Below are 113,458 nucleotides of genomic sequence, written 5' to 3'. Positions count from 1 at the left end.
GGTCGGCACCCGGGCCGGCTGGAGCGCCGCCACGACCGCCGCCACCGCGCTCTACCTGGGCACGGAGCTCGTTGTTCTCTTCGATCAGACGAGCGAGTTCGCGCTCAACCTCGTCAAGGAAGGCGTCGACCTCCTCCTCGTCGTACCCCCGCTTGCCGATCGGAGGCTTCTTGAAGGCGACGTTGTGAACGTCGGCCGGGGTGAGCGGCATCGAAACTCCTCGGGTCAGTTGAGGCCGCGTAGCGGCTGGTCACCAGCTGTTCAGCTAGTGATCAACCGCCCTACCACGTACATCAGCACGAACAGAATAACCAGCAACACAAGGGAGGCTAGGTCGAAGCTGACAGTACCAATTCGCAGTGGTGGGATCACACGCCTCAACGCCCGCAAGGGGGGATCGGTGACGGTCCACACGGACTCCAGTGCCGCCGAGGCCCCCCGGCTGGGCTGCCAGCGGCGGCCGTACTGGAGCACCGCCCCTAGGACAAACCGGGCAAGAAGGGTCAAGAAAAAGCCGTAAAGCACCAGGTAGACGACTTGTAGGGTGATCGACAGCACGGCAGGCAAGGTCCCTCGGTCGGGTTATCAGCTCAGGGTGAAGAACCCGCCCTCGGCGATCTTGGCCTTGTCCTCCGCGGTGACCTGGACGTTGGCCGGAGAGAGCAGGAACACCCGGTTGGTCACGCGCTCGATCGTACCGCGCAGTCCGAACGCCAAACCGGCGGCGAAATCGACCAGTCGGCGGGCGTCCGCCTCGTCCATCTCGGTGAGATTAATGATCACAGGTACGCCGTCGCGGAAGTGCTCGCCGATGGTCCGCGCCTCCCGGTAGGTGGTCGGGTGGAGCGTGGTGATCTGGTAGCGCTGGTCTTCGTCGGCCACCACGGCCCGCTCGCGGAGCTGCACCTGGGGCGCGAGCGCCAGGTTTTCCCGAGTCGGATACGCGACCGGCTCCGGCGCGCTCGGCCGGGTGATCGAGCGGACACTCGCCCGCTCGCCGTCCAGCCGCTCGAGGTCCCCCCGGGACTCGCGCTCGCTCCGCGACGGTGACCGCTCGACCGGCACCCGCTCACCCAACCGTGACCGCGTACGCGGCGGCGGCTGCTCGTCGATCTCCTCGTCCTCGTCGGCGAACTCCTCCGCGTACCGGCTCGTGCGGCTCTCCCAGCCGTCCCGCGGTTCGCGATCACGGTAGCCGCCGCTTTCGCGGTAGCGGCTCTTGCTCTCGTAGCCGTCGTCGTATGAACGGTCGTCGTCCTCTTCCTCGACGAGACCGAGCCAAACCCCCGCCTTGCGCAGAGCGCTCATGCGCTCACCTCCCTCCGCCGGGCGGCACGCGCCCCCTGGCGTGCCACGTCGCGTATCCCGCACACCGGCCTGAGGCCCCTCTGAGGAACCACGAATAACAATGGTGTAGTTCGGTGCCCGGCCGCCAGGCTACCGCAGCTTGGGACGGGTTCCGAGCACCGCGCTGCCGATCCTTACGTGTGTCGCGCCGTGCGCGATCGCCGGCTCGAGATCGGCGCTCATGCCGGCCGAGACGGCGGTGGCCTCCGGGTGGGCCGCCCGCAGCCGCGCGGACACCTCGCCCAGCCGCTCGAACGCCGCCTCGGCCGCCCAGTGCAGGGGCGCGACCGCCATGACGCCGGCCAGCCGCAGCCGCGAAGCCTCGGCGATGGTCACCGCCACCCGGTCGAAGTCGCGATCCGGGTCCACAGTGGAACCGACCACCGCGCCACCCCGGGCAGGGTCGCCGTCGATGCTCACCTGCACCAGCACGTCGAGCGGACGCTCGCGGTGGCGCTCGGCCGCCCCGCCGAGCGCGCGGGCCAGCCGCACGCCGTCGACCGAGTGCACCACGTCGGCGTACTCCACGACCGAGCGGCACTTGTTGCGCTGGAGCTGGCCGACGAAGTGCCACCGCACCTGGGCACCCAGGGCCTGCGCGGCGGCCGCCTTGGGCGCAGCCTCCTGGTCGCGGTTTTCCCCCACGTCGGTGACGCCCAGATGGGCGAGCACCTGGACGTCGCTGGCCGGGTAGGTCTTGGTGACCACCACCAGCGTCACCTCGGCGGGGTCACGACGGGCGGCCGCGCAGGCGGCGGCGATGCGTTCACGTACGGCCGAGAGCCCGGCCGCGATCTCCTCTTCGCGCACCGTGCCTCCTGGTTCGCTCGCTCGTGCGGCGCCGAAGGCGACGTCTTCCTCCGCCACCCCGAAACCCCGACTCCGTCGGCGGTCGCCTGCGGCTTGGGGAGGTGGGCGGGTCCGTCCAGATCCCCCGCCGCGCCAACTCACTCGCTCACGCTCACAGAGTGGATCAGGAACCGTTCTTGAGGAAGTCGGGCACGTCGACGTCGTCGAAGAGCACGCGGCGGGCGGGCGGCGGCGGGGCCGGCGAGACCGGCGGAGCGCTGGTGGGCAGCGGGGTCTCCACCCGGGGCACGACCTTGCGCGGCGCCTCGGCCGGCTTGTACGCCGGTGTGCCACCGTCGAAGCCGGCCGCGATCACGGTCACCCGCACCTCGTCGCCGAGCGCGTCGTCGATGACCGCGCCGAAGATGATGTTGGCGTCGGGGTGGGCCGCGTCGGTCACCAGCTGGGCCGCGTCGTTGATCTCGAACAGACCGAGGTCGGAGCCACCCGCGATGGAGAGCAGCACGCCGCGCGCGCCGTCCATGCTCTGCTCCAGCAGCGGGCTGGAGATCGCCTTCTCGGCCGCCTCCACCGCGCGGCTGTCGCCGCGGGCGCTGCCGATGCCCATCAGCGCGCTGCCCGCGCCGCTCATCACGCTCTTGACGTCGGCGAAGTCGAGGTTGATCAGGCCGGGCGTGGTGATCAGGTCGGTGATGCCCTGTACACCGGAGAGCAGCACCTGGTCGGCCTGCCGGAACGCGTCCATCATGGAGATCCCGCGGTCGCCGAGCGCCAGCAGCCGGTCGTTGGGGATCACGATGAGGGTGTCGCACTGGTTGCGCAGCTCGTCGATGCCGGACTCGGCCTGCACCTGGCGCCGCTTGCCCTCGAACGAGAACGGCCGGGTCACCACGCCGATGGTCAGCGCGCCCAGCTTGCGGGCGATCTGCGCCACGACCGGCGCGCCGCCGGTGCCGGTGCCACCGCCCTCGCCGCAGGTCACGAACACCATGTCGGCGCCCTTGAGTACCTCTTCGATCTCGTCGCGGTGGTCTTCGGCGGCGTTCTTGCCGACATCGGGGTTGGCGCCCGCGCCGAGACCCCGGGTCAGCTCGCGGCCGACGTCGAGCTTGACGTCGGCGTCGCTCATCAACAGCGCCTGTGCGTCGGTGTTGATCGCGATGAACTCGACGCCCTTCAGGCCCACCTCGATCATGCGGTTGACCGCGTTGACGCCGCCACCGCCGATGCCGACGACCTTGATGACCGCTAGATAGTTGTGCGGTGGTGTCATCAGGTGGCCTTCCCTCCCAGGTTTGGTGCCAGGGTCCGATGAGCGAAGGCGTAACCCTCACCCTCTACTAGAGGCTTAGAGTTATGTCAACTACTGATCCTCTCCGGCAACGTATGCGGAGCTAGGGCGCGATCCAAGGACCGACACGCCGGGCGATCTATCGGATCGTGACTACTTCCGGCGCGCTCACGTCGATCCGGTCGCCTTTGCGCTTCAACAGCGCGGTCGCCACCTCGGACTTCGCGTCGCTCTGGCTGGCGTCGCCCCACACGATCAGCCGGCCGCCGCGCAGCTCCAGCTCGATCTCGGCCGGGCCCTTCACGACCACGGCGGACAGCTGCTTGGCCAGCTGCGGGCTGAGCGCCGCCAGCACCTCCAGCGCCGATCGGGTGGCGGCGTCGTCCGGACCAGGACTGGGTACCCGGGCCAGCGGCAGCCCGCCGGGCCGCGCGGAGACGGTGTGGAACGCGACGCCGTGCTTGTCGACCAGCACGAACTTCTTGCCCTGCGGCACCACCGCCACGGGCGTGCGCTCGACGACGTCGATCGCGATCGTGCCGGGCCAGTCGCGGGAGGCGATCACCCGGTCGACGGGCGCGAGCCCGGCCAGCCGCTCCTCGATGGCGCCGAGGTCGACGCGGGCCAGCGGGACGCCGTCTCGCACGTCGGCGATCTGCCGCACCTCCTCGGCGGAGAGGATCGCGGTGCCGGACACCCGCACGTCGCGGACGCCGAAGACGCCCGTGCCGTACACGATCCAGGTGACCAGCCCGGCGAGGGCCAGCACCGCCCCGATCGTGGCCCACGGCATCGCGGCCCGCAGCCGCCGCTGGCGGGCCCGGGCCATGAAGCGCCGGGCCGAGGCCGGCACGGCGTCGGAACGTGCCCTGACAAGCCGCCACCGCCGCGCCCTGGTCGGCCCGCCGCCACGACTCCCCGGTGCGGTCACGCCGCGCTCCGCGTGGAGTGATCAAAGCTCCTCTCAAGCAGCTCCAACTGCTTGAGAGGAGCTTTGATCACGGGGCTCACGCCTGCGGCTCCAGGGCGGCGAGCAGCTCGTCGCCCATCAGGGAGATGGGCGGGGCGCCCATCGTGACGACCACGTCTCCCGGCTTGGCGCGCCGCACCACTTCGGCGGGCACGTCCTCCCAGGACGGCACGAAGACCTTGGCGCCGGCGGGCAGGTCGACGGCGGCGGTCAGCGCGACGCCGCCCTCGCCGGGCTGGCGCACCTCCCCCGGACCGAAGACCTCCAGGATGACCACCTCGTCGGCGATGCCCAGCGCGGTGGCGAGCTCGGCCTGGAGGTCGCGGGTGCGGTAGACCCGGTAGGGCTGGAAGACCACGATCAGCCGCCCGCCCGCGGCCACCTCGCGCAGTGTGTGCAGCGCGGCGGTCATCGACGTCGGGTGGTACGCGTACTCGTCGTACACCGCCACGCCGGCCGCGACGCCCTTGCGCTCGAAGCGCCGCCGCACGCCCGGAAACGCCGCGAGCGCGCGCACCGCGGCCTCCAGCGGCAGGTCGAGCCGGATCGCGGTGAGCACCGCGGCGGCGCTGTTGAGACCGAGGTGGCGACCGGGCACCGGCAGCGTGACCGTGCCGAGCGGCTTACCGTCCAATGTGGCCTGGTAGCGCACACCGTCTACCGAGGACACGACGTCGGTCAGGCGCAGGTCGGCGTCTTCCGCCTCGCCGTACGTGTACACCGTGCGCCCCTCGCCGCGCAGCAGGTCGGCCAGCGCGCGGGTGCCCGGGTTGTCGGCGCAGGTGACCACGAACCCGCCCGGCCGCACCAGCCGCGCGAACTCCGCGAACGCGGCGGAGAGCCCGGCCAGGTCGCCGTACGTGTTGAGGTGGTCGGCGTCGATGTTGGTGATGATGGCGACGTACGGCCGGTAGAGCAGGAACGAGCGGTCGCTCTCGTCGGCCTCGACCACGAAGTACGCGCCGGTGCCGTGGTGCCCGTTGGAGCCGGCCTCGGAGATCTCGCCGCCGATGACGAACGACGGGTCCTCACCGGCCTGCTGGAGGATCAGCGTGGCCATCGAGGTGGTGGTGGTCTTGCCGTGCGTGCCGGCCACCGCGATCGCCCGCCGCCCGGTCATCGTCGCGGCGAGCGCCTCGGCCCGGTGCAGCACGCGCAGCCCGCGCCGGCGCGCCTCGACCAGCTCGATGTGGTCCTGCGGGATCGCGGTGGAGTAGACGACCGTGTCCACACCGTCCAGATTGGACGCTTCGTGTGTCATGTGTACGGTGCCGCCGAGCGCGCGCAGCCCGGCCAGCGACGGCCACTCACGCAGCTCGCTGCCGGAGACCGGGATGCCGCGGGTGAGCAGGAGCCGGGCCAGCCCGCTCATCCCGACGCCACCCACGCCGATGAGATGGACCGAGCCCAGATCCTCGGCCGTCAAGTCGGTCACTGGCTGGCCACCGCCTCGTACACGAAGTCGAGCAGCGCCTCGTCGCCGTCGCGCCGGCCGTACGCGGCCGCGGCGGCACCCATCGCCGCCAGCCGCTGCGGGTCGCGTGCCAGCGGGACCACCGTCCTTTCGATCCAGTCCGGGCTCATCTCGCCGTCGTCGACGAGCAGCCCGCCGCCGGCCTCCACGACCGGCAACGCGTTGCGCTTCTGCTCCTGGTTGCTGTGCGGGTACGGCACGTACACCGCGGGCAGCCCGAGCGCGGCCACCTCGGCGCACGTCATCGCGCCGCCGCGGCACAGCATCATGTCGGCCGCCGCGTAGCCAAGCTCCATTTCGGACAGGTACGGCAGCGTCACGTACGGGACGGGCAGGTCGCTCGGCGGCGACACCGCCTCGTTGCGGGCGCCGATCACGTGCAGCACCTGGATGCCGGCGCGGGCCAGCTCCTTGGCGGCGCCGACGACCGCGAGGTTGATCGAGCGGGCGCCCTGCGAGCCACCGGAAACGAAGAGCACCGGCAGGTCGGGGCGGAGCCCGAAGTGCGCCCGCGCCGCGTCGCGCGCCGCAGTGCGGTCGAGCGAGGTGATCGAGCGGCGCAGCGGCACGCCCACCACCTTCGCCTTGCGCAACGCCTCGGACTGCACCGGCTGGTGCGGGAAGCCCACCGCGACGTGCTTGGTGAACTTCATGCCCATCCTGTTGGCCACGCCGGGCGGCACGTTGACCTCGTGGATCACGATCGGCATCTCGCGGCGCCAGGCGGCGAGGTAGGCCGGCACCGACACGTACCCGCCGAAACCGACGACCGCGTCGGCCTTGACTTCGTCGATCACCTTGCCCGCCGCGCGGGCCGACCGCCACATCCGGTCGGGCGTGCGCAGCAGGTTCATGTTGACCGAGCGCGGGAGCTGGTAGGCCGGGATCTGCCGCAGGTCGTAGCCGTGCGGCGGGATCAGCTCGTTTTCCAGGCCCTTCGGCGTGCCCACACAGGTGATCCGCACGTGCGGGTCGTGCCGGCGCAGGCAATCCGCGAAGGCGAGCAGTGGGTAGATGTGGCCCCCGGTCCCCCCTCCAGCCAGGACGACCGACCGCAGCACACCCATCACCGTCTCCTCTCGCTCTCCGCACCGGCCCGTGCCGCCGCCGTGGCGGCCTTGGCGGCCGGCTTGGCGGCCGCGGGCTTCGCCGCCGGCGGCAGCGGTGGCAACGGGGCCCAGAGTAGCCGCACCCATTTCGCGGGCGGACGGGCGTGCAGGGCTCGGGCCGCGTCGGGCTCGGCGCGGGCGAAGGAGGCGAGCATGCCTACCGCGGCGAGGGTGACCACGAGGGCACTCCCGCCGTCGGAGATGAACGGGAGCGGCAGGCCGGTGATGGGCAGCAGCCCTACCACCCCGCCGATGTTGATGATGGCCTGGCTGGTCAGCCAGGTGGTCACGGCCGCCGCGGCGAGCCGGCGGAACGGGTCGTCGACCCGGCGGGCGATGCGCAGGCCGGTGTACGCCAACACGGCGAACAGCGCCAGCACCACCACACACCCGACGACGCCCAGCTCCTCGGCGACGACGGCGAAGATGAAGTCGTTGTGCTCGGCCGGCAGCCAGCCCCACTTGAAGCTGCTCTTGCCCAGCCCGACGCCGAACCAGCCGCCGTGGTCGATCGCCCGCCGCGCCTGGAGCGCCTGGTAGCAAATGGACTGGTCGCAGTTTTCCGGCGGGTTGAAGAACGACGTGAGCCGCTCGAACCGGTAGTTTCGCTGTCCCTCCTCACCCGAGCCGCCGCCGACCGAGGCGGCCGCGATGAGCAGGCCGATGCCGGCGAGGCCGAGCGCGGAGAGGGTGCCGAAGACCCGCAGCCGCACGCCGACCGCCCACAGCAGGCCGACCACGACCGCGAGGAGGCAGAGCATCGTGCCGAGGTCGTTGTAGCCGACGAGCACGAACAGCAGCGCGACGACCGGGAAGAGCGGGGTGGCCAGCTCACGCCACCAGCCGAGCGACTCGCCCTTGCGGACCAGCAGGTCGGCGCCCCACATGACCAGGCCGAACTTGGCCAGCTCGGACGGCTGCACCTGGATCGGGCCGAGCCACAGCCACAGCAGGTCGGCCTGGATCGGCCCGAGCGAGACGGTGCCTTCGATCCGGGCCATCCGCCCGTACACGACGAGCAGGTCGAGCACGATCAGCAGCACGAACGCCGTGCCGAGGACCGGCTTGCCGAGCGCCCGGAAGGTACGCGCCGGCAGCCGCTGGCAGGCCCAGAACGCGACGAGCCCGATAGCGGCGAACACCGCCTGCTTCGTGATCATCGTGAACGCGTTGCCGTTGGTCGCGTACGCCTTCACGCTGGTCGCCGAGAACACCATCGTGAGGCCGATGATCAGCAGCAGGGCCGCGCTGGAGATCAGGAGGTAGTAGGACGCGAGGGGTCGCTGGAGCAGCCCGCGCAGCACCGCGAGCGGGCCGGCCTCGGCCTTGTCGTCCTCCCCCACGCCCTTATCATCGGCGCTCCAACACGCACAGCCCGGCTTCTGCTCGGGCGTGTCGCGTGCCGCGTTTCTTCCTGCCCACGCCCGCGTCTGGTCGCCCGTCGTCGCCCCAGGGCTCTAGAGAGCTTTCGAGTCGGGGGTGGCTTCGACCCCCCTTTTGGATTTGAGCTACCGCGATGTCCGTCGTGGTCCCGACCACTGCTCCCGCGGCCTCACCCGTCCGCCGCTGGTCACGCCCACCCGCCCCGGCCCGCCCCGGCCCGCGCATACGGTCCGCCGCTGACGCGGACATGGGCGAAATATGCCTCGAAGAAACGCCACGACGGGTAGCGAATCGAGTGGATCGTAGCTAGCTGACGCCGGTGAGGAAGTCCGAGTAGAACAGGCCGAGGCCGATCGCGACGCCGATGCCGGCGATGATCCAGAAGCGGACCACGATGTTGACCTCGCTCCAGCCGGCGAGCTCGAAATGGTGTTGCAGCGGCGACATGCGGAAGACGCGGCGGCCGGTCGTGCGGAACGAGATCACCTGGATCACGACCGACATCGTGATGATGACGAACAGGCCGCCGATGATGAGCAGCAGCAGCATCGTGCGGCTCGCCATCGCCAAGCCGCCGATCAGGCCGCCGAGGCCCAGCGCGCCGGTGTCGCCCATGAAGATACGGGCGGGCGACGTGTTCCACCACAGGAAGCCGACACAGGCGCCGGCCGCGGCGCCGGCGATCAGCGCTATCTCCAGCGGATCTCGCACGGCGTAGCAGTAGTCGGCCGTGTAGCTCGGGTCGGCGCACCAGTGGCGGTACTGCCAGAAGGCGATCAGCCCGTAGGCGGCGAGCACCATCACCGACGCGCCGGTGGCGAGGCCGTCGAGGCCGTCGGTGAGGTTGACGCCGTTGCTGGCGGCCATCACCACGAAGATGAAGATGATGACCGAGCCGACCTTCGTGACGTCGAACCACTCGATGTCACGGATGAACGAGATCTCGGTGCTGCCGACGGTCTCCGTGTTGGTGCTCGGGAAGTAGAGCGCGACCACGCCGAAGACGCCGCCGACGATCGCCTGCCCGACCAGTTTGTACCGGCCGCTGAGGCCACCGCTGTTGCGGCGCCGCACCTTCAGGTAGTCGTCGATGAAGCCGACCGCGCCGCAGAAGACGAAGAGCCCGAGCAGCACCAGCGCGGTGATGGTCGGGCCGACCTGGGCGATCTGCGCCTCGGGCAGGGTGGTGAGCGCGGCGTGACCGGCTACGTACGCCAGGCACGTGGCGATGATGAACGCCACGCCGCCCATCGTCGGTGTGCCCTTCTTGCCCTGGTGGGTCGCCGGGCCGATGGAGCGGATGGGCTGTCCCGCCTTCAGCGCGGTGAAGACCCGGATGGCGATGGGGGTGCCGAAGAGCGACACGAGGAACGCGACCGCGGCCGCGACGATGACCGCCCTCACGAATCGGCCCCTGGGCGCAGCGAGTCGACCACGTCCCACGTGCGATACCGCGAGCCCTTCACCAGCACGACGTCGCCGGAGCGCAGCTCGCGCCGCAGCGCCGCGACGGCCGCGCTCTGATCGGTAACCAGCACCGACTCTCCTCCCCACGTCGCCACCGCCACCGCGCCCTCGTGGATCGGCGCGGCGGTATCGCCCACCACGAGCAGCCGGTCGACGCCGAGCTCCGCGGCGAGCCGTCCGACCTCCTCGTGGCCTTCCCGTTCGTGCTCGCCCAGCTCGGCCATGTAGCCCAGCACCGCCACCGTGCGGCGACCCGCGCCGATGCCGACCAGCGCGTGCAGCGCGGCCGCCATCGAGGAGGGGTTGGCGTTGTACGAGTCGTCGATGACCGTGACACCGTCGGCACGGTCGAAGACGTCCATCCGGCGGTCGGAAACCACCCGCAGCTCGGAGAGGGCGGCGCCCAGCTCGGCCGCCGGAAAGCCGAGCGCGTGCGCGACCGCCGCGGCGAGCAGCGTGTTGCCCACCTGGTGGCGGCCCGCGATGCCGAGCCGCACGGGCGCCTCCCCGTCGGGGGTGACCAGCGTGTAGGCCGCCCGACCGGCGTCCACGACGACGTCCGCCGCGCGCACCGACGCGTCCGGCGCCTCTCCGGCCAGCACGACGCGGGCCGCGGTGCGGTCGGCCATCGCGCGTACCCGGGGGTCGTCCGCGTTGAGCACCGCGACACCACCCGCCGGCAGCGCCTCGACAAGCTCGCCCTTCGCCGCGGCGATCGCGTCGACCGAGCCGAACTCGCCGATGTGCGCCACCCCCACGTTGATCACCACGCCGATCTTCGGCGGGGCGACCTGGCAGAGGTGGGTGATGTGGCCGACGCCGCGGGCACCCATCTCCAGCACCAGGAAGCGGGTCTTCTCGTCGGCGTGCAGCACCGTGTACGGGTGGCCGAGCTCGTTGTTGAACGAGCCGGCCGTCGCCACGGTCGGGCCGAGCCGGGTGAGCAGCTGGGCGACGAGGTCCTTGGTCGTGGTCTTGCCGGACGAGCCGGTCAGCCCGACGATCGTCAGGTCCGGCAGGCGGTCGACCACGTACCGGGCCAGCGCGGCCATGGCGGCGCGCTGGTCGTCGACCAGCACCGCGGGCACGGGCACCGGATGTGACGCGAGCACCGCGACCGCGCCGGCCGCGACCGCACCCGCCGCGTAGTCGTGACCGTCCACCTTCTCGCCCGGGAACGCCACGAACAGCCCGCCCGGCGTCACCTTGCGGGAGTCGAACTCCACCGTGCCGGTGACCCGGGCCTCGGGGTCGGCGCCCTCCAGGCGGCCACCGACCGCGGCCGCCACCTCCGCGAGCGTCAACGTGATCACGCCATCACCTCCGCGAGCGCCGCGGCGAGCTCCACCCGGTCGTCGAAGGGCAGCACCTCGCCGCCGACCTCCTGCCCGCGTTCGTGTCCCTTGCCCAGCACCGCGACGATGTCGCCCGGCGCCGCCTTGCCGACCGCGAAGTCGATCGCCGCCCGCCGCCCCGCGACCTCGAAGACCTCGGCGCCGGAGGCGCCCGTCGCGCCGTCCAGCACGCCCCGCCGGATCGCCGCCGGGTCCTCGGTACGCGGGTTGTCGTCGGTGACCACCACGACGTCCGCGCCCTCGGCGGCGGCCCGGCCCATCAGCGGGCGCTTCGCCTTGTCGCGGTCGCCGCCGGCACCGATCACGCAGAACACCCGGCCGGTGGCGAGCTCGCGCAGCGCGGCGAGCGCGGCGACGATCGCGTCCGGCTTGTGCGCGTAGTCGACGACGCCGAGCACCGGCCCGGGCGCCTCGACCCGCTCCAGCCGCCCCGGAACGCCGGGGCAGGCGGCCACACCGCGGGCGGCGGTAGCCGGATCGACGCCGGTGGCGGCGAGCGCGGCGATGGCCAGCAGCGCGTTGGCGACGTTGTGCCGCCCGGGCAGGGAGACGCCGGCTTCGACGGGCCCGTCCGGGCCGATCGCCGTGAACCGCTGGGCGTACGCTATGCCCGAAATGTCGGCAGCCCGCCAGGTGGCGTCCGGCGAACCCGCCGCCGAGTACGTCACCGTCGCCGGCTTCATCAACGGCGTCAGTGCCCGGTCGTCGAGGTTGAGGATCTCCACCCGGCAGCGGCCGTCGAAGAGCTTCGCCTTGGCCGCGAAGTAGTCGTCCGCGTCCGCGTGGAAGTCGAGGTGGTCGAGGCCGAAGTTGGTATACCCGCCGACGTCGAAGCGCACCCCGCTGACCCGGCCCATCGCGAGGGCGTGGCTGGACACCTCCATCACCACGGCGGTCACACCCCGCTCGCGGGCGGTCGCGAGCAGCGCGTGCAGGTCGGTCGCCTCGGGCGTGGTGCGGACGCTGTCGACCACCAGGTCGCCCAGGCGCGTCTCCACGGTGCCGATCAGCCCGGTCACGTGGCCGGCGGCGCGCAGCCCGCTCTCCACCAGGTACGCGGTCGAGGTCTTGCCGGCCGTGCCGGTGACGCCGATGACCGTGAGGTGCGCGGTCGGGTCGCCGTAGACGGCCGAGGCGATCGGGCCGAGCGCCTCCCGGGGCTGGTCCACCACGATCGCCGGCAGCCCCGCCTCGGCCGCGGCGGGGGCGCCGGCCGGGTCGGTGAGCACCGCCACCGCACCGGCGCGGGCCGCGTCCGCCACGAACTCGCTCCCGTGGCGCCGGGCGCCGGGCAGCGCCGCGTAGAGGTCGCCCGCCCGTACGTCGCCGCTCGCGTGCGTCACCCCGCCGATCAGTAGGTCAGCCGCCGTGGTGGCGCCAACCAGCGCCGCGAGGCCGGCCAGGGGGCGCGGTGTCACCGTACGCGGACGGAGATTGCCAGGCACGGCGTCAGACCCTACCGGTTGGTGGCACGCCGGCCGTACAGCACGTCCGGCGGTTCAGGGGTAGACGACAAAGTTCGGCGGCTTCCCGCTGCTCACCGGTACCCCGAAGTGGGTGAGCGCGTACCCCATCATGTCGTGGAACGCCGGCGCGGTGACCTCGCCGCCCCCGCCGGCCGGCACGTGCGCGAAGACCGCGATGACGTAGCGCGGGTTGTCCGCCGGCGCCATGCCGACGAACGACGCGACGCTGCCGGGCACGTACTTGCCGTTGACCACGCGCGAGCCGGTGCCGGTCTTGCCCGCCACCCGGTAGCCGTCGACCGCCGCGTGGACGCCCGTGGCGCCCTTGACGGTGGTCACCGCCTCCAGCATCGTGCGCACCTCGCGGGCGGTCTCCGGCGTGATCACCTGGCGCCTGGTGGGCGGCGCGGCCGGCGTGCGCTTGCCGTCCGGGCCGATCGTCTCCTTCACCAGGTGCGGCTGCACCCACGTGCCGTCGTTGGCGATCGCCGCGTACGCCGCGGCCATCTGGAGCGGAGTCACCGCCACGCTGTGGCCGATCGGCACCGAGCCGTACGCCGAGCCGCTCCAGTCCTCCGGTGGCAGCAGCGCGCCGGACGCCTCGCCGGGCACGCCGACGCCGGTCGCCGTGCCGAGCCCGAACTTCTTCTGGTACTCGTACAGCTTCTCCTTGCCCAGCTTGTCGGCGATCGCGATGGTGCCGACGTTGGAGGAGTACGCGAGGATGCCCGGGATGCTCATCCGCCGGGGCGTCCAGTTGGTGTGCGAGTCCTTGAAGCGCTGGTCGCCCTTGATCACGTTCGGCCCCACCATGAACGTGTCGGTCGGCTTGACCGCGCCCTCTTGCAGCGCGGCGCTGATGGTGATCGCCTTGTGCACCGAGCCGGGGTCGACCACGAAGCTCGTCGCGGTGTCCTCGCGGTCCTCGGGCTTGCTCTTCAGCGGCTGGGCGGCGTCGTACGTCGGGTAGCTGGCCTGCGCCAGCACCTCGCCGCTGCGCACGTCGAGCACGACCGCCGCGCCGACGTACGCCTTCGCCTCCTGCATCCGGGCGAAAAGCGTCCGCTGCACCATGTACTGGAGGTCGCGGTCGATGGTCAGCTGGAGCGAGCTGCCCGGCTGGGCCTTGGTCTCCTGGTTGTAGCCGCCCGGGATCTCCGCGTCGAGCGCGCCCTGTCCCACCTCGAAGACCCGCTTGCCGTCGACACCGCGCAGCAGCTCGTCGTAGCGTGCCTCCAGCCCTTCCAGGCCGTTGAGGTCCTGGCTGGTGAAGCCGATGATGCTGGCCGCGAGGTCCTGGCCGGGCACCTGGCGCTGCTCGTCGCGGTCGACGATGATCCCTGGCAGGTTGAGCGCCTCGACCCGCCGGCCGTCGGCGATGGAGACACCACGCGCCAGGTACTCGAAGCGGGACGGGCCACCGCCGGGCTGCTTGCGCTTGGCCATCTTGGTCATCAACACCGACTTGGGTACGGCGATGAGCGGCTCGAGCGCGGCGGCCGTCTTCGGCAGGTCGGTGGCGAGCTCCGGGTCGACCGCCACATAGCGAGCCTCGACGCTCTGCGCGAGCACGGCACCGCCCCGGTCGTAGATGGCGCCGCGCGGCGCGGGCAGGACGACCCGGTCCAGCCGCGTCTCCAGACCCTTCGCCGCGAAGGCCGGCGACTCGGTGAACTGGAGTGTCACGATCCGGATCCCGATCGTGGCGAAGACCGTGAGCGCCAGCACCGTGCCCAGGCGCAGCCGCCGCCGCTGGTCCATCAGCCGCGGCGGGCGCCGCGGCCGCGCGGGCGCCCTCTTCCGCGGCGCCGCTGCCTTTTTCGCCGCCGCGGACGCCTTCGCCGCCGTCGTGCGCTTTCGAGGTCCGGGTACCGACGAGGGGGCGGCTTTCTTCGTGGCCCTCGGAGGAGTCTGTGGCGCCTCCGCCCGCTTGGGCTCCTCCCCAGGCGCGCGGCGGGCGTTGCGCGGCTTGCCGCCCTCGACCACTTGCAGCGCCGGCCGGAAGGGATCGGCGGTCCGCCCGGTGCGCGGCGTCCGCTCCCGCATCGTGCGGCCGCGCGGCGTGTACGCCCGCGCCTCGGAGATCCCGAAGCCGCGCTCCGCCGGTGCTTCGCCGGTCGACGCTCGCTCCGCTCGCGCGGAGTCGTCGGGCTTTCCACCCCGCCGCGTGGCGTCCGTGCCACGGGCGGAACCGCGCCGGGGCTCGTCGCTGCCCCGGCGCGGCACTGTCTCACCTGGGGTCTGGTCCTCGCGTCGCGTGCCCGCTCCGCGTGGACCAGACCCGGAAGACCCCGAAGGCCGCTGCGGCATCCTGACCTACTCCGTCGGCTGCTGGTTGGTGCCGGTCCCCTGCTGGGTGTTACCCGTGCCGCCCGCCTGGTCGCCGGTGCCCTGCTGGCCGGTGCCCGTGCCACCCGCCTGCTCGCCGGTGCCGGTGCCGGTGCCCTGCTGGCTGGTGATCGACGGCGCCTGCGTGGCGGGCGTCATCATGCCGGTCACCCGGCCGTCGGGCAGCCGGATCTGCACCGGGGTGCCCTGCACGAGACCCAGCCGGAGGGCCTGGGCGGTGAGGTTGCCCGGGTCCTCGGCCCGCGCGATCTCCTGCTTGAGCTGCTGCTCCTGCACGTCGAGCGCGGACTGCTGCTCGCGCAGCTCGCTCAGCCGGAAGGCGTTCTCGTTGATCTTCGTGTTGACCACGAGGATGCCCAGCACGCCGCCGACCACGACGACCAGGATCAGCGCGATGAACGGTGCCCGCGGCACCGCCACCGGCAGCGGCGGCGCGACCCGCAGCCACGGCACGACCTTGCGCTCCCGCGGTGCGCCCCCCGGCGCCGCGGAATCCCGCGCGGTGTCGATCGGCTCGGTCTTCAGCGCGGTGTTGCCGACCGTCCGGTGTTCCCGCTCCGCGGTCCGGCCCCCCGACCGCGGTGCTCCTGTCGTCTTGATCCTGCTGCTCCCGATGGCGTTCATGTCCCCTCCCCCTCTTCGATCCGGGCCGCGGCCCGCAGCCGCACTGATGCGGCGCGCGGGTTTGCCGCGACCTCCTCCTCGCTCGGTGGCTCGGCGCCGCGGCTGAGCAGCCGCAGCGTCGGCCCGGTGCCGGGCAGCTCGACCGGCAGGTCGACCGGCCCGGTGCTCCGTGCCCGCGCGGCGAGCGCCCGCTTGGCGATCCGGTCCTCCAGCGAGTGGTAGGACAGGACCACCGCGCGGCCACCCGGCGCGAGGGCGTCGAGCGCGAACGGCAGCGCCCTTTCCAGCGCGGCCAGCTCGCCGTTTACCTCGATGCGAAGTGCTTGGAACGTTCTCTTGGCGGGGTGCCCCCCGGTGCGCCTCGCCGCCGCGGGTATCGCGTCCCGCACCAGCGCGGCCAGCCGTGCCGACGAGGTGATGGGCGCCTTCGCCCGCTCGCGCACGATCGCCGCGGCGATCCGTGCGGCGAACTTCTCCTCGCCGTACACCCGCAGCACCCTGATCAGCTCGGGCGCCTCGTACTCGTTGACGACCTCCTCGGCCGTCCGGCCGCGGGTCTGGTCCATGCGCATGTCCAGCGGCGCGTCCTGCGCGTAGGCGAACCCGCGGTCGGGCGCGTCGAGCTGGAGGGACGACACCCCGAGGTCGAAGAGCACCCCGTCGACCCGCTCGTAGTCGAGCAGGTCGAGCACCCGCGGCAGCTCGTCGTAGACCGCGTGCACGAGGTGCGCGCGCCCGCGGAACGGCTCCAGCCGGGCCCGCGCGTGCGCGAGCGCCTCGGTGTCCCGGTCGAGTCCGATCAGGACGGTCCGGGGATGCGCCCGGAGCACCGCCTCCGCGTGGCCGCCGAGCCCGAGGGTGGCGTCCACGTGCACGGTCGTACGGTCACCCCGGTCGAGCGCGGGCGCGAGCAGCGCGAGGCACCGCTCCAGCAGCACCGGCACGTGCGTGCCGCGCAGCTCCCCCATCTCGACCCCCAGTGACCCGCCCGTGTGCCCATGCGCCCGGTGCCCGAAGAACCGTGCGCCGTACTGCCAGATCCCCATCCGCTCTTCCGTGAGCCTCCTTCGCGGGGAGGCCGGGACGCGCCTGACATCGGGGAAGAGACGTCAGGTGCAGGAGCGGCTGGAGATCTCGCAGTACGGCGTCTGCCAGCCCTTAGAGTCCTCCGGGCAGCACCCCCTCCTCGATGCCCGCGAAGTCGTCTTCGCTCTCGGAGAGATAGGTGTCCCACGCTTGCTTGTCCCAGATCTCCACCCGGCTGCTCGCACCGATCACGACGAGTTCGCGGCTCAACCCGGCGTACTCCCGCAGGTGGCCCGGGATCGTCACCCGGCCCTGCTTGTCGGGCACCTCGTCGTGGGCGCTCGCGAAGAACACCCGGCTGTAGGCCCGAGCCGCCTTGTGTGTCATCGGCGTCTCGCGTAGCTGGCCCGCGATCCGCTGGAACTCGGGTGCTGGGAAGACGTAGAGGCAGCGCTCCTGCCCTTTTGTGATCACGACACCTCCCGCCAGCTCGTCGCGAAACTTCGCCGGAAGGATCAACCGGCCCTTTTCGTCCAGGCGCGGGGTGTGGGTGCCGAGAAACATCGGCCCACCCCCTCGCCTCTGGCGGCTTTCGCGGAGCCGCTGTCCCCCGGGGCCGGCGGGTCCCTCCGGTGAGTAACCCTGCCACTGCGCCCCACTGTACTCCACTTCCCTCCACTCGCAACCGGAATCGCAGCGTTGCTCGGGTGACCCCCTTGACAAAACCGCACGTCAAATGCGGTGGAGGGCGGTGGAGGGTCCGGATGGCGACAGGCCGGAGGGGGCAACCGACCCCAGAGACGATCCAGGGCAAACCCGGATGGGCTTGCCCTGGATCGTTGGGGGGATGGGGTGATGTATCGGTGCCGGGGAGGGAAGTGGAGCGACTAGGCGAGCCGGCGCACCACGTAGTTGCTCGACCAGATCTTGTGCTTGCCGACCCGCACACCGGCGCGCGGCGAGTCGTACATGTAGCCGCCGCCGGCGTAGATGCCGACGTGGGTGCCGTACGAGCCGGAGCGGATCACGATCAGGTCGCCGGGGAGCGCCTTGTTCTTCGCCACGCCGGTGCCCGAGCGCTGCTGGTCGTTCGCCTTGTGCGGGAGCACCCGCCCGGCGGCCTTCTTGTACACGTACTTGGTGAAGCCCGAGCAGTCGAAAGCCGAGGGTCCTACGGCGCCGAACTTGTACGGCTTGCCGATGTGCTTGCGCGCTTCGGCGAGCACCTTGGCCCGGCTGGCGATCACCGCGACCGAGGTCCGGCCGGTGACCGTCCCCTTGTACGAGCCACGTCCGCTGTAGACGGCCCGGTACATGCGGCTCTCGTACGGCTTGATGGAGAGGATCGACTTGCCGGTGGAGTAGACCGGACGGGTGCCGGTGCTGACCCACTTCCCGCCCTTCCACACCTGGAACTGGACGGTGCCGCCCCAGACCGCCTTGCGGGTGCTCGGGTCGGTGATCGTGGCAGTGAGCACCAGCGTGTTGCCCCACGGCAGGCGGGCGGTGTTCGGCTTGATCGTCACGTGTGGAGTGACCGACGCGGCCGCCTGCGCGGCGGCGACGGTGGTGGTCGACACGGGCGCGGCTTCGGCGAGCGCGGGACCGGCCAGCAGCTGGCCGGCGCACACGCAGAGCCCGACGGCGAGCGCGAGCCGGCCGGCCCGCCTTTTCGCGGGCAGCCTGTGCCGGCCCGAACGGAGTTCGTGCACGGTATGTGTTCCCTCCGGCACGCCTGCGAGGTGAGCTGTCGGGTTCGGGCGGGAAGGATTGCCCGGCCGCCGTGGCGGCTTCACCCCAAGGCCTCAGCCCGGCCGGGTCTCCCCGGCGTGGGTCGGGACCGCAGATCCTGGGTCCCCCGTCCCCGCCCGCTATGCCGTTGTGTGGCTCCAAGGTCCGCACCGGACGAGCGGGCAGGGCTCGGCGTGTCTCGGCGGCGCGGCCGGGTGAACGACCCGGCTCAACGTTTGTAGCGGATGCCGTTCTCCACACGCTGTGACGAGAATCTTACGGAGCGAGTTTGGCACGCAAGAATATGAGCGGTCGTTAAGGCCACTGTCCTAAATGTCGCGACACTCTGTCGAACTCGGACTCACGCTTCGTTGATCGCTCACGGTGAGTATCGCCACACACATCGCGCGCGACGGACGGTTTCCCGACGGTCGAGTGGAGATCCAGACTGCGTTGGTAACCTCGCCTCCGTGACGGACGGCAAGATGCCCCTGCGGGCGAAGGTCGCCAGCTCGGTCTCCCGCACGGCGGCCGCCCTGTCGCGAGCGGCTGGGCGCGGCGACGGTTCGGTGATCGGCGGCTGGATCGGCCTCAAGATCGACCCAGACCTCCTCGCCCACCTCGCCGCGGGGCGCGCGATCGCCCTGATCTCCGGCACCAACGGCAAGACCACCACGACCCGCCTCGCCGCGGCCGCCGTGGGCGTGCTCGGGCCGGTCGCGACAAACGGGTTCGGCGCCAACATGCCGACCGGCCACACCTCCGCGCTCGCCAAGGCCGGCCAGACGCCGTACGCGGTGCTGGAGGTCGACGAGCACTACCTGCCCAGGGTGCTGGTCGCCACCGAGCCGCGCGTGGTGGCACTGCTCAACCTCTCCCGTGACCAGCTCGACCGGGCCAAAGAGGTCGCGATGATGGCCCAGATGTGGCGCACCGCGCTTGCCGAGCACCCCGGCGTGCACGTGGTGGCCAACGCCGACGACCCGATGGTCGTGTGGGCCGCCGCCGGTTCTCCCGCCGTCACGTGGTTTAGCGCCGGCCAGCGGTGGCATGACGACTCATGGGTTTGCCCCGAGTGCGGCTCGCCGATCGAGCGCCAGGCCGACCAGTGGTGGTGCACCGGCTGCTCGCTGCGCCGGCCGGTGCCGCAGTGGGTGGTCGAGGACGAGGGCGTGGTCGACCCGCGCGGCGCCTGGCACAAGATCTCGCTCCAGCTCCCCGGCCGGGTCAACCTCGGCAACGCGGCCACCGCGCTCGCCGTGGCGGCCCAGTTCGGCGTCCGCCCGACCGACGCGGTCTCCCGCCTCTCCACGGTCGCCTCGGTCGCCGGCCGGTACGCCCAGGTGGTCCGCGACGGCCGCAACATCCGGCTGCTGCTCGCCAAAAACCCGGCGAGCTGGCTGGAGGCGTTCGACATGGCCGATAACGCGCCGACACTGCTCTCGATCAACGCGCGCGACCCCGACGGGCTCGACACGTCGTGGCTGTTCGACGTCGACTTCAGCCCGCTGCGCGGCCGCCAGGTGCTCATCACCGGTGACCGTGCGTACGACCTGGCGGTACGCCTCGAGGTGAACGACGTGCGGTTCCAGCACGTACGTACCTTCGGCGAGGCGGTGCGGCTCGTGCCGCCCGGCCGGCTGGAAGTGATCGCCAACTACACCGCGTTCCAAGACATCCGAGCGGAGCTCGACCGTGTCCTCTGACAGCACCATCCGCATCGTCTGGATCTACCCCGACCTGCTGTCCACGTACGGCGACCGGGGCAACCTGCTCATCCTCGCCCGCCGAGCCGCGCTGCGCGGGCTGCCGGTGCAGACGCTGGAGGTGCGCTCCGACCAGCCGCTGCCCACCACCGCCGACATCTACCTGCTCGGCGGCGGCGAAGACGGCCCGCAGGCCCTCGCCGCCCAGCGGCTGATCGGCGACGGCGGCCTGCACCGCGCCGTGGCGCAGGGCTCGGTGGTGTTCGCGGTCTGCGCCGGCTACCAGCTGCTCGGCGGCTCGTTCTTCGCCAAGGGCACCCAGTACCCCGGCCTCAACCTGCTCGACTTCCACTCCGACCGGGGCCCCACCCGCGCGGTCGGCGAGCTCGGCGGCCCGATCGACCCGCGGCTCGGCCTGCCTCCGCTGACCGGCTTCGAAAACCACGGCGGCCGCACCCACCTTGGCGCCGGCGTATCCCCGCTGGCCCGGGTCACCACCGGCATCGGCAACGACGGCGCGACCGAGGGCGCGTGGCGCGGCAAGCTCCTCGGCACGTACTCCCACGGGCCCGCCCTCTCCCGCAACCCGGCCATCGCCGACCTGCTGCTGCGCTGGGCCACCGGCTACGACTCGCTCCCCCCACTCGACGACACGTGGTCAGACCGCCTCCGCGCGGAGCGCATGGCCGCGACGGCGGCCTCGTGATCGCCCGCCTGCGGGCGCTGGCCCCCCGCCTGCGAGCGTCGGCCCCCCGCCTGCGTGCGCTGGCGCCCCGCCTGCGGCAGCGGTCGGTGGCCCGCTTCACGCTGCTGCTCGCGATCCTGGTCCTCTTCGGCCTCACCGTGCTGCTGCTCCCCCAGCCCGACCTGGCCGACGCCCCCCGCCTGGTCGACCGCCTCGGCCCGCTCGCACCACCGGCGGCGGTCGTCGTGGGCGCGCTGATGATGGTGGTACTCGTCCCCCGCACGCTGGTGTCCTTCGCGTGGGGCGCGCTCTTCGGCACGGTCGGCGGCGCCAGCTACGCGCTCGGCGCCGCGCTGCTCGCCGCCCTGCTCGGCTTCACCGTCGGCCGCACGCTTGGCCGAGACTTCGTCGCCGAACGCGTCCGCGGCCGCCTCGCCCGCCTCGACGGCTGGTTCGCCCGGCAGAGCGTGCTCGGCGTGGTGACCGTACGCCTGCTCCCGGTCGGCGGCTTCGGCCTGATCAGCTACGGCTACGGCACGACCGGCGCGCGGCTGCGCCCGTTCCTGGTCGGCAGCGTGCTGGCGTCGATACCGTCCGCCTTCGGCTACGCGGCCATGGGCGCCGCGGTGGCCTCACCCGGCGACATCAACTGGTTCGCCATCGCCCCGGCCGGCCTCGGCCTGGTAGCCACCACGATCATCGTCACGAAGTGGCGCCGCTCCCGCCGCGCCGCCGCGGCAGCAGCCGCCTGATCTCTCTCCCGCGGGCGGCGGACACGCGGTCCCAAACTACGTAAAACGCCCCACACGACCACCTCACCGGGTGGTCGCTCGTTTACTCCTGGGCGGGTCGTATGCCCGCATCGCCGGTGCCCCCTGCGCCGGCCACTACCGCACGACAACGGGAGTGGTACGTGAGTGGGGGCACAAGGGTCCTCTGGGCCATCGTCATCGGGTTCTTCGCGCTGGCCATCACGGCCGCGATCATGCCGCCGTTCGTCGCCTTTCTGGGCGCTGTGGTGGCCGTTGCCGGATTCTGGCACGTGACGGCAAAAAAGCACGACGGACCGGTGCAGTGACCTGACCGGCCGCCGCCCGCGGGCGCCCGGGCCGCCCGCATGGCGGCCGCACGGACCGGCCGCGATGGCTTGACGGGCCGGGGTGTGCCCACCGGGCGGCGGCCCGCCCCGGGCCCGGCGGTCCGGCCGCCCACCCCGGACGGTCCGGCGCATTCGGACCCAATGGCCCCATGGTGTCGGGCGCCCAGCCAGTGACCCGGGCCACGTCCCGGCCCGGGGAATGGATCGGGTTACCGGCCGGTTGACATCCCCGGCACGCCGGAACCCCAACCGAGCGTGCCTTCGCGTTCGCGGCCAGTACGACGAGATGCCGCAAGCGCCGCCCGTGGCCCTCGCCGAAGAGCCCGCCGCGGAGCGACCATCCCCCAGCAAACGAAAGGGTTCCCCTGTGATGAAGCACGTCCTCGATCGGTGGCTGCCGTCCATCGACAGGAACCGGCTCCACCGGCCGGCCATGTTCGCCGCTGGGTTGGCACTCGCCGCCGGCACTGTCGGCGGCCCGGCCGCTATCCAGGCCGCCAACGACCCGGCCAGCGCGGCGCCTCCCGCCGCGACGGCCACCGTGGCCGCCAAGGCCGACGGCAAGCCGGCGAACACCGCCAAGAAGCACACCGCCCCCGCCAAGAAGGCGGTCCCGGCGAAGGCCGCCGCCCAGGTCCGCTTCGGCTACCAGGAGCAGAGCACGTACTACTTCTGCGCCCCGGCGGCGACCCGCATCGCGCTCTCCGCGCGTGGGCCCGCGCCGAGCCAGTACGACCTGGCGAAGAGCCTGGGCACCACCGAGAACGGCACCAACTCGGCGCACGAGACCACGCGCGTGCTCAACAAGGTGAACGGGACCGACTTCTACCGCACGCGGGAGATCCCCGGCCCGTCCGCCAAGCCCGCGGAGATGGACCGCCTCCAGGCGGACGTCATGCGCGCCCTGAGCCACGGCTACCCGGTCGTGGCGAACATCAAGGGCACCGCCACCGACGTCAACGGTAAGGCGCACTCGTACGAGGGTGGGCACTACCTGACCATCGTCGGCTACCGCGACCAGGGCCGCACCGTGCGGATCGCGGACCCGTTCGACACCTCGAACGGTGGCACCTACTGGATGAGCACCATCTCGGCCGCCAACTGGATCGCCGAGCGCGGCTACAGCGCCTGACGATCCACAAGGGACCAGTACGATCGGCCGCGGCCGGCGCGAAGCCGGCCGCGGCCGCATACTCTGGACAGATGGCAGCCGTACCCACCCTCACGGCCGAAGGCGTCGAGCGGGTCGCCCCGCCCGGCGACGCACCGATCGCCGAGGTGGCCGCCGGCATCACCCGCGTGGGCCACGCGCTCGCCGAGCGGGCCACGACCACCAACTGGGTCTGCTCCCCCCTGTCGCTGGCATACGCGTTCGCCATGGCACGTGCCGGCGCGGGCGGCGAGACGGCGGCGGAGATCGACCGCGTGCTCGGCTTTCCGGCGGAGGGCACGCACGCGGCGTTCAACGCGATCTCGCGGCAGGCCGCCACCGACCACGTGCGCGTCGCCAACGGCCTGTTCACCCAGCACGGCCTGCCGGTCGGCGCGGAGTTCCTGGAGACGCTGGCCACGCACTACGGCACCGGCGTGCACCCGGTCGACTTCGCCCGCGACGGCGCCGAGGTCATCAACGCGTGGGTGCACGACACCACCGCCGGCCGCATCCCGCGCCTCTTCGACGCCCTCTCCCCCGCCACCCGCCTGGTGCTCGCCAACGCGATCTACCTCAAGGCCCCGTGGCGGCACCCGTTCGCCGAGGGCGAGACGACCCACGAGCACTTCGCCGCGGCCGGCGGGCCGGTGCGGGTGCCGATGATGCACCTCACCGCCGACCTCGCCTACGCCGCCGGGCCCGACTGGCAGGCCGTCGAGCTCCCCTACAAGGGCGCCGACCTCGCCATGCGGCTCATCGTGCCGGCGGACGACCAGGCGCCGGACGCACTGCTCGCGCCCGACCTGCTCGCCGCCGTGACCCGATCACTCGTCCCGACCTACGTCGGGTTGGCCATGCCGCGGTTCGATTACGGCTCGCACATCGATCTTGTACCACCGCTGAAGTCCCTCGGCCTGCGGACGGTCTTCGCGCCGGAGGCGGACCTGGGCGGCATCCACCCCGGGCTCCGCGTCGACGGCGCCGTGCAGCGGGCGACGATCACAGTGGACGAGTGGGGCACCGAGGCGGCCGCCGCCACGGGGTTGATGATGCTCACCTCGATGCGCCAGCCACCGACCACAGTGGTCAGTGCCGACCTGCCGTTCGCCTTCGCCATCACGCACGTGCCGACCGGGGTGCCGCTCTTCGCCGGCGTCGTCGGCGACCCGAGCGACACTAAGGGCGGACGCCAGCAGCCACCCAGATAGTCACCACCGCGAGCAGCTCGCCCGCGTCGGCCGCGCGGTCGACCGCCGCCCACCACGGGTCCCACAGCTCCTCCGGGATGAACCCGGCCTCGCGCGGGATGCTCCGGTTGAAGAGGGGGATCACCGTGCTGGCGTCGTCCGGGTCGGTAAACCACAGCGGCACCGGCTCGCACACCACGTCGACGAGACCGGCGCGCACCAGGCGCCGGCGGAGCGTGCGCCCCATCGTCGGCTGGTGCTGGCGGGCGACCATCGCGCCCTGCCACATCCGCGACACCAGGTCGTCCGGCAGCCCGTCGCTGGCCAGCGAGAGCCAGTCGGTGTCGACGAGGCACACCCGCCCGCCGGCGCGGGTCACCCGCACCAGCTCGGCGACGCCCGCGTCCGGTTCCCCCATGTGCTGGAGCACCCGCTCGGCCCGTACCCCGTCGAATGTCTGGTCCTCGAAGTCGAGGGAGAGCAGGTCGCCGACGGCGTAGGTCACCCGGGCGTCGCCGGCGCGTCCGGTGGCGACGGCGATGGCCGCGGCGGAGGCGTCCACGCCGACGACCTGACCGCCCGGGGCGACGGCCGCCGCGAGGTCACGCGCCACCTCGCCCACCCCGCACCCGGCGTCGAGCAGGCGCTGCCCGGGCCGCGGGTCGAGCGCCCGCTGAGCGGCGGCCCGCACCCGGCGCATCTGCGGGTCGGCGGCCATCCGTTCGAGCGCATCGAAGATCATCGCCTGCATCGGCGGCGGCATGTCGTCGATCGTCGCGAACGGCGTGCGCTCCGGCACCTCGCGCGTCATCGCTGCGCCGCCCATCCGTAGCCGGTGCGCAGCTCCTGCGCCACCGCCTCGAAGCGCACCCGGTCGAGCACCGCGCCCTCGCGGCGGATGCCGTCTTCGTCGACGGTGAGCACCCGGTCGAGCCGCACCCAGCTGGGGCGGTGCTCGCGATCCCAGGCGCCGGGGCCGAGCGCGTACCAGTGGCGCTGCCCCTCGCGGTCGTTGTTGCTGGAGAGCATCAGGCCCAGCAGCGTGCGCCCGTCGCGTCCCACCACCAGCACCGGGCGGTCCTTGCCCTGCCGCGGGTCGTCCTCGTAGGCCACCCAGGTCCACACGATCTCGCCCGGATCGGCGTCGCCGTCCAGGTTGGGCGCGTACACGAGAGTGCGGCCGCCCAGGGCGGCCGGCTGCGGCCGGGGCCGCTTGCGCAGCCTGGCGGCGACGCTCTTCAGGAGGTTGCTCACGGCGTGCACCATATCCGGAATTCGATCTCGACCGGGTCTGTTGGTTGAGAACATGACTACTTCTACGGCTTCCACCGCGACCCGCGGCCGGGTACGGGTGGAGCAGGGCGCCAAGCGGGTCCGCGTGGTCTTCAACGGCCAGGTGATCGCCGACACGACCAAGCCGGCGTACGTGTGGGAGAGCCCCTACTACCCCACCTACTACCTGCCCCTCGCCGACGTGGCCGCCGGTGTGCTCGAGCCCACCGGTCGCGCCAAGCACTCCCCCAGCCGCGGCGACGGCCAGTTGTACACCGTGCGCGTGGGCGACCGCGAGGCCGTGGACGCCGCCCTCCGCCACGAAGACTCCCCGATCGACGAGCTGCGCGAGCTGGTCCGCTTCGACTGGGACGCGATGGACGAGTGGCTGGAGGAGGACGAGCCGGTCTACGTACACGCCCGCGACCCCTACACGCGCGTGGACATCCTGGCCAGCTCCCGCCACGTACGCGTCGAGGTCGACGGCGTCACGGTCGCCGAGTCGAGCCGTCCGTACGTGCTCTACGAGACGGGGCTGCCGCCCCGCTACTACCTGCCGATGGTCGACGTGCGCCTCGACCTGCTCCAGCCGTCGGCGACCGAGTCGTACTGCCCGTACAAGGGCAAGGCGACGTACTGGTCGGTGCGCGCGGGAGACACGGTCCGCGACGACGTGGTGTGGACCTACCGCACCCCGCTCCCGGAGAGCCAGAAGGTGGCCGGCCTCCTCTCCTTCTGGACCGGCAAGCCCGGCGTCACCGTGTACGTGGACGGCGAGCCGATCAAGTAAGCAGCAGCACGGCTTCGCCTCGCCACCCGGCACCGTCACGGCTGAGCAGGACACCGACCGGCCCTTCCGCCGGCGTGACGGTGGCGGGCGGCGAGCCGGAGCCGAAGACCATCGTCACCTCGGCCCGCCGCCCACCGTGGTCGATCTGAAGGTGGATGTGTGCCGGCGGCGCGTTCGCCTCGGGGTACTGCGCCGGCCGGATCGTCTCCAGCCGGAAGCGTCCACTGTGGTCGGTCTGGCCGCGCGCCTCGTAGAAGCAGCAGTCGTCCCCGCCCTTGGGACCGTACAGCCCGCGCGCGTCGGTGTGCCAGATCCGCAGCGGCGCACCAGGCACCGGCTGGCAGCCCCGGTCGAGCACGACCGCGTCGATGGCGAGCACGTCACCGCCGGCGGTGGCCTGGGGCACCCCTTCGGTCGGCCCCGGCGTGAGGGTGACGTCGGCCCTGCCGAACGCGGGCCGCGCGCATCCCGACGCGCCGCTCGGGCTAGCGCTCGTCACCACCGGCGCCGGATCGCCACCGTCGCACGCGACGACCCCGCCGAGCCCGATCACCGCGACGGCGATGCCATGGATGGAGCGCTCGATCATGTCGCCTACGAGTCACGAGGGCGCCCTTCGGTTCCCGCCCATTCCCGCCGCAACATTCATGCAACCCCATTGGCACGGAATGCCAATTCACGGAAATCCCGGAGTGCCATCGCGCGCTAAGCTATCGTACGTCTGAACGTCGGCTTGTCGATGCTCACCGACAGCAGCAATCCACTCTCCGGATCGCGATCTGCCATGTAGCTAGTTGACACTTCCGTTCCGCCGGTATCAGCGCCATACTGTATGGGCTGGTTCTCCTCGGATCAGCGCTGCTTCCAGGCATCGCCTGCAGCCCAGACGCTTGTCCCTCGGAAGCGCCGCGAAAGCCCTCCGATGCTGCGGAGGGCTTTCGTGTCATTTGGGCGCGGAGCCCCAATGCGCATTTCCTGCGATCCATCCGATTCTTCACGCTCACAGCACGTAATCTCGACGGCAGACCGAGTCACCGTACGGGATTCAGCGGCAGCAAACGCCCCGCATGTGACGCGGCGCGCTCCCCATGGGCTGCAGGCAGAGAGGGTGCCAGAAGATGACGAGACGATTCCCACCAAGACACTACGCGCATTCAATCGCGCTACACCCCCACCGCCGCACGAGACGCCCGGCAAACGTGATCTTGGTCATCGTGATCCTAGTGCAGTCGGTCGCGCTGGCCGCGTTGGGCTGGGACGCCCCAGCCATCGTCTCGATCATCGTGACGACGGCCGCCCTGCTCGGCTCCACCAGGGTGTTCTGCCCACTACACACCTGAAGCCGTAGGCGTAACAACCATCTCGGTCAGGCCGCACGCGCGGCCTGACCGCCAAGGTCACCGATGATGCGGCCGATCACCGCACCAGTCTCCTCGGCCGGCAGAGCAAGGCCCTCCAAATCCCAGAAGCCGGACAAGTAGAGAGCGAGTTCCTCCCCGTCATCGCGATCGAGGATGTAACCCCGTGGATTTTCCACGAATAGAAGCGCCTCGACGTTGGCCTCCCTGAACTCCAGGATCACAAACGGGGATCGCATGTTGCGATGCACCCCGACCTCAAACGGCAGGATCTGGATCGTGATCTGGGGAAGTTCCGCCTGCTCACGGAGGTATGCCAACTGCGCGATCATCGTGTCTCCAGGGCCAACCCGGCGACGCAACGCCGATTCGTCGACGATGAAGAACATTTCAGGCGCCTCGGGCTGGCGGAGGAGTTCCTGCCGGGCCAACCGTGCCTCGATCTGGCGGTCCATGATGCGTCTCGATGTCCCCGGCGGGGCAAGGGTCTCTATAACCGCCTGCGCGTACGCCTCGGTCTGCAAGAGCCCAGGGACGAAGAGCGGCTCCCACTGCCGCACGACCGAAGCGGAGCCCTCGTAGTTGAGGTAGGTCAACATCTCAGAGCTGAGGACGTCGCGGTGACGGGACAGTGGCGACTTACGCGCGATCTGGGCCCATCTCGTCAACTCGCCCACCTGATGAGGATCACGGATCTGGTACATGTCGAGGAGAGCGCGCAGGTCAGTGGTGGAAACTCCGACTGCGCCACCCTCGATCCTCAGCAGCTTTGACACCGACCAATCCTGAGCCTCGGCGACATCCTTCTGGCTGAGCCCTTTCGCGACGCGCGCCTCCCGCAAAGCGCGCCTCAGTCGCAACCGACAGATGGACGGATCGAGTGACTCTGCCATGGCTGGGTTCCCCTCGCAAAAGATCGCACAAACGGCGATCACGGATCGCCGTCACTAGCAGTATGACAACTAGCGATGCGCTAGTCACCATCTGGAAGCGGCGCAATGCCGATCCCACCCCCTACCGACGATCAGGACAGAATGCACTAGGAGAACTGACATTGAGATATATGAATATCAATTTGATCTCAAGATACGGTATTTGTCAGACTTTTCCAACCTACGACCACCTCCACACGCTTGCCGATCCCAGCAAGCAAGACGACACGCCGGGGAAACTTGGCCTCACGCCCATTTTGTGTTAGTTAGTGCCCGGTGATCACCTACCGCGCCGAGGGTGGCGATACGACCCACGACGGGCTCGTCGTCCGATGGGCAAGCTACGCCTGGAAGAAGAGCAGTCGCAGTGCCGCTGGCAACGGCAACTGCGTTGAGATATGCATCTTAGAAGATCGGGTCGGTATCAGGGATTCCAAGGCGGAGCCGGGCGGCTCCGTCTTGACCGTTAGCAAACAGAGCTTTGCGAGCTTTCTCGACGCGACAAAGTGCGGCGTTTTCGACCGTCCGACGTACGGCTCTTAAACAATCCATCTATACGACAAACATCGCAACCACCAAATAGCCCGCCGACTGACCTCGGCGGGCTTCACATTGCCCCCAAACCAACAACCGGAACGCTCGTGGGAAAATGAACCTCGGCTCTTGAGAAGAAGGGGACCACGATGACGTGGCGGGATACCGCGCTGGCGCGGCGGCTCGGTCTGCGGGTGCCGATCATCCAGGCACCCATGGCCGGCGGCATCTCCACGCCCCGCCTGGCCGCCGCCGTCGCCAACGCGGGCGGCCTGGGCTCGATCGCCGGCGCCATGCTCACCCCCGACGCGATCCGCGCCGCGATCGCCGAGTTCCGCGCGGCCAGTGACGGCCCACTCGCGGTCAACCTCTTCGCGCCGCTCCCCCGCCCCACCACCGCACGGGTGGCCGAGTGGTCCGCCCTCACCGGTGTCGCGCCGCCCGAGAGCTTCCCGGCGGCGCCCGACTTCGCCGACCAGCTCGCCGCCGTCGTGGGTGAGCGGGTGCCGGTGTTCAGCTTCACGTTCGGCATCCCGCCGTTGGACGGCGTCGACGCGTTCACGGTCGGCACGGCGACCACCGTCGAGGAGGCCCTCGCGTTGGAGCGGGCCGGTGTGGACGCCGTGGTGGCGCAGGGGTACGAGGCGGGCGGCCACCGCGGCACGTTCCTGGCGCCGGTGGAGCGGTCGCTGGTCGGCACGCTGACCCTGGTGCCGCAGGTGGTCGACGCGGTGTCGGTGCCGGTCATCGCCTCGGGCGGCATCATGGACGGCCGGGGCGTCGCGGCGGCGCTGGCCCTGGGCGCGCAGGCGGTGCAGCTCGGCACGTGCTTCATCCGCTGCCCCGAGTCCGGCGCGAGCGAGGCCCACAAAGGAGCCCTGGCCGGTGCCGAGACCACGGTGACCAAGGTGCTCACCGGGCGGCACGCGCGGGCGGTTCGTACGCCGCTGGTCGACCGCCTCGAGGCCGCGGGCCTCCAGCCGCCGGACTACCCGCTGCCGCGCTACTTGAGTCCGGAGCCGCCGATGTTGGCCGGCCAGGGCGCCACCTGGAGTCGCGCCCTCCCGGCCGCGGAGCTCGTCGCCGCCCTGGAGCGGGAGGCCACTCAGCTGGGCTGACCGCCGAGCAGCTCGGAAAACGGCGTCGGCTCGTCGAACGGGTCCGCCACCACCGGCGGCTCGCGGCGCTCGATCTCGACGGCGAGCTCCGCCGCCGCCCGCTCGATGCGGGCCGCGAGCGGGCCCTGCGCGGTGGCGCCGCCCCAGTCTTCGGGCGCGGCGAACACCGACGTCGGCACCACCACCGCCCGCAGGTGGGCGAAGAGCGGGCGCATCGCGAACTCCAGCGCCAGCGAGTGCCGCGCCGTGCCGCCGGTCGCGCCGATCAGCACGGGCTTGTCGACCAGCGCGCCCTCCGGCAGTACGTCCACAAAGGACTTGAACAGGCCGCTGTACGACGCGTTGAAGATCGGCGTGACCGCGACGAGGCCGTCGGCGCGGGCGACCGCGTCGAGCACCCGTTCCAGCTCGGGCGAGGGAAAGCCGGTCAGCGTGTGGTTGGTCAGGTCGTGCGCGCGGTCGCGCAGCTCGACCGTCTCCGCGTCCGCGTCCAGCCGGCGGCGGGTGGCCGCCGCCAGCTGGTCGGCGAGCAGCCGCGTCGAGGACGGCTGGCTCAGGCCCGCGGAGACCACCACGAGGGAACGCCGGCTCACGCGTCGATCCCAGCAGAAGCAGCGGCGACGGCCGCCGCGGCGGCGCGGAGCGAACCGTGCGTCGGCGCGTCCGGCACGTGCGCGGGGCGGCCCGCGGCCATCTCCCGCCGCAGCACCGGCACGACCTCCTCGCCCAGCATGTCCATCTGCTCCAGCACGGTCTTGAGCGGCAGGCCCGCGTGGTCCATGAGGAACAGCTGCCGCTGGTAGTCGCCGAAGTGCTCGCGGAACGTCAGCGTCCGGTCGATCACCTGCTGCGGGCTGCCCACGGTCAGCGGCGTCTGCTCGGTGAACTCCTCCAGCGACGGCCCGTGCCCGTACACCGGGGCGTTGTCGAAGTAGGGCCGGAACTCGCGGACCGCGTCCTGCGAGTTGCGCCGCATGAAGACCTGGCCGCCGAGGCCGACGATCGCCTGGTCGGCGGAGCCGTGGCCGTAGTGCTCGAAGCGCCGCCGGTACAGCTCGATCATGCGCTTGGTGTGCTCGACCGGCCAGAAGATGTTGTTGTGGAAGAAGCCGTCGCCGTAGTAGGCGGCCTGCTCGGCGATCTGCGGGCTGCGGATCGAGCCGTGCCACACGAACGGGGGCACGCCGTCGAGCGGCCGGGGCGTCGCGGTGAACGACTGGAGCGGCGTGCGGTACTTGCCCTCCCAGTCGACGACGTCTTCGCGCCACAGGCGGTGCAGGAGTGCGTAGTTTTCCACCGCGAGCGCGATGCCGTCACGGATGTCCTTGCCGAACCACGGGTACACCGGGCCGGTGTTGCCGCGGCCCATCATGAGGTCGACGCGGCCGTCGGCGAGGTGCTGGAGGTACGCGTAGTCCTCGGCGATCTTCACCGGGTCGTTCGTGGTGATGAGCGTGGTGGCGGTGGAGAGGATCAGCCGCTCGGTGCGCGCGGCGATGTACCCGAGGAAGGTGGTCGGCGAAGAGGGCACGAAGGGCGGGTTGTGGTGCTCGCCGGTCGCGAAGACGTCCAGGCCCACCTCCTCGGCCTTGAGCGCGATCGTCACCATCGCCTTGATCCGCTCGTGCTCCGTCGGAACGGTGCCGTTTGTCGGGTCGGGCGTGACGTCGCCGACGGAGAAGATCCCGAACTGCATGTCACCCATCCTGCCTCTAGTCCTGCTTTCGTTCAACTTTGAACTAGATGCCGATGACCGCTATTCCCCAGCATTTCCAGCTGCTCCGCCGCACGGCTGCCGGGCACCGCCGTGTACACGAGGAGCTTGTGCGCGTCGCTCTCCGCCACGAAACCCTGGCAGTCGAGCTCGATCACGCCGAGCTCGGGGTGGACGATGCGTTTGGTGTCCATGCGCCGCACCGCCACCTCGTGCCGCTCCCACAGCGCCACGAACTCCGGGCTCGCCGCGGTGAGGCTCGTCACGATCTCCCCCACGAACGGGTCGTGCCCGCGCCGGGCCGTCGCCGCGCGCAGGTTGGCCACCAGCACACGGCTGTGATACCCGTGATCGGCCTCGGGATAGACGAGCCGCGCGGCCGGATCGGCGAACCACCGCCAGACGAAGCTGCGGGCCAGCCCGGTGTACCCGGTCTGGTCACCGAGCAGCGCGACGGCGAGGCTGTTTTGCGCCAGGGTCTCGCCGAGCTCGGTGATCACCACGGCCGGCGTGTCGTGCAGCCGGTCGAGGATGCGCAGCGTGGCGGCGTGCACGGCGGCGGAGGGCGCGTGCCTGGGCGGGACCCGGTGGCCGGCGAGCAGGTACAGGTGGTCACGCTCGTCCGGCCTCAGGCGCAGCGCGCGGGCGATCGCGGCCACCATCTGCTCGGACGGCTGCGAGCCGCGCTGCTGCTCCAGGCGGCTGTAGTAGTCGGTCGACATGCCGGCGAGCAGCGCCACCTCCTCGCGGCGCAGGCCCTGGGTGCGCCGGCGCACACCGGCCGCGAAGCCCACGTCGCGGGGCAGGAGCGCCTCCCGGCGCCGGCGGAGGAAGTCTGCGAGCTGGGCCCGATCCACCCGCCAAGGCTATCCAGGGAGAGCCGCTCCCTGGTAAACCTCGCCCTGCCACACCGCGCCCGGCCGCCACAGGATCGACGGCATGGAGAACCGAAAGCTTGGCACGACCGGCCCCACCGTCTCGGCGCTCGGCCTGGGCGCGATGGGCATGTCCGACTTCTACGGCCCGGCGGACGAGGCCGAGAGCATCGCCACCATCCACGCCGCGCTCGACGCCGGCGTCAACCTGGTCGACACCGGCGACTTCTACGGCTCCGGCCACAACGAGCTGCTGATCGGCCGGGCGCTGCGCGACCGCCGGCGCGAGGACGTGGTGATCAGCGTGAAGTTCGGCGGCATGCGCACCCCGGACGGCGGCTTCCAGCCGGTCGGCGCCGACGTGGGCGCGGCGGCGGTGAAGGACCGGCTGGCGTACACGCTGCGCCGGCTCGGCACCGACTACATCGACGTATACCGGCCCGCGCGCCTCAACACCGGCATCCCGATCGAGGAGACCGTCGGCGCGATCAAGGAGATGATCGACGCGGGGTACGTGCGCCACGTCGGCCTCTCCGAGGTGGGCGCCGAGACGATCCGCCGGGCGGCGGCGGTGCACCCGATCGCCGACCTTCAGATCGAGTACTCCCTGATGTCCCGCGGCGTCGAGGACCGGATCCTGCCGGTCACCCGCGAGCTGGGGATCGCCGTCACCGCGTACGGCGTGCTGTCGCGCGGTCTCCTATCCGGCCACTGGCGGCCGGACCGGGAGCTTGTCGCCGGTGACTTCCGCGGCCACGCCCCGCGCTTCCAGGGCGACAACCTCGACGCCAACCTCCGGCTCGTGGAGGCGCTCCGCGCGGTCGCCGACGAGCTGGGCGGCACGGTGGCGCAGGTGGCGATCGCCTGGGTGCTCAGCCGCGGCGACGACATCGTGCCACTGGTCGGCGCGCGCACCCGCGAGCGGCTGGCCGAGTCGCTCGACGCGCCGGCGCTCAAGCTCGGCCCGGCGGAGCTCGCCCGAATCGAGGCGGCCGTGCCGGCGGCAGCGGTGGCCGGCACCCGCTACGACGAGACGCACATGGCGATCCTCGACAGCGAGACATGATCGGCCAGGGCGCGCATGTGTCGAATAGAATTCGGCCGTGGACGAGGTTGATCGTGCGATCGTCAAGCACCTCCAGCAGGACGCCCGGCAGACCAACCGCGAGCTGGCCAGCAAGCTCGGCATCGCACCGTCCACCTGCCTCGAGCGGGTGCGCGCCCTCCGCGAGCGGGGTGTGATCACCGGCTACCACGCCGAAATCAGCCTGGCCGCGCTCAACCGCCACGTGCAGGCCCTGCTGCACGTACAGATCCGGCCGCTGAGCCGGGCCGTGATCCAGGACTTCAAGGCCTTCGTGGCGGCACAACCCGAGGTGATCTCGGTGTTCGTCGTCTCCGGCGGCGACGACCTGATCGTGCACGTGGCGGTGCCGAGCGTCGACGGCCTGCACGCCTTCCTCATGGACCGCCTCAGCAAGCGCCGCGAGATCGTCGGCTTCCGCAGCTCGGTGATCTTCCAGCACGCCCACAACCAGGTGATCGACCCGCTCTGAGCCACCGCGACCAGGAGTCTGGCGAGTTTCTGGCGACAGATTTGCCCACGCTCGCGTCAGCTGAAGACCGTATGCTCCCGCGGGCACCGCTCCCGGCCGGCGGCTCGCAGACCGAGCCGAACCCCCCGGCCGTCCACTGCCAGGCCCGCGGTGCAAGCCCCCGGGCGAGACCATGATCGGCTTCGCACGGTGGTGGCGACTGTGGGTTTGTCCCCGGCCGCGAACGACGATGACCGGCGGACCGCCGGCCCCGCTTCCCACTGTTTGGGGAGGTAGCTCAGCATGTGGGCGGCGCCATGATCGTTAACCCGAAACCCGCGTGACACGCCGGCACGAACGCGGGTTTCGGGCTAACGATCACCGACGCGCCGTGGACACCGGGTCCGACCAAGCCTTGCTTGGCCGGGCCCCAAGCCAGCCAAATCGCGAAGTCAAGGGTCTGAGTACCACGATCCGGGAGCTGCTACATCTTCGTGGCGTAGTCGGCGCACCACTGGAGGAGGATCTCGCTGCCTTCCTTGGACTGGGCGTGCTCCTCCCGGGTGGTGCAGGTCTGCGAGAAGGTGATGCGGGTGCGGCCGCCCTCGTCGGCCAGGTCCATCGCCATCGGGGAGGGGTGCGGGCCGGCACCGTCCATCGTGGTCACCAGGCGTTTGTTCGGTATCACCTCCACGTACGCGCCGGTCATCGGGGTGCCGCCCGACATCGTGATCTTCCAGGCGCCGCCGGGGCGCACGTCGATCTCGGCCGCGCCGGGCGTGGTCTGGAAGACGCCGGCGTAGTGCTCGGCCTCCGTCCACATGCGCCAGACCTGCTCGACCGGCGCGTCCACCACGCGGGACACCGTGTACTCGTAGCCGCTCATGTCCGTCTCCCTCGCCTCGCATCGCGGTTATTTCCGACGCTGGGTTGGACGGCTCGGGGCGGCCGGACTCATCGGTGGCGGGTCAGCAGGTGCGGTAGACGTAGTCGGCCATGTCTCGGTAGGGCGCGACGTCGGCGATCGTGCGCCGGGTCGTGCTGGCCGTGAAGAGCGGGGTGTCGGTCGAGCCGGTCTCGTTGATGAACGTGACCGAGCCGGTCGACATGCGGTAGTGCACCGAGGCCGTGCGGTTGCGCCACCCCCACGTGCCGAGGTCCTGCGCGCCGCAGTCGCTGAGCTTGCCGCGCGGGTACGTGTAGTTGGTGCCGTCGTAGAAGCAGAACCAGTTCGAGGGGCAGTCCGGCGCGGCGGCGGCGAGGTCGGTCCGGACGACGGTGACGACGAACTTGCCCCCGCTGTACGCGATGTCGGCCGGGCCGATCTGGGTGCCTCCGGGGTGGGCCTTGAGGTAGGCGTCGACGCGGTCCTGTACGTCGGCCGCGCGGGCGGGGGTGGCGGTGGCGGCGAGCGCCACGGCGATGGTGGCTGCGGTCAGCAAGGCCGCTACAGGCCGTGCTCGTGCAAATGCAGAGAGCAACATGTCACCCACGGTAAGCGTCTCATTACCGTCGATGCCAGGCTGTTGTCGCCAAATGGGCAAAGGCACACGCGGCCCGGGTCAGCCGGAACGATGAATTTCCGCGATTGTGGGTCACGGGGAGGCAGTTGGCGACATTAACCAATCGGGTGATCAGCAGCGGGGGGCTTTGACGCAGGCTGCGATCCATCAAGGAGTCCATTGTGGGCACCGAAGGGGTGCGGGACGAAGCATGGCACGACGAGCTCTACCGGCGTTACCGGCAGCGGGTGATGGCGGTGGCGGCGTCGTTGTTGGGATACCAGTACAGGCACGAGGCCGAGGAGGTCGCGCAGGAGACGTTCACGACGGCGTGGGAAAAGCGCCACAGCTTGGGTGACGACCCTTGGCCCTGGCTGTACGTGACCACGCGCAACCACGTCTACAACCGGCAGCGGCTGCACGTGCGGCTGCTGCGGGCGCTGACCAGGCTGGGGGAGCCCGGGCCGCCGCACGACGGTGGCCTGCGCGCCTGGGAGCAGCGGCACGACTTCGCGCCCGCGTGGCGGGCGATCAGCGCCGAAGACCGTGAGTTGCTCCAGCAGCGCTACCTGCACGAGATGAGTGACGACCAGATCGCGGCGGTGCTCGGCATCGCGCCGGCGGCCGCCCGCAAGCGCGTGCAGCGGGCCCGCGGCCGCCTCCGCAAGATCATCGAAGACATGGACAACGATCTTCCAGCGGGCGCAGCCCTGCCGGCGGGTAGGGCCGGGTCTCTGGCGCCCGCCGGCGCCCGGAAGGGGAAGTGATGGGACACATCGAGGAGGAGCACGTCGACGAGGTGGTGCGCCAGGTCGTGCTGGCCGCCAACCCCGTCCGTGATCTCCCGGTGCCGCCGCCCCGGGCCACCTCCGCCGAGCTGCGCGCGCGGGCCGACGCCCGGCACGCCGGCCGCCCGCCCACCAAGCTGCGAATTTGGGCGATGCGGTCCAGCCGGTGGGCGCTGCCCACGGCGGTCGGCACCACCGTGGCGGCGGTCGCCGTGCTGGGCGCCGTCGGTGGCGGCCTGCTGACCTCCGGCGAGGCTGTGGAGGAGGCGCCGCCGATGGTGCCGGCGAGCGCACCGGCCGGCAACCCCGGCACCCCGAGCCCGCTGGCCCTGTCGACGGCGGGGCGGCCGCCCGCGGCGCGCTCCCACCTCGCCGCCCTCGCGAAGGCGGCCGGCCGCGCGCCGGCGACGCCCGCCGTGGGCGCCTACACCTACGTGCACGTGCAGACGTGGACGGCCGGGCGGAGCCGGGGGGCCCGCTCGATCTCCCGTGACGAGCGGCTGTGGTGGGCCGCCGACCGGTCCGGCCGGGCGGAGATCACCGTGCTGCCGCAGCCACCCCCCGTCCCGTTGCCGGCGGCGTCCACTTCGGACACCGCTATCACCACCTACGAGCCAGGGAAGGTGTCCGTCGTGGTTGACGCGCCGTCCGCACAGGCCCCACTTCTCGCGTTCCAGCTCGCCGACCGGCACCCGCTCAAGGAGGGTCCGCGCGGGGTGCTGCGGGCGGTGGCCGATCTCTACCGCTCCCACCACCTCGATCCGGCGCAACGCGCGGCCGCGCTCCAGGTGCTCGCCGACACCGACGGCATCGACTACCGGGGCACCGTCGTCGACCGCAGCGGGCGCAGCGGCGTCGCGGTCAGCGTCGACAGCGACGGCGGCACCACCCGCGACGTGGCCGTCTTCGACCCGGGCGCCGGGCGGCTGCTGAGCTACGAGCGGGTCGCCCTGGTCGGCGCCGCCACCTCACCGTCCCGCTCACCCGCCCTGGTGGCCTACGTGCTCTACCTCAACTCGGGCCGCACCGAAGCGGCCGGCGCCACCCCATAAGCCGAGACATGTCCCGGGTCCGCGTCAGCCACGGACCGCCGCTCCCGCCGGAGACCGCGGCGGCCGGCGGCTCGCGGGGCGAGCCGAGATCCCCGGCCTCCGCTGCCATGTCCGCGGTGCAAGACCCAACCGCGCAACCAACAGCGGACGGGTGAGGCCGCGGGGGTGACTGGTAGCGAAGGGTCAAAATTCCGCCATCGGTCTGCTGCGCCTGGCCGGCTTCACCAACATCGCCGTCGCCTGCCGCCACCACGCCCGCGACAGCAACCGACCACTGAACCTGCTCGGCATCGCTTGACCGACTTGCCGGCACCCTGGGGCTGGTGACGAGTCAGGGCTTGCACGTGACCGTGCCGCCGGGTGCCATCACGCCCGCGCGGATGATCACCCAGCGGCCCTCGCGGTTGGTGGTGCCAGACGGTGCTAGCTGGCCGTCGATGGCGAACACAACCACCGCTCCGTTCGGCAGCTTCGACGGTGTGATCCGGATGGTTCGACCGCCTTCAGCGTCCATGCTGAACCCCTCGCCGCCGTAGCCGGAGCCTGGGGAGGGCCAAGTACAGTCCCCGATCCGCACGATCGCCGGTGCGCGTGCTGCCGTCAGAGCATGTCGCAGTGCCGATGGGTCGACGACGTCGTTGGGGTGGCGAAGCTCCACCGTGATGGTGCCGTGCTTGTCGGTGACGACCGACAAGGCCGCGGCCAGCTGGGATGAGGTGGCCTCGGAGGCCAGCTGGGGTGGGGTGGCTTCGGATGCGGCTGGCGGCGCCGCGCCGCCCAGAACGCCGGCCGCGGCCACTGCGACCAGCCCGGCCGCCACCGCAAGCGTGCCCCCCGCAGCGGCGCGGCGTTGCCGGCGGCGGCTGCGGCCGCGTGCCAAAACCGCCTCCAACGGACGGTTCATCCGCACACCGGCGAAAGAGTCTTTTAAGGCGTCCAGCACCTGGTTGTCAGTCAACGTCCGTCCTCCTGAACATCAACGGTGGCCAGCAGCTCGCGAAGCGAGGCGACAGCACGCGACAGGTGCGCTCTCACAGTGCCCTCCGCAACGTCCAGCACACGCGCGGTCGCCTCGGTGTCCAGGTCAAGGAAAATCCGCAGCACCACCACGTCACGCTGCCGCGCGGGCAACCGGCGCAGCGCGGCGAGGACCTTGGCATCCACGCCGGCGTCCACGTCGACGCCTGCTGCGGCGTCGTGGCCATCCAGCCGTACCTCACGCCGGCGGCGACGCCACCACGACACGTGCGTGTTGTAAGCGGTCCGGACCACCCACGCCTGCGGCGCGGGATGGCGGCTGACCTTGCTCCACGACGCCCACGCCCGCGCGAACGCCTCCGCGACAAGGTCCTCCGCCAGCGCCGCGTCGCCGACCGCCGCCAGCACCGCCCGCACGCACCCGTCCCGGTACGCCGCGTAGAACTCCGCGAAGTCCTCCTGAACCCCTCCCACATCCCACATACGCTTCAGCGTTCCGATCCGCTTACCTCGCCAATCCCACAGTCAGAGTGCCCGCCGATCTGGGCGGCGTTCAAGACGAGCGTGCTCGGGCGACGCGCAAGCATCGGCACCGCCCACCGGGCATGAGCGAGCTTGCCACGCAGCGACACCAGGCCCCCGTGCGTAATAGCACGGAGGTAGCAATGAAGAACCCCGACGTCGGCCCCCCTCGCCCCAGGCGCACCCGCGGCCTCGACGTGTTGCTCGTCGTGCTGGCGTTTGCCCTGCTGGCCCTCGCCATGGCGGTAATCCTGTATCTGACCTCGCAGCCGCCTGCCTACGACTCGAGCCAGGTAGTCAACACGCCCGCGATCCAAGAACATGCCGTTCGACCAGTGACGACTTTGCCGAGTCCCTGACCCGGTGCCCGTCACCAGCTCGAACAAAGCGGCCGGATGCAACACCACCCGCAGCCGCAAGACCCGCTGAACAACGCGCGGCGGGCGACCGACCCGCGCCCGAAGCCTGCGGCCAGTCGACAGCCCTCTCGGGCCGCCACTGCGGCTAATACTCCAACATCACTTGTGTGTTGCGGGGTGAGTCTGCGCTGGTAGTGGGCTCGTCTGGCTCGGGCTTGGACTTTGCGTCGCCATTGGGACCAGGCGATGGCGTGGGCGAAGTCGCGAACGGCACCCAAACCCGCCGGTAACAGGGGCCTAATCCATCCGGTCCTCTTTTAAGCGACAGCTAATGGTGTTCATGTGCGGTAGCCCCATAGGCTCGCTGCGACCACACTCTGGGGGGAGACAAACGTGCGAAAGTCCACAATGGGGCGTGCCCTGGCCTGCGCCGCGCTGCTCGCCGGCGCCCTGATCGCCGGTTCCGGCGCGAGCGCCTCGGCCGTGCCGTCGCTCAAGCCCGCACCACCCGCGCTCGCGCCGCCGGCCGGCAACGTGCTGACCGCCGTCTTCGCCGCCCGCGGCGTGCAGGTCTACCAGTGCACGGCGGGCGCGTGGGCCTTCGTGGAGCCGGCCGCCAGCCTCAACGGGTTCTCCTGGCGTCCCAAGGGCCACCACGACGTGATCCACTTCCGGGGGCCGAGCTGGCAGTCCACGGAGGACGGTTCGCTGGTCGAGGCCCGCGCGGTCGCCAACTCGCCGGTGCCCGGCTCGATCCCCGAGCTGCTGCTCCAGTCGACGCGCAACCGCGGCGACGGCGTCTTCGGCAAGACGTCGTACATCCAGCGGCTGGCCACCCAGGGCGGAGTCGCCCCAGCCGGCGCCTGCGTCGACGGCGCGACGGCGGGCGTGCCCTACCGGGCGGAGTACCGCTTCTACTCGCCCGTTTCGTAACCCCTTACCCGCCCGGGATTCGGGCTACCGCGAAGTCCGTCGTGGTCCGGACCCAATGCCACTCACCCTAAGTTGATCAAAGGGCCGGCCTGGACATTCCGGGGGCGCGGGCGACAGGACCGGCGCGGGTCCACCGCTTCACAGGGTGGGCCGGACTCACCGGCCACCGTCTGTGACGCAGCGTCAGCGGGCTCAGGTAGGAAACTACGAGATCTAGGAGAGTTAAGGCTGATATGGCGCCCTAACTCTCCAAGATCTCGAATTTCAGGCCGCGCGCACGGTGGCGGCGGTTACTCAGCGCGACGAAGCCCTTGTTTCGATCTCCGCCGGCTGTTCGGCAACGGGCATTGTGGACAAACACCGCTACATCCGCCGGGGCAAAGGGGTTACCGCGACAAAACGCGAGGGTGAGCCGCGGGAGCAACGGACCAGACCAGGGTCGACTCACGGTGATTGGCAGTGGATCCGGACCGTTGCTTCGCGGCCTCACCCGTCCGCTGTTGGTCGCGCGGTGTGGTCTTGCGGCGCGGGCATGGCAGCGGAGGTCGGGGGTTTCGGCTCGCCCCGCGAGCCGCCGGCCTCCGCGGTCTCCGGCGGGAGCGGCGGTCCGCGGGTGACGCGGACCCGGGACATGGTTTGGGTTTATGGGGTGGCGCCGCCTGCGTCGGTGCGGCCTGAGTGAGGTAGAGCACGTAGGCCACTCGCGGCCTTTGGACGGGCGACCGTCGCGGGCTTCACCGCCGACCCGCGCCCCGCCCAGCGGCTCGGGCGAGAACGCAAGCCGACGACCGGGCCCTGGTGACCGTTATCACGGCACCGCCCGAACGGCACGACGGGCGGCGACCCCCGGCTTCGAGGGCTTAGTCAAGGCCGCGGGCGGCGACGGCCAGCCAGGTCTGGAAGGGGAAGGTGATGCCGTCGTCGTCGGTGTACGGCGCAAGAGTGCGCTCCAGCTCCGCCGCCATCTCCTCGTGCCGGGCCTCGTCGAGCCCGCTCACCGGCTCGGCCAGCGGTGTGCTCACCACCTCGCGGCGCAGAAACTCGCGCGCCGAGGGAAAGCGCACGTCGACGATGCCGATCCGCACCCGCACCGCGCGAAAGCCCGCCGCGGTCAGGAGCCGGTGCAGGTCGGCGCGGTCCGGGCCGGCGAACGGCTCGCGCAGGATCATGCCCGCGTCGGTGCCGACGTAGCGGTCGAGGACGTCGACCACGGCGACGAACGCCGGGTTGACCTCGATGCCCCGCCACACGGCGACCGCCACGCGGCCTTCCGGCGCGAGCACCCGGCGCATCTCGTGCAGCGCGCCGCGGTGGTCGGTCACGAACTGGAGCCCCTGCTGGCACGTGACGAGGTCGTAGCTGCCGTCCGCGAACGGGAGCTCGACCGCGTCCGCCTGCCGCCACTCGACCTCGCCGGGCCCGGCGGCGGCCGCGGCGGCGAGCATGCCCTCGTTGACGTCGATGCCGGTGACCGCGCCCTCGCCGCCGACCCGCGCGGCGGCCAGCCGGGCGACGATCCCGGTGCCGGTGGCGACGTCGAGCACCCGCTCGCCCGGCTTGACTTCGGCCAGCTCCAACAACTGCTCGGCGCACCCGGTGAAGAACGCGGGTACCAGATACTTCTCGTACGCACTCGCCGGCCCTTCGCCGGCGACCTGCCATCGTGGACCCCCCATGAGCGGCACCCTACCCGGACGAGGTGACCGGTAATCAATGAGCGCCGAGGGGCCCGGTCGGCGCGTTTAAGCTGTGGACCATGACGCAGGACGACTCGCGCGACGACATCCGGCAGGGCGACGAGATCGAGGACGACGGCGTCCTCGACACGTCGGACACGCTCGACGACGACCGCGTGGACGACCCGCTGGACACCGGCATCGCGCCGGCCGACCGCTGGAGTGGTGCCGACCGGTACGGCACGACCGCGGCCGAGGAGCGTGCCGGCGAGTCGCTGGACCAGTACCTTGCGCAGGAGGAGCCGGACGTCGACCCGTACTCCGACGACAGCGACGCCGACGAGGACGAGCTGACCCGCCGCGGCTACGAGCGGGAGGCCCGCGCCGGCCGCCTGGTCGCCGACGACGAGGGCTTCGGCGAGGACGAGGAGCCCGACTCGGTCGGCTGGGACCGGGGCATCGACGGCGGCGGCGCGAGCGCCGAGGAGGCCGCGGTCCACGTGGTCGACGACCCGGACGGGCCCGGCGACGGGCCGCTGCGCTGACCACGGCGTCGCTGCCGCCACGGCCCGGCCCCCGGCCGCGGGTCAGCATCCCGGTACCGCACGTCTCCCAGCCGCTGCAACGCTTCCTCGCCACCGAGGCGGGCGGCGCGATGCTGCTGCTCGTCGCGGCCGTGGCGGCGCTGGTCTGGGCCAACCTGCCCGGCGGCGGCTACGAGTCGTTCTGGCACACCGAGGCGTCGGTGCACGTCGGCGACGCCTCACTGGCGCTCGACCTGCGGCACTGGGTCAACGACGGCGCGATGTCGCTGTTCTTCCTCGCGGTCGGCCTGGAGATCAGCCGCGAGGTCACGGTCGGCGAGCTGCGCAACCCGCGCGCGGTGTTCGTACCCGTGCTGGGCGCGATCGGCGGCATCGCCCTGCCCGCGCTCGTCTTCGTCGCGTTCAACCCGTCCGGGCCGGCCGTGCACGGCTGGGGCATCCCGGTCTCCACCGACACCGCGTTCGTGGTCGGCATCCTGGCCCTCTTCGGCCCGCGCTGCCCCGACCAGCTCCGCCTCTTCCTGCTCACGCTCGCGATCGCGGACGACATCGGCGCGATCACGATCATGGCGGTCTTCTACTCCGAGGGCGTCTCGATGACCGCGCTCGGCCTTTCCGCGCTCTTCGTGGTGCTGCTTGTCGTGCTGCGGTGGGTGGGCGTCTGGCAGCTGCGGCTCTACGTCGTGGCCGGCCTCGGCCTCTGGGCCGCCGTGTACGCCTCGGGCGTGCACCCCACGCTCGCCGGCGTGCTCCTCGGCCTGCTCGTGCCGGCGACGCCGGTAGACCCCCGGCAGCGCGAGTGGCTGCGCTTCTACGGCCGCGCGGTGATCGAGCGCGCCGACGCCGCCCGCGCCCGGCTCGCGGTGCTGGCGACCCGCGCGACCGTGCCGGCCAACGACCGCCTCCAGGACGCGTTGCACCCGATCAGCGCCTACGCGGTGGTGCCGGTCTTCGGGCTGGCCAACGCGGGCGTCCGGCTCGACACGCACACGCTCCGCGAGGCGGCCACCTCACCGGTCACGATCGGCATCGTCGTGGCGCTGCTGGCCGGCAAGACGGTCGGCATCAGCGCCGGCAGCGCGCTCGCGTTGCGCACCCGCCTCGGCGACCTGCCCGGCCGGGTGCGGTACGGCCACCTCATCGGCGGCGGGCTGCTGGCCGGCATCGGCTTCACGATCTCGCTGTTCATCACCGACCTGGCCTTCGAAGACGAGACGCTCCGCGACCAGGCGAAGATCGGCATCCTGGCCGGGTCACTGCTCGCGGCGGCGCTGGGCTCGCTCGCGCTGCGGTACCTGGGCGAGCGGCTCCCGCTGTGCACCGTCGACGAGGACACCGGGCCACCGTCCCTCCCCACCGGCCCCTGGCGAGACCCGACCCTCACCCAACCGTAGGACCCTTTTGCCCCGGTCCGCGTCACCCGCGGGGCCGTCCGCTCCCACGGGCCGCACGCTCCCACGGGCCGCACGCTCCGGCCGGCGGCGAGATCCCCGACCTCCGCTGCCGGCTCCGCGCACCAAGCCCAAACCCCCGGCAGGCGACTCGCGCGCCTCGCCCGTGCCGTCCCGACGGCCATCGACCCACGGGCTGAAGCAGGTCGACGCCGCGGGGCGCCGTCCCAGACGGCCGCGACAATCAGCACCTAACGCTGATGATCGTTCGCCCATTACCCGCACTCTTCCCGGCGTGTCGTGTCGTTTTCGGGCGAACGATCAAGACGCCGCATCGCCAACCGGTGGAAAGGGAGTGGGCCGACGATCACGGCCATGATGGATCTCCTGCCCGCACAGGGTGGGCCGGCCTCGCCGGCCACCGTCTGTGACGCGGCGTCAGCGGGCTCGGGTAAGAAACTTCGAGCCGCGTGCACGGCGGCGGCGGTTACTCACCGCGACGAAGTCCCCGCTTCGATCTTCCGCCGCCTGGTCGGCACCAGGCATAACCCGAGAGTGAGCCGCGGGATCAGCGGACCAGAGGTAGGGCTGGATCACGCGGACGTCGTGGCCACCGCACTAACGGTGGAGGCCGAGCGCGCTGCGCAGGGCGTTGAGCTCCACCCGGCCCTGGTACAGCCGACCGTTGACGAAGAGGGTGGGTGTGCCGCGCACGCCGGCCTCGATGCCGGCGTTGTAGTCGGCCTCCACCGCCTCGCGGTGCGCCTGGGCCGCGTCGCCGGTCACCTCGCCCTCGACGCCGGCCGTCTTCGCGTACACCGCCAGGTCGGCGTCGGTGAGCCGGTCCTGGTGGGCGAAGAGCAGGTCGTGCATCGGCCAGAACTTGTCGCCGGAGGCTTCCGCGGCCAGCGCCGCCGTGAGCGCGAACGGGTGCTTGGTGAACACCGGGAAGTGCCGGTAGACCAGCCGCGCCGCGCCGCCCGAGCCGTCGATCAGCTTGCGGAGGACGGGCTTGGCCGCGCCGCAGTACGGGCACTCGAAGTCGCCGTACTCGATGATTGTCGTGGGCGCTTCGGCCGCGCCGTACACGTGCCGGTCGAGATCGACTGTCACGCCGCCAGCCTAATCTTTTCCGCCTTGAGGAACTGGAGGTTCCGCAAGGGCCGATAGCGTGAGCGTCATGAGCCTTCGCGGATTTGCCACCCTCAACTTCTGGGCCGACGACCTCGCCGCCGCGGCGACCTGGTACACCGAGTTCCTCGGCGTCGCCCCGTACTTCAACCGGCCCGGATATGTCGAGTTCCGGCTCGGCGACCACCAGGCCGAGCTCGGGATCATCGACCGGCGCTACGCCCCGGCCGGAGTCACCGGCGAGCCCGGCGGCGCGATCATGTACTGGCACGTCGACGACCTCGCGGCCACCGTCGAGCGGCTGATCGCGCTCGGCGCGAGGGAGTTCGAGCCGATCACGCCGCGCGGCGACAGCGGCTTCGTCACCGGGTCGGTCGTCGACCCGTTCGGCAACGTGCTCGGCGTCATGTACAACCCCCACTACGTCGACGTGCACGATGCACGAGTTTCCTGACGCCGCCGCCTGGGAGGCGTGGCTCGCCGATCAGCACGCGACGAGCACCGAGGCCTGGCTGCGCATCGGCAAGAAGGGGAAAGGGCTCCCGCTGATCGCCATCGCGGACGCGCTCGACGTCGCCCTCTGCTACGGCTGGATCGACGGGCAGCGCCGCTCGCTCGACGAGGTGTCGTTCCTCCAGCGATACTGCCCGCGCCGCCCGCGCAGCTCCTGGTCCCAGGTAAACGTCGCCAAGGTCGCCGCGCTCACCGCCGCCGGCCGGATGCGCCCACCGGGCATCGCCGAGGTGGAGAAGGCCAAGGCCGACGGGCGGTGGGAGGCGGCGTACGAGTCGCAGCGCACCGCCGAGATCCCGCCCGACCTCGCCGCCGCGCTGGCCGGCGACCCGGTGGCGGCGGCCGCCTTCGCGCGCCTCAGCCGCTCCGACCGGTACTGGATCATCCTTCAGCTCCTCAAGACCCGCACCCCGGAGGGCCGGGCGAAAAACGTGGCCCGGACCGTCGAGCGGCTCAAGGGCTGATGCTGGAAACCTCGGTACGCCTGCTGCGCCTCATGGGACTGCTCCAGTCCCGCCGCGACTGGTCCGGCGCCGACCTCGCGGAGCGGCTCGGCGTCACCACCCGCACCGTCCGCAACGACGTCGAGCGGCTGCGCATCCTCGGATACCGGATCGACTCGAGCACCGGCACGGCCGGCGGTTACCGGCTCGGCGCCGGCCGCGCGCTGCCGCCGCTGGTGCTCGACGACGACGAGGCGGTGGCCGTCGCGGTCGGCCTGCGCGCCGCCGCCGCCGGCTCGGTCACCGGCATCGAGGACACGTCGCTGAGCGCGCTCACCAAGCTGGAGCAGACGCTGCCACCCCGCCTCCGCGGCCGGATCGACGCGTTGCGCGCCGCGACGGTGTCGGCCGCCGGCGGCGGGCCGACCGTCGACGCCGAGGTGCTGACCGCCGTCGCGGGCGCGGTCCGCGACCAGCTGCGGCTCCGCTTCGACTACGCCGACCGAGGGGGTACCGGCTCCGTGCGCGAGGTCGAGCCACACCGCCTCGTCTACACCGGCCGCCGGTGGTACCTGCTGGCCTGGGACCTCGATCGCGACGACTGGCGGACGTTTCGCGCGGACCGCATCCAGCCGCTGCCGCCGGCCGGTCCGCGGTTCGCCCCGCGCGAGCCGCCGGGCGGCGACGCGGCCGCGCACGTGCTGCGCGGCGTGGGCGCGCGGGCGTGGCGGCACCAGGCGCGGATCCGGCTACACGCGCCCCTCGCCACGATGAACGAGCGGATCGAGCCGGGCGGCGGCATGCTCACCCCGGACGGCGACGGCGCCTGCGTGCTGGAGACCGGCACCGACTCGCTGCGCGACCTCGTGATCTACCTGACCAAGCTCGACGTCGGCTTCACCGTGCTCGACCCGCCCGAGCTGCGCGACGTGCTGCGTGACCTGGCTACGCGCTATCTGGCGGCGGCAGATGCTCCTCCGCCCACTCGGCCAGCTGGTGCAGGGCCGGCATGAGCGCCTCGCCGCGCGCGGTGAGCGCGTAGGAGACCGTCACCGGCGGGCCCGGGTCGACCGTGCGCGAGATCAGGCCGCTGTCGGTCAGCTCGGCGAGCCGGTCGGAGAGCACCGAGTCGCTTACCCCGTCGATCGCGCGGGCCAGCTCGCGAAAGCCGGCCGGGCCGGGGCGGAGGCTGCCGAGCACCACGCCGGTCCAGCGCTTGCCGAGCAGCGTGAAGGCGCGGGCCAGCGCCGCGTCGCCGCGCTCGCAGGCGGCGATGTCGACGTGTTGCGCGGATCTCACTGCCACCCGCCCATACTAGCCACTTCGCTGGTGCTAGCTTTTTCGAAGCAGCTATGCCAACCGGTGTAGCACCGAGATGACGAGTGGAGTCCCAATGAGCCCCAGCGTGGTTGTCATCGGCGGCGGGTACGGCGGCTACAAGGTCGCCAAGGCCCTCGACGAGGTCGCTGACGTGACGCTCGTCGACCCGTCCGACGCGTTCCTGCACAACGTCGCGTCCTGGCGCGCGCTGGTCGAGCCGGAGTGGCTGGACCGCATCTTCTTCCCGTACGACCGGCTCCTGCGCCACGGCCGCTTCCTGCGCGACCGGGCCGTCGAGGTCGACGGGCGCCGGGTCACCCTCGCCTCCGGCACCCGACTCGAACCCGACTACCTGGTCCTGGCCACCGGCTCGTACTACCCGTCCCCGGCCAAGTGGGGCGACGCGGACTCGGCCACCGCGCGGGCCGGCATGCGGACGAGCCACGAGGCGCTGCGCGGCGCCGGGCGGGTGCTCGTCGTCGGCGCCGGTCCAGCCGGGCTGGAGCTGGCAGGCGAGATCAAGAGCACGTTCCCGGACAAGCGGGTGACCGTCGCGGACCGCGCGGCGGACGTGCTGCCCGGGCCGTTCGACCAGGAGCTGCGCGAAGAGCTGCGCCGCCAACTCGACAAGCTCGGTGTGGAGCTGGTGCTCGGCAGCCCGCTGCGCGCCCTGCCGCCGGCCGAGCCGGCGACGTCCGCCGCCGTCTCGGTGACGACCGAGGATGGCGAGGAGCTGGCTGCCGACATCTGGTTCCGCTGCTTCGGCGTCGTGCCTGCCACCGGGTACCTGCGCGGCACGCTCGCCGAGGCCCGCGACGAGGCCGGCTACCTGCGGGTCGACGACCAGCTGCGGGTACACGGCCAGGAGCGGGTCTTCGCGGTCGGCGACATCTCCGACGCCGAGCGCAACATGGCGGGCCTGGCCGGCATCCAGGCCGACTTCCTGGCCGCCAACCTCAAGGTGCTGATCACCGGGGACGGCGAGCTGGGCCGTTACCAGGTCAACCCGCCGATGATCGGGGTGCCGCTCGGCCCGGAGGGCGGCGCCGGCCAGCTCCCCGGCGTCGACGGGGTGGCCGGCCCGGAGCTGATCTCCAACATCAAGGGCCGAGCGATGCTGGTCGAGATGCACACGGAAAACTTCGCCGCCTGAACGAGGTGCGGGGGTGCTGCATGCCCACGGCACTCCCGCCCATCCCTTCTCCACCAGCGCCACGGACGCGGTCAGCGTGCCGTCCCGGGCCGGCCTCGACGGTGCGGGTCGCGGTGTTCAGGTGGGCGCCGGCGGCGGGCCGGCCACCGCGGGCGCCGTGGGCGCGGCGGCCACCAGGACGGCCGCCTCTCCGTCGGGCCGCCGCCACGGCCGTCGGGCCGCCGCCACGGCCGTCGGGCCGCCGCCACGGCCGTCGGGCCGCCGCCACGGCCGGTCAGGCCGCCGCCATGGTCGTCAGGCCGGTGTGGAGGCGAGAGTGGCGAGGAGGGGCGCGAGCTGGCCGCGGGCGCGGGCGCTCGCCAGATGGTGGATGTAGTCGCGCGACTCGACGATCTCCCCGTCACGAACGCGCAGGACGAACACGCACGGCACGCCCACCGCCCCCCGATACTCGAACTCGGCCACGATCACCTCCGGGTCGGCCGTCTCGTGGATCGTGATGTTGGCCGGCCGGCGGTCGAACGACACCCCGGAGGAGCCAGCCGCGGCGAAGTGCGCCCGGATCTCCTCGCGGTCACGCAGCGCCGGCGCACCGAGCGGATGGAAGGGATGCGTGACGTGGGTGCGCTCGGCGTAAAGATCGGGCAGCTCCGCCCACCGCCCCTCACACACACCGTGCACGAGCCGGAGGAACACCTCACGCGGACTGAGATCGCTGGTCATGAGAACCTCGCAGGTGGACGCGACAGTTATCCGAAGTCGATACTCCGACTATACGGAGTGCAGACTTCGGTAGTCAACGGAGGCGGGCATTGGACGTTCCGGCACGACGGCGGGCGCCGCGCGCCGACGCCCAGGTCAACCGCACCCGCATCCTCGACGTGGCCGAGGACGTCTTCGGCGCCGGCGGCGAGACCGCCTCGACGGAGGAGGTCGCCCGGCTGGCCGGCGTCGGCATCGCCACCGTCTTCCGCCACTTCCCGACCAAGGCGGCACTGCTCGAGGCGGTGCTCGTGCGCCGGTTCACCCGCCTGCGCCAGCGGGCCGACGCGCTGCTCGACGCCGGCGACCCGGGCCGCGCGTTCTTCGACTTCTTCGGCGACCTGGTGACCGACGCCGCCACGAAGATCGCCATCGGCGACGCCCTACTGGACGCCGCTGGCGACCGTGGGTCGGTGTCCGAAGCCGCACAGGGCCTGCGCCGCGCGGTCGGCGCCCTGCTCGACCGCGCCCAGCGAGCCGGCGCGGTCCGCGACGACGTCGAGCTCCCCGAGGTGTACGCACTGCTGGTCGGCACCTCGCGCGCCGCCGCGCACGCCGCCCTCGACGACGAGGTGCGCGCCCGCGTGCTCGCCATCGTCTACGACGGCCTGGCCCCACTCCCCCGCTGACCCGCGCCGCACGGCGGTCACGCGCCGGCCGAGGATCTTCGACCAGGTCGTCCAGAGACCCTTTCGACGTCGCGGCCGCCGTCCGTCGTGACGTCACTTCGAGGCAGATTTCCCACGTCCGCGTCAGCCGCGGACCGTTTGCTCCCGCGGGCACCGCTCCCGGCCGGCGGCTCGCGGCGCTCGCCGAAACCCCGGCCGTCCACTGCCGACTCCGCGAGACAAGCCCCGCGGCCCCGCTCCGGCGACCAGCTTCGAGATTCAGATTCGGGGTGGCTATGCCCACTGAATCCGTTATTTGGAAAGAGATTTGAGCTACCGCGACGTCCGTCGTGGTCCAGACCGCTGCTCCCGCGGCCTCACCCGTCCGCCGTTGGTCGCGCTCACCCCAGCGCGCAACCGGCCGGCAGGAAAAAGGGTGCGGGTGACGGAGCTCGCGCCAGGCGGTGGTCGACGTTTGTCCACAATGTATGTTCCGGTCGGCGATCCGGGAAAGCAACGGGGGTTGTCGTCGCCGCGGGTAACCGCCACGACGGGTGTGAGCGGCGCGAGATCCGAGATCTAGGAGGCTTAGGGCGCTATTTCAACCCTAAGCCTCCTAGATCTCGAAGTCTCGACCCATGAGCTGGTGACGCTGCGTCAGGATGGCGCAGGTAGGCCCCGCGAAGACCCCGGCGGGGCTTGTCTCGCGGAGCTGGCAGTGGACGGCCGGGGATTTCGGCGAGCGCTGCGAGCCGCCGGCCGGGAGCGGTGCCCGCGGGAGCATACGGTCCGCCACTGACACGGACGCGGGCAAATCTGCCTCGAAGCAACGCACGACGAGCGGCGACCCCGAAAGGTCTCTAGATCTCGAAGCCCCGACCCGGGCTGGTCATGCTGCGTCAAGATAGCGGAGGTAGTGGTCGACGCCTGCCCGCGACTCAGCGCCCAACCCGCCCCGGGCGGAGCTCCAGTAGGGACATGTCGACCACCAGGTCGGCGGCGGAGCGGGAGGCGGCGATGAGCCTGGCGTTGGGGTCGTCCACTATGGAGACCCAGCGGGCGGCCTCCTCGGGCGACTTGCCGAACTCGATGTGCCGGGCGACCAAGCGCGACCGGCGGATCGGCTCGTCCAGCTCGACGTACCACGTCTCGGTCAGCTCCGCGCGCACCGAAGGCCACGGCTCGACGTCGGCGAGCAGGTAGTTGCCCTCGGTCACGACGATCCGCGCCTCCGGGTCGACGCCGATGCTGCCGGCGATCGGCTGCTCCAGGTCGCGGGCGAATCCGGGCGCCCACACCGTGCGCCGGCGGTCGGTGCGCAGGCGGCGGAGCAGCGCCAGGTAGCCGTCGCCGTCGAAGGTGTCGATCGCGCCCTTGCGGCCGCGGCGGCCCAGGCGGTCGAGCGCCACGTCGGCCAGGTGGAAGCCGTCCATCGGGACCAGCGCCGCCGGCACGCCGGCCGCGGTCAGGCCGCCGACCAGGAGCTCGGCGAGGGTGGATTTGCCGGCGGCGGGACAGCCGGCGATCCCCAGGATCACGCGCTCGCCGAGCCGCCCAGGCGGCCGGCCCGCTCCGCGCTCCGCGGATCCGAGCTCCCCGCGTTGCCGGCCCGCCCTGTCCTCCCCGGATCCGAGCTCCCCGGCCCCGGCGTGGGCGGCCTCGGCCAGCGCCACCGCGCGGGCCACCAGGTCGTCGAACACGTGGCTACGTTACGCGGGCACCAGGTCGGCGGGGCGGGACACCGGCGTGGTGGGCTCGGGCCGAGCCGCGCGGGCGGTCCAGCCGGAGACGACGAGTGCCTGGCCGAGCAGGTACGTGGCCATCACCAGCGCGCCGCGGCCGGGCAGGTCGGCGGTCTCGGCGACGCCGACGCCGATCAGCGTGTCGGAGGCGAGCAGCAGGCCGCCGCCGATGCCGGCGCGCCAGCCCCACGACGTGGCCGTCGCGGCCATCAGGGCCATCAGCGCGCCGTAGCCGGCCATCGGCAGGGCCACGCCCCGCTCGCTCAGGCCGGGCCACAGCCAGACCAGCGCGCCCGCGGCCGCGGCGCCGTACCCGGCGAGATGGAGCCACCGGCGACGGCGGCGGAAGGCGCCGGTGCGGATGAACTCGACGGCGTAGATGCCGTACGCCAGCGCGAAGAAGACCATCCCGACCATCAGCGCGACAGTGCCGCCGAACTGGAGGGTGACGTCACCGGCCCAGGCGAGTGCGAGCGACAGCAGCAGCCGGCGGGACACGCGTGCCCCGCGCTCGCGGTGAGCGGCCACCGCGTACAGCGCGAGCACCGGCATCAGCAGGGGCTTGGTGATGTCGCCGACCAGGTCGCCGTGCACCGCCACACCGGCCACGTGGACCGCGCCGAGCACGGCGAAAAGCACCGCCGCCTGCCACGAACGAGACATCACCACACTATGACAGCCGCACGCGCATGATCACGGCGATTCGATCGCACCGTCGGGCCGCCGCACGCGGGTGGCCCAACGCTCGTGCCCGTACCGCTTCGGCGGGTGCTTCGCCGCCTGTTCCTCGTCGATGTCGATCCCCCAGCCCGGCGCGTGCGGCGGCTCGACGTACCCGTCGCGGGCCCGCGGCGTGCCCGGGAAAATCTCGTGCACCACGTCCGGGTACGCGTGGCCCTCCTGGATGCCGAACGCGGACGTGGTCATGTCGAGCGCGAGGTTGGCCGCCTGCCCGATCGGTGACACGTCGGCCGGGCCGTGCCACGCGGTCTGCGTGCCGGTCAGCTCGCACAGCGCGGTCAGCTTGCGGGCCGGGGTCAGCCCGCCGACGGCCGAGACGTGCAGGCGCAGCAGGTCGACCCCGCCGCTCGTGACCAGCCGGGCCGCCTCGGCGACCGAGCCGAGCTGCTCGCCGGCCGCGATCGGCACCGGCGAGGCGGCCCGCACCTCGGGCAGCCGGTCGTAGTGCTCGGGCGCCACCGGATCCTCCACGAAGAACAGGCGGTAGGGCTCCAGAGCGCGGCACAGCGCGATCGCCTGCTTCGGCGTGAGCCGGCTGTGCACGTCGTGCAGCAGCGACACCTCGGCACCCAGCTCCGCGCGGGCGCGGGCGAAGAGCTCGGGCGTGACGGCCAGGTATCGCTGCACGTCCCAGCCGTCCGGGTAGGGCGCGCGTGGGTAGCCGCCGGGTGTGCCGGGTGCGCCGTACGTGCCGAGGCCGGGACCGCCGGTCTGGAGCCGGATGTGGCGGTAGCCCGCGTCGACCAGCGACCGCGCCTGCGCGATGGTCTCGTCGATCGTGGCGCCGGAAGCGTGCGTGTAGAGCGGCACGGCGCCGCGTACCCGGCCGCCGAGCAGCTCGTAGACGGGCACGCCGAGCCGCTTGCCGAGGATGTCCCACAGCGCCATGTCGAGCCCGGAGAGCGCGTTGTTGAGCACCGGACCGTTTCGCCAGTACCCGGACAGGTGCACCATCCGCGTGATGTCTTCGATGTCGCCCGGATGCCGGCCCACGACGAGCGGCGCGAGGTGCTCGACCGCCGCGGCCACCGCCTCGAAGCGCTGGGTGAACGTGGCGCACCCCAGGCCGTACAGGCCGGGCTCGTTGGTCTCGACGCGCACGACGACGAGCGTCACGTCCGGCGCGGTGACGATCGGGCGCACTCCGGTGATCCGCAGGCCGTCGCGCGGTGCCCACGGCGGAAGGTAGTCACTCACGCGGTAGTACCTCCACCGTCGCGCAAAACGCTAAGACCTCGGCAACTTACTACGCCGACTGCCGGCGCACCAGCCGCGCCGGGATGACCACCTCGGTGGACGGACCGGTGACGGTGCCGGAGATCCGCTCCAGCAGCAGCCGCGCGCACGCCCGGCCGATCTCCCGCGCCGGGTTGGCCATCGTGGTGAGCTGCGGCGTGACGAGACTGGCCGCCTCGATGTCGTCGAAGCCCAGCACCGCGAGGTCGTCCGGCACCCGCAGCCCGCGCTCGCGAGCGGCGTCGACCGCGCCGATCGCCATCATGTCGTTGGCGCACATGACCGCGTCCGGCGGCTCGGGCAGCTCCAGCAGCCGCCCCACGCCCTCCGCGCCACCGGCCCGGCTGAACTCGGTGTACGCGACCAGCCGCGGGTCGACCGCCACGCCCGCCTCGGCGAGCGCGGCCCGGTAGCCGGCCACCCGCTCGGCCGCAGGCCCCTCGGCGGCCGGCCCGCAGACGAACGCGATCCGCCGGAACCCACCGCGCAACAGGTAGCGCGCCGCCTCCGCGGCACTGCCCTCGTCGTCGCTGTGCACGAGATCGACGCCGGGCAGCGCCTGGCGCCCGCCGAGCCGCACGACCGGGATGCCCGCGTCGATAACAGGACGGAGGTCGTCCGCATGCGTGTGGAACACCGCGAACGCGATGCCGTCGACCTGCCGCGAAATCATCTTGTCGAGGGCATGGCGCTCGAGGTCGCGCTCGCCGTTGGTGTTGGTCACGATCTCGTCGTATCCGGCCGGCCCGAGCACATCCTGCAACCCGCGGGCGAGCACCGGGTAGAACGGGTTGGTGATGTCCGGTATGACCAGCCCGATGGTCAGGCTCCGCCCGGCACGCAGCCCGCGCGCGACGACGTTGGGCCGGTAACCCAGCTCCTCGATCGCGTCGAGCACCCGCCGCCGGGTCGCCTCGGAGACCGGGCGCCGCCCGTTGAGCGCGTGCGAGACGGTGGTCGCGCTGACCCCGGCCAGCGCCGCGACCTGTCCGATCCGTGGCCGGCCGCCGCGAGACGCCACCTGCGCCCCCTCTCCCGGCGGGTCGTCGCCCAGGTGCCTCACATCCCGGCCGGCCCGCTGTGCGGATGCTACTCCGTCCCTCCACCCCGCGGATCCTCCGCGCCGCGCCTCTTGGCCACCGCGCGCACGCCCGTCACCTCGCCGGCCAAACCCATTTCTCGAAGCCAGATTTGCCCCGGTCCGCGTCACCTGCGGACCGTATGCTCCCGCGGGCCGCCAGGCCCGCGGGACAAGCCCAAACCCGCGCGCCGGCGGCGACCGCGGTCAGGCGCGGTCGGCCAGGGATTTCATGCGGTGGCGACCGACCACGGCGAGCGCGATCACCGTCCCCAGAAACAGGGCCGCGCCGGCCACCCACCAACGCCACGTGCCGCCGCCGTCCGATGTGTCCGAGGCGGGTGCCGGGGGTGGCGCGGTCTGCGCGACCCGCGCCTCGATCGCCGCCTCCGCCTTGCCGGCGTTGGGCTCCGGCGCGACAACCACGACCGTCCACCTGCCGGGCGTCAGCACCGGGCCGCTGGTGTAGAAGCCCTGACCCTCGTTGGCGGGGTTGAGCTGCACCGGGCCGACCTTGCGGCCGCCCTCGCCGGTGGCGTTGAGCACCAGCCGCAGCACCTGGTCCGCCACCGGGTGACCGTCCTTTTTGTACGTCGCGCGGACCGTCACACCGGTCGCGCCGTCGCCGGCGACGTCGAGCACCAGCGGGCCGCCGTGCGCGGCCGCCGGCGCCGCGGGCCACAGGGCGAGCAGGGGCACGACCGCGAGTACGGCCAGGAGCCTGCCCAGAAGCCTTTGGGGCATGTCACTTTCCTTCCGGTGCGCCGTCGGCGGTCAGCGCCCCCTGCCCCGGCGCCGCCGGCAGGAAGACGTGGGCGTGGCCGTTGCCGGAGTCGATGTTGAGCACGTCGAGCTGGGTGGCGGCCGTGGACCAGGTGGCGACCGCGATCTCGCGCTGGCGGCCGGCCAGCTCGAAGAGCGCGGGCGACGGCTGGGCGAGCGCCGCCGCGTACGTGTCGACCGCCGCGTCCAGCGAGCGGACCGCGGCCGCGAGGCCGGAGCGGGCGATGTTGACGCCGGTGCCACCGGACGGCGGGTTGGCGAAGTCTTCCACCGCCTTGCCGGTGACCGCCTGCCAACGCTCCACATCGGACTTCGTCGCCGCCCGCGACGGCGGCAGCGCGGCGCCCATCCCTTCGAGCACCGGCACGAGCGCCTCCCGCACCTCGCGCGCCTTGCCGGTCAGCTCGACGATCTGCGCCGCGTCCCGCTTGGCCTCCTCGGCCTGTAGGGACGCGACCTTGTCGTCCACCGGGGAGGAACCACCGGCCGCGACCGCCCCGATCGGCCCGGCCAGCAGCGCACCGAGGGCGAACGCGATCAGGAGTGGCGCCACGCGCCGCCCCGCCGACGGGCCGGACCGGACGCCCCGTGCCGCCGGGCGGGCTTTGACCTTGTTGCTCATCCGAAGCCTTCCGAAGAGGTGGGGCCGGCCGGTGCGGTGGCCGGCCCCACGCGATCGGTTAGAGCTTGCCGCCCTCGGGCACGCGGGTCGCGTCCCCGTCGAGGCGGCCGGTGCCGGCCAGCGACACGCCGCCGTTGGCCTTCTTGCCGGCCGCCGACGCCTGACCGCCCAAGCGGACGATCATGGCGTTGGCGTCGCGTACCAGCACGCTCCGCACGTCCGGGTCGGTCACCAACGTAGTATCCGACGCCAGCCCGATGAACGCTTGGAGCTGCTGGATCGCCCGCTTGTCGTTGCCGGTGGCCTCGGAGACCCTGGCCGCCTCCAGCTTGTTGGACAGCTGGCGGTGTGCCTTGGTGGAGAGCTGGCCGGTCGACTTGAACCGGTCGATCAGGTTCTGCATGTCCCGGAACGAGGTGGTGACGAAGAACCGCACGTTCGCCGTCGTCTCGTTGCCGGCCTTGTCGGTGGCGGTCACCACCAGCTCGTGGAGGCCGAGCGTCAGGTCGTACATGACCTGGAGCGTGCCGGACTGGAAGGGCTTGCCGTCCAGCTTGCCCACCAGCGACTGCACGCCGGAGGTCGGGTCGACCGCCTGGAACGTGACCCGCACGTCCTGGCTGTCGCCGTAGAGCTGGCCGTCGGCGATACCGGAGACCAGGACCGTCGGCTTGTCGCCGTCGATCCGCAGCACCGCCGACTTGAGCGTCTCGACGTTGCCGGCCTTGTCCGTCGCGCGGTAGAGCAGCTCGTGTTCGCCGTTGCCGGTCACGTCGACCGGCTGCGTGTACGGCGTCCACGGGCCACCGTCGAGCGACCACTCGATCTTCTGGACACCCGAACCGGCGTCGGTCGAGGCGAGTGTCACCGGTATCGCCCCCGCGTGCCACCCGCCGTCGGACGGCGGCGCGAACGTCGCCGTCGTCACCGGCGCGGTCGCGTCGATCTTCACGGGTACCGACTTGGTCGCCTCCACGTTGCCGGCCTCGTCGACCGAGCGGAAGCGCACCTCGTGCGTCCCGTCCCCGGCGACCAGGATCGGCTCGGTGTACGCGGTCCAGGTCGTGGCGCCGTCGAGCTGGTACTCGGTGCGGGCCACCCCGCTGCCGCCCTCGTTGTCCGTCGCGGCCAGCGTGACGGTCGCGGGGCCGGTGTACCAGCCCTCGACCGCCGTGCCGTCCACAGTGGCCACCGTTACCGGCGCGGTCTCATCCTCTTCCTCCTGCTCGGTGCTGAGCCGGAAGTAGTCGAACGAGACCGTCTTGCGAGCGGTCTGCGGCCCGCCGAGCGAGAACACGCCAACCTTGGGTGTGGCGCCAACAGCCGCGTTGGTCAGCGGCTCGAGCGCCGTCCAGGTCTGCCCGTCCGCCGAGTACGACGCGGTGTAGACGTTGCCCACCTTGGCCAGCCGCAGGTACCACACGGCCGACGTCAGGCCGGTGGGGCCGGGCTGCGGGTTCTGGATCACGGCGGCGATCTCACTGCGAAGCTCGATCCGCCGCGACACCGCCGACCCGGGCGAGTTGTCCACGACGAAGTCGAACTTCAGGTAGTTGTCGTCGTCGCCGTACACGATGAGGCCGCCCTGCTGGTACTGCTCGTTCAGCAGGCTGCCGTCCACCTTCGTCTCCATCGTCCAGTCGCCGGACGGCGCCTCCTGGAGGATGAAGTTCGTCGGTGCGGTGTTGGGTGTGGTGTAGATGTCACCATTCGGGACGTCGATGTGCAGCGACCCGCCCTGCACCCGGTACGCGGCCGGGTCCTCGTGGAGGATCGCGTCCCAGCGGCACTTGTCCAGGCTCGTGCCGTTGAACTCGTCGGACGGGGTCACCGGTCCGGCGGGCTCGTCGGGCGAGATCTGGAACCAGTCGAACGTCGCGTCGATCACCGGTGCGGTCCCACCGCCCTGGAGGGCGAAGAGGCCCACCTTCGGGTTGGTGATGCCGGCCAGGTCGGCCGCCCGGCCCACCGGGGTGAAGGTCTGCCCGTCGGCGGACATCGCCGCGGTCAGGTTGGTGCCGTCACTCGTCACCCGCAGGTAGATCGTGTCCGAACCGGCCGGTGCGGCGGCGCTGTCGGCACCCTCGTTGCGCGGCGTGCCGGCCGTCTCCCGGATGAACTCGACCCGGCGGCTGCCGTTGTAGAGCATGTCGACCTTGGCGTAGTTCTGGTCGTCGCCGTACACGAGGAGACCGGCCTGCTGGTAGTTGGCCGCCGCCGCGATCGTCACCTTCGTGGTGGCCTGCCAGGCACCGTTCGGCGCTGGCTGGAGCACGAGGTTGGCCGCGGTGTTGGTCCCGCCGTAGAGGTCACCCACCGAGGTGGGCAGGACCAGCGATCCACCCTGGACGGAGTAGAGCTGGTTCTCCCGGACCACTGTGGACCAACGCGTCTTGTCGAGCGTGGTGCCGAGGAAGTCGTCCGAGCGTGCCCCGAAGCAGGACGTGTTCGGCGCGTTCACCTTCACGGTCGCGGTGGCGTACCCCTTGGCACCCTTGCTGTCGGTCACCGTCAGCGTGGCGGTGAACGTGCCCGGCGCGTTGTAGGTGTGCGTGGCGTTGAGCGTGTTCGCGGTGCCACCGTCACCGAAGTCCCACGCGTACGTCAGCGGCGTGTTTCCATCCGCGTCGGTAGCCGTGCCGGTGAACGCCACCGCGAGCGGCAGCGTGCCCGTCGTCGGTGTCGCGGAGACGCTCACCACCGGCGGCGCGTTGTCGGTGACGCCGCGGCCGAGGAAGTCGACCCAGTTCACGTTGAACAGGCCGCCGCCGCCCGTGTCACCCGGGTTGTTGCGGGCCACGAAGTAGAGCGGTCCGCTGGCGGTCTGCGGCGCGGGCAGGTCCACCGAGACGTCGGTGAACATCTGCCACCCGCCGGTCGCCGGCACGGTGGCGGTGAGCAGCAGCGGGCCGTCGACCGCGCCGGTGCGCACCTGGATCGTGCCGCCGTTGCCACCGGAGGCGACCCGGAAGCGCAGGGTGTCGATGCCGGTGAGGTTGGTGGGCGAGAACGACCACCAGTCGCCGTCCTCGATGAACCCGATGTTCTGGAAGCCACCGGCCGTGTCACTGGTCGTCTCACGGACCACGCCGGGGTCGCCGGTGCCGAGGCCGTCCGGCGCCTTGCCGGTGGCCGCGAAGTACTCGGCCTGCTTGCGCTTCGGCTGGAGCACCTCGACCGAGCGGCCGGTCAGCGGCTTGGATCCGCCGGAGCCGCCGCCGTCGGTGTACGTGGCCTCGAGGATCGTGAACACGTTCGCCTCGGCACCGTGTGAGGCCGCCAGCGCGGTCTGCACGGTGCCCTCGCAGCCGGTGTACGACTGCATCGGGTGGTTGTGCTCGTCGTGACCCAGGTAGACCTGGAGGTTCACCTTCGAGCAGTCGATCGTGCCGTCCTCGGGGTCGGTCACCTTGACCGTGTACTTGATCTGGTCGCCCCAGTCGAAGAACCCACCCTGCGGCGGGAACTCGATGGTCACGGTCGGCGTGGTGTTGCCGACGGTCACCGGCACGTTGGCCACGGCCGTGCGGCCCTTGGGGTTGGTGACGGTCAGCTGGGCGGTGTAGTTGCCGGCCGCCGTGTACTGGTGCGACGGGTTGGCCTGGTCGGAGGTGCCACCGTCGCCGAACGTCCAGGCGTAGGTGAGCGCGCCGCCGTCCGGGTCACGCGAGCCCTCGCTGGAGAACTGCACGGTCAGCGGCGGCTGGCCCGACGTGGGCTCGGCGGAGGCGACCGCGATCGGGGCCCGGTCGGCCGCGATGTAGTCGATCCGGTAGACGCCGGAGTTGTCGTTGTTGCCGCCGAAGCCGGTGCCCCACTCGATCATGTAGAGCGCGCCGTCCGGGCCGAACTCGAAGTCCATCGGCCGCAGGAACGTCATGCCGGTCAGGATCTGGTTGATGTCCACAAGGGACTTGGCGTCGTCGTCGAGCTGGAACGTGTACATCTTGTTCTGGTTCCACTCGCCGAACATCGCCTTGCCGTCGTAGTACGCCGGCCACTTGCGGTCGGAGGTGAGCGCGGCGTCGTACCGGTAGACCGGGCCGCCCATCGGCGCGCCGCCGCCCCCGATCTCCGGGAAGAGCGGGTTGCCGCTGTAGTCGTAGTCGACGGTGGCCGCCTTGGCCGCCGGCAGGTTGGTCAGGCCGGTGTTGTTGGGCGAGTTGTTGACCGGCGCCGCGCAGTCGAACTTCGCGCCGCTCGGGCCGGACGGGAACGTGTAGTCGTTGTACGCGTAGTTCGCGCCGTGGCAGTACGGCCAGCCGTAGTTGCCCGGTGTGACCACGTTCCACTCGACCGTGCCCTCGGGACCGCGGTCGGGGTTGGCCGCGTTGGCGTCCGGGCCGTAGTCCGCCACGTACAGCGTGTCGGTCTGCTTGTCGATGCCGATCCGGAACGGGTTGCGGAAGCCCATCGCGTAGATCTCCGGCCGGGTCTGCGCGGTGCCCTCGGGGAAGAGGTTGCCCGCCGGGATCGTGTACCCGCCGCTTGCCTGCGGCTTGATCCGGATCACCTTGCCGCGCAGGTCGTTGGTGTTGCCGGAGGTGCGCTGGGCGTCGTAGTCCTGCCGGCCCGGCCGCTCGTCGATCGGGGTGAACGAGTTCGACTCGAACGGGTTGGTGTTGTCACCCGTGGCCAGGTAGAGGTTGCCCGCGCCGTCGAACACCATGCTGCCACCCGCGTGGCAGCACGTGTTGCGCTGCGTGGTCACCTCGATGATGGTCACCTGGCTGCTCAGCGCGATCGAGTCGCCCTGCACGGTGAAGCGGGCCACCCGGTTGCGGGCGATGCCGTCGTTGGGCGCGTAGTAGAGGTACACCCAGCCGTTGGTGGCGAAGTTGGGGTCGAGGCGGATGCCGATGAGGCCGTCCTCGTTGCCGGTGAAGACGTCGAGGTCGATCGCGGTGACCGTGGTGCGGGTGTCCGGCTTGACGATCTGGACGCGGCCGTCGCGCTCGATGTAGAAGACCCGGCCGTCCGGCGCGATGTCCAGCTCCATCGGGTTGCTGGTGTTGCTGTCCAGCGTCACCTTCTCGAAGCTGCTGGTCTGCGAGGCCGCGCAGTCGGAGTCGACCGCGCCGGCCGCGGTCTGGATGCCGCCGAGCAGGTGCGCCAGGAAGTTCGGCTCCGAGTACGACTCGATGGTGTGGCCGCTGCCCGTGTACCAGGAACGGCCGCCGTCGAAGTCGTGGCACCACGCGGTCGGGTGGTCGGCGCCCATCGCGCCCGCGCCCGGCGTGTAGCTGCGCTCGTCGAGGCTGGCCAGCACGTGCACGTCGGCCCGCGGGTTGGTCTGGAAGTTGTACCACTCGTCGAAGCGGGACCACTTGGCCGGCAGCGAGGCGGTCGACGGGTGCGCCGGGTCCTCGACCTTGATGGTCGCGGTCTGGTTGGCCGGGTGCGACGCGAAGTACGCGCCGACCAGGTCGCCGTACCAGGCCCACTGGTACTCGGTGTCCGAGGCGGCGTGGATGCCGGCGTAGCCGCCGCCGGCGCGGATGAACCGCTCGAACGCGGCCTGCTGGTCCGCGTTGAGCACGTCGCCGGTGGTCGAGAGCCAGACCACCGCCGCGTACTTGTCGAGGTTGGCGTCGGTGAACGCGCCGGCGTCCTCGGTCGCGTCGACGGTGAAGCCGTTGTCCGCGCCGAGCTGCTGGATCGCCGCGATGCCCGCGGGAATCGAGTCGTGGCGGAAGCCGGCCGTCTTGGAGAAGACGAGGACCGAGAAGGGCTCGGCCGCCGCTGCGGCCTGTTGCGCTATCGGGGCGGCCTGGACCGGTGCCGGTCCGGCCACCAGCGCGGATGCCGCGGCGAGGAGGGCCGTGGCGGCGAGGAGGAGGGGACGTCTGGCACGGTGAGCTCGGCGATTTGCGGGCACGAAGGAACTCCTTCGCTGGATGAGGACAGCGGGATATCTCGCATCGGCTCGCCGAAGACCGATGCGCGTGGGGGGTAAGGCACGGCGCCAGCCCGCCGAGGCCGCCACCGCAATTTGTCATCTGACTAAACGAATTAAGCCAACGGGAACCGTCGATGGCAAGTCACGTTCAGGTAACACAGCCCGGCCGTTCGGACGAATCGCTCGTCGTCACGGCCGGGCTGTCCCCCTATTCGTGATTAGCAAAGAATGTCCGCCACCGCCTGGTCCGCCCGGTGATACACCGCGAGAGCCTCCTCGTCGCCCGCGAACCGGGTGCTGATGGCCAGCACCACCGCGCGGCGGCCGTCGCCGGTCACGCCGTCGACCGTGCTGGTGCCGGGCACGTCGCCGCCGTGGCTCCAGTAGCCGCCGCAGGACGTGGGTATCCACATGACGCCGAGGCCGTACCGGACGCCCGGCCAGACGTCCTCGAACGCCTCGGCCGGCACGGTGCGGTGCATCTCGGCCATCTGGCGCGGCGCCAGCAGGCGTCCGCTCTGGAGAGCCTGCCAGAAGCGCACCAGGTCGCTCGGCGTCGTGACCAGGTCACCGGCGGCCCAGCCCCAGCTCACGTTGAGCAGCGTGGTGTCGAGCAGCGGCCCGCCCGGCTCGAACTGCTGGTAACCCTTGGCGTGCGGCCTGGGCAGGGTGGGCACGTCGCCCGGCGAGTACGTGCGCGACAGCCCGAGCGGCCGCGTGATCCGCTCCCGCACCACCGACGCCCACGCCTTGCCGGTGAGCCGCTCGATGATCATCCCGACGAGGATGTAGTTGGTGTTGGAGTAATCCCAGCTCGTGCCCGGTGCGAAGACCGGCTCGTGCTTCATCGCGATCGCCACGAGCTCCTCCGGGTCGAGGTGCTCGAACCTGTGCTCCAGGTACTCCTCCGCCGAGTTCAGCCCGGCGAGGTCGTTCGTGTAGTTGTAGATGCCGCTGGTGTGCTGGAGCAGCTGGCGCACGGTGACCTGCCGCCCGTCGTTGCCGTTGCCGGAGACCACGCCCGGCAGCCACCGGTCCACACTGTCCTCCAGCGACAGGCGCCGCTCGGCGACAAGCTGGAGGAGAATCACCGCGGCGAACGTCTTGGTGTTGCTCCCCATGCGAAAGTAGCCGTCGTGGGGCACGGGCGCGCCGGTGCGGATGTCGGCCACACCGGAGCGCGCCGTGCTCGTGCGGCGCCCGTCGGCGGCGATGCCCTGCACGCCGGTGACCCCCAGGCCGGTCAGGTCGTCGGCGGCCTGCTCCAGCAACCGCCGGTCGCCACCCGCCGGCGCCACCCCCGCGGCGGCACCGGTGGCCGGCACGACGACCAGGACAGCGGCCAGGGCGACCCCGACCGCCGCCCTGCCCGGATGGATGCGCATAGATCTCCTCCTCCGTTGGGCTCACATGTCCTATGTGCACCCTACGAAGCTGGTCTATGTACGAACATCCGTGTTCGCCCCGACACCACCCCCTACGGGGCGCCCACTACCGGTAGGCCGCCCGAGGTCAGCCGTCGCGGAGAGTGCCGGCCAGGACGCCGCGCAGGAAGAAGCGGCCGAGTAGGAGGTAGATCGCCAGCGTCGGGATGCTGGCCAGCAGCGCGCCGGCCATCGCCTGGCCGAACGGGATCGACTGTCCACCCGCGACGTTGTTGAGGGCGACCGTGATCGGCCACGACTCGCGGGTGGTCATCATCGCGCCGAACATGAAGTCGTTCCAGGACGCGGTGAACTGCCAGATGATGGACACCGCGAACGCCGGGCGCGCCAGGGGCACCGCCACGTCGAGGAAGGTCTGCCAGACGCCGGCGCCGTCCAGGCGGGCCGACTCCATCAGGGAGTCGGGTAGGCCGACGAAGTAGTTGCGGAAGATCAGCGTCGTGATCGGCAGGCCGTAGATGATGTGGATGAGTGTGAGGCCGGCCAGGCCGCCGGTGCGGTCGGCGCCGCCGCGCAGGCCGAGGTCGGTCATGGTCTGGGCGAGCGGGATGACGATCGCCTGGTACGGCACGAAGATACCGAAAAGGATCAGCGGGAAGACAACGTTGGCATAGCGGAAGCGCACCTTGGCGAGCACGAAGCCGTTGGCGCAGCCGAGCAGCGACGAGATCAGGCTGGCCGGGATGGAAAGGCTCAGGCTGTTGCGGAAGCTGGTGGAGAGCTTCGGCCACACGTCGGTGAAGTTGTCCAGCGACAGGCTGCTCGGCAGCGAGAAGATGCCGGTCACCGTGACGTCGGACGGGTCCTTGAAGGCGGTGACCAGCAGCACGTACACCGGCATGAGGAAGAAGCCGACGAGCAGCCACAGCCCCACGTACCGGAGGACGGTGAGCCAGCTGGCGTTGCGCCGCGAGCGAAGAGCCGCGCCGGGCTCGGTGGGGGCGGGCTGGTGCACCGGGCGCGGGATCGAGGTGCGGGCCGGGGCCGGGATGCCGGCGGTGCCACGTACGGTCATCGCCGCTCCGTTCGCAGCCAGTGGCGGATGTAGGGGCCGATGATCAGCACCACGCCGATCAGCAGCACGGTCGCGATGGTGGCGCCCCGGTCGTAGAAGCCGCCGTCGAACGTGGTGAACCACATGTACAGCGATGGGGTGTCGATCTTCAGGTTGCCCTGGTCGAGCGCGTAGAGCAGGTCGAACGTCTTCAGCGAGATGTGGATCAGGATGAGCACCGCGCTGAACGTGACCGGGCGCAGCGCCGGCCGCATCACGTACCAGAGGACCTGCCACTCGCTCGCGCCGTCGATCCGGGCCGACTCGCGGAAGGTGTGGGGTATCGCGCGCATGCCGGCGAGGAAGAGCGCCATCACGTACCCGGAAAGCGCCCAGCCGGCGGGGAGGGCGACCGCCGCGATCGCCCAGGAGGAGTCGGACTTGTGCCAGTCGCTGCGCAGGAAGCCCAGGCCGAGGTCGCTGAAGAGCTTGTTGAGCCCGGCGGTGTCGCCGCCGCTGCCGTTGTCGAGCAGCCACCGCCACACGATCGCGGTGGCGATGAACGAGATCGCCATCGGGAAGAGGAACACGCCCCGGTAGAACGCCTCGCCCCGCGCGCCCTTCTCCAGCAACAGCGCCATGACGAAGCCGAGCGCGAGCGCGCCCACCACGAACACGGTCGTGAAGACGACGATGTTGCGGGCGTCGGTGCGCCAGCGGGCGTCGTTCCACAGTGCTGTGTAGTTGTCGAGCCCGACGAAGTCGTAGACCGGTGTGAGCCCCTGCCAGCTGGTGAACGAGACGCGCACGTTCCAGCCGATGAAGCCGTAGACGAAGATGCCGACGAGGATCAGCGACGGCGCCATGAGGCCGAGCCCGGCGAGCCAGCCCGGCACGCGGCGCATGCGCGAGGGGCGGCTCACCGGCGCCGGCGGCTGGTGCAGCCAGTCGCGCTCCACGCCGGCCTGCGCGTGGCGCGGACGGTGCGCCTGGGCCGTGCCGATCAGCTCGACGCCGTGCGGGCCTTCGGGAGCGCTCATCGGGTCGCCTCGTAGGTGCTGTCCAACGTGGACGCCAGCTTGGGCAGGTCGCCGGTCTGGTTGAAGAGGCCGAGGGCGGAGTCGATCTCGGCGTTGTACGCGTTGTTGGCCACCACGCCGTGGGCGAGCGAGCCGACGATCCGGGTGCGCTTGTCGCGCCACTGCCCCAGCGCCCACCCGAGGTAGCCGGGATAGAGCTTGGCGTCGGCGTCGATCCGCGCGGGGATCGATCCCTTCTTGGGGTTGAAGAGGTTTTGCCCCTCCGTGGAGCCGCACTCGATCAGCCACTTTTCCGCCAGCTCGGGGTTGCGGGCGCCGGTGGGCAGCGTGAACGCGTCGGAGAGGAACGAGTAGACGCCGTCGCTGCCGGGCGAGGCGACCGCCGCGTACCCCTGCTGCCACCGCTGCTTCTTGGGCCCTTCCAGGTAGCCGGAGGCCCAGTCGCCCATGACCGCGTACACCGCGGTGCCCTGCACAACGCGGTCGATCTGCGGCTGCCAGTCACCCGACGCGGAGCGCAGGTCGGAGTAGGAGAGCACCTTCTGGTATGTGGCGAGCGCCGCCCCGACCTCCGGCGTGCTCCAGCGCAGCGAGCCGCCGAACAGCTGCTGGTACCGGTCCGCGCCCAGCTCGCCGAGGAGCACGGTCTCGAAGAGGTGCTTCTGTGTCCACTGTGGGCCGATCGCGAGTGCCGTGAGGCCGGCCTGCTTGATCTTCTCGGCCTGCTCGAGGAACTCGCTCCAGGTCTTCGGCGGCCCGGCCAGCCCCAGCTTGTCGAGCGTCGCCGGCGTGTACCACATCAGGTTGGCGCGGTGGATGTTCACCGGCACCGCGTAGATCCGGCCGTCGATCGTGAGGTTGTCGAGCAGGCCCTTGGGCAGCACGTCGCGCCACCCCTCGCGGTCGTACAGCGCGGTCAGGTCCCGCACCTTGCCGGACCGCACGTCGTCTTCGAGCTCCAGCCCGGCGTGCCGCTGGTACGAGTCCGGCGGGTCGTTGGCGAGCAGGCGGCTGGCCAGGATCGCCTTCGCGTTGGAGCCGGCGCCTCCGGAGACGGCCGCGTTGACGAACGTGACGCCCGCGTTCTTCGCCTCGAACTCCCGCGCCATCGCGTCCAGACCCTCTTCCTCACCGGGCCCGGTCCACCAGGAGTAGACCTCTAGTTGGTTGTCTCCGCCGCCACCACCGGCCGCGCACATCGGGATGCCCGCGAGGAAGGCGACGACGACCAGCGCCAGGACCCCGATCCGTCCTTGCCACATTTTGCTTAAGCCTCCCTTGCGTGCGACATAAGGTACGCCTTGATCACTAAGCGCTATTCGCCCGATCAGTCAGTGTCCGCATCGTCCGTAGAGGCACTGTCACGTTTCGTAATCGACGCAGGACAGGGGGTGTGTTTGGAAGCGCTCCCGTTCTTGAACGCTTCCGTTTTGTGCGGTGTCAACGTTGGCTCAGCTACCGGAAAGGTTACGGAACGTGTCCGCCATCGCCGCTACCCGACTGGCCGCCGCGAACACCGCCTCCGGCCGGTGACGGTCGCCGTCGAGGTGACTGAGCGTCTCGATGCCCATGTAGTACGCGACCGCCGCGGTCGCCAGCTCGCGGAGCGGGAGCAGCGCCGCGATCGGGGTGCCCGCTGCGAACCGGCCGAGCACCGCCGCGGCCAGCTCCTCCCACCGATTCACCTCCACGAGCGTCTGCGCGGCCAGCTTCGGCGAGCCCTTGGCACCGGCGACCATTTCCTGCACAGCCGCGATGTGGCCGGTGTCGGCGTCCTCCGTGTACAGCTCGCGCAACGTCTCGACCAGCTCGGCGAAGCCGCCGACGGCCGCGGTCCGCTCCGTGTACCGGGCGATCCGCTGCTCGCTCGTGTACCGCATGGCCGCGACGAGCAGGTCCTCCAGGTCGTCGAAGTGGTAGTAGATGACGCCCGGCGCGAACCCCCCGGTGGTCGCGATCGCCCGCGCGGTGGTGGCGGCGAAGCCCTGCTCGGCCAGCGTCTTCACGGCGGCGCTGAGCACGCGCTCCCGGGTCTGCGTCTTCGGCGGCATGTCTCCGATCAGATCACCCGGCGCGGCACGACGCCGGAGCGGGTGAGAAACGGGTCGAGCCGCCGCGACAGCCGGGCCAGGTGGTGGCTCGGCACCTGCGGGTAGAGGTGGTGCTCGAGGTGGTAGGTCAACTCCAGGAAGATCGCCGGGATCACCCGCCCGCGCAGCGTGCGCGTCTGGTCGAGCGGGTCGTCGCCGTAGTGGCGATGCGGCAGGTGGACAGTGAGCAGCGGGTAGACCCAGCTGCCCACGATCGCCATCACGGCGTACCCGAGGACGGCCGGCGTGGCGGGTAGGAGCGCGAGGCCGGCGGCGACCGCGACGAACGGCGCCGCGCCCTCCACCGCGAGCCACCCGCGGTCGCCCGGCGAACGCCGCCACGCCCACCACCAGAGACGGGCGAGGAAGACCGGCCCGTAGGCGAGCGCGCCGAGCGCGGTGAGGTTGGCCGGATACCCCTCCGGGTCGTCCTCGTGCGGGAAGAGGCGGTGGTGCTGGAGGTGGGTGACGCGGTAGGCGTGCCCGCTCTCCAGCAGCACCAACCCCAGCGCCAGGAGCGCCCACTCGCTCGCCCGCGGGCCCAGCCCGATCGCGCGGTGCACCACGTCGTGGGTCACCGTCACGACGGCCACGAAGATCCCGAACATCACCACGGGGGTCAGCCACCACCACCCCATCCAGGCCGCGACCCCGAAGACCACCATCCCGATGAACGGGCGGGAGAGCGCGATCCGACGCTGTCTCCCACTGGTCGTCAGAAGATCGGTGCCGAGCTGTGTGAGCGAGGGCTTCATGTCATCTTCTCCGTCACGATCCGGCTCCCGAGTACACATGCGACGGTGCCCAGCCCCGGCCAGGTCGAGTCGCCGACGAGCCAGAAGCCGGGCACCCCGATGTCGTGCGGCACCGCGCGCTGGTTGCTGTTGCGCGTGGTCTGCCGCACGCCGCCCACCGCACCGCCCGGCCGGAAGGCGAAGCGCTCGTAGGCCCGCGGGGTGCCCACCTCGTAGACGACGGGCCGCTCACCCAGCCGCGGGTAGGCCCGCCGCGCCAGATCGACCAGCCGGTCGCCGACCCACTTGGCGCGCGCCGCGTGCTCGGCGTCGTCCAGCCCCTCCCAGGCCGGCAGCGCGGTGTGCGTCGACAGCATCACCGCACGGTGGCCGGCCGGCGCGCTGTCGAGGTCGCCCGGAGCGGAGACCGACACGAACATGTTGTTGCCGTCGCCGAGCGGCTCGTCGTAGCCGGCGAGGATCTGGTGGTGGGTCAGTGCCTGGCCGTCCACTTCGGACTCGGGCACGCCGAGGCACACCATGACCGCCCCGCCGAGCGCTGTGGCGTCGCGCTCCAGGTATGGCGCCAGCCGCCGCCCGACGCTCGGGTCGAGCGCCGCCGTGGTGGCCGCCGGCAGCGCGCTGACCACGTGCCTCGCTCTCACCGTGCCGCGCTGGGTGTGCACGTGGAAGGCCCCGGCGGCGCCGGTCACCCGGGCGACCCGGTGCGCGGTGCGCAGGTGGCCGCCGATGCCACGGTAGTGCGCGACGAGCCGGCGCCAGAAACCGCGCATCCCCCCGTGCGCCCGGGTCAGCCCGGCCCCCCGGATGGTGATGCCGAGTGCGGCGTTGATGAGCGGCGCCCGGTCGACCGTGCCGTGCACGGTGTCCTCGACGAGCATCGAGAGCAGCGCCACGAGCGGCACGTCGCCGCGCAGCCCGTGGCGACGCAGGGCCCCGCCCATCGTGGCGTTGAGGTGCCGCCCGGCCGGCAGCCCGCGCAGGCCGACCGCCCGCAGGTCACGCCAGGCGTCGGCGGGGGTACGCACCGGCAGCCGCACGCCTGCCCGGCTCGCCCGCCAGAAGGTGCTCGCCAGGTGGTCGAGCAAAGCCCAGAAACGCAGGTGGCGGTCGCTGCCGCCGAACACGCGCAGCCGCTCGGCGTGCCAGGCGTCGTGGTCGCGGTGCAGGGTGACGGTGCGGTCCGGCAGCCACACCCGGTAACCCGGCAACGCCTCCCCCGGCACCGGCGGCATGCCGGTGGCGTCGAGCAGCTCGGCCCCCACCCCGCCCGGCTCGAAGTCGACGAGGGTGGTCGCCCCCACGTCGAAGGAGAACCCCCGCCGCCGGTAGTAACCGGCACAGCCGCCCGCGTGCCCGTGCGCCTCCAGCACGACCGTCGAACGCCCCGCCGCCTGGAGCCGCAGCGCGGTCGCCATGCCCGCGAGCCCGCCCCCGAGCACCGCCACGTCGTAGTCCTGAACATCCGTTCTGAACATGTGTTCAGACTAGGCCGCCCGCCATCGCGGCGAAAGACCTCATCGCCGGTGCTCTCAGGAGGTCAGGTCGGGCACCAGGTCGGCCGGGTGGGGCAGGCCGGCCATCTCGTCGCGGACCTCGGCCGCCGCGGCCGCCAGCTTCGCGTCGGTGAGCAGCCGGCGGAGGACGTCGGCGTCGATCTGGCGCACCGGGACCGCCAGCCCGGCACCCCGAGCCGCGACAAGCTCGGCGTTGCGGCGGCGGTCTCCCGGACCGGGCACCACGATCTGGGGCACGCCGGCGGCCAGCGCGGCCAGCAGCGTGCCCGCCCCGCCGTGGTGGACCACACCGGCGCAGGTGGGCAGCGCCTCGGCGAACGGGGTCCAGCCGACCGCCCGCACATTCGGCGGGAGGTCGCGCGTGGCATCGGGGCGGACCAGCACCACCTCGGCGTCCACACCGGACGCCGCCGCGATCGCCGCGCCGATCAGGTCGCCACCGCCCGGGCCGGGCACCGTGCTGTGGGTGACGAGCACGCGCGGGCGGCCGTCCTCCGGCGGCTCGCGGAGCAGCTCGGGGAGCTCACCCTCGCCGCCGTACGACACGAAGCGCATCGGCCGCACCTCCCGCGGCCCGACCAGGCTGGGCGGGGCCACGCTCAGCACCAGCCGGTCGGCGGGCAGCCCGTCCGGCCGCTGGTGGCGCATCGCGGCGGTGGTGACGCGGACCAGCTCGGCCTCGTCGAAGAGTGTGTTGCCGTGCAGCACCGCGGGGACGCCCACTTCGGCTGCCGCGTGCGCGCCGGCGGCGGCCAGCGGCTCGTACACCACGAGGTCTGGTGACCACTCGCGGGCCAGCCGCACGGCACCGTCGAGCAGCTGGTCGTTGACCGCGCCGAAGAGGAGCGCCACGCCCCTCGTGCCGGCCTTGCCGGCCAGCTCGGCCCGGCCGATCAGCGGGTGGCGCAGCAGCACGCGGCGGGCGATGCGGCTGAAGTCGAAGCCCGGCACGACGTCGTCGACCTCGAGACCGGCTGGACGCGCGGCGGCCGCGTCGCCGCCGGCCGCCACCCGCACCTCGTGGCCCGCCTCGCGCAGGGCGACGGCGAGCGGCACCATCGGAAAAAGGTGCCCGATCAGCGGCGCTGACACGAAAAGAATGCGCACCAGGCGACCTTAGACCCGGTCAGCCGCGGTATCGGGCCGGGGGCGGTGCCGCCACCGGGCCCAGCGTGGGCTTCAGCCACCTGTCGTAGATGCGCATCCAGCCGCCGTCGGCGCGGAGGCGGTCGAAGACGCCGTTGACGAAGCGGACGAAGTCGGTGGCGCCCCGGGCGAACGCCAACCCGTGCGGCTCGTCGCTGAACCGCGGCCCCACGATCTTCGTGGTCGGGTCCTGCGCGGCGAGGCCGGCCAGCACGTTGTCGGTGGTGGAGATGGCGTCGACCTGGCCCTGCTGGAGCAGCACGAGGCAGTCCGTCCAGTCGACCGCGGCGACCGGCACCGGCTTGGCGGGCGCGTCGATGATCGCCTGGATCGAGGTGGTGTTGGCGGCCGCGCACACCCGCTTGCCGCCGAGATCCTGGATGCCCTTGGCGGTGGAGGTCTCCGGCACGAGCACCCGCTGCCCGGAGTCGAGATAGTTGGTGGAGAACTCGACCTGCTCGCGCCGCGAGCACGTGATGGTCATCGAGTTGGCCACCAGGTCGACCTGCCCGTTGACGGCGGTGAGCCGCTGCGCCTGGGTGACCACCACGTACTGCACGCGCTCCGGGTCACCGAAGATGGCCTTCGCCACCTCGCGCACAAGGTCGATGTCGAAGCCCTCAAGCCGCCTGGTGGTCGGGTCGCGAAACCCGAAGAGGTAGTTGTTTTGGTCGACCCCCGCGATCAGCCGGCCACGCGCCAAAATTTTGTCCATCGTGGAACCAGCGGGCATCCGCCCGAACGGGGGCAGCGCGCCGGCGGGGCGGAGACTCGCACGCGGGTCGCAGGCCGGCTCGGGCGGCACCGCGCTCGGCGGCGGAGCCGGGTCGATGACGTCCTGCGGCACCGGCGCCTCGGCCCGCGCACCGCCCGGCGGCCGCTCGGGCGGGTCGGACGAGCAGGCACCGACCAGCACCAGAGCCAGGAAGGCGGTCGTGACCACCCGAAAGCCACCACGCATAAGCCCACACCCTAAGACGCCCCGGCAACCACGACCCGAAATCACCGCTCCGTATGTGTGCGCGAGGCCGGCGCCTTCCGAGACCGGCGGCCCGGGGTGAGCGCGACAAAGCGCGGAGGGTGAGGCCGCGGGAGCAACGGTCTGGACCACGACGGGCATCGCGGTAGCTCGCATCCGCTGTGGTCCTGCGCCGGCGGGCGCGCGTGGCGTGCGGAAGGTCAGGGCGGGCCCACGCCGTTGCTCGCGGCGTCGCCGGTCTCCACGAAGTGGGGGACGGCCGCCGCGACGCTGCGGCGGCCGTCCCTGTGGTGGGTGCGGAAAGCTCAGCTCGGGATCGTCCACCGCTGGCTGGCGGCGGTCCCGCAGGTCCAGAGGTGCACGACGGTGCCGTCGGTCGTGCTGCCGCCGGCGATGTCGAGACACTTGTTGGAGTTGGTGTTGACGAGCGTGCCGTTCGCCTGCGGTGCCCAGTTCTGCGCGCCGGTGCCGTTGCAGGTCCACAGCTGGATCTTCGTGCCGTCGGCCGAGCCCGCACCGGAGACGTCCAGGCACTTGCCCAGCGCCCGCAGCGTCTGCCCGGTCCGGGTGAACGCCTGCGACGTGCCGCCGTTGCACGTCAGGATCTGCATCTGGGTGCCGTCGGCAGTACCGCCGCCGCGCACGTCGAGGCACTTGCCGCCGAGGCCGACGATCGCGCCGCCCGGGACGGGGCCGCTCGACTTGACGAACGTGAAGTCGTCGACGTCGAAGAGCCCGCTGCCGCTGCCGGTGAACGTCAGGTACACGTTCGCGTTGCCGGCCGGCACATTGGACAGTGTGGTGTTGACGGTGGCGAACGTGTTCCAGCCGCCCGTGTTCGGCACCGCGACCGAGCCGAGGATCGGCCCGGTGGTCGAGCCGGTGCGCACCTGGAGCGTGCCGCCCGGTCCGCCGGAGACCACGCGCGCCCGCAGCGAGGTGGCGCCGCCGACGTTCACGTTGTTGTACGCGGCCCAGTCGCCCGGCTCGATGAAGCCGAGCGTCTGCCCGTTGTTGGCTCCGGTCTTGCCGACCGCCTGCACGCCGCTCTGCGCGCTGAACGACTCGGCCTGCACGGTCACGTCACCGCCGACCGGAGGCCCGCCGAGGTCTTTGATCCGGATGTTGCGGAACGAGACGTCGTCACCCGTGCCGTGGTTCTGTATGCCGATGTAGCCGTCCAGGTTGCGGGCCGGGTCGGTGTTGGTGAAGTCGTTGATCCGCACCCCGTTGAGGAAGACCTGGATCCGCTGGCCCTCGACGAGGATCTCGTACGTGTTCCACTCCCCCGCCCGGTTGAGCGCCGCGTCGCGGGCCGCGAGGTCGGCCGACTTGAAGCCGTAGATCGCGCCGGTGGTACGGTCGGCCGCGTCGGTCGGGTCGATCTGGATCTCGTATCCGTTGCTGACCGCCGAGTTGGGATCGGTGGAGGCGGGGAAGCCGACGAAGATGCCCGAGTTGTCGTCGCCCGCGACCCGCCAGTCCAGCTTCAGCGAGTACGAGGTGTACTGCCGCTGGCTGTACCAGAAAAGGCCCATGCCCCCGACGGAGGTGAGCGTGGCGTCGGAGTTGGTGAAGCTGCCCGGCCCGGCCTGCGACCAGCCGGCCGTCGATCCATTGTAGAGCGTGGTGTAGCCGGTCTCCGGCCGACAGTCGGCCTTCGAGCGGCCGGCCGCGTACCGGATGCCGCCGAGCAGGTGCGCCCGGAAGTTGGCCTCGCCGTAGCTGGCCTGCGTGTGCCCGAGCCCGGTGTAGAACGAGCGCCCGCCGCCGAACGTCTTGCACCACGTGATCGGGTGGTCGGCGCCCATGCCACCGCCCGAGTACGAGGACTCGTCGAGGTTGGCCAGCACCCGCGCGCTGGTACGCGGGTTGGTGCGGTAGTTGTACCACTCGTCGGTGCGGGTCCAGGTCTGCGGCAGGTGCCCGGTGGCCGCGTGGCCGCGGTTTTCCACCCGGATGTTGGCCTGCTGGATGGCCGGGTGCGAGGCGAAGTAGCCGCCCACCAGGTTGCCGTAGAACGGCCAGTCGTACTCGGTGTCGGCGGCGGCGTGCACGCCGACGTAGCCCTTGCCGGTGGCGATGTACTGCTCGAACGCCGTCTGCTGCGCGGCGTTCAGCACGTCGCCGGTGGTGGAGAGGAAGACCACCGCCTCGTACTGCGCGAGGTTGCCGGTGGTGAACGCGGCGGCGTCCTCGGTCGCGGTGACCGTGAAGGCGTTGGCCGCCCCCAGGTCGCGGATCGCCTGGATCCCTTGTGGAATCGAGTCGTGCCGGAAGCCGGCCGTCTTGGAGAAGACCAGCACGTCGTAGGGTGCGTCGGCCGGGTTCGCCGCGACGGGGGTCGCCGGGGCGGTGCAGGCGAGGACCGCGAAGACCACGGTCGCCAACGCGATGGGGGTTCTACGCATCGTCCCTCCTAAAGGGTCCACTGCTGGTTGGCGGCGCCGGTGCACGTTCTCAGCTGCACCACCGTGTTGTCGGCCGTGCTTCCGTTGAGCACGTCGAGGCACTTGTTCGAGTTCGCGTTCACGAGCGTGCCGTTGGCCTGCGGCACCCAGTTCTGCGCGCCGGTCCCGTTGCAGGTCCACAGCTGGATCTTCGTGCCGTCGGCCGTGCCCGCGCCCGAGACGTCCAGGCACTTGCCGAGCGCGCGCAGCGTCTGCGCGCTGCGGGTCCACGTCTGCGCGGCGCTGTTGTTACAGGTCAGGATCTGGATCTGGGTGCCGTCCGCGGTGGCGCCGCCGCGCACGTCCAGGCACTTGCCGCCCAGGCCGGTGATCCGGCCGCCACCACCGGTGCCGCCGGTCACGAACGTGAACGAGTCCACATCGAACAGTGCGCCCGCCCCGCCGGCGAACGTCAGGTACAGCGTGGTGGTCCCGGCCGGCGGGTTGCTGATCGTGCCGTTGACGGTCGTGAAGGTCTCCCAGCTCCCCGTGGGTGTCACCGTGGCGGAGCCGAGCACCGTGCCCGTCGGCGAGCCGGCCCGCACCTGCAACGTGCCCCCGGCGCCGGCGGAGGAAACCCGCGCGGTGAACGAGGTGGCGTTGGCGATACGGTACGGGTCGAACGCGATCCAGTCGCCGTTGTCGATGCTGCCGACCGTGTACCCGCCCTCGGCCGTCGCCTTGGCGTGTGTGCCGATGCCGGACATCGTCTTGAAGTGCTCGGCCTGCCGCTTGCGCGGCTGGAGCACGTGCTGCGTGTGCGTGGTGAGCCCGCCGTTGTCGGTGTACTCGGCGTCGAATATGCCGAAGATGTTGGCCGCGTCGTCGTGCTCACCGTCGACCGGGATCGTGATCGAGCCGGTGCACCCGTTCTGCGACGTGATCTGGTGGCCGTGGCTGTCGTGGCCGAGCACGTACGTCATCTTGACCCGCGCGCAGCTGATCGCACCGTCCTCGGTGTCGGCCACGGAGATGGTGAACGGCACCGTGTCGCCGAAGGAGAAGAGCTGGCCGTTGGCCGGCGCGCTGATCGTCACCCGGGGCGGGGTGTTGCCGACGCTGATCGTGACGCTGTCGGAGCCGGTCGCGCCCTGCGGGTCGCGGACGGTGAGCGTCGCGGTGTACGTGCCGTTCGTGCTGTAGGTCTTGCTCGGGTTGGCCGCCGTCGAGGTCGTGCCGTCGCCGAACGCCCACGAGTAGGTGATCGCGCTACCGTCCGGATCGGACGAACCCGCCGACGAGAACTGCACGGTCAGCGGCGCCGCGCCCGACGTGGGGTTGGCGGTCGCGTTCGCGATCGGCGCGCGGTTGCCACCGACGCCGACGAAGTCGTAGCGGTACAGCGCCGAGTTGGCGTCGCCGCCGAACCAGCCGGTGCCGTAGTCCAGGACGTAGAGGGCGCCGTCCGGGCCGAACGCCAGGTCCATCACCTGGGTACCGGTCCACGGGAACGTCTCGATCCCCTCGATCGCCCCGCTCCCGCTCACATGGATCGGTTTGATCCAGCGCCGCCCGAACTCGCCGGCGAAGAACTGCCCGTCGAACCCGGCCGGGAACTTCGTCGTGGAGGGGTTCGCCGCGTCGTACCGGTAGACCGGGCCGGCCATCGGCGACTCCGAGCCGCCACCGAACTCGGGCGGCGAGCCGGCGTCGCCCGCGTACCGGATCCAGGCCGGGCGGGCGGCCGGGAGCGTGCCCTGGCCGGTGTTGCGGAACGAGTTGTTGGTCGGGCCGCCCGTGCAGTTGAACTTGGGCCCGGTCGCGTTGGTCGCGAAGTTCCACTCGTTGTACGTCTCGGTGCTGCTGTTGGAGCCGGTGCAGTACGGCCAGCCGTAGTTGCCCGCCGAGGCGACCCGGTTGAACTCCACCTGCCCGCTCGGCCCGCGCGTCGCGCTGGTCGTGCCGGCGTCCGGGCCGTAGTCGCCGACGTAGACCACGCCGGTCGCCTTGTCCACCCCGATCCGGAACGGGTTGCGGAAGCCCATCGCGTAGATCTCGGGCCGGGTGTTGGGCGTGCCGGGCGCGAAGAGGTTGCCGGCCGGGATCGAGTACGTGCCGTTGGCGTTCACCTTGATGCGCAGGAGCTTGCCGCGCAGGTCGTTGGTGTTGCCCGCGGAACGCTGCGCGTCGAAGACCGGGTTGCGCTCGGTCCGCTCGTCCAGCGGCGCGTAGCCCGCCGAGTCGAACGGGTTGCTGTCGTCCCCGGTGGACAAGTAGAGGTTGCCCGCCGCGTCGAAGTCGATGTCGCCGCCCACGTGGCAGCACATGCCCCGGTCGGCCGGCACGTCCAGCACGTTCACCTGGCTGGCCATGTTGATGGTGTTGTTGCTGTTGAGCGTGAACCGCGACAGCCGGTTGACCCCCTGCCAGGTCGCCCACGTGGCGGCGGTGCCGGTCGCGGGCGCGTCACCGGCCGGTGTGGACAGCGGCGGCGCGTAGTACAGGTAGATGAACCGGTTGGTGGCGAAGCCGGGGTCGACGCCGACACCTTGCAGGCCTTCCTCGTCGTGCGAGTAGACCGGGATGGTGCCGATCACGGTGGTGTTGCCGGCCGCGTCGGTGCGGCGCACGGTGCCGTTGCGGGCGGTGTGGATGACTGAGCGGTCAGGCAGTACGGCGAGCGTCATCGGCTCGCCCACCTCGCCGACGCCGCTGGCCAGCGTCACCCGCTGGAAGTCGGCCGCGTTGATGGGATGCGCCTGCGCGGGTGTGGCGGTGACGATCGTCGTACCCGCCGCGACGAGGAGTAGAGCGGTGCTGGCGGTGCGTGCCCGGCGGTGCCTCAGGGCGCGCGGGATCGGCGGCGCGGGGCGGCGCCGAAAGTCCAGGATGGACATGGCGGTGGGTTCCCTCTCCTGACCTTTGCCAGGCAAGGGCGCGCGCCGTCGCGCCAGATGCCGTGGGCGGTGGGCCGACCCGAGCGTGGGGGCTCGTGCCGGTGAGATGCTCGGCGCGGACACCCGGGCTGGATGACCGCGCTGGTGAGCTAACCGCGCCGTCGGCTACCTCGGCGAAACAGCTGTGTCGTGGCCGTCACATTAATTCGTCTAGCTAGATGTGTCCATACTTTCCAGCGCCCCGTACCGTACTTTCGCTCGCACGGCAAAAAGTCCCCCGGACGGCACGACGACGCGAGCCGCGCCCTCAGGCGCGGCTCGCGTTCACCCCCGATCTTCACCGGGCTGGCATTACCCTCGGCTGCCCACGGACCGGCGCCTTGTGACGGGCTCGGCGGCCGCGGCGGGCCAGCCGGGCGACGGCGAGCAGTCGCTCGCGGTCGGCCTCGGCGATCAGCTCGCGCTGGCGGTCGTTCGCCTGGGCCAGGATGAGGTCCGGATGCATCAACATTGTTCTGTCTCCCTTTGTGGTTCCCCGTATCCGCTGATGAGTCAATCTTCGGCCGGTAAGGGAGCGACCACATCGGGAGCGCTTACCTATCTTGGCGGCCCCGGAGCCTTACGCCGGCCCCGGGATGCCTTAGACGGCCGCCGCGGACCGCATAGGTACGTCTAGGTATACCTAGAGACCTGTCGGGGTCGGGGTGGCTTCGACCCCCTATTTAGTTAGACAGAGATTCGAGCTGCCGCGACCTCCGTCGTGGTCCAGACCGCTGCGCGGGGCCCCGGGGAAACGTGGAGCGCAGCGGAGCGTTTTCTTGGGGTGCGTTTCCCGCGGCCTCACCCGTCCGCCGTTGGTCGCGCCTGCGCAACCGGCGGGGGTGGATCGAGCTCGCGCCAGGAGAGCCGGGCGAAAAGGGGTGAGCGGGACCAGCCGAACACTTCCACCCCGAAAGGTCTCTAGCTCCAGTCGAGCGCCCCGCTGGCCTGCAAGAAGGCGACAAAATGGCCTGAAGGCGGCAGTGGAGCACCTCGAAGAACGCGGTTTGTCGATCATCGCCGCAGTGGCAGAATTACCGTGATAGTGGTCAGTCCTGCCACTGTCGGGGCCGGCGTCCGGCGGGCAGGCTGGGCCGATGACCGGTGACCGGCCACGGGCCGCCACGGCCACCTACGCGATCCTCCACACCGGGTACGGCGAGCGCGAGGTGGCCGCCACAGTCGGCTTCGTGCGCGACGGCGACACGCTCGTGGTGACCGACCCGGGCATGGTGCGCGACCGCCGCCTGATTCTCGACCCGCTTCGCGCCCTCGGCGTGGCGCCCGAGGAGGTGACCGACGTCGTGTTCAGCCATCACCACCCCGACCACACGCTCAACGCGGCGCTGTTTCCGGCCGCCCGCTTCCACGACCACTGGGCGATCTACTCCGGTGACCGGTGGGAGTGGCGGGACGCGGAGGGGTACGAGCTCACGCCCTCGATCCGGCTGATCCGCACACCCGGCCACACGCCGGAAGACATCACCACGCTCGTGGGCACCGCCGACGGGGTGGTCGCCTTCACCCACCTGTGGAACACCGCCGACTCGGTCGGCGACCGCCACGCCACCGATCTCGCGGCGCTGCACGCGGGGCGGCGTCGCGTCGCCGGTACCGTCGACATCGTCGTGCCGGGGCACGGACCCGCTTTCCAGACAGGACGGACATGATCTACGAGCTGCGGCAGTACACCCTGTGGCCCGGCAAGCGCGAGGTGCTCGTCGAGCTCTTCGACCGCGAGTTCGTCGAGGGCCAGGAGGCCACCGGCATGCGGATCGACGGGCAGTTTCGCGACGAGGACCGGCCCGATCGTTTCGTCTGGGTGCGCAGCTTCCCCGACATGGCGCGGCGAGCCGCGTCGCTGCAAGCCTTCTACGGCGGCCCGGTCTGGCAGGCCCACCGCGACGCGGCCAACGCCACGATGATCGACTCAGACAACGTGCTGCTGCTCCGTCCCGCCGGCCCGGTGTGGGAGCTGCCCACCGAGCGCCGTCCACAAGAGACTGACTCGCTGCTCACCGCGTCTATCGCGTACCTGCCGGAGCCGGTGACCCAGGACTTCCGCGACTTCTTCGCGGCCGAGGTCGCACCGATCACGCCGGTCATCGCCTCCTTCGAGACCGAGTACGCGGAAAACACCTTCCCCGCGCTGCCCGTGCGCACCGGCGAGCACGTGTTCGTCTGGTTCACCCGCGACGAGGCGCCGCCCGCGGTGCCGGCGCTGGAGGGCTGGCTGGCCAAACCGCTGGAGAGCCTCCGCCTTAGCCCGACGGCCCGCTCCCTCCTCCGTTAGAGAGCTAGCGCGCGGCGAAGGCGCGGCGGTACTCGCGGGGTGGCACGCCGCGGTGCTTGAGGAACTGTTCTCTGAGGACGGTGGCGCTCGCGTATCCGACCCGCCGCGCCACCTCCTCTATGGACAGTGAGGTCTCCTCCAGCAGCGCCTCCGCCCGCGCCAGCCGCTGGCGCAGCAGCCACGCGTGCGGCGTGGTGCCGGTCGCCGCCTTGAAGCGCCGCGCGAACGTGCGCGGGCTCATCAGCGCCCGCGCCGCGAGTTCCTCGACCGGCACGGTGCGGTGCAGCTCACCCGCCGCCCACTCCAGCGCCGCCGCGAGCCGCGCGTCGTCGCCGCTCTCCGGGACCGGCACCTCGATGTACTGCGCCTGCCCGCCGTCCCGATGTGGTGGCACGACGATGTCGCGGGCGATCGCGTTGGCCACGGCGGCACCGTGCTCGCGGCGCACAAGGTGCAGGTAGAGGTCGGTGCCGGCGCCCGCGCCGGCCCCGGTGACGAGTCGCCCCTCGTCGACGTAGAGCACGCCGGGCTCGACCCGCACCTTCGGGTAGCGCGCCGCGAACTCCGCCGCCAACCGCCAGTGCGTCGTCGCGCGCAGCCCGTCGAGCAGCCCGGTCGCCGCGAGGATCCACGAGCCCACGCAGTGGCTGGCGACGATCGCGCCGCGCGCGTACGCGGCCCGGATCGCCGCGAGCACCTCGGCTGACGGCTCACCCCGAAACGAGTCACCCGGCAGCAACAGCACCAGGTCGCCGTCCGCCAGCCGCTCGACGCCGTGCTCGACCGCCAGCCGCAGCCCGACGTCGGTCGTCACGCTCCCCGGGCGGTCGGTGCAGAACGTGATGTCGAACCCCGGCAGCCCCAGGTGCCGGCGGTCGCCGAAGACCGACGAGAGGAGCCCCAGCCCGAGCGTGCTGGCCTCTTCGGGAACGAAGGCCGTGATCGACCGAAAGCCGCCCACGGGTCAGAGCGGCTGGTAGAGCAGGTCGGCCACCGCGTCAGGCACGTCGATCACGATCGTGTGGTACGTCTCGATGCGCGACACGACGTCTTCCCGCGGCCCCTTGTGCCACGCGTCGCCGCCGTAGAACGCGTCCTCCAACGCGGCCCGCTCCTCGACCGACGCGAAGCGCCGCACGAGGTATGCCTCCTCGTGGCCTTCCTCGTCGACGAGCGAGGGCCCGAACCGGACCACGCTGATGCCGTGCTCCCCGAGCAGCGGCAGCGCCACCTCCCGCATCACCCGGAGAAAGTCGTCACGCGTACCCGGCACGAGCCGGTAGGTACGAATCTCGATGATCGCCACCCACCGAGCCTATGCCGCCCAGACGTGGGTGTGGCGGCCCGCGGTGTCGAAGCGGGGCCAGCCGGGGTCGCCGGTCGCGGCGAAGGTCGTCCATGACGTGCGGAGGCGGGCGGAGAGGTCGGCGAAGTCGGCCGGGGGTGGGGAGCCGATCAGGCGGGCGGCGTAGCGGCTGTCCGCGTTGCCGAACGTGAACGGGACGTCCACCCCGTGCGCGGCGCCCATCGGGCCCTGCCAGGCGAAGTCGTACAGCCAGGTCCGGCCGCCGGCGGTCGCGTGTGCCTCGGCCGTCCGGGTGGTCGGGATGCGCATCAGGGCGTCGGACACCATCTCGGCGAAGACGTCGGCGTCCGTCGCGGCGCGGTACCCGGCGGCGTCCACACCCAGGCGAGCCGCGACCGCCGGGATGTCCAACGGCGACGGGATCGGGATGCCCAGGCCGCGAAACTCCTCGTGGGTGTAGCCGCAGACGAGGTCGACCGACGCCGGCACGACCTCCCACGGCGGGCCGGCCACCACGTCGCCGTCGATCACCGGGCCGTAGTAGCCGACGCCGGGGCCGCCCAGTACCGCGTCGGGCACGTCCACGAGCGCCGCCGGCGACAGCGCCGCCGGGTCGCCCACCGCGGCCGTGAGAGCGGCCGTCACGCGTTCGGCCTCCACCATGGAGTGGTAGCCGCGGGGGATGCTCTGGGCGATCACCCGGCGGCAGAGGCCGGACGCCGCCGCCACCAGGACCGCGGACGCCGCGCCGGCCGACTGGCCGAAGACCGTGACGTTGTCCGGGTCGCCGCCGAAGGCCGCGATGTTGTGCCGCACCCACTCCAGCGCGGCGATCTGGTCGCGCAGCCCGCGGTTGTCGGGATGGCCGGGCAGGTGGCCGAAGCCCTCGAAGCCCAGCCGGTAGTCGAGCGTGACCACGACGACGCCGGCGCCGGCGAGCGTGGTGGCGTCGTACTGCGGGGTGGCCGGCGAGCCGATCTTCCAGCGGCCGCCGTGTATCCACACCATGACCGGCAACCGGGCGGCGCCGAGGTCGGGGCTCCACACGTTGAGCGACAGCGGGTCGCGCGGCCGCGACGACGGCCGCCAGATCGACGGCACGCCGGGGGCCGGCGCCGGCTGGGGCTGCGGCGCGGCGAACGTGACGCACTCGCGCACGCCGTCCCACGGCTCGGGCGGTGCGGGCGCGCGGAAGCGGAGCGGGCCGTCGGGCGCCGCCGCGTACGGGATGCCCTTGAACGTGCCGCCGCTCCCCCGGACCAGTCCGGCGGAGGTCTTGACGGAAGGATCGACCATCCGATGACCGTAGCGTGACCCGGATCACGACACGCCACACGATATCTAGTGCGTGACTCTCGCCGACCCACTACATATGGTGTTGACCGCGCGGCGGCCGGACCGCTGCCGCGAGGGAGACAGGGGGAAGAGAGTGACGGTCATCGAGGCGCTTCCGCGCGCCCAGATGCTGGTCCGCAAGCGCGACGGCGCGGCCGAGCCGGTCGACGTCAACAAGATCGTCCGGGCGGTGCGGCGCCACGCGGGCGGGCTGCCGGACGTCGACGCGATGCGGGTGGCGACCCGCACGATCGGCGGCCTGTACGACGGCGCCACCACCGCCGAGCTGGACCGGCTGTCGATCCAGACGGCGGCCGAGCTGATCGGCGAGGAGCCGCAGTACTCCCGCCTCGCCGCCCGGCTGCTCGGCGGCTACCTCGACAAGGAGGTGCGGGGGCAAGGGATCGCGAGCTTCAGCCAGGCGATCCGGCTGGGGCACGCGGAAGGGCTGATCGGCGACGGGACGGCCGCGTTCGTGGCCGCCAACGCGCGCAAGCTCGACGACGCGGTCGACGCGGAGGGCGACCGCCGGTTCGAGTACTTCGGCCTGCGCACGGTCGCCGACCGGTACCTGCTGCGCCACCCGCGGACCCGCCTGGTCATCGAGACGCCGCAGTACTGGCTGCTGCGGGTGGCGTGCGGCCTGTCCCGCACCCCGGCGGAGGCCATCGGGTTCTACCGACTGATGTCGTCGCTGGCGTACCTGCCCAGCTCGCCGACGCTGTTCAACTCCGGCACCGCGCACACGCAGATGTCGTCGTGCTTCCTGGTCGACTCGCCGCGCGACGAGCTGGACTCGATCTACGAGCGGTACGCGCAGGTGGCGAAGCTGTCGAAGTTCGCCGGCGGGATCGGCATCTCGTGGACCCGGGTCCGCGGCCGGGGTGCGCTGATCCGCGGCACCAACGGCCTGTCGAACGGCATCGTGCCGTTTCTGCGCACGCTCGACGCGAGCGTGGCGGCGGTCAACCAGGGCGGCCGCCGCAAGGGCGCGGCCTGCGTCTACCTGGAGCCGTGGCACCCCGACATCGAAGACTTCCTCCAGCTGCGCGACAACACCGGCGAGGACGCGCGGCGCACCCACAACCTCAACCTGGCCAACTGGATCCCGGACGAGTTCATGCGCCGGGTCGAGGCGGACGGTGACTGGTCGCTGGTCGATCCGAGCGACGCGCCGGACCTGCCGGACCTGTGGGGCGAGGAGTTCGACGAGGCGTACCGCGTCGCGGAGAAGAAGGCCGTCAGGACGGTCAAGGCCCGCGACCTGTACGGCCGGATGATGCGCACACTGGCGCAGACCGGCAACGGGTGGATGACGTTCAAGGACGCGTCCAACCGGCTGTCCAACCAGACCGGTGCGCCCAGCAACGTGGTGCACCTCTCCAATCTCTGCACCGAGATCGTCGAGGTGTCCAGCGACGGCGAGACCGCGGTGTGCAACCTCGGCTCGGTCAACCTGGCGGCCCACCTGACCGGCGGCGGGATCGACTGGGAGCGGCTGCGGGCGACCGTGCGCACGGCGGTGGTCTTCCTCGACCGGGTGATCGACATCAACTACTACCCGAGCGCCGAGGCGGCCGCCTCCAACCCGCGGTGGCGGCCGGTCGGGCTGGGCGTGATGGGGCTCCAGGACGTGTTCTTCGCGCTGCGGCTGCCGTTCGACTCGCCCGAGGCGCGCGAGCTCTCCACCCGGATCGCCGAAGACATCTACCTGACCGCGCTGGAGACCTCCGCCGGCCTGGCCGAGGAGGCGGGACCGCATCCGGCCTACCCGCAGACCCGCGCCGCCGGCGGCGACCTCCAGCCCGACCTGTGGGGCGTCGAGCCGACCCAGACGGCGCGGTGGGCGGCGCTGCGGGAGCGGGTCGCCGCGCACGGCTTGCGCAACTCGCTGCTCGTCGCGATCGCGCCGACCGCGACCATCGCGTCGATCGCCGGCTGCTACGAGTGCGTCGAGCCGCAGGTGTCGAACGTGTTCAAGCGGGAGACGCTGTCCGGGGAGTTCCTTCAGATCAACACCTATCTGGTACGCGAGCTGAAGGACCGTGGACTGTGGACGGAGCCGATCCGCGCCGAGATCAAGCGGGCGGACGGCTCGGTGCAGGGCGTCGCGGCCCTGCCGGAGGACGTGCGGGTGCTCTTCCGCACGGCGTGGGAGCTGCCGCAGCGGGCGCTCATCGACGTCGCCGCCGCGCGAGCGCCCTATGTGGACCAGTCGCAGTCGCTCAACCTCTTCATGGCGGCGCCGACGATCGGCAAGCTCTCCTCGATGTACCTGTACGCCTGGAAGTCCGGCCTCAAGACGACGTACTACCTGCGCTCCCGGCCGGCCACCCGCATCCAGCTCGCCACGGTCTCCGTCAAGGCCGAGGCCTGCGACCTCGAAAACCCCGAATCCTGTGAGGCGTGCCAGTGATGTTGCTCGACCCCGGAATGGACCTGACGCTGCGGCCGATGCGCTACCCGCGTTTCTTCGACCGCTTTCGCGACGCCATCAAGAACACGTGGACGGTCGAGGAGATCGACCTCCACAGTGATCTGTCCGATCTGGCCAAGCTCTCCTCCGCCGAGCGCCACCTGGTGAGCCGGCTCGTCGCGTTCTTCGCCACCGGAGACACGATCGTGGCCAACAACCTCGTGCTCAACCTCTACCAGCACGTCAACTCGCCCGAGGGGCGCCTGTACCTCTCCCGCCAGCTCTTCGAAGAGGCGGTGCACGTGCAGTTCTACCTCAACCTGCTCGACACCTACGTGCCCGACGAGACCGAGCGGAACGAGGCGTTCGCCGCGGTCGAGAACATCCCATCGATCCGGCGCAAGGCCGAGTTCTGCTTCCGCTGGATCGACTCCGTCTTCGACCTCCGGCGACTGTCCACACGGGACGAGCGCCGGGCGTTCCTGCTCAACCTCGTCTGCTTCGCCGCGTGCATCGAAGGGCTGTTCTTCTACGGCGCCTTCGCGTACGTGTACTTCCTGCGCTCGCGCGGGCTGTTGCACGGCCTCGCCTCCGGCACCAACTGGGTGTTCCGCGACGAGTCGATGCACATGGCGTTCGCGTTCGACGTCGTGGAGACCGTGCGCCGCGAGGAGCCGGACCTCTTCGACGACAGGATGGCCGCACAGGTGACGGACATGCTCGCCGAGGCGGTGGAGTGCGAGGCGCGGTTCGCCGAAGACCTGCTCGGGCAGGGTGTGCCGGGCCTGTCGTCGACGGACATGCGCGCCTACCTCGAACACGTCGCCGACCGGCGGCTCGCCCAGCTCGGCCTCCCGCCGAGGTACGGCTCGACCAACCCGTTCGCCTTCATGGAACTCCAGGACGTGCAGGAGCTGTCGAACTTCTTCGAGCGCCGCGTCTCCGCATACCAGGTCGGCGTGACCGGAACTGTCGGCTTCGACGACGACTTCTGAGCTAGGTTGGGGCGCGTGCTGTTGCACCACCGAAGCTGGGGCTCGCCCGACAGCCAACCCGGGAGCGACCCGGTCATCCTCCTGCACGGCGGTGGCAGCGACTCCTCCACCTGGGAGGGTGTCGGTGCCGCCCTGGGCGAGGTGTGGCACGTGCACGCGCCCGACCTGCGCGGTCACGGCAAGAGCGAGTGGCCCGGCGAGTACACGCTGGAGCTGATGCGTGACGACGTGCTCGCGCTGATGGACGAGCTCGGGCTGGCGCGGGCCTCGTTCGTCGGGCACTCGATGGGCGGTTTCGTCGCCTACCTGCTCACCCTCGACCACGCGGAGCGGGTGAGCCGGCTGGTGCTGGAGGAGACGCCGCCGCCGGTGCCGCTGGCGCTGCCCGTGCCGGCGCGGCCGGAGGGTCCGCTGTCGTACGACTTCGACGTGCGGCCGGCCATCGTCAAGCAGCTCAACGCGCCCGATCCGGAGTGGTGGATACGGGCCGACGAGGTCACCGTGCCCACCTTGGTCATCTCCGGCGGCCCGGCCAGCCACCTGCCACACCGCACGATGTACGAGTTCGCCGCGCGGCTGCCCGGCGGGCGGCTCGTCACGATCCCGGCCGGCCACCGCGTGCACGTCGCCGAGCCTGACCGCTTCCTGGAGGCGGTCGTCGGATTCTTCGAAGACTGAAACGCGCCGCCGCTCCCGCGTCGTGATCAAGGTATGCGGGGTGTACGGATCGCGGTGGTCGTGGCGGCGTGCGGGGCGGTACTGGCGGGGGCGCTGGTCTTGCGCGCCGGGATGCCGGAGCGGGCGATCCCCTCCGCGGCACCGGCCACACCGCCCCCGACGTCGGCCACGCCGTCCCCGACGCCCAGCCCGACGGAGAAGCCGCCACCACCCGAGATCGCCTACCCGGACCGGGGCGAGGGTACCTACCGCTTCGCCGCGGGCGGTGGAGGTGTGGCGGGGCGGTCCGGCCAGCTGATGCGGTATCGCGTGGCGGTCGAGCGGGGCATCGAGAACATCACGCCGGACGCCTTCGCGGCCGAGGTGACCCGCACGCTCGCCGACCCGCGAAGCTGGACCGGCGACGGGCGTTGGCGGCTCCAGCGGGTCGGCAACGGCTCGCCGTACGACTTCACCGTCTACCTCACCACCCCGCGTACCCGCGACGAGTACTGCCCCGGTGACGACGGGTACACCTCGTGCCGCAACGGCGAGCGCGTGATCATCAACGTGGCGCGGTGGGTGCACGGCGTACCGCGGTATGGCGCTCCCCTCGACGACTACCGCGAGTACCTGGTCAACCACGAGGTGGGCCACCGGCTCGGCCACGGCCACGAGAAGTGCCCCGGCCGAGGCCGGCCCGCGCCGGTGATGCAGCAGCAGACGCTCGGCCTGCACGGCTGCGTCGCGTGGGGGTGGCCGCTGCGCGACGGGCGGCTCTACCAGGGGCCGGCCGGCTCGTACGACGACCCCATCCCGGAGTCGCCATGATCACGCTGACCTGCGGATTGAAACGGATCGGGCGCCCGAACACGTGTACACGTGGGGAGGGCGATGATCTCGTTCGACGAATTCGTGACCGCACGCGGCCCGGCGCTGCTGCGGTTCGGCTACCTCATGTGCGGCGACCGGCACCTGGCGGAGGACATCCTCCAGGAGGTGCTGGCCAAGATGTACCGCCGGTGGGGCCGGATCGCGCGCACCGAGCCGCCGGAGGCGTACGTGCGCCGGGCGATCCTGCACCAGTACCTGTCGTGGCGCCGCCGCCGCGCCAGCACCGAGGCGGTCGTGGCGGAGGTGCCGGAGCACGCCGACCCGCGTCTGATGGCCGAGCAGGTGGCGGTGCGCGACGAGATGTGGGAGCTGCTCGGCACGTTGCCCCGGGTGCAGCGGGCGGTGCTGGTGCTGCGGTACTACCTCGACCTGCCCGACCCGGAGATCGCGGACCTCGTCGGCTGCGCCCCGTCGACCGTGCGCGTGCACGCCTTCCGCGCGCTCGGCGCGCTGCGGGCGCGGCTGTCCGAGGACCTCACCACGGAGGCTCGCAGTGGATGACATCGAGCACCTCGTCCGCGTGACGCTCACCGACCGGGCCGCCGCGGTCGGCGAGCCCGCCGGCCTCGCCCACGCGGTCCGCGGCCGGGCCCGCCAAGCCCGGCTCCGCGTGCAGGCGGCGGGTGCCGCGGTGGCGGCCGCGGCGGTGCTGCTGGCGGTGCCGGCCGCGACGCGGCTGTGGTCGCCCGAGTCAGGATCCACTGTGGACGTCGTCGCGGCATCCGCCCCGGCGGCGGTGGCCGCCGCGCCGCCGTTCCCGTTCACGCCGACGGTGCCGCTGCCGAGCTACGGCGAGCCGATCGCGGAACTCTCCGCCGGCGAGCCCGGCCTGCGGTACCGCGGCGGCGACCCGGAACGCTGGCTCACCGTCTCGGTCACCCGCGAGCGGCCCGCCCCGTCCGCGCCGAAGTCGTACGGCGCGGCGGTGCGCGAGCGGAAGGCGGCGCTGGAGGTCGGGCCCGACGGCTCCACGCTCACCTGGCAGGAGGCGGACGGACGGTGGCTGCGGGTGGCGGCCGACCCGCACCTGTCCCGCGACGACCTGACCGGCTACGCCGCCGGACTCGCGCCGGGTGCGGTGCCGGTGCGGTGGCCGTTCACGTTCGAGACGGTGCCGCCCGGCATCGTGCCCGACGTGGTAAACCTCGCCGCCGTGTCGTTCCGCCCGGAGGGCAACCCGCCGAGCCACGGCTTCGCCGGCAACCTCACCGTTTTGCTGTCGGACACCGCTGAGGTGACGCCGAGCGGCCGCCCGATCGCGGTCGGGACGCGGGCCGGCTGGGTCACCGCGTCTGCCCTCTCGGTCGACCTCGGTGACGGCCGCACACTCGTCGTCCAGTCCGAGATCGGGCTAGCGGAGGCGGAGCTCGTCGCGTTCGCGGCCGGGATCCACCCGACCCCCGACGCGCTGGTCGGCCGCGGCTAGCGAAGTTTGTGCGCCATCCTCGGGGCTTGTCCCGCGGAGCCGGCAGCGGAGGCCGGGGATTTCGGCTCGCTCCGCGAGCCGCCGGCCTGCGCGGTCTCCGGCGGGAGCGGCGGTCCTCCGCTGACGCGGACCCGGGACAATCTTCTGATCTTCTGCCAACCAATGCAGACCGCCCCCTTGGGTCGCCTCGCCTCCCACGGCGGCGAGGCGACCCAGCACGGCCTAGCAGTCGACCGTGATCAGCACCGCGCTGCCCGCCGGCAGGTCGACGCCGAGGCGGCCGTCACGGACGCGGACCCGTTCGGCCCGGCCCGGCGCCAGCCGGCCGCTGTCGTCGACCACCCCGCCCTGCACGGTGGTGTCCGCCGCCGCGAGCCCGCTGCCGGTGAGGCGGAGCACCTGCGCGGTGCCGCCGCCCCGGCCCACGGCGAGGTCGAGGCGGACCGGGCCGGTCGACGGGTCCTCCTTCTGGATCATCGCGATCCGCAGCCGCCCGTCGTCGCCGCGGACGGCGTACGCGTTGACGTTGCGGTCGGTGGCGAGGGCCACGGGCAGGAAGCGGCCCGGACCCATCCGCCGGGCCAGCCACAGCCCGTAGAAGATGGGCATCGCCCGGTATCGCTGGGCCGCCTCGCCCGCCGTGTCCGCCGCGCACATCGGCGTGTAGAGCTGCCACCGGCCGTTCCAGATGGGTTTGCCGCACACGCCGAGGCCGCCGTGGAAGTTGACGCCGTCGAGTCCGAGCTGCGCCATCTGGAGGCTGTAGTCGAGCGCCCACAGCGCCGAGGCGTGCGTGTTGCTGACCCCGTCGATGCCGCCGCCCCACGCCGAATTGGTCTCGTCGACGCGGATCGGCAGGCCGTTTTCCTTGGCGGCGGCGAGGTTGGTGGAGACGGCCGAGCGCTGCGCGGCGTTGGTCTGCGGCGACAGCAGCCGGGCGATCGTGCCGGTCGGATCCATGCTGTACTGGTGGATCATGAGCATCGTCAGCCCGTTGCCGCGCTCCTCGCGGGCCAGAGTGGTGGCCCACGACGAGCTCGGCGAGGCGGTGTCCGGGCCGGCGATCCGCTGGTTGCCGGCGGCCGCGGCACACGCCTCCCAGTCGGCCCTGTAGTCGGCGTACGCGTAGCCGGCCGACCGGTATCCGCGCATCGCCCACTGGTCGGGCTCGTTGCCGCACTCGACCGCGACGAGCCGGTGGCGCAGGATCCGGAACATCTCGCGCGCCTGGTCGGCGGCCGCGACCGGATCCCACCGGCCCACGTTGATGCCGACCTCGGCCCGCCAGCCGGTGGCGCGCAGGAAGCGGTCGAGCCGCTCGATGTCGGCCGGCGTGACCATGTGCTTGACCCACTCGGGCAGCGGGTCGGGCGGCTGCTGGCCGCGCGGCAGCCACAGCGTGTCGCGGTCGAGGGTGTTGCCGGAGAAGCGGACGTTGCTGGGGCCCAGCGTGCGCAGCAGCGCGGCCAGGTTGCCCTTGGCGGGGTCGATGTTGCCGATGCCGAGCTCGCGCATCTCGAACGAGAGCCCGACGAAGTCCGCCGGCAGCCGGCCGGACGGGTGCGCGGTGTCAACGGTGACGGTCACCGGTGTGGCGGCCGGTGGTTCGGCGGCGGCCGGCGCGGCGCCGGCGATGACGGTGGTGAGCGCGACCGCGGTGATCGTCGCGCGACGGACGGGACCCATACAGGCTCCTCCCCTTGGTCCCGGGAGTCCGGCGCCGCCCCGCGCGCACTTCCTTCACGACTTAGTTCGATGTCGATGCTATGTACATCGATAGGGCTTGGTCAATTGACGAGCGGGCCGGTCGCACTGGCGGCTAGGGCTCGCGCCGCACCTCCGCGAGAGCGTGGGCGCTGATCGCGGCAAGGCGCGGGCTGTCGTCCGAAAACGCACCGATGGCGGTGGCCAGGTTGAGCGCCCAGCCGCGCGCGCGTACCCAGGTGTCCGCGTCGGTGCCGGTGAGCGCGTCGTATCGGGCCCGGAAGGCGGCCCGGCCGGCGGCGTCGAAGGTCAGCCACGCGGTGGACAGGTCGCTCGCCGGGTCGCCGCCGGTGAGGTCGCCGAAGTCGATGACCGCGGCCAGCCGCGCCGGCCCGGAGGGCGCCAGCACGAGGTTGCCCGGGTGCAGGTCGCCGTGCAACCAGTACCGCGGCCCGCCCCAGACCGGCGCGGAGACGAGCCGCTCCCAGAGGGCGAGCAGGTCGGGCGTGCCGGCGAGGCGCTCGCGTACCGCCGTGTCGCGGGCGGTGAGCGGCACACCGCGCCACGGGTTGTGCGGCGCGTCGGCGGGCGCCGGGGCGTGCAACCGGGCCAGGAACTCGGCCAGGTCGGTCGCCGCCGGCCCGCGCTCGGCCGGTGACACGTCCGCGGCCGGGCGCCCCTCGAACCACGGGCAGATCGACCACGGCCACGGGTAGCCCTCGCCGGGCACGCCGGCGCGCACCGGGGCGGGGACGACCCCGCCGGCCCGCGCGGCGAGGGCCGGCAGCCAGCGCTGCTCGTTGCGGATCAGGTCGACGGCGAGGGCCCGGCGCGGCAGCCGCACGCAGAGGTCGTCGCCGAGGCGGTAGATGGCGTTGTCCCACCCGTTCGCGACGAGCCACAGTGGACCGTCGAGGTCCGGGTGCTGCGCCCGGACGAGCCGGGTGACGAGACTTGCGTCGATATCGACCTCAGCCGCCGGTGTATCCACGCACACATCATTCCCTTCTGCGGAAACCCGCGACAACCAGTCGGGCGGGCTCGGGCGTTCCTCAGGAAGACGGCAGGACCACCTGCTTTTGACAGACCCCATAACGCCCGCTCGCCGCGCCGATACCCCCGCGCGGCGCGATACAACGCGGGCTAAATCAGGAAGGGAGTCGGCAAGATGCACAAGATGCATCGGTCGATGCGCATCGTCATGCCCGCTGCCATCGCGACGCTCTCACTCGTCGCGGCGGGCTGCGGCGGTGGCAGTGAGGATACCGGAGACACGGGCGCGACCGCCAACGCGTCCATCACCATCAACGGCACGCAGCCCGAGGTCGGCCTCGTGCCCGGCAACACCAGCGAGACCGGCGGCGGCAACATCGTCGACCACCTGTGGACCGGCCTCGTCACCTACCCGCCGGGCGGCGGCGACCCGCAGAACGCGGTGGCGGAGTCGATCGAGACGGCCGACTCGCAGAACTACACCGTGCGGATCAAGAAGGGCACGAAGTTCCACGACGGCACCGAGGTGAAGGCGAAGAACTTCGTCGACGCGTGGAACTTCACCGCCCTCGCCACCAACGGGCAGCAGCAGGCGAGCTTCTTCGGCGACATCGAGGGCTTCACCGCGGTCAACCCGCCCGACCCGGACGGCGCGGGGCCGCGGGAGGCACCCAAGCCGACCGCGCAGACGATGTCCGGCCTGAAGGTGGTGGACGACTACACGTTCACCATCAAGCTCCAGGCGCCGTTCTCCATCTTCAAGACCAAGCTGGGCTTCGCCGCGTACTCCCCGATGCCCGACGCCTTCTTCCAGCAGGGCCCGGACGCGTTCGGGCGCCAGCCGATCGGCAACGGGCCGGTCAAGTTCGTCAGCTGGACCGACGACGTCGAGCTCAAGCTGGCCCGCTTCGACGACTACACGGTGGGCGACAAGGTGAAGGTCAAGGAGGTGACGGTCAAGTTCTACCAGCAGATCACCGCCGCCTACGCCGACCTGCTCTCCGAAAACCTCGACTTCCTCCAGCAGGTACCGGTCGAAAACCTCGCCGACGAGGCCTGGAAGGGCGACCTCGGCGACCGGGCGATCGAGGTCGCGGTCCCCGTGCAGCAGAGGATCGCGTTCCCCATCTACGACGAGCGGTTCAAGAACCCGGACCTGCGCCGGGCGATCTCGCTGGCGATCAACCGGCAGGAGATCTCCGAGAAGGTCTTCTTCAACACGCGCAAGCCGGCCACCAGCTGGGCCCCGCCGGGCACCCCGGGCGCCGAGGGGTTCGCCTGCACCGCGTGCGAGTACGACAAGGACGAGGCCGTGGCGCTGCTCCAGAAGGCCGGCGGCTTCCAGGGCCAGCTGGTGTTCCGCTACAACTCCGACTCCAGCCACAAGGGTTGGATGGAGGCGGTGGCGCAGAGCGTCAAGAACACCCTCGGCATCGACGCGGTGGCCCTTGGCATCACCACGTTCGACGCGTTCCGCCAGCAGGTCAACGCCCACAAGATGGACGGACCGTACCGGGCGGCATGGCAGGCCGACTACGCGGACGCCGAAAACTGGGTCGGCCCCTTGTACATCAAGGGCGCAGCCTCCAACGACGGCCTCTACGAAAACGCGGACGTCGACCGCCTCTACGCCGAGGGCACGAAGGCCTCGACCCCGGACGCGGCGCACGCCAAGTTCACCGAGGCCATCAAGATCGTGGACGCCGAGGTGCCGTCGATGCCGATCGTCACGGTGTCCCAGCAGTCCGGCATCTCCAAGCGCCTGAAGCCCATCAAGACCGACTGGGTCGGCGTCATCGACCTCTCGTCGGTAGAGCTCAAGTAGCGACCTGAAACCACACCGGGGGGATGGGGCCGCGCGGACTCCCCGCGCGGCCCTGCCCACGCCCCCAAGGGGGCAGCCCTGAATGGGAAACTGCATCTATCGGAGTCGAGGTGGCCGGCGCTAAGTTTCCTTTAGGACAAAGATTTGAGCTACCGCGACGTCCGTCGTGGTCCAGACCGCCGCTCCCGCGGCCTCACCCGTCCGCCGCTGGCCGCGCTCACCCCGTCGGGCCGCGCGACGGTCGCTGTTTGTCCACAATGCCTGCTCCCGGATCGGCGCTCTGGGAAAGCAACAGCGGTTTCGTCGCCGCCGGTAACCGCCGCGGCGAGGTGAGCGGCGCGAGATCCCAGATCTCGGAGAGTTAAGGCGCTATTTCAACCCCAACTCTCCTAGATCTCGAAGTCCCGACCCATGAGCTGGTAACGCCGCGTCAGGACGGCGGAGATAGGCCCCGCGAAGCCCCCTTCGGGGCTTGTCCCGCGGACCCGGCAGTGGACGGCCGGGGATCTCGGCTCGCCCCGCGAGCCGCCGGCCGGGAGCGGTCCCCGCGGGAGCATACGGTCTCCAGCTGACACGGACGGGGGAAAATCTGCCGGAGCGCCACCACGCGCGTAACCGCTGGTCGCGCTCACCCCGGCGGCTGCGCCGGGCCTCACGGCCCCGGGCCTGGTAGGTGCGCCCTCATCGGTGGATCGTGGACCGCGGGCCTGGCAGCGGAGGCCGGGGGTTTCGGCGAGCCCTGGCGAGCCGCCGGCCGCAGCGGTCTCCGGCGGGAGCGGCGGTCCGCAGCTGACGCGAACCCGGGAAACCTGTCTCGAGGGGCCCCTGACTCCGAAAGGTCTCTAGACTCGGTGGGTGATCATTCGAGCGGCGGAGATGGGCGATGCGGCCGCTGTGGCCGAGATCTGGTACGAGGGTTGGCAGGACGGTCACCTCGGCCACGTGCCTGACGCGCTCGTCGCGATCCGCACCGAGGAGTCGTTCGGCTCGCGGGCGGCGCAGCGGGTGGACGACACCACCGTGGCGGTGCGCGACGGCGAGGTGGCCGGGTTCGTGATGGTGGTCGGCGACGAGGTCGAGCAGGTGTACGTCTCGCGCCGGCACCGGGGCAGCGGTGTCGCCGGTGACCTGCTCGCCGCGGCGGAGCGGCTCGTCGCGTCGGGTGGGCACGCGCGTGCCTGGCTCGCCGTCGCCACCGGTAACGCCCGTGCGCGGCGCTTCTACGAGCGGTGCGGCTGGGTCGACGAGGGGGCCTTCGACTACCCCGCGGCCGGCGAGGACGGGCCGATTCCGGTGCCCTGCCAGCGTTACGTGAAAGCCGTTTAGACACCGGTCGCGGCGGAAATCTTCATCGCCTAGGGCTTGCCTCGTTTATCCATGACGATCAAAGTCAGAGGATGAGGAAGCTCTCCCGCCGTACCTTCGTCCTCAGTGGCATCGCGGTCGCCAGTGCGGCCGCTCTCCCGACCCGATCCGTGGCCGCGGCCGTTCCGTACCCATTTCGGCTGGGCGTCGCGTCAGGTGAGCCGGCACCTGACAGCGTCGTGCTTTGGACCCGGCTGGCACCCGCCCCGCTCAACGCCGACGGGCAGGGCGGCATGCCCACCTCCGACGTGGTCGTCGACTGGCAGGTGTCGACGACCGACCGCTTCACGACGCTCGTCGCGGCAGGCGTGGTGACCGCGCGCTACGCCGACGCCCACTCCGTGCACGTGGTGGCCGGCGGGCTGGCGCCGGACGCCGACTACTTCTACCGGTTCCGCGCGCAGGGGCACATTTCGCCGGTCGGGCGCACCCGCACCGCGCCGGTGGCCGGCACGTTCGGGCGTGACCTGGTGATGGCGTTCGCGTCCTGCGCGCACTACGAGTCGGGTTACTACACCGCGTACCGGCGGCTGGCCGAGGACTCCCCCGGCCTCGTGCTGCACCTCGGCGACTACCTCTACGAGGACGCGACCACGGCCGGCTCGGTGCGCGAGCACGTGGGCGCCGAGATCGTGTCGCTGGCCGACTACCGGCGGCGGTACGCGCAGTACAAGTCGGACCCCGACCTCCAGGCGGCGCACGCGGCCGCGCCGTGGCTCGTGGTGCCCGACGACCACGAGGTGGAAAACAACTACGCCACCAACACGCGCGCGGACAGCAGCCCGGCGCTCACCGCCGCACAGTGGACGGCCCGGCGCACCGCGGCCTACCGCGCCTACTACGAGAACATGCCGCTGCGCCCCTCGGCCGCGCCCAGCGGCAACAGCATCGCGCTCTACCGGCGGGTCCACTGGGGACGGTTGGCGACGTTCCACATGCTCGACACCCGGCAGTTCCGCTCGGACCAGGCGTGCGGCGACGGGTGGAAGGTGTGCGCCGACGCCGACCTCGCCTCCCGCTCGCTCACCGGCTCGGCGCAGGAGACCTGGCTGCTGGACGGGCTGGCGCAGCACTCCGGCACCTGGGACGTCCTGGGGCAGCAGGTGTTCTTCGCCCGGCAGTACGACGCGGCCGGAGCGTCCAACATGGACGCGTGGGACGGCTACCGGGCTTCCCGCACACGGATCCAGCAGGGCTGGGTGCAGCGCGCGGTGCGCAACCCGCTGGTGCTGACCGGTGACGTGCACCGGGCGTGGGCCAACGACCTCAAGGCCGACTACGCCAACCCCAGCTCGGCGACGATCGGCACCGAGCTCGTCTGCACGTCGATCACGTCGGGCGGCGACGGCAGCGGCACCACGACGATCCCCAACGCGGCGACCAACCCGCACCTGCGCTTCCACTCGGACCGCCGCGGGTACACGCGCACGACCATCTCGCAGACCCAGGTGCGGGCCGACTTCCGCACGGTGGCGAGCGTGACCGAGCACGGCGCGGCGGTGTCCACGTTGCGCTCGTTCGTCATCCTCGACGGCCAGCCCGGCCTCCAGGCGGTGTGACATGTCGCTTGTTTCGACGGCGACGGCCATCCTGATGCTCGGCGTGGAAGCCGTGACGTGGTCGACCGCCAACAGCACCGCCACCGGCGACCAGGACGTGCCGGCGATCGCGGCCAACCGCAACGGCCACGTGGCCGTGGTCTGGGAGGACGACCGCGACACCACCGCGCCCGCCGACGACGCGCACTCCGAGATTTTCCTGCGGCTCTTCAAGGACGGCGCTCCGGTGTACGAGCTGAAGCTCTCCGCCGGCGGCACGAGCGGCGTCGCGTGGAAGCACGTCACGCCCGACGTCGGCCTCGACGACCGGGGCAACGCGGTCGTGGTGTGGGCGGACGACCCGGACGGCAACGGCTACTACAACGTCCCCTACCGCGTGGTATCACCCACCGGCACGGTGCTCGCCTCCGGCCGCGCCAACGCCAGCACCGACGGCCAGCAGGTCTTCCCCAAGGTGTCGGTCGACCCGGACGGCGTGCCGGGCAGCACGAGCGCGGTCGCGTTCACGGTGGCGTGGGAGGACATCCAGGGCACGAACCCCGCGACGGTACGGGCGGCCGGCTACACCGCGGCGACCACGAAGGCGTACGAGGTGGTCGCCAGCCAGACCACGGGCGACCACCGGCGGCCGGACGTGGCGGCGCTCCCCTCGGGCGAGGCGCTCGTGGTGTGGGGCAACGGCGGCGACATCGGCCTGGTCCGGCTGGCCCGGGCCAACGGCGCCGTCACCCTGTCCCGGCGGCTGGCGAACGCCCAGACGGCCGGCCAGCAGCAGCGGCCCGCGGTGGCGGCCGGCTACGCGGGCGACTTCGCGGTCGCGTGGGAATCCGGTGGTGTGTGGGCGCGGTCGTTCACCGCGGCCGGCAGCCCCCGCCACACCGACCTGGCGGTGGCGTCGGCCGGGGTGGCGCCCGGCATCGGCATCGACGACCAGGGCAACGTGGCGCTGGCGTGGACGGTCGCCGGCGCCGACCCGCAGGTGTGGGTCGCCGGCCGCAACCCGGACGGCACCGGCGACGGGCGGCTCGGCGCGCAGATGCTCAGCCAGGCCACCGCGGGGCGGCAGGAGCAGGTCGCGATCGCGGTGTCGCCGTGGTCCGAGGTGAGCATCGCGTACACCGACGACAACGACGGAAACCAGTTCGACCAGATCATCCTGGGCACGGGCGTGACGAACTCGAACTGGTGAACCTCACCCCGCCACCATCCTGAGCAGCTGCTGGATCTGCGCCCGCACCGTCTCGTCGGTGCGGGCGGCCAGCGCCTTCACCTGCGGGTTCTGCCCACCGGTCGCCTCCATGCGGGCGAGCTCGACGGCGCCGTGCTGGTGCCCGATCAGCATGTTCAGAAACGCGGTGTCGAACTCGGCGCCGCCCAGGCGCCCCAGCTCGGCGATCTCCTTGTCGCCGAGGGCGGGCAGGCCGCCGTGCGCGGCGTGCGCGTCCGGGTGGGCGTCGGAGGTGAGCGGCTTGCCCCACGCCTCCAGCCAATCGGTGACGGCGCGGGTCTCGGCGGCCTGCGCGGTGGCCAGGTCACCGGCCAACCCGCGCACGTCCGCCCGGGTCGCCCTGCTTCGCCCCAACTCGAGCAGCGCGGCCGCCGGCTCGTGGTGCGCCAGCATCATCTGGAGGAACATCAGGTCGGTCCCGTTGTAGGCACCGTCCACAGTGGCCGGCAGGGTCACCGCCGTGGTGGCGGGAGGCGGTGTCGGCGCCTGGTTTCGGGGCTCCGCACCGCACGCCCCGACCGCGAAGACTGTCACCAGGACGAGCGCTCGTCGCATGCTTCCGCCTCCCGCCGTGTGACGGGTCCGCGCCGCGCCCGGGGCGGCGCGGACCCTCGATAGAGGTCAGCCGCAGGCGCCCTGGTCGCGCCAGACGCCCCACTGGCCGGTCGTGCCGGGGGTTTCGCCCTGCGTCCACCACTGGGCCTGCCAGCGGCGACCGTTGTGGGAGACCACAGCTCCCGCGGTGTAGACCGCGCTCGCGCTCCACGCCGTGCCGCACGCGGGGGCGGGCGGCTGCGTCGTCGGGGGCGGGTTGCCACCGCCGCCGCCGACCTGGAGGTCGACGCAGGCGTAGAAGGCCATCGCGGTGTCGGCGATGTTCCACCGGGCCAGCACGGTGATCCGGCCGCTGCGCCCGCCCAGGCTGACGCTGTGCGAGACGTTCGCCGCGGGTTGGCGTCCACCGTCGTCGAACACGGCGATCCGCGAACCGCCGACGAAGTACTCCCAGGTGCTGGTGGCGTGCCGGGCGGTGAGCACCCAGCTGAACGTCACGTTCTGTCCGACGGAGGTGGTCGGCCAGTTGCGGTTTTCGTTGAGCACCGCGAACCGGGAACCACCGCCGTTGCACTGCATCGAGCCCTTGGGCGCCTCCACGCTCTGCGGCTCGTAGACGATGTCGCCGCAGTCGGCGACCCGGCCCTGGGCACACATCGCCTGCCGGCTGGGCGGCGAGGAGACGTAGCCGTGCGCCTGCGCCGGCGTGACCGCCACGAGGAGCGAGCCGATGACGGCGGCGAGCGTGAGCAGGGGGAGGGTGATGCGTCTTCGCATTAAATCCTCCTTGTTTAGGGGGATCCGCTCGGGTTGATGCGCATCAACATACGGTAAACAAAGCTAACAGTAAATAGCCTTAACCAAATATTTCGATGCGTGTGCTATGCGGAGCCCTCGCCCGAGCGGAGGGCGACCCCACGGTGGAGGGGCAGGGAGCACGCGGCGCGGCGATCAGCTGGATCACACCGGATTCCGACCGATCCTAGAGCCGCCTCACCTAGCCTCCTCGATGTGAGTCGGTTCCGGTTGAGTGTGGTCGTCCCGGCGTACAACAACGCTCCCCTGCTCGACCTGACGCTGGGCGGGCTGGCGCGGCAGACCATGCCGGCCGCGGACTTCGAGGTGATCGTCAGCGACGACGGCTCGCCGGTGCCGCTCGCGCCCGCCGTCGACAAGTACGCCGACCGGCTCGACGTCACGTGCGTGGTGGCGGAGCGCAACCGTGGCCGCTCGGCCGCCCGCAACGCCGGTGCCGCCCGGGCGCGCGCGGACGTGCTGCTGTTCGTCGACGCCGACTCGGTGGCCCACCCGGCGCTGCTCGAGCGGCACGCCGCGTTCCACGCCGCGCGCGAGGGCCGGCCCGGCGTGCTGCTCGGCAAGCGGTACGACATCGACTGGGCCGCCGCCGGCGCGCTGACCCGGGGTGAGTCACCCACGCCCGAGATGCTCGACGCCTACCGGGGCGACCCGCGCGACGGGCACACCGCCCACCCGCAGCACCTGGCCGACTTCGCCCGCGCGCCGTGGCTGCTCGGGTTCACCCACAACGCGTCGGTCGACAAGGCCACGTTCGACGCGGTCGGCGGCTTCGACGAGGCGATCGTCAAGTGGGGGCTGGAAGACAGCGAGCTGTTCTACCGCGTCTTCCACCACCACGGCTGCCCGCCCGACCTCTTCGTCCGCGAGCCCGCCGCGATGGCGTACCACATGCCGCACTACCGCCCGACCGGCGAGCTGCTCGGCACGCTCGACAACCTGCGGTACATCGCCCGCAAGCACCCGCGCTACGACTTCGAGGCCATGCACAGCCCGGCCACGCTGGGCCAGGTGATGGGCAAGGTGCGGCTCTACTCCGACGCCGTCGACACCTGCCGGCGCGCCGGACTGGGGCGCCCGGCCGTGCTGCCCGCCGAGGTCCGCGCGGGGCTCGGCGACCGCACGCTGATCGCCGGCTACGGCGTGTCCGGGCTGCCGCTCGGGCCGGGCTCGCACACGTTCGACCAGGACGCGCCGATCGGCGACACCAACTGGCACCGGCTCGGCCTGATGCTGCAAGACTTTCGCACCGGGCAGTTCAGCCAGTTCGTCCACATCGACCTGTGGCGCTTCCTGATGCCCGACGACCTCAGCCTGATGGTGACCAAGGCGCTGCGCAAGGCCGACCGGGTGGTGCTCGTCGCCGCCCATGACGCGCCCGACGCGGCGTCGCTGCTGCCGGTGCCGTTCGTCGACGACGTCGACTACGCCGCGCGGATGCTGGAGGCCCGCTTCGACGTCGCCACCACCGTGCACGAGGAGGCGACCGTCCTCACCATCAGGTGAGGCGCATGTGCAGGCGGATCGTCGTGGCGCCCGGCCGGGTGTACACCCGCACGAGGTCGCACAGCTGGTTGACGAGGATCAGGCCACGCCCGCCGTAGAAGCTGTCCGGGGGCGGCGGCACGCGGCCGGCCAGCGGCGCCGCGATGTGGCCGCCGTCGCGCACCTGGCAGACCAGGATGCTGTCCTCGGTCCAGATCGCCAGCGCGCCGGTGCCCGGCGTCGTGTGCGCGGCGGTGTTGGTCGCCAGCTCGTTGACCGCGATGATCAGGTCGTCGGTGCGGTCGGCGCCGAGCCCGGCCGTCTCGGCCGCCTCCGTGACGAAGGCGCGCACCTTGGCCAGCCCGCTCAGCTCGATCGTGGTGGTCGCCGCGCCGGCCGGCGGGTCGGGCAGTGGGAGGTTGAAGCTCCGCGCGACCGCCACGGGGTCCTCGTATCCCGGGCTCGTCTCGCGGGCCGCGGTCGTGGCGATGACCGGGTGGGTGCGGTAGGCGTCTTCGACCGCGTGCGGGGCGAGCCCGGCCACGTCGTACGGGCACAGGATGCTCGCCGCGCGCCCGGCGAAGGCCGCGTTGATCAACGCCTCGTGCTGCACGCAGGCCGGGTACTCGAGCGGGCTGCGGCTCGGCCAGATCGGCTCGCCGATGATGCGCACCGGCCGGCCGGGGTGGGCATCGGCGAACGCGAGCAGCACGCCCGGCAGGATCCGCCCGGGATTGGCACCGGCCCGGGTCATGTCGTGAAACCGCACCCGCTCCGCGTCGGCGCCGAGACCCGCCCGGATCCTCTCGAGGTTCGCACCGGGCACGGCGACCGCGACGGGCTCCCCGGCGGCCAGCGCGTCACGGATGAACGGCAGGGTGCCGGCGAGGTACTCGTCTGGCCCTCGGTAGAACAGTGCGGGGTGGTCGAACATCAGTCGCCACGGTACCTCCCCTCGGCGCCGCTCGCAGTAAGGGTTGATCTGGCCGGACGGGGGTATCACCGCGCATGCGAATCGGTGCTCGCCGACGTCGTGCCGATCGAGGCCGCGCGTGGCTTCGAGGCGGCACGCGAGCGCTGACCCCGTATGCTGTTCCAACATGAAACAAGGCGATGTAACAAAGCGGGTCACGGTGCGTGCCGTCGCGGCCGAGACCGGCCTGTCCATCGCCACGGTGTCCCGCGTGATCAACGGGCGGGCCAATGTCGCGCCGCACACCCGTGACCTCGTGCTGCGCGCTATGGGCCGGCTCGGCCAGCACACGCCGCGCCGCCGCCCCGCCGCCGAGGCCGCGAGCGGCGCGGCCGTCTACGTGCGCTGCCCCTACGTGCTGACCGACTACTTCGGCATCATCGTGTCGTCGGTCGCCGAGACCCTCGAGGTGCACGGCCGGCCCGTCGTGCTCAACGCCGGTGAGGCCGCCCAGCACGCGGAGGTGCTCGCCGGCCTGCCCGGCCGGACCTCGCTGTGTGGGGCCGTCCTCATCCTCCCGCCGGAGCCGGGCGAGGATCTCGAGCGGCTGCGCGACCGGCGGTTCCCGTTCGTGGTCGTCGACCCGCGCACCCCGCCGCCGCGCGACGTGCCCGCGGTCTCCGCCGGGCACTTCGCCGGCGCCCGCCGCCTGATGACCCACCTCGTCGAGCTGGGCCACCGGCGGGTCGGCATCATCGGCGGCCCGCGCCACTGGCTGGTCACCGACCACCGCCAGGCCGGATACGTCGCGCCGCTGGCCGACGTGGGCGTGCTGCCGGTGCCGGAGCTGGTGCGGTTCGTCGTCGAGCCGACCGCCGAGCACGGCTACCGGGCCGCCCGCGAGCTGCTCGACCTGCCGGAGCGGCCGACCGCGCTGGTCGCGTTCAACGACAAGATGGCGGTGGGCGCGCTGCGCGCGGCGGCCGAGCGCGGCCTGCGCGTGCCCGCCGACCTGTCGGTGGCCGGCTTCGACGACATCGAGGTCAGCCGGGCCACCCAGCCGATGCTGACGACGGTCCGCCAGCCGCTGGAAGAGATGGGCCGCATGGCGGTCAACCTGCTGGTCCGCCTGCTCGACGCGCACAAGCTCGACGCGCTGCACGTCGAGCTCGCGACCGAGCTGGTGGTCCGCGGCTCCACCGGCCCGGCGCCTGTTACATATTGACACTTGTTCCAGGTGGGTGTTTCATCTTCGTTACCGCCGTCGCGCCTCCGGGTTGTGCGCGGCAGCGGGCGCTGGACCCACCCGAGGCCATCGCCGTTCCCGCTGATCCGGAGCGGTGAGGGGGTCTGACGCCGCACATCCATGTCCGGCGTCGCCTGGCGGGATCGCCAGGCGAGACGATCCCTATGCGAGGGAGATCCCTTCATGCCCAGAGCAGGAGCCCGCGGGCGGCGGTTGTTCGCCGCCGTCACCGGCACGGCCGCCCTCCTCGCCGCCGCGGCCGGCACGATCGTGCTGTCGCCGTCCGCGCACGCCGCCGGCGAGCAGGTCAACATCTGGCTCACCACCACCTCCGACGGCGGCGGGCGCAGCGTCACCCGCGGCCTACAGCAGCAGGCGGCCACCGCGTTCGGCCCGGCCGGCGGCTCGGCCAACCAGACCATCACCGTCAACGAGAACGTGCGCTACCAGACATTCGAGGGCGGCGGCGCGTCGATCACCGACACGACGGCGTACCTCTTCCGCGGCGGCCCGATCAGCGCGGCCACCCGGGACGCGGTGATGCGCCGCCTCTTCAGCCCCACCGACGGCATCGGGCTGTCGTTCGTCCGCAACCCGATCGGCGCCTCCGACCTCTCCCGCCCCGGCAACGTCTCCCTCGACGACACCTGCTGCAACCTCGACGACTTCGGCGCCAACGGGTACGACACGAACGTGCGCCTGCTCACCCAGCAGGCCAAGCAGCTCAACCCGGCACTGCGGGTCAAGGGCGTGCCGTGGAGCGCCCCCGGCTGGATGAAGGACAACGGCCGGATGGACCAGATGGGGTGGCTGCGCGCCGAGTACTACCCGATGTACGCCCAGTACTTCGTCAAGTACGTACAGAGCTACCAGGCCGCCGGCATCCCGATCGACTACGTGTCCGTGCAGAACGAACCCAACTGCTGCCAGGCCGGCAACCCGACCGCGATGAACTACCCCGGCATGTCCTGGAACGCGTCCGGGCTCACCGAGTTCACCAAGAACCACCTCTACCCCGCGTTCCGCGCGGCCGGCATCACCACGAAGGTGCTCGTCCACGACTGGAACTACGGCGACTACGGCCAGATCGGCTCCGGCATCCTCGCCGACGCGGCGGTCCGCAACGACCCGCTCTTCGGCGGCATCGCGTGGCACGGCTACTTCGGCGACCCGGCCGTCGGCACCCAGGTGCGCAACCAGTACCCGAGCGTGCGCCAGTTCTCCACCGAGCACTCCGGCGGTACCTGGGTCTCCAACCAGCACAACGAGGACCTCAACGACATCGTCAACTACGCGCGTAACTGGAGCGGCAGCCTGGTGAAGTGGAGCCTGGCGCTCAACCAGAACATGGGCCCGCACAACGGCGGTTGCGGCACCTGCACCGGCCTCGTCACCGTCCAAGAGGGAGGGTCGCGGGCCGGCCAGGTGGACAACACGATCGAGTACTACACGACCGGCCACCTGACCAAGTTCGTGCGCCCCGGCGCGCAGCGGATCGACTCCAACAACACCGCCGTGCAGAACGTGGCCTGGCGCAACACCGACGGCTCCAAGGCACTGATCGCCCACAATGGAGGAACGGGAGCCCAGTCGATCCGGGTCAACTGGGGCAACCAGTCCTTCACGTACACGCTGCCCGCCCGCACCACCGCGACGTTCACCTGGACCGGCACCCAGTCCGGCGGCGGCGGTGGTGGGAGCACCGGTCCGATCACCGGCCTGGCCGGCAAGTGCGTCGACGTGGCGGGCGCTTCGACGGCGAACGGCACGGCGGTCCAGCTGTACGCCTGCAACGGCACCGGGGCGCAGCAGTGGACCCGCGGCGCCGACGGCACGGTCCGCGCGCTCGGCAAGTGCCTGGACGTCGCCGGCCCCAGCACGGCCGACGGCGCGCAGACCCATCTGTGGGACTGCCACGGCGGCGCGTCACAGCAGTGGACGTATACGGCGGGACGCGACCTGGTCAGCGCCTACGCGAACAAGTGCCTCGACGTCACCGGCAACAACTCGGCCGACGGCACCCGGCTCCAGATCTGGACCTGCACCGGCGCGGCCAACCAGAAGTGGAACGCGCCGGCCTGACGTGAGTGCCGCCGCTCCTCGGCGGCGGCCCTCCGGGGCGTACATCGGCGCGGCGACCGGGGCACGCCCACGGGGAGCCGGCACCACCCGGGGTGCCGGCTCCCTGCCGCGTCTCCTACTCCGTGCAGGTATCAGCGGTCCCGATGGCCGCGGCCGAGATGCCGCCGGCCGCCGCGAGCGACGCGCCGAACGACATCGGCGCCGCGGCCGCCGCCGCTCCGATCGCCGAGACCGTGCCGAGCGCTCCGGCCACGCACCCCCAGCTGAGGTCGAACTCAAGGTCTTCGTCGATCTCGATGGGCCCGACGTCGATGTTGATGTCGATGGCCCCGCTGGGATCCGAGTGGTTGACGGGGTCGCCGTTGACGAAGGCGTAGCGGGGTTGGTTCGGCAGCGGGTCGACCTGGGTCCAGTTGGCGTTGTTGGCGTCGTAGAAGCGGGTGCCGAACTTGTAGAGGGTGCCCGCGCCGTCGATGGTGTAGCCGGCGTCGTACTGGAACGGGTTGAACAGCGTGCCCGTCGCGTGCGCCCGCCGGCCGTACGGCTCGTAGATGTACGTGCTGACCAGCGCTCCTGAGCTGTCGGTCAGCCCGACGACGGAGCCGCGGCCGTCGAAGACGTAGTGGTAGGTCTGGCCGCCTTGGCGCATCGAGACCAGGTTGCCGCCCGGGTCACGCACGAAGGTGACGTCGCCCGACGGGCGGTCGACCGCGGTGATGCCGATCGTCCCAGCGGTGACGAAGCTGTCGCCGCCGCTGGTGTGCCACTGCGACTGGGCGGTGCCGGCGAAGCTCTGCGCCCGCGCCGGCCCGCCGGCCGGCGTGAGGCTGGTCGTCTGGTCGGTGGCGTTGTACCCGGCGGCGGCGACCCCGTAGGCGGTCGAGGCCGTCATGTTGCCGTTGGCGTCGTAGGTGGCCCCGCCCGTGTTGAGCTGGTCGGCGGTGTTGTAGCCGAAGGTGGTAGGCGTGCCGTTGCGGGTGCTGGTCCGCCTGTTGTGGTTGCCGTCGTAGGTGAACGACAGGTCCGCCACCGCCGGCGCGCCGCCGGGCGAGTCGGTGTAGTCGGCGGTGGTGAGCCGGTTGGCGTTGTCGTACGTGTAGTTGGTGACGCCGTTGTGCGTCGTCTCGCGCTGCCGCAGCGCCCGGTCGGTCCCACCGCTGGTGAAGAGGTAGTCGTAGTTGGTCAGCTGGACGTCCGCCGGGCTGTATGCCTCGATGCTCGTCACCCGCCCGGACGAGTCGTAGGCGAGACGCTGCTCGACGCCGCTCGGGTAGCGCACGACCTCGCGCCAGCCCCGGTGGTCGGCGTGGTAGGTGTAGGTGGTCTCCTTACCCTGCGGGTCTCGCACGACGTCGACCTCGTCGATCGTCGTGTACTCGTACTCGGTCGTGCCGCCAAGGGGGTCGGTCACCGACGTGACGTTTCCCTTCCGGTCGTACGTGTACGAGACGTCGTCGGTGCCGGGGCCCGCCGACGAGGTGAGCCGGTTGTCGCCGTCGTAGGTGAACGTCCACGAGCCGGCCCGGTCGGTGCGGGACTTGACGTTTCCGTTCCTGTCGTAGCTGTACGAGGTGACGAACCCGTCGTAGTCGGTGACCGTCTTCACCCGATCGAGCTTGTCGTAGGTGAACGAGCGGTCCTGGTTCTTGCCGTCGTCGACGTTCGCCGGCCGGCTCACGGCGTCGTAGGTGATCTCGACGTCGCCGAGTTGGGCTGGGCCGTGGTTGACGCCGGTCAGGTCACCGCCGGTGTAGGTGAAGTCGGTGGTCTGGCCGCGCGCGTTGGTCGTGCGGCAGACTTGCCCCTCCTGAGCCCCGGCGCAGCTCGCCCCGTCGAGTCCGTGGTACGTCGCGGAAACCGTGTTTTCCGTGGCGAGCTGGTTGACGCTCTGGCGCAGGTCGCCGTTCGCGTTCCAGGTGTGGGTCCGCCTGCGCGTCTGGGGATCGGTGTCGGTCCGCGGGCGGAACGGGACGATTCCCGGGCCGCCGGTGTCGTACGTCGCCGTCCACTGTGCACCGGTCGGGATCTGCGCCGAGGTCGGGTTGTTCCGGGTCGTGTCGTAGGCGAACGTGGTCGCCTCGCCGGCGGCGTCCGTCACCTCGGTCACGTTCGAGTTGGTGTCGAAGGTGGTGTTTTCCGTCTGCGCCTTGGCGTTCGTGACGCTGGTGACCCGATTGCCGCTGTCGTAGCGGTACGTGGTCTCGTGGCCGTTGGCGTCGGTGACCACGGTCTGGTCGTTGCCGGCACCGGGCAGGTTGTCGGTGTAGGCGAAGGTCGTGACGAAGTCCGCGGCGCCCATCTCGCGGGTCAGGCTCGTCACGCGGTTCTCACCGTCGTAGGCGATGCGGATCTCGCCGCCTTCGGGATCGGTGATCCGGTTGAGCCGGTCGCTCGAGTCGTACCCGTAGGCGGTGGTGTTGCCCTCGGCGTCGACCACGGAGGTGAGCTTCACGGCACCGGAGGGTGCGGTCGTATATCCATAGTCGACGGTGCGCGCGCCGTTGGGGTCGTTGAGCAGCTCGAGGCGGCCGCCGCTGACCGTGTAGTTCACCGGCCGCGACTTGGTGTCGACGACCTGGGTGGGGATGTTGTCGCCGTTGTAGGTGACGCCGTTGCCGCGGCCGTGCGACTCGACGTAGCTGTGCAGCTTCCCCTTCCTCGGCCCCGTGTTGTAGAAGTACAGCGCGTCGCCCGCCTTGTACCGGCCCCGGTCGTGCCGGAACGTCAGGGCGTAGACGCCGAAGCCACCGGCGTCTACGAACGACGCGTCGAGGTCGCCGGACGGGTCCCATCCGCCGCTGCTGTTCTTCTTGATGAGGCTGACCTCGCCGCTCTCGCCGTGGAACGTGAACGAGCCGCCCGGCCACTCGGACAGGTACACGGTGTCGGTGTAGCTGCCGCTCCATCCCCGCCCGAGCATGCCGGAGTCGGGGTTGAACGAGTTGTACGTGCGGTCGAGCGTGAGTGGCAACCCGGCCCCGGCGATCGACAGGTCGGTCGCGTGCAGCACGAGCGAACCCGAGGCCACGTTTACCCGCACCGACGAGCGGTCGGTCACGGCGGTGCCGGTGTAGGTGAAGAAGGGCCGGTCACCCGCGCCGAGGCGGGGGTTGACGGCGAACGGGCTCGTCACGGTGGCCGAGCAGTACGTCTCGGCACCGGCCGGGCCGGCGCAGGAGCGCACCTGCCAGGTATACGCCTTGCCCGGCTCCAGCACGTCGTCGGGCACGGTCCATCCGGCCGTGGCATTCTGGGCGACCGACACGTTGTGGCTGGCGATCTCGGTGTTCGTCGAGTCGCGCAACGAGAACCTGCCGATCCGGTTTTGCGGGTCGCCGCCGGGGAACCGGGCCGAGAACACCGGCCGCAGGGTGTCGACGACGGGGTTGCCTTGGTAGGAGAGCTCGGTGGGCGTGCCGGGCGTCGTGAAGTAGGTGACGTCGAGCAGCGGCGTGCCGAGACCGGTCTCTCCACTGTAGAAGGACTTGGCGTGGGTGGAGTTCGTCTCGCTGGCCAGGACGGCCAGGTTGCCGAGCGTGCCGGCTTCGCCGGCCCACTTCGCGGCCAAGCCGGTGATGTTGAGCTGCTTGTGCCCGACCTGGGCGGGGCAGGCCGTCTCGTCGCCGGCCGTGTTGGCCGAGCCCCAGGTGACGCCGTCACGCGCGGGCTGGGTGTTCCAGGTGATGCTCGCGCCGATGTGTGCCGAGCCCTGTACGGTCAGCGGCGATGCCGTGCAGCCGCCGGCCCCGCTCCAGACCTGGTAGAGCCGCAGCGTGGCGGCCGAGACGTTCTTGCCCTCGATGGGGGCGGTGTTCCACTGGAGGAACGAGCGCACCGGGCCGGTCAACGGCGTCGTGCCGGCGAAGAGGCGGTCTTCGCCGGCGTGGCTCGCCGTCGGGTGCAGCTGGTCGACGAAGGTGTCGAACACCAGCGTGAAAGACGTCGAAGGATCGATCGTCACCGGGTAGACAGTCTTGGGGTCCTCGAGGAAAGCCTGGTCAGGCGTGACGACCATGACGTAGCCGCCGCCGCGCCGCTCGAGCTTGGCGGTCACCTCGCCACGGTGCGCCGCGACGCCCGGCACCGTCGTCGGCGTGGCGTCGAACATGACCGGCGCGGTCGTGTAGCCGGCCACCGCGCCGCCGGCGTCGCGCAGGACAAGCCCGCCGGTGCCGTCCTGCACCGGCGTCAGGCCGTCGAAGCCCATCGGCAGCTCGTACCGTGGCCGGCCGGCGCCGCGCTCGGGGATCACGACCGAGATCTCGGTGCCGACGGTCGTCGCCTGGACGGCCAGGTCCGCGCCGTCGAAGACGCCGGCGTAGGTCGCGGTGTCGCCCGCGATCGCCGGCTTCGGCAGGTTGCCGCCGACGTCGAGCGTGACGCCACCGCCGTCCTTCCCGCCGAACGCCAGTGGTTCGCCCCCGCCGCCCGGCAGCGTGACCTTCCCGGGTACCGACTTCGGCCGCACCACGCCGTCCTTGACAACCAGGCGGGTATCGACCGGGAGCCAGCCGCCGGCGGCGCGCGCGCGGACCGGGGCGGAGGCGAGCTGGGCGGTGTACGTGCCGTCCGGGTTGGCGAAGACGGTCGAGGACTCGGAGCGCTCCTGGACGATCTCGACGCGCCGCCCGGTCCTGGCCGCCTCGGCCAGTGCCCGGTCGTGCGCGCTCGGTGCCGCGGCGGGCGTCGACGGGTCGGTGGCCGGGCTCAGGGCCCCCGAGCTCGGCCGGGTGGGCGGCACCCGCAACGCCCCCAAGCGAGGTATCGGGGTGCCGTCGACCGTCACGAGATCCGGGCCGGGTTGGGCAGACACGGCTTCAGGTGGCATCGCCACAATGACCGACGCTGCCACCAGACCGACCGCCGTGAGCGCCGATGCCCGCCTGACCGTTGGTCGGCGTAGGAACAGGGATCCGGACTTTCGCCACATGACAAACTCCCCACTGTTTCAAGAGGCTCGATGTCTAGCCGATCGACCGTACGGCTCCCCGTTGATCGCTAGTCAGGGCTCTTTGCAAAGGCTTTACGTATGGCTTTCCACGATCGCCCGGCGGCGGGTCGCGATCCGGGCCGCCAGGGCGGTGGCCGGGCCCACGATGACGAACGCGGCGGCCACCACCGCGACGTACACCCAGATAGGCCCGCGCGGGATCAGCGTGCCCAGCGCGACGGCCATCGGCAGCACCGTGAACGCCGCGATCGCCGTGCCCAGCCCCACCGCGATCGCGGCCAGGACCGCCGCCTCGGTGAGCAGCATGCGGCGGATCTGGCGGCGGGTGGCGCCGGCCAGCCGCTGCACCGCCAACTCGCCGCGCCGGGACAGCACCGCCACCGCCATGGTGTTGACGGCGGCGATCGCCGCGTACGCGATGGCGAGCAGGGCGACGAGGTAGCTGATCCAGCCCTGCACGTCGAGGCCGGCCTCGAACGAGGACCGCAGCGCGCCGCCACCGTCCACTGTGGTGCTCGGCCACTCCGGAAGCCCGCTGGACCTGCCCTGGACCAGCAGCTGCCGCGGCGCGCCAGCCGTCGTGTGTGGCGCCAGCAGCTCGGGCGGCACCACCATCCCGGCGTAGTGCGACGGGCTGTCCAGCAGCGCTACCACCGTGACGGGCACGCGCGCGCCGTCGCCGAAGCGCATCGTGACCCGGTCGCCGACCGCGATGTCGAGGTCTTCGGCCCGCTTCTCGGGCAGCGCGACGACGTCGCCGGAGAAGGCGTCCAGCGTGCCCTCGGACACCGGCACGTCCAATGCGGACGGTCCGACGCCGAGGATCGTGGAGGGGTCGCTGCCCTTGCCGTCGTACGGCTCGTCGAGCCATCCGCGGCTGGTCACCAGCGGGGTGGCCGCCTCGACGCCGGGCGTGCCCCGCACCTCGTCGACGAGGCCGGGCGCGATGCCGCCGGCCGTCGAGGTGATGACCGCGTCGGCGCGGAGCTGGTCGGTGTAGCCGGCGGAGGCCGCGGCCTCGTAGGTGGTCTGCGCGTACACGTTGCCGAGCGCGATCGCCACGCCCACGGTCAGCGGGGTGAGCACGGCGGCGAACTGGGCCGCCCGCGCGCGGAGGTTCACGGCCGCCAGCCCGCCGAAGCGCGGCAGCCGCGCCACGAGCCGGTCGATCAGCTCGGGGCCGACCAGCGCGACCGCGATCGAGCCGGTGAGCACCGCCGGGCCGCCGATGGCCAGCGCGATCTCCGGACCGAGGAACATCGTGGTGACCGCCAGCGCGACCGTGCCGGCCGCGAACACTCCGGCCAGGAGCCGCCGGATCGGTGCGACCGTCACCGGCGGGATCGCCGCCTCGGCCAGTGCCTGGATCGGCCGGGTACGCGCGGCGGGCAGGGCGGCGAGATGCGAAGCGATCCGCGCCATCACCAGCGAGACGAGCACCGCCCCGGCGAACGGGATCGGCCCCAGCCGGAACACCAGCGCCTCGGGCACCACACCCCGCGCGGCGCTGGCTTCGAAGACGCGGCTGGCGACGAACCACGCCGCGCCGGCCCCGCAGGCGGTGGCGAGCACGGCGACGGCCATCGTCTCGCGTACCACCATGCGGTGCACCTGGCGGGGTGTGGCGCCGCCGGCCCGCAGGAGGGCCAGCTCGCGGCGGCGCTGCCGCACGGTGAGGCTGATCGTGGCGGAGACGACGAGCGCCATGACCACGACCACCATGCCGCTGAAGATGCCCGCCACAAGGATCAGCGCCAGCCGGCTCGCCCCGACGCCGGCGAACTCGGCCGCGCCCCGGTCGGCGCCGGCGAGCACGACAAGCTCGGGCGGGAGCGCGGCGTCCACCCGCGCTGCCACCTCGCCGGCCTCCGCACCCGGCGTGAGGAGCACACCGATCGCGTCCACTGTGCCCGGTCGGGGCGCGAAGCGGGTGGCGTCGGCGGTGGAGAAGAACACGGCGGGCGCGTCGACCGGCCGCTGTGCGCGGGCGATGCCGGTGACGGTGAACTCGCGCGGTGTGCCCGAGACGAGGATCGTGATCCGCTCCCCGAGCCTGCCGCTCTCCACCACGACCTCTCCCGTGGCTCGCGGCTCGCGTCCGTCCACAATGGTGTAGGGCGTGAGCGCGGCCGACGCCCAGTCGTGGCCCAGCCGCGAGTCACCCACCGGAAACGAGATGTCCGGGATCGCGCGGGCCACGCCGGGCACGGCCGCGACGGCGGCGACCAGGTCACCGTCCACACGGGAGCGTTCCGGGTACGCGACCCGCTCGTGCTCCTGGTCCGGCAGCTTGAACCCCTGCTCGCCGGCGACCACGACCGGCGCGCCGGCCAGCCGCTGGGCGGTGGAGTCGAGGCGGATCGCGGTCTCGAAGAGGCCACCGCAGGTGACGAGCAGCGCGGTGCCGAGCAGCACCGCCACGAACGTGGCGAGCGACGCCGCCGCACGGTGGCGGAGGCTCGCGAAGGCGATCCGGTTCACCGCGCACCGTCCACAGTGGTGCCGAGGCGGGTGAGGCGCTCCGCGACGGCTGGCGCGGTGGGCCGCCCCAGCTGGTCGACGATGCGGCCGTCGACGAGGAAGAGCACGTGGTCCGCGTACGAGGCGGCGACCGGGTCGTGCGTCACCATCACGATGGTCTGGCCCGCGTCGGCGAGGTGCCGCATCAGCCCCAACACCTCGGCGGCCGTGCGGGTGTCGAGCGCGCCGGTCGGCTCGTCGGCGAACGTCACCGCGGGCCGGCTCGCGAGCGCCCGAGCGATCGCCACCCGCTGCTGCTGCCCGCCGGAAAGCTCGGCCGGCCGGTGGCGCACCCGGTCGCGCAGCCCCACCCGCTCGATGACCTCCGTGACCCACCTCTTGTCGCTGCGGCGGCCGGCGAGCAGGTCGGGCAGCGTGACGTTCTGCCAGACGTCGAGCGCCGGCATCAGGTTGAAGGACTGGAAGACGAACGCGACGCGGTCCCGCCGCAACACGGTCAGCTTCGTCTCGCTGAGGCCGGCAAGACGGGTGCCGGCGAGCGTGACCTCCCCCGAGGTCGGTGCGTCGAGCCCGGCCGCGCAGTGCAGCAGCGTGCTCTTACCCGACCCCGAGGGCCCCATGACGGCCGTGAAGGTGCCGGCCGGAAAGTCGACGGTCACCCCGTCGAGCGCGGTGACCGCACTCCCACCCCGGCCATACGTCTTACGGACCGCCGCCATCCGCACCGGCGCGGTCACGGCGTCCACCCACTCTCTCGCGCCAGCGCCCGCCGGGCCGCGTGCAGCGCCCCGGTGACCCACCAAACCGCGAGCACCACGGGCCCACCGGTCAGCACCGTCCAGATCCACCACGGCGCGACGAGGTCACCCCCGATGACCACGATCATCGCCCACACGACGAACTGCACCGCGCAAGCGACGATCCACACGATCGCGCTGACCCGCGCGGCGAGCAATGCGGCCGGCTTTCCCATTGTCTTTCCCCTTCCCAGCTCCCGATCTCTGCACTAGAGCCTGCGGTCGCCGGGTGGGTCGGGGCAGTAGGGCTAAGCCCCCTATCGAGGTAGCACTTCACCTCCGGCCAGCTTCGTGGATCCCTTGAGCTACCGCGACGCCCGCCGTGGTCCAGACCGCTGCTCCCGCGGCCTCACCCATCCGCCGCCGGTCACGGTCACCCCACACCGCGCTGCCGTGGGCAGGGTGATCTCAGCGGCCGACAAGCATTGGATCCACCCGGCTGCGGCGAAGATCGTTCCGCAAGCTGGTGCGCCTTGTCGCCAACGCGGCGGCGAGCAGATCGCGGGCGTCCGTGACGTTATGACATGCTGACCCGACCCATCCCTGCCAGGCGACCCCATGAACCCGAACCGCCACGACCAGGACGGCCCGAGGGCACCTCAACCCCCGCTAATACCCCGTGGAGCCATGCCGCAGGACCGCGGTCTTCCGCGGTCCGGACTACGGTCGAGCGCATGATTCCCGACATCCACATCGTGTTCGACTGC

Annotated in this window: 100 protein-coding genes, 1 pseudogene and 1 riboswitch (1 of these 102 cut by a window edge); of the genes and pseudogenes, 38 read left to right on the top strand and 63 right to left on the bottom strand. The window is 71.6% G+C overall.

Annotation, left to right across the window (positions count from 1 at the left end):
* The 17 genes and pseudogenes from ACTMTJ_RS05940 to ACTMTJ_RS05860 form a co-directional block, all read right to left on the bottom strand.
* Positions 1-211: the 5' end (the start) of a DivIVA domain-containing protein gene (locus ACTMTJ_RS05940; protein ID WP_308711800.1), read on the bottom strand. 587 nt of this gene lie to the left of the window's left edge; 211 of the gene's 798 nt are visible here — the first part of the coding sequence; it begins with the start codon at positions 209-211; the stop codon falls past the left edge of the window.
* Positions 212-261: 50 nt separating this feature from the next.
* Complete coding sequence (locus ACTMTJ_RS05935) at positions 262-558, bottom strand: YggT family protein (RefSeq protein ID WP_441215057.1); 297 nt, start codon at positions 556-558, stop codon at positions 262-264.
* 27 nt (positions 559-585) lie between these two features.
* A complete protein-coding gene (locus ACTMTJ_RS05930) occupies positions 586-1,308 on the bottom strand; it encodes a cell division protein SepF (RefSeq protein ID WP_441215056.1) in 723 nt (240 codons plus the stop codon).
* 129 nt (positions 1,309-1,437) lie between these two features.
* Positions 1,438-2,157 (bottom strand): YggS family pyridoxal phosphate-dependent enzyme, encoded by a 720-nt coding sequence (locus ACTMTJ_RS05925; protein WP_441215408.1) that lies wholly within the window; start codon positions 2,155-2,157, stop codon positions 1,438-1,440.
* Positions 2,158-2,320: 163 nt separating this feature from the next.
* A complete protein-coding gene (ftsZ, locus tag ACTMTJ_RS05920) occupies positions 2,321-3,430 on the bottom strand; it encodes a cell division protein FtsZ (protein WP_441215055.1) in 1,110 nt (369 codons plus the stop codon).
* A 157-nt stretch (positions 3,431-3,587) separates the two neighbouring features.
* Positions 3,588-4,379: a cell division protein FtsQ/DivIB gene (locus ACTMTJ_RS05915; protein ID WP_441215054.1), complete on the bottom strand. Its 792-nt coding sequence runs from the start codon at positions 4,377-4,379 to the stop codon at positions 3,588-3,590.
* A gap of 76 nt (positions 4,380-4,455) precedes the next feature.
* Positions 4,456-5,853 carry a UDP-N-acetylmuramate--L-alanine ligase gene (gene murC, locus ACTMTJ_RS05910; RefSeq protein WP_441215053.1) on the bottom strand — a complete coding sequence of 466 codons (1,398 nt, stop codon included), beginning with the start codon at positions 5,851-5,853 and terminating at the stop codon, positions 4,456-4,458.
* Positions 5,850-6,959 (bottom strand): undecaprenyldiphospho-muramoylpentapeptide beta-N-acetylglucosaminyltransferase, encoded by a 1,110-nt coding sequence (gene murG, locus ACTMTJ_RS05905; RefSeq protein WP_441215052.1) that lies wholly within the window; start codon positions 6,957-6,959, stop codon positions 5,850-5,852. The genes murC and murG overlap by 4 nt, the downstream gene beginning before the upstream one ends.
* Positions 6,959-8,344: an FtsW/RodA/SpoVE family cell cycle protein gene (locus tag ACTMTJ_RS05900; protein ID WP_441215051.1), complete on the bottom strand. Its 1,386-nt coding sequence runs from the start codon at positions 8,342-8,344 to the stop codon at positions 6,959-6,961. Before ACTMTJ_RS05900 ends, murG begins: the two co-directional genes overlap by 1 nt.
* Positions 8,345-8,690: 346 nt before the next feature.
* Positions 8,691-9,788 carry a phospho-N-acetylmuramoyl-pentapeptide-transferase gene (mraY, locus tag ACTMTJ_RS05895; RefSeq protein WP_441215050.1) on the bottom strand — a complete coding sequence of 366 codons (1,098 nt, stop codon included), beginning with the start codon at positions 9,786-9,788 and terminating at the stop codon, positions 8,691-8,693.
* Positions 9,785-11,164, bottom strand: coding sequence for a UDP-N-acetylmuramoyl-tripeptide--D-alanyl-D-alanine ligase (locus ACTMTJ_RS05890; protein ID WP_441215049.1), 1,380 nt, complete (start codon positions 11,162-11,164; stop codon positions 9,785-9,787). The genes mraY and ACTMTJ_RS05890 overlap by 4 nt, the downstream gene beginning before the upstream one ends.
* The gene (locus tag ACTMTJ_RS05885) at positions 11,161-12,609 is read right to left on the bottom strand and encodes a UDP-N-acetylmuramoyl-L-alanyl-D-glutamate--2,6-diaminopimelate ligase (protein ID WP_441215407.1); all 1,449 of its coding nucleotides are present in this window, start codon (positions 12,607-12,609) and stop codon (positions 11,161-11,163) included. Before ACTMTJ_RS05885 ends, ACTMTJ_RS05890 begins: the two co-directional genes overlap by 4 nt.
* Positions 12,610-12,705: 96 nt before the next feature.
* Positions 12,706-14,898 carry a peptidoglycan D,D-transpeptidase FtsI family protein gene (locus ACTMTJ_RS05880; protein ID WP_441215048.1) on the bottom strand — a complete coding sequence of 731 codons (2,193 nt, stop codon included), beginning with the start codon at positions 14,896-14,898 and terminating at the stop codon, positions 12,706-12,708.
* Positions 14,899-14,988: 90 nt separating this feature from the next.
* On the bottom strand, positions 14,989-15,645 hold the full coding sequence (locus ACTMTJ_RS05875) for a hypothetical protein (RefSeq protein ID WP_441215047.1): 657 nt from the start codon (positions 15,643-15,645) through the stop codon (positions 14,989-14,991).
* 14 nt (positions 15,646-15,659) lie between these two features.
* Positions 15,660-16,613 (bottom strand): annotated as a pseudogene (gene rsmH / locus ACTMTJ_RS05870) (16S rRNA (cytosine(1402)-N(4))-methyltransferase RsmH); the annotation flags it as partial.
* A gap of 190 nt (positions 16,614-16,803) precedes the next feature.
* The gene (gene mraZ, locus ACTMTJ_RS05865) at positions 16,804-17,235 is read right to left on the bottom strand and encodes a division/cell wall cluster transcriptional repressor MraZ (protein ID WP_441215046.1); all 432 of its coding nucleotides are present in this window, start codon (positions 17,233-17,235) and stop codon (positions 16,804-16,806) included.
* 323 nt (positions 17,236-17,558) lie between these two features.
* Entirely contained in the window at positions 17,559-18,383 is an 825-nt protein-coding gene (locus ACTMTJ_RS05860) for an NlpC/P60 family protein (RefSeq protein WP_441215045.1), read from the bottom strand.
* Between the two features lie 5 nt (positions 18,384-18,388).
* Positions 18,389-18,511: riboswitch (cyclic di-AMP (ydaO/yuaA leader) on the bottom strand.
* 376 nt (positions 18,512-18,887) lie between these two features.
* Here ACTMTJ_RS05860 and ACTMTJ_RS05855 point away from each other — a divergent pair.
* The 6 genes from ACTMTJ_RS05855 (at position 18,888) to ACTMTJ_RS05830 (ending at position 24,253) form a co-directional block, all read left to right on the top strand.
* On the top strand, positions 18,888-20,108 hold the full coding sequence (locus ACTMTJ_RS05855; protein WP_441215406.1) for a MurT ligase domain-containing protein: 1,221 nt from the start codon (positions 18,888-18,890) through the stop codon (positions 20,106-20,108).
* Positions 20,098-20,814, top strand: a complete 717-nt coding sequence (locus tag ACTMTJ_RS05850; RefSeq protein WP_441215044.1) for a type 1 glutamine amidotransferase — start codon at positions 20,098-20,100, stop codon at positions 20,812-20,814. The genes ACTMTJ_RS05855 and ACTMTJ_RS05850 overlap by 11 nt, the downstream gene beginning before the upstream one ends.
* On the top strand, positions 20,811-21,545 hold the full coding sequence (locus tag ACTMTJ_RS05845; RefSeq protein ID WP_441215043.1) for a TVP38/TMEM64 family protein: 735 nt from the start codon (positions 20,811-20,813) through the stop codon (positions 21,543-21,545). Before ACTMTJ_RS05850 ends, ACTMTJ_RS05845 begins: the two co-directional genes overlap by 4 nt.
* Before the next feature lie 161 nt (positions 21,546-21,706).
* Positions 21,707-21,871 (top strand): hypothetical protein, encoded by a 165-nt coding sequence (locus ACTMTJ_RS05840; protein WP_441215041.1) that lies wholly within the window; start codon positions 21,707-21,709, stop codon positions 21,869-21,871.
* Between the two features lie 391 nt (positions 21,872-22,262).
* Positions 22,263-23,024, top strand: a complete 762-nt coding sequence (locus tag ACTMTJ_RS05835; RefSeq protein ID WP_441215040.1) for a C39 family peptidase — start codon at positions 22,263-22,265, stop codon at positions 23,022-23,024.
* 71 nt (positions 23,025-23,095) lie between these two features.
* Positions 23,096-24,253: a serpin family protein gene (locus ACTMTJ_RS05830; RefSeq protein WP_441215039.1), complete on the top strand. Its 1,158-nt coding sequence runs from the start codon at positions 23,096-23,098 to the stop codon at positions 24,251-24,253.
* Here ACTMTJ_RS05830 and ACTMTJ_RS05825 read toward each other — a convergent pair.
* Together ACTMTJ_RS05825 and ACTMTJ_RS05820 are read right to left on the bottom strand one after the other, a co-directional pair.
* On the bottom strand, positions 24,222-25,043 hold the full coding sequence (locus ACTMTJ_RS05825; RefSeq protein WP_441215038.1) for a methyltransferase domain-containing protein: 822 nt from the start codon (positions 25,041-25,043) through the stop codon (positions 24,222-24,224). The two genes, ACTMTJ_RS05830 and ACTMTJ_RS05825, sit on opposite strands and share 32 nt — an antisense overlap.
* Positions 25,040-25,486 carry a type II toxin-antitoxin system PemK/MazF family toxin gene (locus ACTMTJ_RS05820; protein WP_441215037.1) on the bottom strand — a complete coding sequence of 149 codons (447 nt, stop codon included), beginning with the start codon at positions 25,484-25,486 and terminating at the stop codon, positions 25,040-25,042. The genes ACTMTJ_RS05825 and ACTMTJ_RS05820 overlap by 4 nt, the downstream gene beginning before the upstream one ends.
* A gap of 52 nt (positions 25,487-25,538) precedes the next feature.
* On the opposite strand from ACTMTJ_RS05820, the gene ACTMTJ_RS05815 reads away from it, so the two are divergent.
* The gene (locus ACTMTJ_RS05815; protein WP_441215036.1) at positions 25,539-26,294 is read left to right on the top strand and encodes a DUF427 domain-containing protein; all 756 of its coding nucleotides are present in this window, start codon (positions 25,539-25,541) and stop codon (positions 26,292-26,294) included.
* Here the strand turns inward: ACTMTJ_RS05815 and ACTMTJ_RS05810 are convergent.
* On the bottom strand, positions 26,287-26,883 hold the full coding sequence (locus ACTMTJ_RS05810; protein ID WP_441215035.1) for a dioxygenase family protein: 597 nt from the start codon (positions 26,881-26,883) through the stop codon (positions 26,287-26,289). The genes ACTMTJ_RS05815 and ACTMTJ_RS05810 overlap by 8 nt on opposite strands.
* A gap of 625 nt (positions 26,884-27,508) precedes the next feature.
* Here ACTMTJ_RS05810 and ACTMTJ_RS05805 point away from each other — a divergent pair.
* Positions 27,509-27,634 (top strand): hypothetical protein, encoded by a 126-nt coding sequence (locus ACTMTJ_RS05805; RefSeq protein WP_441215034.1) that lies wholly within the window; start codon positions 27,509-27,511, stop codon positions 27,632-27,634.
* Positions 27,635-27,660: 26 nt separating this feature from the next.
* On the opposite strand, the gene ACTMTJ_RS05800 is transcribed toward ACTMTJ_RS05805, so the two are convergent.
* Positions 27,661-28,545 carry a helix-turn-helix domain-containing protein gene (locus ACTMTJ_RS05800; RefSeq protein ID WP_441215033.1) on the bottom strand — a complete coding sequence of 295 codons (885 nt, stop codon included), beginning with the start codon at positions 28,543-28,545 and terminating at the stop codon, positions 27,661-27,663.
* 315 nt (positions 28,546-28,860) lie between these two features.
* On the opposite strand from ACTMTJ_RS05800, the gene ACTMTJ_RS05795 reads away from it, so the two are divergent.
* Positions 28,861-29,127 (top strand): DUF397 domain-containing protein, encoded by a 267-nt coding sequence (locus ACTMTJ_RS05795; protein ID WP_441215032.1) that lies wholly within the window; start codon positions 28,861-28,863, stop codon positions 29,125-29,127.
* Between the two features lie 140 nt (positions 29,128-29,267).
* Positions 29,268-30,236: an NAD(P)H-dependent flavin oxidoreductase gene (locus tag ACTMTJ_RS05790; protein ID WP_441215031.1), complete on the top strand. Its 969-nt coding sequence runs from the start codon at positions 29,268-29,270 to the stop codon at positions 30,234-30,236.
* On the opposite strand, the gene ACTMTJ_RS05785 is transcribed toward ACTMTJ_RS05790, so the two are convergent.
* The 3 genes from ACTMTJ_RS05785 to ACTMTJ_RS05775 are packed head-to-tail and all read right to left on the bottom strand — an operon-like array spanning position 30,224 to position 32,807.
* The gene (locus tag ACTMTJ_RS05785) at positions 30,224-30,829 is read right to left on the bottom strand and encodes an FMN reductase (RefSeq protein ID WP_441215030.1); all 606 of its coding nucleotides are present in this window, start codon (positions 30,827-30,829) and stop codon (positions 30,224-30,226) included. The genes ACTMTJ_RS05790 and ACTMTJ_RS05785 overlap by 13 nt on opposite strands.
* Complete coding sequence (locus ACTMTJ_RS05780; protein ID WP_441215029.1) at positions 30,826-31,932, bottom strand: LLM class flavin-dependent oxidoreductase; 1,107 nt, start codon at positions 31,930-31,932, stop codon at positions 30,826-30,828. The genes ACTMTJ_RS05785 and ACTMTJ_RS05780 overlap by 4 nt, the downstream gene beginning before the upstream one ends.
* A 32-nt stretch (positions 31,933-31,964) precedes the next feature.
* Positions 31,965-32,807 (bottom strand): helix-turn-helix transcriptional regulator, encoded by an 843-nt coding sequence (locus ACTMTJ_RS05775; RefSeq protein WP_441215028.1) that lies wholly within the window; start codon positions 32,805-32,807, stop codon positions 31,965-31,967.
* A gap of 82 nt (positions 32,808-32,889) precedes the next feature.
* Between ACTMTJ_RS05775 and ACTMTJ_RS05770 the strand changes: the two genes are divergently transcribed.
* Together ACTMTJ_RS05770 and ACTMTJ_RS05765 are read left to right on the top strand one after the other, a co-directional pair.
* Positions 32,890-33,891 (top strand): aldo/keto reductase, encoded by a 1,002-nt coding sequence (locus tag ACTMTJ_RS05770; RefSeq protein ID WP_441215027.1) that lies wholly within the window; start codon positions 32,890-32,892, stop codon positions 33,889-33,891.
* Between the two features lie 37 nt (positions 33,892-33,928).
* Positions 33,929-34,381 (top strand): Lrp/AsnC family transcriptional regulator, encoded by a 453-nt coding sequence (locus ACTMTJ_RS05765; RefSeq protein WP_441215026.1) that lies wholly within the window; start codon positions 33,929-33,931, stop codon positions 34,379-34,381.
* Between the two features lie 463 nt (positions 34,382-34,844).
* On the opposite strand, the gene ACTMTJ_RS05760 is transcribed toward ACTMTJ_RS05765, so the two are convergent.
* Complete coding sequence (locus tag ACTMTJ_RS05760) at positions 34,845-35,246, bottom strand: SRPBCC family protein (RefSeq protein ID WP_441215025.1); 402 nt, start codon at positions 35,244-35,246, stop codon at positions 34,845-34,847.
* An 82-nt stretch (positions 35,247-35,328) separates the two neighbouring features.
* Entirely contained in the window at positions 35,329-35,802 is a 474-nt protein-coding gene (locus ACTMTJ_RS05755) for a peptidase inhibitor family I36 protein (protein ID WP_441215023.1), read from the bottom strand.
* A gap of 242 nt (positions 35,803-36,044) precedes the next feature.
* Between ACTMTJ_RS05755 and ACTMTJ_RS05750 the strand changes: the two genes are divergently transcribed.
* Positions 36,045-36,629 carry an RNA polymerase sigma factor gene (locus tag ACTMTJ_RS05750; RefSeq protein ID WP_441215022.1) on the top strand — a complete coding sequence of 195 codons (585 nt, stop codon included), beginning with the start codon at positions 36,045-36,047 and terminating at the stop codon, positions 36,627-36,629.
* On the top strand, positions 36,629-37,702 hold the full coding sequence (locus tag ACTMTJ_RS05745) for a hypothetical protein (RefSeq protein WP_441215021.1): 1,074 nt from the start codon (positions 36,629-36,631) through the stop codon (positions 37,700-37,702). Before ACTMTJ_RS05750 ends, ACTMTJ_RS05745 begins: the two co-directional genes overlap by 1 nt.
* Before the next feature lie 331 nt (positions 37,703-38,033).
* Here the strand turns inward: ACTMTJ_RS05745 and ACTMTJ_RS05740 are convergent, their stop codons facing one another.
* Complete coding sequence (locus tag ACTMTJ_RS05740; RefSeq protein WP_441215020.1) at positions 38,034-38,660, bottom strand: hypothetical protein; 627 nt, start codon at positions 38,658-38,660, stop codon at positions 38,034-38,036.
* Positions 38,657-39,163, bottom strand: a complete 507-nt coding sequence (locus tag ACTMTJ_RS05735) for a sigma-70 family RNA polymerase sigma factor (protein WP_441215018.1) — start codon at positions 39,161-39,163, stop codon at positions 38,657-38,659. The genes ACTMTJ_RS05740 and ACTMTJ_RS05735 overlap by 4 nt, the downstream gene beginning before the upstream one ends.
* A 182-nt stretch (positions 39,164-39,345) precedes the next feature.
* Here ACTMTJ_RS05735 and ACTMTJ_RS05730 point away from each other — a divergent pair, with 182 nt between their 5' ends.
* Entirely contained in the window at positions 39,346-39,561 is a 216-nt protein-coding gene (locus ACTMTJ_RS05730) for a hypothetical protein (protein ID WP_441215017.1), read from the top strand.
* Positions 39,562-39,954: 393 nt separating this feature from the next.
* Positions 39,955-40,494, top strand: a complete 540-nt coding sequence (locus ACTMTJ_RS05725) for a DUF3455 domain-containing protein (protein ID WP_441215016.1) — start codon at positions 39,955-39,957, stop codon at positions 40,492-40,494.
* Between the two features lie 860 nt (positions 40,495-41,354).
* On the opposite strand, the gene ACTMTJ_RS05720 is transcribed toward ACTMTJ_RS05725, so the two are convergent.
* Entirely contained in the window at positions 41,355-42,170 is an 816-nt protein-coding gene (locus ACTMTJ_RS05720) for a methyltransferase domain-containing protein (protein WP_441215015.1), read from the bottom strand.
* Between the two features lie 80 nt (positions 42,171-42,250).
* Between ACTMTJ_RS05720 and ACTMTJ_RS05715 the strand changes: the two genes are divergently transcribed.
* Entirely contained in the window at positions 42,251-42,715 is a 465-nt protein-coding gene (locus ACTMTJ_RS05715) for a DUF5709 domain-containing protein (RefSeq protein ID WP_441215405.1), read from the top strand.
* Complete coding sequence (nhaA, locus tag ACTMTJ_RS05710; RefSeq protein ID WP_441215404.1) at positions 42,616-44,109, top strand: Na+/H+ antiporter NhaA; 1,494 nt, start codon at positions 42,616-42,618, stop codon at positions 44,107-44,109. Before ACTMTJ_RS05715 ends, nhaA begins: the two co-directional genes overlap by 100 nt.
* 615 nt (positions 44,110-44,724) lie before the next feature.
* On the opposite strand, the gene ACTMTJ_RS05705 is transcribed toward nhaA, so the two are convergent.
* Entirely contained in the window at positions 44,725-45,219 is a 495-nt protein-coding gene (locus ACTMTJ_RS05705) for a DsbA family protein (RefSeq protein ID WP_441215014.1), read from the bottom strand.
* 67 nt (positions 45,220-45,286) lie between these two features.
* On the opposite strand from ACTMTJ_RS05705, the gene ACTMTJ_RS05700 reads away from it, so the two are divergent.
* Genes ACTMTJ_RS05700 through ACTMTJ_RS05690 form a run of 3 tightly spaced genes read left to right on the top strand, consistent with a single transcriptional unit; the run spans position 45,287 to position 47,206 of the window.
* A complete protein-coding gene (locus ACTMTJ_RS05700) occupies positions 45,287-45,691 on the top strand; it encodes a VOC family protein (RefSeq protein ID WP_441215012.1) in 405 nt (134 codons plus the stop codon).
* The gene (locus ACTMTJ_RS05695; protein WP_441215011.1) at positions 45,675-46,214 is read left to right on the top strand and encodes a YdeI/OmpD-associated family protein; all 540 of its coding nucleotides are present in this window, start codon (positions 45,675-45,677) and stop codon (positions 46,212-46,214) included. Before ACTMTJ_RS05700 ends, ACTMTJ_RS05695 begins: the two co-directional genes overlap by 17 nt.
* Positions 46,214-47,206, top strand: coding sequence for a helix-turn-helix transcriptional regulator (locus tag ACTMTJ_RS05690; RefSeq protein WP_441215010.1), 993 nt, complete (start codon positions 46,214-46,216; stop codon positions 47,204-47,206). Before ACTMTJ_RS05695 ends, ACTMTJ_RS05690 begins: the two co-directional genes overlap by 1 nt.
* Here ACTMTJ_RS05690 and ACTMTJ_RS05685 read toward each other — a convergent pair.
* A complete protein-coding gene (locus ACTMTJ_RS05685; RefSeq protein ID WP_441215008.1) occupies positions 47,139-47,498 on the bottom strand; it encodes a winged helix-turn-helix transcriptional regulator in 360 nt (119 codons plus the stop codon). The two genes, ACTMTJ_RS05690 and ACTMTJ_RS05685, sit on opposite strands and share 68 nt — an antisense overlap.
* A gap of 88 nt (positions 47,499-47,586) precedes the next feature.
* On the opposite strand from ACTMTJ_RS05685, the gene ACTMTJ_RS05680 reads away from it, so the two are divergent.
* On the top strand, positions 47,587-48,666 hold the full coding sequence (locus tag ACTMTJ_RS05680; protein WP_441215007.1) for an NAD(P)/FAD-dependent oxidoreductase: 1,080 nt from the start codon (positions 47,587-47,589) through the stop codon (positions 48,664-48,666).
* A 294-nt stretch (positions 48,667-48,960) separates the two neighbouring features.
* Here ACTMTJ_RS05680 and ACTMTJ_RS05675 read toward each other — a convergent pair whose 3' ends face one another.
* Entirely contained in the window at positions 48,961-49,389 is a 429-nt protein-coding gene (locus ACTMTJ_RS05675; protein ID WP_441215005.1) for a nuclear transport factor 2 family protein, read from the bottom strand.
* A gap of 89 nt (positions 49,390-49,478) precedes the next feature.
* Between ACTMTJ_RS05675 and ACTMTJ_RS05670 the strand changes: the two genes are divergently transcribed.
* Complete coding sequence (locus ACTMTJ_RS05670) at positions 49,479-50,057, top strand: TetR/AcrR family transcriptional regulator (RefSeq protein ID WP_441215004.1); 579 nt, start codon at positions 49,479-49,481, stop codon at positions 50,055-50,057.
* A 917-nt stretch (positions 50,058-50,974) separates the two neighbouring features.
* Here ACTMTJ_RS05670 and ACTMTJ_RS05665 read toward each other — a convergent pair.
* From ACTMTJ_RS05665 to ACTMTJ_RS05575, 19 genes are all read right to left on the bottom strand, one after another.
* Positions 50,975-51,736 (bottom strand): nucleoside/nucleotide kinase family protein, encoded by a 762-nt coding sequence (locus tag ACTMTJ_RS05665; RefSeq protein ID WP_441215003.1) that lies wholly within the window; start codon positions 51,734-51,736, stop codon positions 50,975-50,977.
* Positions 51,737-51,745: 9 nt separating this feature from the next.
* The gene (locus ACTMTJ_RS05660) at positions 51,746-52,441 is read right to left on the bottom strand and encodes a lysoplasmalogenase family protein (protein WP_441215002.1); all 696 of its coding nucleotides are present in this window, start codon (positions 52,439-52,441) and stop codon (positions 51,746-51,748) included.
* 30 nt (positions 52,442-52,471) lie between these two features.
* Positions 52,472-53,716: an enolase C-terminal domain-like protein gene (locus ACTMTJ_RS05655; protein ID WP_441215001.1), complete on the bottom strand. Its 1,245-nt coding sequence runs from the start codon at positions 53,714-53,716 to the stop codon at positions 52,472-52,474.
* Positions 53,717-53,765: 49 nt separating this feature from the next.
* Complete coding sequence (locus tag ACTMTJ_RS05650) at positions 53,766-54,776, bottom strand: LacI family DNA-binding transcriptional regulator (protein WP_441215000.1); 1,011 nt, start codon at positions 54,774-54,776, stop codon at positions 53,766-53,768.
* Positions 54,777-55,040: 264 nt separating this feature from the next.
* The gene (locus ACTMTJ_RS05645) at positions 55,041-55,577 is read right to left on the bottom strand and encodes a hypothetical protein (protein ID WP_441214999.1); all 537 of its coding nucleotides are present in this window, start codon (positions 55,575-55,577) and stop codon (positions 55,041-55,043) included.
* 1 nt (position 55,578) lies between these two features.
* A complete protein-coding gene (locus ACTMTJ_RS05640) occupies positions 55,579-56,238 on the bottom strand; it encodes a hypothetical protein (protein ID WP_441214998.1) in 660 nt (219 codons plus the stop codon).
* Positions 56,239-56,296: 58 nt separating this feature from the next.
* On the bottom strand, positions 56,297-62,116 hold the full coding sequence (locus ACTMTJ_RS05635) for a ThuA domain-containing protein (protein WP_441214997.1): 5,820 nt from the start codon (positions 62,114-62,116) through the stop codon (positions 56,297-56,299).
* A gap of 239 nt (positions 62,117-62,355) precedes the next feature.
* The gene (locus tag ACTMTJ_RS05630; protein WP_441214996.1) at positions 62,356-63,522 is read right to left on the bottom strand and encodes a serine hydrolase domain-containing protein; all 1,167 of its coding nucleotides are present in this window, start codon (positions 63,520-63,522) and stop codon (positions 62,356-62,358) included.
* Between the two features lie 127 nt (positions 63,523-63,649).
* Positions 63,650-64,597, bottom strand: coding sequence for a carbohydrate ABC transporter permease (locus tag ACTMTJ_RS05625; RefSeq protein WP_441214995.1), 948 nt, complete (start codon positions 64,595-64,597; stop codon positions 63,650-63,652).
* Complete coding sequence (locus ACTMTJ_RS05620; RefSeq protein WP_441214994.1) at positions 64,594-65,616, bottom strand: carbohydrate ABC transporter permease; 1,023 nt, start codon at positions 65,614-65,616, stop codon at positions 64,594-64,596. Before ACTMTJ_RS05620 ends, ACTMTJ_RS05625 begins: the two co-directional genes overlap by 4 nt.
* Positions 65,613-66,878, bottom strand: a complete 1,266-nt coding sequence (locus tag ACTMTJ_RS05615) for an ABC transporter substrate-binding protein (protein WP_441214993.1) — start codon at positions 66,876-66,878, stop codon at positions 65,613-65,615. The genes ACTMTJ_RS05620 and ACTMTJ_RS05615 overlap by 4 nt, the downstream gene beginning before the upstream one ends.
* A gap of 189 nt (positions 66,879-67,067) precedes the next feature.
* Positions 67,068-67,667 (bottom strand): TetR/AcrR family transcriptional regulator, encoded by a 600-nt coding sequence (locus ACTMTJ_RS05610; RefSeq protein WP_441214992.1) that lies wholly within the window; start codon positions 67,665-67,667, stop codon positions 67,068-67,070.
* 8 nt (positions 67,668-67,675) lie between these two features.
* Positions 67,676-68,461 (bottom strand): fatty acid desaturase, encoded by a 786-nt coding sequence (locus ACTMTJ_RS05605; protein WP_441214991.1) that lies wholly within the window; start codon positions 68,459-68,461, stop codon positions 67,676-67,678.
* The gene (locus ACTMTJ_RS05600; RefSeq protein ID WP_441214990.1) at positions 68,458-69,939 is read right to left on the bottom strand and encodes a phytoene desaturase family protein; all 1,482 of its coding nucleotides are present in this window, start codon (positions 69,937-69,939) and stop codon (positions 68,458-68,460) included. Before ACTMTJ_RS05600 ends, ACTMTJ_RS05605 begins: the two co-directional genes overlap by 4 nt.
* Before the next feature lie 54 nt (positions 69,940-69,993).
* Positions 69,994-71,085 carry a nucleotide disphospho-sugar-binding domain-containing protein gene (locus ACTMTJ_RS05595; RefSeq protein WP_441214989.1) on the bottom strand — a complete coding sequence of 364 codons (1,092 nt, stop codon included), beginning with the start codon at positions 71,083-71,085 and terminating at the stop codon, positions 69,994-69,996.
* Between the two features lie 19 nt (positions 71,086-71,104).
* Positions 71,105-72,085: a glutamate ABC transporter substrate-binding protein gene (locus tag ACTMTJ_RS05590; RefSeq protein WP_441214988.1), complete on the bottom strand. Its 981-nt coding sequence runs from the start codon at positions 72,083-72,085 to the stop codon at positions 71,105-71,107.
* Between the two features lie 323 nt (positions 72,086-72,408).
* Positions 72,409-74,514 (bottom strand): ThuA domain-containing protein, encoded by a 2,106-nt coding sequence (locus ACTMTJ_RS05585; RefSeq protein ID WP_441214987.1) that lies wholly within the window; start codon positions 74,512-74,514, stop codon positions 72,409-72,411.
* Positions 74,515-74,522: 8 nt separating this feature from the next.
* Entirely contained in the window at positions 74,523-77,390 is a 2,868-nt protein-coding gene (locus ACTMTJ_RS05580) for a carbohydrate-binding protein (protein ID WP_441214986.1), read from the bottom strand.
* Between the two features lie 337 nt (positions 77,391-77,727).
* Positions 77,728-77,901, bottom strand: coding sequence for a hypothetical protein (locus ACTMTJ_RS05575; protein ID WP_441214985.1), 174 nt, complete (start codon positions 77,899-77,901; stop codon positions 77,728-77,730).
* A 625-nt stretch (positions 77,902-78,526) separates the two neighbouring features.
* On the opposite strand from ACTMTJ_RS05575, the gene ACTMTJ_RS05570 reads away from it, so the two are divergent.
* Both ACTMTJ_RS05570 and ACTMTJ_RS05565 read left to right on the top strand, forming a co-directional pair.
* Positions 78,527-79,099: an MBL fold metallo-hydrolase gene (locus ACTMTJ_RS05570; RefSeq protein WP_441214984.1), complete on the top strand. Its 573-nt coding sequence runs from the start codon at positions 78,527-78,529 to the stop codon at positions 79,097-79,099.
* On the top strand, positions 79,096-79,722 hold the full coding sequence (locus tag ACTMTJ_RS05565) for an NIPSNAP family protein (protein WP_441214983.1): 627 nt from the start codon (positions 79,096-79,098) through the stop codon (positions 79,720-79,722). Before ACTMTJ_RS05570 ends, ACTMTJ_RS05565 begins: the two co-directional genes overlap by 4 nt.
* Positions 79,723-79,726: 4 nt before the next feature.
* On the opposite strand, the gene ACTMTJ_RS05560 is transcribed toward ACTMTJ_RS05565, so the two are convergent.
* The 3 genes from ACTMTJ_RS05560 to ACTMTJ_RS05550 are packed head-to-tail and all read right to left on the bottom strand — an operon-like array spanning position 79,727 to position 82,324.
* Positions 79,727-80,683: a GlxA family transcriptional regulator gene (locus tag ACTMTJ_RS05560; protein WP_441214982.1), complete on the bottom strand. Its 957-nt coding sequence runs from the start codon at positions 80,681-80,683 to the stop codon at positions 79,727-79,729.
* 3 nt (positions 80,684-80,686) lie between these two features.
* Positions 80,687-81,028, bottom strand: a complete 342-nt coding sequence (locus ACTMTJ_RS05555; RefSeq protein WP_441214981.1) for an NIPSNAP family protein — start codon at positions 81,026-81,028, stop codon at positions 80,687-80,689.
* Positions 81,029-81,037: 9 nt separating this feature from the next.
* On the bottom strand, positions 81,038-82,324 hold the full coding sequence (locus ACTMTJ_RS05550) for a carboxylesterase/lipase family protein (RefSeq protein ID WP_441214980.1): 1,287 nt from the start codon (positions 82,322-82,324) through the stop codon (positions 81,038-81,040).
* Between the two features lie 166 nt (positions 82,325-82,490).
* Here ACTMTJ_RS05550 and ACTMTJ_RS05545 point away from each other — a divergent pair, with 166 nt between their 5' ends.
* The 6 genes from ACTMTJ_RS05545 to ACTMTJ_RS05520 all read left to right on the top strand — a co-directional run bounded on the left by ACTMTJ_RS05545 (position 82,491) and on the right by ACTMTJ_RS05520 (position 88,751).
* Positions 82,491-84,779 (top strand): ribonucleoside-diphosphate reductase subunit alpha, encoded by a 2,289-nt coding sequence (locus ACTMTJ_RS05545; RefSeq protein ID WP_441215403.1) that lies wholly within the window; start codon positions 82,491-82,493, stop codon positions 84,777-84,779.
* Positions 84,779-85,774, top strand: a complete 996-nt coding sequence (locus tag ACTMTJ_RS05540) for a ribonucleotide-diphosphate reductase subunit beta (protein WP_441215402.1) — start codon at positions 84,779-84,781, stop codon at positions 85,772-85,774. Before ACTMTJ_RS05545 ends, ACTMTJ_RS05540 begins: the two co-directional genes overlap by 1 nt.
* A 15-nt stretch (positions 85,775-85,789) precedes the next feature.
* The gene (locus ACTMTJ_RS05535) at positions 85,790-86,452 is read left to right on the top strand and encodes an alpha/beta fold hydrolase (protein ID WP_441214979.1); all 663 of its coding nucleotides are present in this window, start codon (positions 85,790-85,792) and stop codon (positions 86,450-86,452) included.
* Positions 86,453-86,485: 33 nt separating this feature from the next.
* A complete protein-coding gene (locus ACTMTJ_RS05530) occupies positions 86,486-87,262 on the top strand; it encodes a DUF3152 domain-containing protein (RefSeq protein ID WP_441214978.1) in 777 nt (258 codons plus the stop codon).
* Between the two features lie 63 nt (positions 87,263-87,325).
* Positions 87,326-87,826 carry a SigE family RNA polymerase sigma factor gene (locus ACTMTJ_RS05525; RefSeq protein WP_441214977.1) on the top strand — a complete coding sequence of 167 codons (501 nt, stop codon included), beginning with the start codon at positions 87,326-87,328 and terminating at the stop codon, positions 87,824-87,826.
* On the top strand, positions 87,819-88,751 hold the full coding sequence (locus ACTMTJ_RS05520) for a hypothetical protein (RefSeq protein WP_441214976.1): 933 nt from the start codon (positions 87,819-87,821) through the stop codon (positions 88,749-88,751). Before ACTMTJ_RS05525 ends, ACTMTJ_RS05520 begins: the two co-directional genes overlap by 8 nt.
* Positions 88,752-88,973: 222 nt before the next feature.
* On the opposite strand, the gene ACTMTJ_RS05515 is transcribed toward ACTMTJ_RS05520, so the two are convergent.
* Positions 88,974-90,437: a glycosyl hydrolase family 79 C-terminal domain-containing protein gene (locus ACTMTJ_RS05515; protein ID WP_441214975.1), complete on the bottom strand. Its 1,464-nt coding sequence runs from the start codon at positions 90,435-90,437 to the stop codon at positions 88,974-88,976.
* A 133-nt stretch (positions 90,438-90,570) separates the two neighbouring features.
* Entirely contained in the window at positions 90,571-91,446 is an 876-nt protein-coding gene (locus ACTMTJ_RS05510) for an aminoglycoside phosphotransferase family protein (RefSeq protein ID WP_441214974.1), read from the bottom strand.
* Between the two features lie 177 nt (positions 91,447-91,623).
* Here ACTMTJ_RS05510 and ACTMTJ_RS05505 point away from each other — a divergent pair, with 177 nt between their 5' ends.
* The 4 genes from ACTMTJ_RS05505 (at position 91,624) to ACTMTJ_RS05490 (ending at position 97,386) form a co-directional block, all read left to right on the top strand.
* Positions 91,624-93,273, top strand: a complete 1,650-nt coding sequence (locus ACTMTJ_RS05505; RefSeq protein ID WP_441214973.1) for a peptide ABC transporter substrate-binding protein — start codon at positions 91,624-91,626, stop codon at positions 93,271-93,273.
* Between the two features lie 855 nt (positions 93,274-94,128).
* Positions 94,129-94,599: an N-acetyltransferase family protein gene (locus tag ACTMTJ_RS05500; RefSeq protein ID WP_441214972.1), complete on the top strand. Its 471-nt coding sequence runs from the start codon at positions 94,129-94,131 to the stop codon at positions 94,597-94,599.
* 71 nt (positions 94,600-94,670) lie between these two features.
* Complete coding sequence (locus tag ACTMTJ_RS05495) at positions 94,671-96,197, top strand: alkaline phosphatase D family protein (protein ID WP_441214971.1); 1,527 nt, start codon at positions 94,671-94,673, stop codon at positions 96,195-96,197.
* A 1-nt stretch (position 96,198) separates the two neighbouring features.
* Entirely contained in the window at positions 96,199-97,386 is a 1,188-nt protein-coding gene (locus ACTMTJ_RS05490; RefSeq protein ID WP_441214970.1) for a hypothetical protein, read from the top strand.
* Between the two features lie 3 nt (positions 97,387-97,389).
* Here the strand turns inward: ACTMTJ_RS05490 and ACTMTJ_RS05485 are convergent, their stop codons facing one another.
* Both ACTMTJ_RS05485 and ACTMTJ_RS05480 read right to left on the bottom strand, forming a co-directional pair.
* Positions 97,390-97,980 (bottom strand): DUF305 domain-containing protein, encoded by a 591-nt coding sequence (locus ACTMTJ_RS05485; RefSeq protein ID WP_441214969.1) that lies wholly within the window; start codon positions 97,978-97,980, stop codon positions 97,390-97,392.
* Between the two features lie 66 nt (positions 97,981-98,046).
* Entirely contained in the window at positions 98,047-98,757 is a 711-nt protein-coding gene (locus ACTMTJ_RS05480) for a lytic polysaccharide monooxygenase (RefSeq protein ID WP_441214968.1), read from the bottom strand.
* Positions 98,758-98,991: 234 nt separating this feature from the next.
* On the opposite strand from ACTMTJ_RS05480, the gene ACTMTJ_RS05475 reads away from it, so the two are divergent.
* Complete coding sequence (locus tag ACTMTJ_RS05475) at positions 98,992-100,302, top strand: glycosyltransferase (protein WP_441214967.1); 1,311 nt, start codon at positions 98,992-98,994, stop codon at positions 100,300-100,302.
* Here the strand turns inward: ACTMTJ_RS05475 and ACTMTJ_RS05470 are convergent.
* Entirely contained in the window at positions 100,295-101,215 is a 921-nt protein-coding gene (locus ACTMTJ_RS05470; RefSeq protein WP_441214966.1) for an anti-sigma factor RsbA family regulatory protein, read from the bottom strand. The genes ACTMTJ_RS05475 and ACTMTJ_RS05470 overlap by 8 nt on opposite strands.
* 166 nt (positions 101,216-101,381) lie before the next feature.
* Here ACTMTJ_RS05470 and ACTMTJ_RS05465 point away from each other — a divergent pair, with 166 nt between their 5' ends.
* Together ACTMTJ_RS05465 and ACTMTJ_RS05460 are read left to right on the top strand one after the other, a co-directional pair.
* A complete protein-coding gene (locus tag ACTMTJ_RS05465) occupies positions 101,382-102,419 on the top strand; it encodes a LacI family DNA-binding transcriptional regulator (protein ID WP_441214965.1) in 1,038 nt (345 codons plus the stop codon).
* Positions 102,420-102,623: 204 nt separating this feature from the next.
* On the top strand, positions 102,624-104,522 hold the full coding sequence (locus ACTMTJ_RS05460; protein ID WP_441214964.1) for a ricin-type beta-trefoil lectin domain protein: 1,899 nt from the start codon (positions 102,624-102,626) through the stop codon (positions 104,520-104,522).
* Positions 104,523-104,637: 115 nt separating this feature from the next.
* On the opposite strand, the gene ACTMTJ_RS05455 is transcribed toward ACTMTJ_RS05460, so the two are convergent.
* From ACTMTJ_RS05455 to ACTMTJ_RS05440, 4 genes are all read right to left on the bottom strand, one after another.
* Positions 104,638-109,335: a DNRLRE domain-containing protein gene (locus ACTMTJ_RS05455; RefSeq protein ID WP_441214963.1), complete on the bottom strand. Its 4,698-nt coding sequence runs from the start codon at positions 109,333-109,335 to the stop codon at positions 104,638-104,640.
* Positions 109,336-109,545: 210 nt separating this feature from the next.
* Entirely contained in the window at positions 109,546-111,954 is a 2,409-nt protein-coding gene (locus tag ACTMTJ_RS05450; protein ID WP_441214962.1) for an FtsX-like permease family protein, read from the bottom strand.
* Complete coding sequence (locus tag ACTMTJ_RS05445) at positions 111,951-112,673, bottom strand: ABC transporter ATP-binding protein (protein WP_441215401.1); 723 nt, start codon at positions 112,671-112,673, stop codon at positions 111,951-111,953. The genes ACTMTJ_RS05450 and ACTMTJ_RS05445 overlap by 4 nt, the downstream gene beginning before the upstream one ends.
* Before the next feature lie 14 nt (positions 112,674-112,687).
* Complete coding sequence (locus tag ACTMTJ_RS05440) at positions 112,688-112,927, bottom strand: hypothetical protein (protein ID WP_441214961.1); 240 nt, start codon at positions 112,925-112,927, stop codon at positions 112,688-112,690.
* Positions 112,928-113,458 lie beyond the last annotated feature (531 nt).

This window comes from Phytohabitans sp. LJ34, from assembly GCF_052068095.1.
Lineage (GTDB): Bacteria > Actinomycetota > Actinomycetes > Mycobacteriales > Micromonosporaceae > Phytohabitans.
Note: the sequence above shows the minus strand (reverse complement) of the source record. Positions and strands in the feature narration are given on the sequence as shown.

What these genes read in the sequence shown, in the direction of transcription:
- ACTMTJ_RS05930 (WP_441215056.1), bottom strand. Translation starts at nt 1,308, where the DNA reads ATGAGCGCTCTGCGCAAGGCGGGGGTTTGGCTCGGTCTCGTCGAGGAA.
- ftsZ (WP_441215055.1), bottom strand. Translation starts at nt 3,430, where the DNA reads ATGACACCACCGCACAACTATCTAGCGGTCATCAAGGTCGTCGGCATC.
- murG (WP_441215052.1), bottom strand. Translation starts at nt 6,959, where the DNA reads ATGGGTGTGCTGCGGTCGGTCGTCCTGGCTGGAGGGGGGACCGGGGGC.
- ACTMTJ_RS05875 (WP_441215047.1), bottom strand. Translation starts at nt 15,645, where the DNA reads ATGAACGCCATCGGGAGCAGCAGGATCAAGACGACAGGAGCACCGCGG.
- mraZ (WP_441215046.1), bottom strand. Translation starts at nt 17,235, where the DNA reads ATGTTTCTCGGCACCCACACCCCGCGCCTGGACGAAAAGGGCCGGTTG.
- ACTMTJ_RS05855 (WP_441215406.1), top strand. Translation starts at nt 18,888, where the DNA reads ATGCCCCTGCGGGCGAAGGTCGCCAGCTCGGTCTCCCGCACGGCGGCC.
- ACTMTJ_RS05835 (WP_441215040.1), top strand. Translation starts at nt 22,263, where the DNA reads ATGAAGCACGTCCTCGATCGGTGGCTGCCGTCCATCGACAGGAACCGG.
- ACTMTJ_RS05830 (WP_441215039.1), top strand. Translation starts at nt 23,096, where the DNA reads ATGGCAGCCGTACCCACCCTCACGGCCGAAGGCGTCGAGCGGGTCGCC.
- ACTMTJ_RS05825 (WP_441215038.1), bottom strand. Translation starts at nt 25,043, where the DNA reads ATGACGCGCGAGGTGCCGGAGCGCACGCCGTTCGCGACGATCGACGAC.
- ACTMTJ_RS05815 (WP_441215036.1), top strand. Translation starts at nt 25,539, where the DNA reads ATGACTACTTCTACGGCTTCCACCGCGACCCGCGGCCGGGTACGGGTG.
- ACTMTJ_RS05810 (WP_441215035.1), bottom strand. Translation starts at nt 26,883, where the DNA reads ATGATCGAGCGCTCCATCCATGGCATCGCCGTCGCGGTGATCGGGCTC.
- ACTMTJ_RS05800 (WP_441215033.1), bottom strand. Translation starts at nt 28,545, where the DNA reads ATGGCAGAGTCACTCGATCCGTCCATCTGTCGGTTGCGACTGAGGCGC.
- ACTMTJ_RS05790 (WP_441215031.1), top strand. Translation starts at nt 29,268, where the DNA reads ATGACGTGGCGGGATACCGCGCTGGCGCGGCGGCTCGGTCTGCGGGTG.
- ACTMTJ_RS05780 (WP_441215029.1), bottom strand. Translation starts at nt 31,932, where the DNA reads ATGCAGTTCGGGATCTTCTCCGTCGGCGACGTCACGCCCGACCCGACA.
- ACTMTJ_RS05770 (WP_441215027.1), top strand. Translation starts at nt 32,890, where the DNA reads ATGGAGAACCGAAAGCTTGGCACGACCGGCCCCACCGTCTCGGCGCTC.
- ACTMTJ_RS05760 (WP_441215025.1), bottom strand. Translation starts at nt 35,246, where the DNA reads ATGAGCGGCTACGAGTACACGGTGTCCCGCGTGGTGGACGCGCCGGTC.
- ACTMTJ_RS05745 (WP_441215021.1), top strand. Translation starts at nt 36,629, where the DNA reads ATGGGACACATCGAGGAGGAGCACGTCGACGAGGTGGTGCGCCAGGTC.
- ACTMTJ_RS05735 (WP_441215018.1), bottom strand. Translation starts at nt 39,163, where the DNA reads ATGTGGGATGTGGGAGGGGTTCAGGAGGACTTCGCGGAGTTCTACGCG.
- ACTMTJ_RS05730 (WP_441215017.1), top strand. Translation starts at nt 39,346, where the DNA reads ATGAAGAACCCCGACGTCGGCCCCCCTCGCCCCAGGCGCACCCGCGGC.
- ACTMTJ_RS05720 (WP_441215015.1), bottom strand. Translation starts at nt 42,170, where the DNA reads ATGGGGGGTCCACGATGGCAGGTCGCCGGCGAAGGGCCGGCGAGTGCG.
- ACTMTJ_RS05715 (WP_441215405.1), top strand. Translation starts at nt 42,251, where the DNA reads ATGACGCAGGACGACTCGCGCGACGACATCCGGCAGGGCGACGAGATC.
- ACTMTJ_RS05700 (WP_441215012.1), top strand. Translation starts at nt 45,287, where the DNA reads ATGAGCCTTCGCGGATTTGCCACCCTCAACTTCTGGGCCGACGACCTC.
- ACTMTJ_RS05695 (WP_441215011.1), top strand. Translation starts at nt 45,675, where the DNA reads ATGCACGAGTTTCCTGACGCCGCCGCCTGGGAGGCGTGGCTCGCCGAT.
- ACTMTJ_RS05690 (WP_441215010.1), top strand. Translation starts at nt 46,214, where the DNA reads ATGCTGGAAACCTCGGTACGCCTGCTGCGCCTCATGGGACTGCTCCAG.
- ACTMTJ_RS05680 (WP_441215007.1), top strand. Translation starts at nt 47,587, where the DNA reads ATGAGCCCCAGCGTGGTTGTCATCGGCGGCGGGTACGGCGGCTACAAG.
- ACTMTJ_RS05675 (WP_441215005.1), bottom strand. Translation starts at nt 49,389, where the DNA reads ATGACCAGCGATCTCAGTCCGCGTGAGGTGTTCCTCCGGCTCGTGCAC.
- ACTMTJ_RS05660 (WP_441215002.1), bottom strand. Translation starts at nt 52,441, where the DNA reads ATGTCTCGTTCGTGGCAGGCGGCGGTGCTTTTCGCCGTGCTCGGCGCG.
- ACTMTJ_RS05645 (WP_441214999.1), bottom strand. Translation starts at nt 55,577, where the DNA reads ATGCCCCAAAGGCTTCTGGGCAGGCTCCTGGCCGTACTCGCGGTCGTG.
- ACTMTJ_RS05640 (WP_441214998.1), bottom strand. Translation starts at nt 56,238, where the DNA reads ATGAGCAACAAGGTCAAAGCCCGCCCGGCGGCACGGGGCGTCCGGTCC.
- ACTMTJ_RS05630 (WP_441214996.1), bottom strand. Translation starts at nt 63,522, where the DNA reads ATGCGCATCCATCCGGGCAGGGCGGCGGTCGGGGTCGCCCTGGCCGCT.
- ACTMTJ_RS05625 (WP_441214995.1), bottom strand. Translation starts at nt 64,597, where the DNA reads ATGACCGTACGTGGCACCGCCGGCATCCCGGCCCCGGCCCGCACCTCG.
- ACTMTJ_RS05620 (WP_441214994.1), bottom strand. Translation starts at nt 65,616, where the DNA reads ATGAGCGCTCCCGAAGGCCCGCACGGCGTCGAGCTGATCGGCACGGCC.
- ACTMTJ_RS05615 (WP_441214993.1), bottom strand. Translation starts at nt 66,878, where the DNA reads ATGTGGCAAGGACGGATCGGGGTCCTGGCGCTGGTCGTCGTCGCCTTC.
- ACTMTJ_RS05610 (WP_441214992.1), bottom strand. Translation starts at nt 67,667, where the DNA reads ATGCCGCCGAAGACGCAGACCCGGGAGCGCGTGCTCAGCGCCGCCGTG.
- ACTMTJ_RS05605 (WP_441214991.1), bottom strand. Translation starts at nt 68,461, where the DNA reads ATGAAGCCCTCGCTCACACAGCTCGGCACCGATCTTCTGACGACCAGT.
- ACTMTJ_RS05600 (WP_441214990.1), bottom strand. Translation starts at nt 69,939, where the DNA reads ATGTTCAGAACGGATGTTCAGGACTACGACGTGGCGGTGCTCGGGGGC.
- ACTMTJ_RS05590 (WP_441214988.1), bottom strand. Translation starts at nt 72,085, where the DNA reads ATGCGTGGTGGCTTTCGGGTGGTCACGACCGCCTTCCTGGCTCTGGTG.
- ACTMTJ_RS05585 (WP_441214987.1), bottom strand. Translation starts at nt 74,514, where the DNA reads ATGCGTAGAACCCCCATCGCGTTGGCGACCGTGGTCTTCGCGGTCCTC.
- ACTMTJ_RS05580 (WP_441214986.1), bottom strand. Translation starts at nt 77,390, where the DNA reads ATGTCCATCCTGGACTTTCGGCGCCGCCCCGCGCCGCCGATCCCGCGC.
- ACTMTJ_RS05575 (WP_441214985.1), bottom strand. Translation starts at nt 77,901, where the DNA reads ATGTTGATGCATCCGGACCTCATCCTGGCCCAGGCGAACGACCGCCAG.
- ACTMTJ_RS05570 (WP_441214984.1), top strand. Translation starts at nt 78,527, where the DNA reads ATGACCGGTGACCGGCCACGGGCCGCCACGGCCACCTACGCGATCCTC.
- ACTMTJ_RS05565 (WP_441214983.1), top strand. Translation starts at nt 79,096, where the DNA reads ATGATCTACGAGCTGCGGCAGTACACCCTGTGGCCCGGCAAGCGCGAG.
- ACTMTJ_RS05550 (WP_441214980.1), bottom strand. Translation starts at nt 82,324, where the DNA reads ATGGTCGATCCTTCCGTCAAGACCTCCGCCGGACTGGTCCGGGGGAGC.
- ACTMTJ_RS05545 (WP_441215403.1), top strand. Translation starts at nt 82,491, where the DNA reads ATGCTGGTCCGCAAGCGCGACGGCGCGGCCGAGCCGGTCGACGTCAAC.
- ACTMTJ_RS05540 (WP_441215402.1), top strand. Translation starts at nt 84,779, where the DNA reads ATGTTGCTCGACCCCGGAATGGACCTGACGCTGCGGCCGATGCGCTAC.
- ACTMTJ_RS05530 (WP_441214978.1), top strand. Translation starts at nt 86,486, where the DNA reads ATGCGGGGTGTACGGATCGCGGTGGTCGTGGCGGCGTGCGGGGCGGTA.
- ACTMTJ_RS05525 (WP_441214977.1), top strand. Translation starts at nt 87,326, where the DNA reads ATGATCTCGTTCGACGAATTCGTGACCGCACGCGGCCCGGCGCTGCTG.
- ACTMTJ_RS05515 (WP_441214975.1), bottom strand. Translation starts at nt 90,437, where the DNA reads ATGGGTCCCGTCCGTCGCGCGACGATCACCGCGGTCGCGCTCACCACC.
- ACTMTJ_RS05505 (WP_441214973.1), top strand. Translation starts at nt 91,624, where the DNA reads ATGCACAAGATGCATCGGTCGATGCGCATCGTCATGCCCGCTGCCATC.
- ACTMTJ_RS05495 (WP_441214971.1), top strand. Translation starts at nt 94,671, where the DNA reads ATGAGGAAGCTCTCCCGCCGTACCTTCGTCCTCAGTGGCATCGCGGTC.
- ACTMTJ_RS05490 (WP_441214970.1), top strand. Translation starts at nt 96,199, where the DNA reads ATGTCGCTTGTTTCGACGGCGACGGCCATCCTGATGCTCGGCGTGGAA.
- ACTMTJ_RS05485 (WP_441214969.1), bottom strand. Translation starts at nt 97,980, where the DNA reads ATGCGACGAGCGCTCGTCCTGGTGACAGTCTTCGCGGTCGGGGCGTGC.
- ACTMTJ_RS05480 (WP_441214968.1), bottom strand. Translation starts at nt 98,757, where the DNA reads ATGCGAAGACGCATCACCCTCCCCCTGCTCACGCTCGCCGCCGTCATC.
- ACTMTJ_RS05470 (WP_441214966.1), bottom strand. Translation starts at nt 101,215, where the DNA reads ATGTTCGACCACCCCGCACTGTTCTACCGAGGGCCAGACGAGTACCTC.
- ACTMTJ_RS05465 (WP_441214965.1), top strand. Translation starts at nt 101,382, where the DNA reads ATGAAACAAGGCGATGTAACAAAGCGGGTCACGGTGCGTGCCGTCGCG.
- ACTMTJ_RS05460 (WP_441214964.1), top strand. Translation starts at nt 102,624, where the DNA reads ATGCCCAGAGCAGGAGCCCGCGGGCGGCGGTTGTTCGCCGCCGTCACC.
- ACTMTJ_RS05445 (WP_441215401.1), bottom strand. Translation starts at nt 112,673, where the DNA reads ATGGCGGCGGTCCGTAAGACGTATGGCCGGGGTGGGAGTGCGGTCACC.
- ACTMTJ_RS05440 (WP_441214961.1), bottom strand. Translation starts at nt 112,927, where the DNA reads ATGGGAAAGCCGGCCGCATTGCTCGCCGCGCGGGTCAGCGCGATCGTG.